Annotated in this window: 90 protein-coding genes, 8 tRNA genes and 1 pseudogene; 17 read left to right on the forward strand and 82 right to left on the reverse strand. The window is 39.3% G+C overall.

Annotated elements, in window-relative coordinates:
- Nucleotides 1-104 precede the first annotated feature (104 nt).
- From QM857_RS03160 to QM857_RS03170, 3 genes and pseudogenes are all read right to left on the reverse strand, one after another.
- A pseudogene (locus QM857_RS03160) lies at nucleotides 105-1136 on the reverse strand (YdcF family protein).
- 67 nt (nucleotides 1137-1203) lie between these two features.
- Nucleotides 1204-1641 carry an Rrf2 family transcriptional regulator gene (locus QM857_RS03165; protein ID WP_414275040.1) on the reverse strand — a complete coding sequence of 146 codons (438 nt, stop codon included), beginning with the start codon at nucleotides 1639-1641 and terminating at the stop codon, nucleotides 1204-1206.
- 70 nt (nucleotides 1642-1711) lie between these two features.
- Nucleotides 1712-2551 (reverse strand): metallophosphoesterase family protein, encoded by an 840-nt coding sequence (locus QM857_RS03170; RefSeq protein WP_414275041.1) that lies wholly within the window; start codon nucleotides 2549-2551, stop codon nucleotides 1712-1714.
- A 142-nt stretch (nucleotides 2552-2693) separates the two neighbouring features.
- Here QM857_RS03170 and QM857_RS03175 point away from each other — a divergent pair, with 142 nt between their 5' ends.
- On the forward strand, nucleotides 2694-3146 hold the full coding sequence (locus tag QM857_RS03175) for a universal stress protein (protein ID WP_070677031.1): 453 nt from the start codon (nucleotides 2694-2696) through the stop codon (nucleotides 3144-3146).
- Nucleotides 3147-3175: 29 nt separating this feature from the next.
- Here QM857_RS03175 and QM857_RS03180 read toward each other — a convergent pair whose 3' ends face one another.
- The gene (locus QM857_RS03180; protein ID WP_414275042.1) at nucleotides 3176-4567 is read right to left on the reverse strand and encodes a Cof-type HAD-IIB family hydrolase; all 1392 of its coding nucleotides are present in this window, start codon (nucleotides 4565-4567) and stop codon (nucleotides 3176-3178) included.
- A 65-nt stretch (nucleotides 4568-4632) separates the two neighbouring features.
- Between QM857_RS03180 and QM857_RS03185 the strand changes: the two genes are divergently transcribed.
- The gene (locus tag QM857_RS03185; RefSeq protein WP_414275043.1) at nucleotides 4633-5595 is read left to right on the forward strand and encodes an asparaginase; all 963 of its coding nucleotides are present in this window, start codon (nucleotides 4633-4635) and stop codon (nucleotides 5593-5595) included.
- A 39-nt stretch (nucleotides 5596-5634) separates the two neighbouring features.
- Here QM857_RS03185 and ccpA read toward each other — a convergent pair whose 3' ends face one another.
- The gene (gene ccpA / locus QM857_RS03190) at nucleotides 5635-6642 is read right to left on the reverse strand and encodes a catabolite control protein A (protein WP_004251755.1); all 1008 of its coding nucleotides are present in this window, start codon (nucleotides 6640-6642) and stop codon (nucleotides 5635-5637) included.
- A gap of 204 nt (nucleotides 6643-6846) precedes the next feature.
- On the opposite strand from ccpA, the gene QM857_RS03195 reads away from it, so the two are divergent.
- Nucleotides 6847-7164, forward strand: coding sequence for a DUF960 domain-containing protein (locus QM857_RS03195; protein ID WP_006155499.1), 318 nt, complete (start codon nucleotides 6847-6849; stop codon nucleotides 7162-7164).
- A gap of 32 nt (nucleotides 7165-7196) precedes the next feature.
- Here the strand turns inward: QM857_RS03195 and QM857_RS03200 are convergent, their stop codons facing one another.
- The 7 genes from QM857_RS03200 to QM857_RS03230 form a co-directional block, all read right to left on the reverse strand.
- Entirely contained in the window at nucleotides 7197-8480 is a 1284-nt protein-coding gene (locus tag QM857_RS03200; protein ID WP_414275044.1) for a DUF308 domain-containing protein, read from the reverse strand.
- Complete coding sequence (gene folK / locus QM857_RS03205) at nucleotides 8473-9294, reverse strand: 2-amino-4-hydroxy-6-hydroxymethyldihydropteridine diphosphokinase (protein WP_414272695.1); 822 nt, start codon at nucleotides 9292-9294, stop codon at nucleotides 8473-8475. Before folK ends, QM857_RS03200 begins: the two co-directional genes overlap by 8 nt.
- Before the next feature lie 38 nt (nucleotides 9295-9332).
- A complete protein-coding gene (gene folE, locus QM857_RS03210) occupies nucleotides 9333-9887 on the reverse strand; it encodes a GTP cyclohydrolase I FolE (RefSeq protein WP_414275045.1) in 555 nt (184 codons plus the stop codon).
- A 3-nt stretch (nucleotides 9888-9890) separates the two neighbouring features.
- Nucleotides 9891-11189, reverse strand: a complete 1299-nt coding sequence (locus QM857_RS03215; protein ID WP_414275046.1) for a bifunctional folylpolyglutamate synthase/dihydrofolate synthase — start codon at nucleotides 11187-11189, stop codon at nucleotides 9891-9893.
- A gap of 1 nt (nucleotide 11190) precedes the next feature.
- Nucleotides 11191-12135 (reverse strand): dihydropteroate synthase, encoded by a 945-nt coding sequence (gene folP / locus QM857_RS03220; RefSeq protein WP_414275047.1) that lies wholly within the window; start codon nucleotides 12133-12135, stop codon nucleotides 11191-11193.
- A 297-nt stretch (nucleotides 12136-12432) separates the two neighbouring features.
- On the reverse strand, nucleotides 12433-13632 hold the full coding sequence (locus tag QM857_RS03225; RefSeq protein ID WP_414275048.1) for a phosphoglycerate kinase: 1200 nt from the start codon (nucleotides 13630-13632) through the stop codon (nucleotides 12433-12435).
- Nucleotides 13633-13866: 234 nt separating this feature from the next.
- Complete coding sequence (locus QM857_RS03230) at nucleotides 13867-18903, reverse strand: endo-beta-N-acetylglucosaminidase (protein ID WP_414275049.1); 5037 nt, start codon at nucleotides 18901-18903, stop codon at nucleotides 13867-13869.
- A 297-nt stretch (nucleotides 18904-19200) separates the two neighbouring features.
- Between QM857_RS03230 and QM857_RS03235 the strand changes: the two genes are divergently transcribed.
- A complete protein-coding gene (locus QM857_RS03235) occupies nucleotides 19201-20832 on the forward strand; it encodes a Na/Pi cotransporter family protein (RefSeq protein WP_414275050.1) in 1632 nt (543 codons plus the stop codon).
- A 29-nt stretch (nucleotides 20833-20861) separates the two neighbouring features.
- On the opposite strand, the gene QM857_RS03240 is transcribed toward QM857_RS03235, so the two are convergent.
- The 12 genes from QM857_RS03240 to QM857_RS03295 form a co-directional block, all read right to left on the reverse strand.
- Complete coding sequence (locus tag QM857_RS03240; protein ID WP_070677023.1) at nucleotides 20862-21158, reverse strand: bacteriocin immunity protein; 297 nt, start codon at nucleotides 21156-21158, stop codon at nucleotides 20862-20864.
- A 24-nt stretch (nucleotides 21159-21182) separates the two neighbouring features.
- Nucleotides 21183-22247 carry a glutamyl aminopeptidase gene (pepA, locus tag QM857_RS03245; protein ID WP_414275051.1) on the reverse strand — a complete coding sequence of 355 codons (1065 nt, stop codon included), beginning with the start codon at nucleotides 22245-22247 and terminating at the stop codon, nucleotides 21183-21185.
- 121 nt (nucleotides 22248-22368) lie between these two features.
- A complete protein-coding gene (gene yidD / locus QM857_RS03250; RefSeq protein WP_414275052.1) occupies nucleotides 22369-22605 on the reverse strand; it encodes a membrane protein insertion efficiency factor YidD in 237 nt (78 codons plus the stop codon).
- Nucleotides 22605-23330 carry a pseudouridine synthase gene (locus tag QM857_RS03255; RefSeq protein ID WP_414275053.1) on the reverse strand — a complete coding sequence of 242 codons (726 nt, stop codon included), beginning with the start codon at nucleotides 23328-23330 and terminating at the stop codon, nucleotides 22605-22607. Before QM857_RS03255 ends, yidD begins: the two co-directional genes overlap by 1 nt.
- Nucleotides 23317-23886, reverse strand: coding sequence for an SMC-Scp complex subunit ScpB (gene scpB / locus QM857_RS03260; protein ID WP_414275054.1), 570 nt, complete (start codon nucleotides 23884-23886; stop codon nucleotides 23317-23319). The genes QM857_RS03255 and scpB overlap by 14 nt, the downstream gene beginning before the upstream one ends.
- A gap of 12 nt (nucleotides 23887-23898) precedes the next feature.
- Nucleotides 23899-24633 carry a segregation/condensation protein A gene (locus QM857_RS03265; RefSeq protein WP_414275055.1) on the reverse strand — a complete coding sequence of 245 codons (735 nt, stop codon included), beginning with the start codon at nucleotides 24631-24633 and terminating at the stop codon, nucleotides 23899-23901.
- Nucleotides 24633-25367 carry a site-specific tyrosine recombinase XerD gene (xerD, locus tag QM857_RS03270; RefSeq protein ID WP_414275056.1) on the reverse strand — a complete coding sequence of 245 codons (735 nt, stop codon included), beginning with the start codon at nucleotides 25365-25367 and terminating at the stop codon, nucleotides 24633-24635. Before xerD ends, QM857_RS03265 begins: the two co-directional genes overlap by 1 nt.
- Nucleotides 25364-25825 carry a cyclic-di-AMP-binding protein CbpB gene (cbpB, locus tag QM857_RS03275; RefSeq protein WP_303404129.1) on the reverse strand — a complete coding sequence of 154 codons (462 nt, stop codon included), beginning with the start codon at nucleotides 25823-25825 and terminating at the stop codon, nucleotides 25364-25366. Before cbpB ends, xerD begins: the two co-directional genes overlap by 4 nt.
- Nucleotides 25822-26343, reverse strand: a complete 522-nt coding sequence (locus QM857_RS03280; RefSeq protein ID WP_061863414.1) for a metallophosphoesterase — start codon at nucleotides 26341-26343, stop codon at nucleotides 25822-25824. Before QM857_RS03280 ends, cbpB begins: the two co-directional genes overlap by 4 nt.
- Nucleotides 26319-27290, reverse strand: coding sequence for a nucleoside-triphosphate diphosphatase (locus tag QM857_RS03285; protein ID WP_414275057.1), 972 nt, complete (start codon nucleotides 27288-27290; stop codon nucleotides 26319-26321). The genes QM857_RS03280 and QM857_RS03285 overlap by 25 nt, the downstream gene beginning before the upstream one ends.
- Complete coding sequence (gene racE, locus QM857_RS03290; RefSeq protein ID WP_247912844.1) at nucleotides 27287-28081, reverse strand: glutamate racemase; 795 nt, start codon at nucleotides 28079-28081, stop codon at nucleotides 27287-27289. The genes QM857_RS03285 and racE overlap by 4 nt, the downstream gene beginning before the upstream one ends.
- A 207-nt stretch (nucleotides 28082-28288) precedes the next feature.
- A complete protein-coding gene (locus QM857_RS03295) occupies nucleotides 28289-28534 on the reverse strand; it encodes a YneF family protein (RefSeq protein WP_004251708.1) in 246 nt (81 codons plus the stop codon).
- A gap of 312 nt (nucleotides 28535-28846) precedes the next feature.
- Between QM857_RS03295 and QM857_RS03300 the strand changes: the two genes are divergently transcribed.
- The gene (locus QM857_RS03300) at nucleotides 28847-34063 is read left to right on the forward strand and encodes an SIALI-17 repeat-containing surface protein (RefSeq protein WP_414275058.1); all 5217 of its coding nucleotides are present in this window, start codon (nucleotides 28847-28849) and stop codon (nucleotides 34061-34063) included.
- Nucleotides 34064-34306: 243 nt separating this feature from the next.
- On the opposite strand, the gene QM857_RS03305 is transcribed toward QM857_RS03300, so the two are convergent.
- From QM857_RS03305 to QM857_RS03330, 6 genes are all read right to left on the reverse strand, one after another.
- Nucleotides 34307-34507 (reverse strand): mechanosensitive ion channel protein MscL, encoded by a 201-nt coding sequence (locus QM857_RS03305; protein WP_414275059.1) that lies wholly within the window; start codon nucleotides 34505-34507, stop codon nucleotides 34307-34309.
- A 154-nt stretch (nucleotides 34508-34661) separates the two neighbouring features.
- Complete coding sequence (locus QM857_RS03310) at nucleotides 34662-35588, reverse strand: ATP-binding cassette domain-containing protein (protein ID WP_263394061.1); 927 nt, start codon at nucleotides 35586-35588, stop codon at nucleotides 34662-34664.
- A 10-nt stretch (nucleotides 35589-35598) separates the two neighbouring features.
- On the reverse strand, nucleotides 35599-36666 hold the full coding sequence (locus QM857_RS03315; RefSeq protein WP_414275060.1) for an ABC transporter ATP-binding protein: 1068 nt from the start codon (nucleotides 36664-36666) through the stop codon (nucleotides 35599-35601).
- Between the two features lie 8 nt (nucleotides 36667-36674).
- Nucleotides 36675-37601, reverse strand: coding sequence for an oligopeptide ABC transporter permease OppC (gene oppC, locus QM857_RS03320; RefSeq protein WP_006150281.1), 927 nt, complete (start codon nucleotides 37599-37601; stop codon nucleotides 36675-36677).
- Nucleotides 37601-39097 carry an ABC transporter permease gene (locus tag QM857_RS03325; protein ID WP_178895474.1) on the reverse strand — a complete coding sequence of 499 codons (1497 nt, stop codon included), beginning with the start codon at nucleotides 39095-39097 and terminating at the stop codon, nucleotides 37601-37603. Before QM857_RS03325 ends, oppC begins: the two co-directional genes overlap by 1 nt.
- 65 nt (nucleotides 39098-39162) lie before the next feature.
- Nucleotides 39163-41142: a peptide ABC transporter substrate-binding protein gene (locus tag QM857_RS03330; RefSeq protein WP_414275061.1), complete on the reverse strand. Its 1980-nt coding sequence runs from the start codon at nucleotides 41140-41142 to the stop codon at nucleotides 39163-39165.
- Nucleotides 41143-41320: 178 nt separating this feature from the next.
- Between QM857_RS03330 and QM857_RS03335 the strand changes: the two genes are divergently transcribed.
- Nucleotides 41321-41391: transfer RNA gene (locus QM857_RS03335), tRNA-Cys, on the forward strand.
- Between the two features lie 222 nt (nucleotides 41392-41613).
- On the opposite strand, the gene QM857_RS03340 is transcribed toward QM857_RS03335, so the two are convergent.
- The 11 genes from QM857_RS03340 to QM857_RS03390 all read right to left on the reverse strand — a co-directional run bounded on the left by QM857_RS03340 (nucleotide 41614) and on the right by QM857_RS03390 (nucleotide 50373).
- Nucleotides 41614-42945 carry a hemolysin family protein gene (locus QM857_RS03340; protein WP_414275062.1) on the reverse strand — a complete coding sequence of 444 codons (1332 nt, stop codon included), beginning with the start codon at nucleotides 42943-42945 and terminating at the stop codon, nucleotides 41614-41616.
- A 118-nt stretch (nucleotides 42946-43063) separates the two neighbouring features.
- Nucleotides 43064-43891: a DNA/RNA non-specific endonuclease gene (locus QM857_RS03345; protein WP_414275063.1), complete on the reverse strand. Its 828-nt coding sequence runs from the start codon at nucleotides 43889-43891 to the stop codon at nucleotides 43064-43066.
- Between the two features lie 45 nt (nucleotides 43892-43936).
- Nucleotides 43937-44131: a DNA-directed RNA polymerase subunit beta gene (locus QM857_RS03350; RefSeq protein WP_080581396.1), complete on the reverse strand. Its 195-nt coding sequence runs from the start codon at nucleotides 44129-44131 to the stop codon at nucleotides 43937-43939.
- A complete protein-coding gene (gene murA, locus QM857_RS03355) occupies nucleotides 44118-45404 on the reverse strand; it encodes a UDP-N-acetylglucosamine 1-carboxyvinyltransferase (protein WP_004251665.1) in 1287 nt (428 codons plus the stop codon). Before murA ends, QM857_RS03350 begins: the two co-directional genes overlap by 14 nt.
- Nucleotides 45405-45428: 24 nt before the next feature.
- Entirely contained in the window at nucleotides 45429-45659 is a 231-nt protein-coding gene (locus tag QM857_RS03360; protein WP_033587493.1) for a DUF1146 family protein, read from the reverse strand.
- A 57-nt stretch (nucleotides 45660-45716) separates the two neighbouring features.
- A complete protein-coding gene (locus tag QM857_RS03365; RefSeq protein ID WP_414272715.1) occupies nucleotides 45717-46754 on the reverse strand; it encodes a SepM family pheromone-processing serine protease in 1038 nt (345 codons plus the stop codon).
- On the reverse strand, nucleotides 46738-47226 hold the full coding sequence (gene coaD / locus QM857_RS03370) for a pantetheine-phosphate adenylyltransferase (RefSeq protein WP_414275064.1): 489 nt from the start codon (nucleotides 47224-47226) through the stop codon (nucleotides 46738-46740). Before coaD ends, QM857_RS03365 begins: the two co-directional genes overlap by 17 nt.
- A complete protein-coding gene (gene rsmD / locus QM857_RS03375) occupies nucleotides 47216-47755 on the reverse strand; it encodes a 16S rRNA (guanine(966)-N(2))-methyltransferase RsmD (RefSeq protein ID WP_049494510.1) in 540 nt (179 codons plus the stop codon). Before rsmD ends, coaD begins: the two co-directional genes overlap by 11 nt.
- A gap of 59 nt (nucleotides 47756-47814) precedes the next feature.
- On the reverse strand, nucleotides 47815-48807 hold the full coding sequence (asnA, locus tag QM857_RS03380; RefSeq protein WP_414275065.1) for an aspartate--ammonia ligase: 993 nt from the start codon (nucleotides 48805-48807) through the stop codon (nucleotides 47815-47817).
- 88 nt (nucleotides 48808-48895) lie between these two features.
- Nucleotides 48896-49579: a Bax inhibitor-1 family protein gene (locus QM857_RS03385; RefSeq protein WP_178895485.1), complete on the reverse strand. Its 684-nt coding sequence runs from the start codon at nucleotides 49577-49579 to the stop codon at nucleotides 48896-48898.
- A 53-nt stretch (nucleotides 49580-49632) separates the two neighbouring features.
- Nucleotides 49633-50373 (reverse strand): TrmH family RNA methyltransferase, encoded by a 741-nt coding sequence (locus QM857_RS03390; RefSeq protein ID WP_414275066.1) that lies wholly within the window; start codon nucleotides 50371-50373, stop codon nucleotides 49633-49635.
- Between the two features lie 33 nt (nucleotides 50374-50406).
- Here QM857_RS03390 and QM857_RS03395 point away from each other — a divergent pair, with 33 nt between their 5' ends.
- Both QM857_RS03395 and yidC read left to right on the forward strand, forming a co-directional pair.
- Complete coding sequence (locus QM857_RS03395) at nucleotides 50407-50685, forward strand: acylphosphatase (protein ID WP_001174501.1); 279 nt, start codon at nucleotides 50407-50409, stop codon at nucleotides 50683-50685.
- Nucleotides 50686-50762: 77 nt separating this feature from the next.
- Nucleotides 50763-51689, forward strand: coding sequence for a membrane protein insertase YidC (gene yidC, locus QM857_RS03400; protein ID WP_414275098.1), 927 nt, complete (start codon nucleotides 50763-50765; stop codon nucleotides 51687-51689).
- A 73-nt stretch (nucleotides 51690-51762) separates the two neighbouring features.
- On the opposite strand, the gene pflA is transcribed toward yidC, so the two are convergent.
- The 13 genes from pflA to QM857_RS03465 all read right to left on the reverse strand — a co-directional run bounded on the left by pflA (nucleotide 51763) and on the right by QM857_RS03465 (nucleotide 63882).
- Nucleotides 51763-52557: a pyruvate formate-lyase-activating protein gene (pflA, locus tag QM857_RS03405; protein WP_004251620.1), complete on the reverse strand. Its 795-nt coding sequence runs from the start codon at nucleotides 52555-52557 to the stop codon at nucleotides 51763-51765.
- 132 nt (nucleotides 52558-52689) lie between these two features.
- Nucleotides 52690-53943 carry a diaminopimelate decarboxylase gene (locus tag QM857_RS03410; RefSeq protein WP_414275067.1) on the reverse strand — a complete coding sequence of 418 codons (1254 nt, stop codon included), beginning with the start codon at nucleotides 53941-53943 and terminating at the stop codon, nucleotides 52690-52692.
- A 72-nt stretch (nucleotides 53944-54015) separates the two neighbouring features.
- Nucleotides 54016-54840: a pur operon repressor gene (gene purR, locus QM857_RS03415; protein WP_006147832.1), complete on the reverse strand. Its 825-nt coding sequence runs from the start codon at nucleotides 54838-54840 to the stop codon at nucleotides 54016-54018.
- A gap of 102 nt (nucleotides 54841-54942) precedes the next feature.
- Nucleotides 54943-55884, reverse strand: coding sequence for a 3'-5' exoribonuclease YhaM family protein (locus QM857_RS03420; RefSeq protein ID WP_414275068.1), 942 nt, complete (start codon nucleotides 55882-55884; stop codon nucleotides 54943-54945).
- Complete coding sequence (gene rmuC, locus QM857_RS03425; RefSeq protein ID WP_414275069.1) at nucleotides 55874-57130, reverse strand: DNA recombination protein RmuC; 1257 nt, start codon at nucleotides 57128-57130, stop codon at nucleotides 55874-55876. The genes QM857_RS03420 and rmuC overlap by 11 nt, the downstream gene beginning before the upstream one ends.
- Nucleotide 57131: 1 nt before the next feature.
- The gene (locus tag QM857_RS03430; protein ID WP_414275070.1) at nucleotides 57132-57794 is read right to left on the reverse strand and encodes a thiamine diphosphokinase; all 663 of its coding nucleotides are present in this window, start codon (nucleotides 57792-57794) and stop codon (nucleotides 57132-57134) included.
- Nucleotides 57757-58413 carry a ribulose-phosphate 3-epimerase gene (gene rpe, locus QM857_RS03435; protein WP_414275071.1) on the reverse strand — a complete coding sequence of 219 codons (657 nt, stop codon included), beginning with the start codon at nucleotides 58411-58413 and terminating at the stop codon, nucleotides 57757-57759. The genes QM857_RS03430 and rpe overlap by 38 nt, the downstream gene beginning before the upstream one ends.
- A 10-nt stretch (nucleotides 58414-58423) precedes the next feature.
- Nucleotides 58424-59302 carry a ribosome small subunit-dependent GTPase A gene (gene rsgA, locus QM857_RS03440; protein WP_414275072.1) on the reverse strand — a complete coding sequence of 293 codons (879 nt, stop codon included), beginning with the start codon at nucleotides 59300-59302 and terminating at the stop codon, nucleotides 58424-58426.
- A 1-nt stretch (nucleotide 59303) separates the two neighbouring features.
- Complete coding sequence (gene rsmA, locus QM857_RS03445) at nucleotides 59304-60176, reverse strand: 16S rRNA (adenine(1518)-N(6)/adenine(1519)-N(6))-dimethyltransferase RsmA (protein ID WP_414275073.1); 873 nt, start codon at nucleotides 60174-60176, stop codon at nucleotides 59304-59306.
- Nucleotides 60177-60195: 19 nt separating this feature from the next.
- Entirely contained in the window at nucleotides 60196-60906 is a 711-nt protein-coding gene (locus tag QM857_RS03450; RefSeq protein WP_414275074.1) for a dimethyladenosine transferase, read from the reverse strand.
- Nucleotides 60907-60993: 87 nt separating this feature from the next.
- Nucleotides 60994-62412 carry an SseB family protein gene (locus tag QM857_RS03455; RefSeq protein ID WP_414275075.1) on the reverse strand — a complete coding sequence of 473 codons (1419 nt, stop codon included), beginning with the start codon at nucleotides 62410-62412 and terminating at the stop codon, nucleotides 60994-60996.
- A 133-nt stretch (nucleotides 62413-62545) separates the two neighbouring features.
- A complete protein-coding gene (gene rnmV / locus QM857_RS03460; RefSeq protein WP_414275076.1) occupies nucleotides 62546-63109 on the reverse strand; it encodes a ribonuclease M5 in 564 nt (187 codons plus the stop codon).
- A complete protein-coding gene (locus QM857_RS03465) occupies nucleotides 63106-63882 on the reverse strand; it encodes a TatD family hydrolase (RefSeq protein WP_414275077.1) in 777 nt (258 codons plus the stop codon). The genes rnmV and QM857_RS03465 overlap by 4 nt, the downstream gene beginning before the upstream one ends.
- A gap of 156 nt (nucleotides 63883-64038) precedes the next feature.
- On the opposite strand from QM857_RS03465, the gene QM857_RS03470 reads away from it, so the two are divergent.
- On the forward strand, nucleotides 64039-65883 hold the full coding sequence (locus tag QM857_RS03470) for an APC family permease (RefSeq protein ID WP_414275078.1): 1845 nt from the start codon (nucleotides 64039-64041) through the stop codon (nucleotides 65881-65883).
- 182 nt (nucleotides 65884-66065) lie between these two features.
- On the opposite strand, the gene rpmH is transcribed toward QM857_RS03470, so the two are convergent.
- The 17 genes from rpmH to nagA all read right to left on the reverse strand — a co-directional run bounded on the left by rpmH (nucleotide 66066) and on the right by nagA (nucleotide 82061).
- Nucleotides 66066-66200 (reverse strand): 50S ribosomal protein L34, encoded by a 135-nt coding sequence (gene rpmH, locus QM857_RS03475; RefSeq protein WP_000831905.1) that lies wholly within the window; start codon nucleotides 66198-66200, stop codon nucleotides 66066-66068.
- 144 nt (nucleotides 66201-66344) lie between these two features.
- Nucleotides 66345-67559, reverse strand: a complete 1215-nt coding sequence (locus tag QM857_RS03480) for a pyridoxal phosphate-dependent aminotransferase (RefSeq protein WP_414275079.1) — start codon at nucleotides 67557-67559, stop codon at nucleotides 66345-66347.
- Nucleotides 67560-68030: 471 nt separating this feature from the next.
- A complete protein-coding gene (gltX, locus tag QM857_RS03485; RefSeq protein ID WP_414275080.1) occupies nucleotides 68031-69491 on the reverse strand; it encodes a glutamate--tRNA ligase in 1461 nt (486 codons plus the stop codon).
- Nucleotides 69492-69621: 130 nt separating this feature from the next.
- Entirely contained in the window at nucleotides 69622-70971 is a 1350-nt protein-coding gene (locus QM857_RS03490) for a glucose-6-phosphate isomerase (RefSeq protein ID WP_000018246.1), read from the reverse strand.
- A 170-nt stretch (nucleotides 70972-71141) separates the two neighbouring features.
- Entirely contained in the window at nucleotides 71142-71831 is a 690-nt protein-coding gene (locus QM857_RS03495) for a gamma-glutamyl-gamma-aminobutyrate hydrolase family protein (RefSeq protein ID WP_414275081.1), read from the reverse strand.
- A 288-nt stretch (nucleotides 71832-72119) separates the two neighbouring features.
- The gene (locus tag QM857_RS03500; RefSeq protein WP_414275082.1) at nucleotides 72120-73886 is read right to left on the reverse strand and encodes an ABC transporter ATP-binding protein; all 1767 of its coding nucleotides are present in this window, start codon (nucleotides 73884-73886) and stop codon (nucleotides 72120-72122) included.
- Nucleotide 73887: 1 nt separating this feature from the next.
- On the reverse strand, nucleotides 73888-75594 hold the full coding sequence (locus QM857_RS03505; RefSeq protein ID WP_414275083.1) for an ABC transporter ATP-binding protein: 1707 nt from the start codon (nucleotides 75592-75594) through the stop codon (nucleotides 73888-73890).
- Between the two features lie 189 nt (nucleotides 75595-75783).
- The gene (locus QM857_RS03510) at nucleotides 75784-76485 is read right to left on the reverse strand and encodes a histidine phosphatase family protein (protein WP_414275084.1); all 702 of its coding nucleotides are present in this window, start codon (nucleotides 76483-76485) and stop codon (nucleotides 75784-75786) included.
- 99 nt (nucleotides 76486-76584) lie between these two features.
- Complete coding sequence (comGG, locus tag QM857_RS03515; RefSeq protein ID WP_414275085.1) at nucleotides 76585-77022, reverse strand: competence type IV pilus minor pilin ComGG; 438 nt, start codon at nucleotides 77020-77022, stop codon at nucleotides 76585-76587.
- Complete coding sequence (gene comGF / locus QM857_RS03520; RefSeq protein WP_414275086.1) at nucleotides 77000-77461, reverse strand: competence type IV pilus minor pilin ComGF; 462 nt, start codon at nucleotides 77459-77461, stop codon at nucleotides 77000-77002. Before comGF ends, comGG begins: the two co-directional genes overlap by 23 nt.
- Nucleotides 77424-77726 carry a competence type IV pilus minor pilin ComGE gene (gene comGE / locus QM857_RS03525; protein ID WP_178895505.1) on the reverse strand — a complete coding sequence of 101 codons (303 nt, stop codon included), beginning with the start codon at nucleotides 77724-77726 and terminating at the stop codon, nucleotides 77424-77426. The genes comGF and comGE overlap by 38 nt, the downstream gene beginning before the upstream one ends.
- Nucleotides 77689-78123 (reverse strand): competence type IV pilus minor pilin ComGD, encoded by a 435-nt coding sequence (gene comGD / locus QM857_RS03530; RefSeq protein ID WP_414275087.1) that lies wholly within the window; start codon nucleotides 78121-78123, stop codon nucleotides 77689-77691. Before comGD ends, comGE begins: the two co-directional genes overlap by 38 nt.
- Nucleotides 78086-78409: a competence type IV pilus major pilin ComGC gene (gene comGC / locus QM857_RS03535; protein WP_414275088.1), complete on the reverse strand. Its 324-nt coding sequence runs from the start codon at nucleotides 78407-78409 to the stop codon at nucleotides 78086-78088. The genes comGD and comGC overlap by 38 nt, the downstream gene beginning before the upstream one ends.
- Nucleotides 78410-79453: a competence type IV pilus assembly protein ComGB gene (comGB, locus tag QM857_RS03540; RefSeq protein WP_414275099.1), complete on the reverse strand. Its 1044-nt coding sequence runs from the start codon at nucleotides 79451-79453 to the stop codon at nucleotides 78410-78412. It abuts the gene before it with no gap.
- Nucleotides 79374-80315 (reverse strand): competence type IV pilus ATPase ComGA, encoded by a 942-nt coding sequence (comGA, locus tag QM857_RS03545; protein WP_414275089.1) that lies wholly within the window; start codon nucleotides 80313-80315, stop codon nucleotides 79374-79376. Before comGA ends, comGB begins: the two co-directional genes overlap by 80 nt.
- A 50-nt stretch (nucleotides 80316-80365) precedes the next feature.
- Nucleotides 80366-80746, reverse strand: a complete 381-nt coding sequence (locus QM857_RS03550) for a DUF1033 family protein (protein ID WP_414272743.1) — start codon at nucleotides 80744-80746, stop codon at nucleotides 80366-80368.
- A 163-nt stretch (nucleotides 80747-80909) separates the two neighbouring features.
- Entirely contained in the window at nucleotides 80910-82061 is a 1152-nt protein-coding gene (gene nagA / locus QM857_RS03555; protein ID WP_049494536.1) for an N-acetylglucosamine-6-phosphate deacetylase, read from the reverse strand.
- Between the two features lie 614 nt (nucleotides 82062-82675).
- Between nagA and QM857_RS03560 the strand changes: the two genes are divergently transcribed.
- From QM857_RS03560 to QM857_RS03570, 3 genes are all read left to right on the forward strand, one after another.
- Nucleotides 82676-84406 (forward strand): ATP-dependent nuclease, encoded by a 1731-nt coding sequence (locus QM857_RS03560; protein ID WP_414275090.1) that lies wholly within the window; start codon nucleotides 82676-82678, stop codon nucleotides 84404-84406.
- Nucleotides 84407-84563: 157 nt separating this feature from the next.
- Nucleotides 84564-85328 carry an endonuclease/exonuclease/phosphatase family protein gene (locus QM857_RS03565; protein ID WP_414275091.1) on the forward strand — a complete coding sequence of 255 codons (765 nt, stop codon included), beginning with the start codon at nucleotides 84564-84566 and terminating at the stop codon, nucleotides 85326-85328.
- Between the two features lie 299 nt (nucleotides 85329-85627).
- On the forward strand, nucleotides 85628-89296 hold the full coding sequence (locus tag QM857_RS03570) for an N-6 DNA methylase (protein ID WP_414275092.1): 3669 nt from the start codon (nucleotides 85628-85630) through the stop codon (nucleotides 89294-89296).
- Nucleotides 89297-89417: 121 nt separating this feature from the next.
- On the opposite strand, the gene QM857_RS03575 is transcribed toward QM857_RS03570, so the two are convergent.
- The gene (locus tag QM857_RS03575) at nucleotides 89418-89873 is read right to left on the reverse strand and encodes a helix-turn-helix domain-containing protein (RefSeq protein ID WP_414275093.1); all 456 of its coding nucleotides are present in this window, start codon (nucleotides 89871-89873) and stop codon (nucleotides 89418-89420) included.
- A 222-nt stretch (nucleotides 89874-90095) separates the two neighbouring features.
- On the opposite strand from QM857_RS03575, the gene QM857_RS03580 reads away from it, so the two are divergent.
- The 5 genes from QM857_RS03580 (at nucleotide 90096) to QM857_RS03600 (ending at nucleotide 93587) form a co-directional block, all read left to right on the forward strand.
- A complete protein-coding gene (locus tag QM857_RS03580) occupies nucleotides 90096-90557 on the forward strand; it encodes a hypothetical protein (RefSeq protein WP_414275094.1) in 462 nt (153 codons plus the stop codon).
- Between the two features lie 207 nt (nucleotides 90558-90764).
- On the forward strand, nucleotides 90765-91805 hold the full coding sequence (locus QM857_RS03585; RefSeq protein WP_414258628.1) for a replication initiation factor domain-containing protein: 1041 nt from the start codon (nucleotides 90765-90767) through the stop codon (nucleotides 91803-91805).
- A 2-nt stretch (nucleotides 91806-91807) separates the two neighbouring features.
- Nucleotides 91808-92194 carry a hypothetical protein gene (locus QM857_RS03590; RefSeq protein ID WP_414258629.1) on the forward strand — a complete coding sequence of 129 codons (387 nt, stop codon included), beginning with the start codon at nucleotides 91808-91810 and terminating at the stop codon, nucleotides 92192-92194.
- 61 nt (nucleotides 92195-92255) lie between these two features.
- The gene (locus QM857_RS03595) at nucleotides 92256-92450 is read left to right on the forward strand and encodes a DUF3173 domain-containing protein (protein ID WP_006144810.1); all 195 of its coding nucleotides are present in this window, start codon (nucleotides 92256-92258) and stop codon (nucleotides 92448-92450) included.
- A 3-nt stretch (nucleotides 92451-92453) separates the two neighbouring features.
- The gene (locus QM857_RS03600; protein ID WP_315640418.1) at nucleotides 92454-93587 is read left to right on the forward strand and encodes a site-specific integrase; all 1134 of its coding nucleotides are present in this window, start codon (nucleotides 92454-92456) and stop codon (nucleotides 93585-93587) included.
- Nucleotides 93588-93662: 75 nt separating this feature from the next.
- Here QM857_RS03600 and QM857_RS03605 read toward each other — a convergent pair whose 3' ends face one another.
- The 10 genes from QM857_RS03605 to QM857_RS03650 all read right to left on the reverse strand — a co-directional run bounded on the left by QM857_RS03605 (nucleotide 93663) and on the right by QM857_RS03650 (nucleotide 95496).
- Nucleotides 93663-93914 carry a hypothetical protein gene (locus QM857_RS03605; protein ID WP_006144806.1) on the reverse strand — a complete coding sequence of 84 codons (252 nt, stop codon included), beginning with the start codon at nucleotides 93912-93914 and terminating at the stop codon, nucleotides 93663-93665.
- A 112-nt stretch (nucleotides 93915-94026) separates the two neighbouring features.
- Nucleotides 94027-94515, reverse strand: coding sequence for a nucleotidyltransferase family protein (locus QM857_RS03610; protein ID WP_223339732.1), 489 nt, complete (start codon nucleotides 94513-94515; stop codon nucleotides 94027-94029).
- A gap of 51 nt (nucleotides 94516-94566) precedes the next feature.
- Nucleotides 94567-94713, reverse strand: coding sequence for a hypothetical protein (locus QM857_RS03615; RefSeq protein ID WP_223339733.1), 147 nt, complete (start codon nucleotides 94711-94713; stop codon nucleotides 94567-94569).
- A gap of 195 nt (nucleotides 94714-94908) precedes the next feature.
- A tRNA-Leu gene (locus QM857_RS03620) sits at nucleotides 94909-94992 on the reverse strand.
- Between the two features lie 9 nt (nucleotides 94993-95001).
- Nucleotides 95002-95073 (reverse strand) — tRNA-Gln (locus QM857_RS03625).
- Nucleotides 95074-95086: 13 nt separating this feature from the next.
- A tRNA-His gene (locus QM857_RS03630) sits at nucleotides 95087-95159 on the reverse strand.
- A 12-nt stretch (nucleotides 95160-95171) separates the two neighbouring features.
- A tRNA-Trp gene (locus QM857_RS03635) sits at nucleotides 95172-95242 on the reverse strand.
- A gap of 6 nt (nucleotides 95243-95248) precedes the next feature.
- A tRNA-Tyr gene (locus QM857_RS03640) sits at nucleotides 95249-95329 on the reverse strand.
- 15 nt (nucleotides 95330-95344) lie between these two features.
- Nucleotides 95345-95417: transfer RNA gene (locus tag QM857_RS03645), tRNA-Phe, on the reverse strand.
- Nucleotides 95418-95422: 5 nt separating this feature from the next.
- Nucleotides 95423-95496, reverse strand: a tRNA-Met gene (locus tag QM857_RS03650).
- Nucleotides 95497-95545: the final 49 nt, after the last annotated feature.

Genomic DNA, 95545 nt, shown 5'->3' on the forward strand with positions numbered 1-95545 from the left:
TAATTCTACTTCATTTTTTCTTCAGTTATCAAGCTTTTTAGTCTACTTTTTTCAACTATTTCTATCATAAAAACTCTCCTTAAAAAATTAAGGAGAGTTTCTTATTACCAAAGAATTCCCTTATAGGATAAAAGAAGAGCTAGGAATAATAATCCATAGAAGAACATAAAGAGCCACTTCAATTTCACACATAGAGCTACAAATTCACGTATAAAGGCTGATGGAATGTAGTAGCCCGCTGTCCGACAACCTAGACCATCACCTTTCATTTTTAGCTTACGAGCATAGGTACTTGTTCTAAAAACATGATAATCATTTGTCACAAAAAGAAATTGGGGGCTTGCTACCAGTTTCTCGCCAAGCTTCTTAGAATAAAGAAGATTCTCATAGGTCGTTCTTGACTGGTCCTCCATGATAATCGCATCACGGGGAACGTCTGTCTCTTCAAGCAGATAGTTTGTAATTGCCTGGGCCTCAGAAATCTTTTCGTCCGCCCCTTGTCCACCGCTGGCTATGATTTTGATATGAGGATTCTTAGACTTGTGGTAAGCTTCTACTGCCTTATCAACTCTCCTCTTTAGCAAAGGTGTTACCTTTTCTCCACCTAACAAACCTGCACCATGAATGATAATAAAATCATAATGCTTCCTCTTGGGAATAAAGAGATACAAGATAGAGTACAACATGAAACCCACAAAGGCAAAGGCAAAGGCAAAGCCAAAAATAAAATAAGAATAGACAATGAATACAAATAAAATGTTTAGAAAATGATTGGTGTAAAATAATGCATTTCGACCCCCCCAATCGAAATGAAATCAAGGCAAAAAATAGCAAAATAAATATTCCAAAGAGCATTGAGAGATAATTGGTCTTTGAACGTCCCTCTCGCTTCAACAAAATGACCCCATTATAGACTAAAAAGATTCCACTCAGAAAAACAAAAAAGGAAGTAAGACAAAGGCAAATACATAAAAAGCTAAATGAACATTCTCATACCCATTTTTATAAAAAAAGTAGGCTAGATAAATATAACTTGAAATGAGAGATAATAAAAATAATACTGGATTCCACAAACTTCTATTATCCTTCCAAAATGACAGTATAAATGCTAATACAATTCCTATAACGAGATACATTTCTTCCTCCTTTAATAATTCTATCTTATCATAATTATCCACAAAAAAAAGAGGACCTTAGGTCCTCTTATCCTTCTATCCTACTCTCTGCATCTGCCACTACTTGAGCAAGACTGGTTTTGCTCAGCTCCTGCTCCATGGCTAGCTGAATCTTTTGTAATCTCTCATCTAAAACACCATGGATATTGGCTCCTACTGGACAGTTAGGATTAGGATTATCATGGAAACTAAAGAGTTGTCCAGTCTTTCCAAGGCATTCCACCGCTTGATAAATATCCAAAAGACTGATATCCTCAAGATTTTTGATAATCTCTGCCCCTCCAGTTCCACGCGCGACGGAAATCAAGTTTGCTTTTTTCAGTTGGGACAAAGTTTTTCGGATAATAACAGGATTGACTCCAACACTACTAGCTAGAAAATCGCTAGTCACCTTGCTCTCCTTCCCTTTTAGGGCAATGATTACCAACATATGTGTCGCAATGGTAAATCGGCTTGAAATTTGCATGCAGTCCTCCTTTTTCGTTAACTAAGCTCATTCTTCTCTTATATTTATTATATCTCCTAGAGTTGTAATGTCAAGAGTTACGACTAAGCCAGTCATCCAATTCAACATCATGTCCTTGACTCTGGGCGATTTCGTGCAACAAGTCCTGATTATGGGTATGGTGAATTCCATTGACTAAACTTTCATAGTACACCTCATAGTAGGGCAATTTCAAATCTCTAGCCAATTTTAATTCTGACTCAACATCGTAATCAACACGACGAAAATCTATATCCTTCAAACCTTTGTTATCAAAATTCAAAATCATATATTGCGCCCGCAAATCCTCACGTAGACTTGCTGATAAAAAGAACGGTTGCCCAATTGAACCTGGATTTAAAATGAGTTGTCCCTCGCTCCCATAGCGAAGAAATTGCTGGTGAATATGCCCATAAATCGCAATATCACAGTCAGGATTGGTTACCAAACGGTCAAAATCCTCCTGCTTGCCAAGATGGATCAGTTCTCTTCCCCAATTTTTATCCGGCAAATGATGGCTTATCCCTACCTTCAGATTTCCAAACTGGTGGTGGCTGTGCATGGGAAATGCCTGTAGAGCTTCAATATCATCTAGACTAATTTCTTCCATAATATACTGGCATTGGCGCAAGAGGTATCGATGGCTAGGTCTACTTGTATCTAATTTTCGATGAGCAGCCCGCCACAAACTCTCTTCCCAATTCCCCAAAACTCGAACCGTTATTGGCAAGCCTTCCAATCGTTGAAGAATATTTTTTCGTCCTGTCCCAGGCATGAGAATATCTCCCAAAAGCCAATATTCCTCAGCGCCTGCCTTCTCTGCATCTGCTAAAACAGCTTCCAGTGCTCTTGTATTTCCATGGATATCTGAAAGTACCGCAATTTTTGTCATATGATCCCCTCTTGCATTCTATCCTTTAATTATAACACTCTCAAAATCAAAGTCAAAAAGCATTTTTGCTATCATGTTTTACTTTACTTTTTTAGTGAAAAGGATTACAATGAAGGTGATAAGAAATGAGGAGGTTTTTGATATGACACAACGTTACGAAAACATCATGGTAGCAGTCGACGGTTCTAAAGAAGCTGATTTGGCTTTTATCAAAGGAGTTCAGTCAGCATTACGTAACCAGGCTAAATTAACCATTGCGCATGTAATCGATACTCGTGCTCTTCAAAGCATTTCAACATTCGATGCAGAAGTTTACGAAGAGTTACAAGTTGAGGCCCAAGATTTGATGGCAGAATATGAAAAGCGTGCAAGAGACGCTGGTCTTAAAGATATTCAAGTTGTCATCGAAATGGGAAATCCTAAAACTCTTTTGGCTAAAACAATCCCTGACCAAGAACACGTTGATTTGATATTGGTTGGAGCAACAGGGCTTAACGCCTTCGAACGTTTGCTTGTTGGATCTTCATCAGAATATATCCTACGCCATACAAGCGTTGACCTTCTCGTCGTTCGAGACAAGGATAAAACTTTATAAACCAAAAATAAAAGGAGCATCTGCTCCTTTTATTTTTGGTTTTCTCTTTCCTTATGACGTTCATAAGCCTTGATTTGGCGCTCTATTTCCTTTTTGATTGCAGGCTCTGGAGCGTACTTTTCTTTCCAGTTATCTGGTTTCAAGATTTTGTGGGTTACTGGATCAAAATGAGCCTTACCATCTGGGAAGATTTTACCCATGTTTGCTTGATGGACAATCTCAAAGATTCTCTCTGGGTCTACCCCCATTAAAACGAAACTTCCATAAGTAAAGTAGAGCGTATCAATCAAAGCATCCACTTGACCAACGAGGGTTTTCTCAGCTGGTGTTGACTGAGATACTTTTTCGGCAGATATATCAAGTGCTTGGTGTAAATCCTGCACAGCTTGTTGGAATTCCTCTTCAGAATTGCTTGCAGCACGGACAAATTCAACTAACTCTTCAATCTTAAAGCCAGCACGGTGGGTCGCCCCTTCTAAATCCCAAGCTATAGGTTCTTCTTGAGTTCGCTCATCCATCATACGATGGAAGGTCTTAACCTTGTTGAAATGATAGTCACGACTGACAAAGACTTTTTCAGAAGCCAAGACTCCAAAATATTCCAAAGCCTTGTGAATCCCATCATTTTGGTTGCTGGCAGTAATATGCTTAGCAACTTCTTTTACACTGCTACTACCATTTCCCATGGCAACAGACATCCCGACACCAGCCAACATTTCCAAGTCATTATCCGAGTCTCCAAAAGCCATGACTTGGTTGAGATCAAAACCATACTCTTTTCCGACACGGCGGATACCCTCTAACTTAGAATTTCCTTGATTGATAATATCGGCCGCGAATGGATTACTTCTGGTGAACTTCAGATTGTTTAATTCTTCAGCAGCATGGTTAGTCTCCTCAGGCGTCATCAACATAAGCACCTGATAGATCGGTTGATTGATTAAGTCCAACAAATCATCTTCCTTCTGAGGAAGGGCCTTACTGACCATACGATTAAAGGAATGACTAACAGTACGAGTCAAAAATTTAGGTACAAATCGACTAACTAGCTGTGAAAGAGGGCTGAGTCCAAAGGACATAATCCGAGAACCGACAACGTCTTGTCGCGTTCCCATGGCAATCTCTTTTCTATTTTTCTTAGCATAAGAGATGATTTGTCTGAGGCTTCTCTTATCAATAGGGCTAGCAAAAAGAACACGATCTTTGTTAAAGATATATTGGCCATTGTAGGTCACTGCAAAATCCAGATCCAAATCATCCATCAAATCCTTAACAAAAAAAGGTCCTCGCCCTGTTGCTACACCAACAAGCACCCCTTGTTCTTTCACAATCTTGATAGCTTCCTTTGTGGACTTCAAAACACTCTTACTGTCATTTACAAGCGTTCCATCAATATCAAAAAACACAGCTTTGACTTCCATTCTATCTCATTCCTTTCTTTTATGATACAATGATTATACCACATTTCAGAAAAAGTGAGTGAATCATGACTAAGAAAATCCTTGTTTTACATACCGGTGGCACTATCTCCATGCAGGCAGATGAATCTGGAGCTGTAAGGACTAGTGCTGATAACCCTATGAATCATATCTCTAATCCTCTCGAAGGTATCGAAGTCCATTCCTTGGATTTTTTAAATTTGCCCAGCCCATACATCAAGCCTAAGCATATGTTAGCCCTCTACCAAAAGATTAAACAAGAGGCATCGGCCTATGATGGTGTTGTCATTACACATGGGACAGATACACTAGAAGAAACAGCTTATTTCCTCGACACCATGGAGGTACCTCATATGCCTATCGTCCTGACAGGTGCTATGAGAAGTTCCAATGAACTGGGAAGTGATGGTGTCTACAACTATCTTAGCGCCTTACGCGTTGCGAGTGATGATAAGGGTGCAGATAAGGGTGTGTTGGTCGTTATGAACGATGAAATTCACGCCGCCAAATATGTCACAAAAACGCATACTACTAACGTTAGTACCTTTCAAACACCAACTCATGGACCACTCGGACTCATTATGAAGCAGGAAATTCTCTACTTCAAAACGGCAGAACCTCGTGTTCGTTTTGACCTTGAGAGCATTCAAGGGTTGGTCCCTATTATCCCTGTTTATGCGGGCATGACCGATGAACTTCTCGATTTACTTCCTGTTGACCAACTAGATGGATTGATTATTCAGGCTTTTGGTGCTGGAAATGTACCAAAGGAAACAGCTGAAAAATTAAAATCTCTCAGTCAAGCAGGACTTCCTATTGCACTAGTCTCTCGCTGTTTTAATGGGATTGCCGAACCCGTTTACGCTTACGAAGGCGGTGGTGTTTGTCTTCAGAATGATGGTGTATATTTTGTAAAAGAACTAAACGCTCAAAAAGCACGACTGAAGCTTCTTATCGCAATCAATGCTGGACTTAAGGGCGAACAACTCCAAACATATATGGAAGGATAATAAAAAACCAGGAAATCAGCTAGATTCCTGGTTTTTTTATTACTTTTTGCGAGTTGATTTGCGTTCTGTCAAACCGTGAGGTAGGAGGACTTCACGTTCCTCCAATTCTTCCTTATGCATAATTTTAGTTAACATACGCATACTAATCGCACCTAAATCATACAAGGGTTGTGCGATAGTTGTAAGGCTTGGTCGAGTAAAGCGAGCGATTTGAGAATCATCACTCGTAATGATTTCAAAGTCTTCTGGTACTGAAACTCCATGATCAGCCAAGCCGTTCAAGAGACCAGCTGCCAATTCATCACCAGTCACAATCGCTGCTGTTGCTTTTGAAGAAACTAAGCGCTCTGCCAGAGCATAACCATCATCATAGCGATATTTAGATTCAAATACAAGTCCTTCACTATAGTTGACTCCTGCTGCTTTCAAAGCTTCTTTGTAGCCAACCAAGCGAATTTTACCGTTAATATCATCTACCAACGGGCCACTCACAAAGGCAATTTTTTTGTTACGCTTCAACAAATGGCGAACAGCATCCGCAGTAGCATTCTTATAATCAATATTAACACTTGGAAGCTGGTGTTCTACATCCACTGTTCCTGCAAGAACTACAGGGGTACGTGAACGTGAAAACTCTGAGCGAATTTTCTCTGTTAAGTGATAGCCCATAAAGATAATACCATCAACTTGTTTTGAAAAGAGTGTATTCACTACTGCCACTTCTTTTTCATCGTCCTCATCACTATTCGCAAGGACGATGTTATACTTGTACATCTCTGCAATATCATCAATCCCTTTTGCTAGCGCAGCAAAATACGTGTTAGTGATATCTGGGATGACAACCCCAACAGTTGTTGTTCGTTTGCTTGCCAAGCCACGAGCTACTGCATTTGGGCGATAGTCTAGGCGATCAATCACCTCTAGAACTTTCTTACGAGTGTTTTCTTTGACATTCTTGTTGCCATTGACTACACGACTGACAGTTGCCATTGAAACTCCTGCTTCTCGGGCAACGTCATAAATTGTTACTGTATCATCTGTGTTCATACCGTTTCCTTTCTAATGTTGAAAATTTTGTTTTCATGTTTACACCACTACTAGTTTACCACTAATTGTAAGCATTTTCAAGGATTAATTGAACTTTCTTTGAAAAAATTTCATATATAATCATATTTTTGTAAATTAGTTTACTTTTCTTGATTTTTAGGCCAGTTTGCAGTATGATAATAAAAAATTAAGTAGGAGGCATGGATGGCTTTTACGGATTCTCATAGACGTTGTGCCAGCTTTGGTGTGGTAACCAATCTCCCAGACGATGTGATTGACTCAATCTGGTACATTATTGATCATTTTTTAAAGCATGTTTTTGAATTAGAAGATGAGTTGGAATTTCAGCTCTTAAACAGTAACGGTTCCATCACCTTCCGTTTTTCAAGTCAACATCTACCGACTACGATTGACTTCGATTTTAATCATCCCTTTGACCCATTGTACCCACCGAAAGTACTTGTTATGGATATGGACGGTAAGGAAACCATCCTCCTACCTGAAGAAAATGACCTATTTTAAAAACTCTAGTCTTCTGACTAGAGTTTTCTTTTTTAATAAATAGAACGACTGACCACGATACCACTCGGTTTTTTAAATTCTAAATCAAGATAGTCCTGATAAGTCCCAGGGACGATAAAACCTTGGGGACTCAGGATATCTGTTCCAGCCTCTCCAACAATAGAGTCGGCCAATAGAACACAGTTTGTACTGAGAACAAAGTATGTTTTAAATTTAGATGATGTGAACTTATAGAGGGTTGCATCAGCCTCGTGTTTCAGCTGATAAGAATAGGTATGTTTGATTTCTCCCTCCCTTCTTTTCAGTAGTTGTGAACTTGGCTCCCATGGTATCAAGAGGCTTTCTATCTCTCTCAACCGTTCTTCGATGGCCTTTTTCTGTTGTTCAGACAGGCTTAAACCATAGGCGAATAGGGTTTTCTGGCTTTCTCTCTTACAAAGTTCAATATATTTTTCACGATTGGCCTTAAATAAAACCCCGTCGCCAATTGTACCAAACAAGCGCTCTGAGTGAGGGTCATAAGAGCCGTAGGAAATAACCTGACCTTGATAGCAGATATCTACATGCCCCATTGCCAAGAAGAAAGATGATTCTGAAGCATGGATAAAAATTTCTAAATCAACTGATTTTTCATTTTTTCTTTCCAAATGCACTTCGCTTTCTTCCGTCTGATTAGTAGATAACCTTTCATTCCATCGTCGTAAGGTGCTGATGGGAATCAAGGCTGTCATAAATATAGGCAGGGTCATTCTCATTCTACGCTTGAGCTTAGGATTGCTTCTCCCTTTCTCAAAAAAGAAACCATCTCTGAGGCTGCTCGCTCCCAACATAATTAAGTAAAAACCAAGCAGGAGCAACTCAAAATTTGTTGCATCATGAAAAGGGGAGATACTATAGAGACCAAATACCATCATCCACAAAGCATCAAATAAGTAATTGATTCTCGGATGGATATGATTATTTCGGTAAATCAACCAGGTAATCAGGCTAATCAGACCTGTAAACAATTGATAACTTCCAATAGAAATGACCAAGAAATAGAGGGCGATCCCTTGCAAGATGACAGAGTCAAATAGGATAACCGCAACAAAGAGTTTGGCTAGAGTTACAAAAATATTTTCTCTGCTGGACTTTTCCTGAAACCATCGTGTCAATAAATGCCAAATGGCAGACAAAGAAAAATAACCCATTAATAGCTGGTAACCTAACCTCGGTACCAACTGTCCAAAACAAATCAAGAGAAGGCCTAAGGTTATGGCCACTGCACCTTCCCCTAGACTTCTCCATTTACTATAAGTTTCGGAAAACTTAAACATTTTCTTTCTCCAATTGACGATACAAGTGACGAACTGATCGTCCCAGTACTGGATGAATAAAATGTGGGGCTATTTCTTGAAGTGATTCTAGGACAAATAGACGCTCAGCAAGATAAGGATGCGGTAAGATGAGGTCATCTGTATAGATAACCTGATCATCTACAAAGAGCAAATCCAGATCAATCAAGCGAGGTCCCCAATGCACTTCTCTGACCCGTCCCATTTCTGCCTCAATGCTTAACAAGGTATCTAACAAGACTGGAGCCGGCAGCCAAGTTTCGACTTCAATGACCTGATTAGCAAAATTTTCTTGCTCTACACCGCCCCATGGCTCAGTTGTAATCACACTAGATTCTTTGAGAATACGAATCCCACGAGCACTTATTTTTTCAAGAGCTTGCTTGAGATTAGCCGCCTTATCCCCCATATTGCTACCTAGAGCAATAAAGGCTCTTTGTTTGCGGCGATGGATGGTTACTGAACAGGTGTCTAGTGGTAGATGAATAGGCGCCCATGGTTTTTTGAGTTCCAGTTTAATTTCTTGAACTATTGGATAGGTTTCAAAAGTGCGCTCTACTAGTTTGTAGGCAACTGTTTCAATCAAGTCTTCAGTGGTTTCCTGAAACCAAGTCGTCCATTGCTGACAGAGCTCGCCATAATGGACAGAAGCTTTCAAATCTAAGTCCGTAGCAGCCTTGGTCATATCATAGGATAAGCTTGCATCAATGATAAATTTTTGACCCAGTTCCTTCTCACTCGGGAAAAGACCATGATAGGCAAAAATTTCCAAATCCTTAATGCGCAATTGATCCATAACTAGTCCTTTCTAGAAAAAATCGTTTGAATCGATTTTTATAACCCCATGAGACGGTATGCTTGATCTCGAAGATCTTTGTCTGTCTCAAATACTCCACGAGCTACTGTTGTCAAGGTTGCAGTTCCTGGTTTTCGAACACCACGCATGCTCATACACATATGCTCTGCTTCAATAACAACGAAAGCACCTTTGGCACCTAGATATTCCATCAAAGCATCTGCCACTTCGATATTCAAGCGTTCTTGAATCTGTGGCTTTTTAGCATAAACTTCAACTGTACGTGCCAGCTTTGACAAACCTGCCACGCGTCCATCTGGAATGTAGGCGATATGAGCTTTCCCATAAAATGGCAAGAAGTGATGTTCACACATAGTATGGAAAAAGATATCCTTTTCCACTACCATATTGTCATCGATAATTTCAAAGGATTTTGACAAGTGCTCCTCCGCAGTTTGACCAAGTCCTGAAAAAATCTCTTGATACATACGAGCTACACGAGCAGGTGTCTCCTGTAATCCTTCGCGGTCAACATCTTCACCGACCGCTTCGATAATCATTTTTACAGCCGTCTCAATTTTTTGTGTATCCATTCTCTAGTTTTTCCTCTCCATCAGATAGGCTCTCACCTGGCTCAAGAAATACAAGGAGCCCGTAACTATCCTAACTTTTTTTTTCTCTTCATTTTCTGTCATTTTTTGATCTAGAAATTCCTTCCAACTTTGATAGTTGAGATTTCTAGAATAAGCTACTTTTTTTAGTACTTTTTCGTCTGTCGCTCGACCGTCATCAAAGTGAGTCAATGTCAGCTCAGTATCTGGCAAAGTTCCTAACAAGTCTAACATATCCTCCAAGGCCTTGGTTTTTATACATGTAAAAAGTATTTCCTTGTGATAATCAGCAAATCGTTCTTCCAAGGTAACTAACAAAGCCTTGACAGCATGGGGATTGTGAGCCCCGTCTAAAATCATCAAAGGGTTTCTAGAAACAACTTCAAAGCGTCCAGGCCAACTTGTTTCTTCTAAGGCTTGAGCCAACAAGTCATTTTCTGGTAATTCTCGTCTACTCTCCTGACAGTACCTATCTAGTAAAGCTAGTGCCATCCCAGCATTCTCTATCTGGTGCAAACCCAGCAATCCTGTCTGAAAGCGACCTTGTCTAAGCGGGCTTGTATAGTCAAAGACTTCTCCCGTCCCCACACTCCCTTGATGACTGACTTGATAATCTTCCCCATAAACAAGTCTAGGAGCCTCTTTCGCTTTCGCGATTTGGTTGATAACTGCTAAGGCTTCTGGGACAATATTTCCTGTTACCAGGGGAACTCCTTGTTTGATAATTCCAGCTTTCTGCTCCGCGATAGCTTCCAAGCTATCCCCTAGTAAAGCTACGTGATCAAGGCCAATGGTCGTAATACCTGTTAAGATAGGCTGACAAACATTGGTACTATCCAAAAGTCCACCCATACCTACTTCCATAATGGCCACATCGACTTGCTCAAAAGCAAAATAATCATAGGCTATAGCAGTGATAATCTCAAACTCTGTCATTCCCTGCAAATCATGAGCGTGCTCCCCCTCAAGTAGTGAGCGATAGTCTACCAACAAGGTCTCTAATCTTGCTTCTGGGATAGATTCCTCATTAATGGCAATCTGATCGGTATAATGAATCAGATAAGGGGAGCTAAAGACACCAACTCTTAGTCCCATCTTTACCAACATATTCTTCAAAAAGGCTATAGTAGATCCCTTACCATTGGTTCCTCCGATATGGATAACCTTGAGTTTCAGATGAGGATTGCCACGTAGGGTTAATAGCTTCACCATTCTCTCCAAACCAAAATGCGGTTGGTCTGTCCGGTAGCTAGTTATCCACTGATTCGTTTCGTTTTTATTCATCTTATTTATACTGTTTCAAGTTTAAATTTTCCGCATCATCTGCCAGACGGATGGCTGATGCGATTTCAACTGCCATCTTGTGGCTGGCTACATCGTGTACACGCACAACTTCTACACCCTGTCTAGTAGCGATACTAGTCACATGAGCTGAAGCCGTATCGCGATTGCGGAAGCCAGCTTCAGTTTCTGGGTTTACTTCAAAACCATTTTCTTCCAGAATATTGATGACAAAGCGCTTACGAGAGACTCCTAAAAAGATAGGATAGCCCATCTCGTGTAATTTATCAAGGTCACGTAGAAGTATGAGATTTTCCTTTTTGGTCAAGCCAAATCCAATCCCAGGATCCAGCATGATCTTTTCTTTCGAAACTCCTGCTTTTTCCGCTCTTACTAGAGCACGGTCAAAGAAAGCTGTCATCAATTCTTCTACTGGTTGTTGTTCAAAGTCAGCCAATTCTTTATCAGTAAAAGGCTCTCCAAAGCCAAAATGAGGGAAGATAAGTGAACTAGGGTGCTGAGGGCGTGCCATTACTGGATTAAACATGATGACTACCTGAGCTCTAGCTTTGGCAACCACTTCCGCCATCTTCTCATCCCCCATAAGACCTGTAATGTCATTGACTATATGGGCCCCAGCCTTTAGAGCTGCTTCTGCAACTTGGCTTTTCCAAGTGTCTACCGAAATGAGAACATCACTCTCTTGACGGATAGCCTTAATGACTGGAACCACACGTTGGATTTCCTCTTCAATCTCAACATAGCTACTTCCAGGTCGAGTAGACTCTCCACCGATATCTAAAATAGTGGCACCTTCTGCAATCAATTTTCGAGCTTGTTTTAAGGCTTCTTCAATAGCAAAAAATTGGCCCCCATCAGAGAAAGAATCTGGGGTGACATTGATAATACCGCAAATAGCTGTTTTTGTATGATTGTCTCTTTTTTCCACGATTATCACTCAAATTTCATTTAGATTGGTATTTCTCTATTTTACTGTTTTTTTTGGATTCTGTCCAATTATCCCTCGCTACTCTCAAACTTTAAAAGAGCGAAAAAAAGAGAGTGGGACAGAAATCGGTAATTCGTTAGAATTCGACTTCGTCGTCCCACCTCCGCACAGTTGAGTAGGGTTGTAAAAGCTGATGAAATCAGCGTAGTAGAGACCACTCAACCACTGCGTCCTGCTCGAAAATCCAAAGACAATTGAGAGGCTAGGACTTTTGTCCCAGCCTCCTTTTTTATATTCTTATTTTTCAGTCAAAGCTGCAAGTCCTGGAAGTTCTTTACCTTCAAGGAGTTCCATAGAAGCACCACCACCAGTAGAGATCCATGAGAATTTGTCTGCACGTCCAAGATTGATCGCTGCGGCAGCTGAGTCACCACCACCGATGATTGATTTAACGCCTGGTTGTTTCACGATAGCGTCCATCACACCGATTGTACCAGCTTGGAAGTCAGGGTTTTCAAATACACCCATAGGACCATTCCATACAACTGTTTTCGCACCAGTCAATTCTTGGTCGAATTTAGCGATTGATTTAGGACCGATATCAAGACCAAGGAATCCTGGATCTACTGCTTCACCTTCAGTGTCTTTCACTTCAGTGTAGTCAGCAAATGCGTTTGCTTCTTTTGAGTCAACTGGCAAAATCAATTTGCCGTTTGATTTTTCAAGAAGAGCTTTCGCCACATCCAATTTGTCTTCTTCTACAAGTGAGTTACCGATTTCGATACCTTGAGCTTTGTAGAATGTGTAAGTCATCCCACCACCGATAAGAACTTTATCAGCTTTTTCAAGCAAGTTTTCGATAACACCGATCTTGTCAGATACTTTTGAACCACCAAGGATAGCTACGAATGGACGTTCTGGAGCTTCAACTGCTTCTTTGATGTAAGCAATTTCGTTTTCAAGAAGGAATCCAGCAACTGCTTTTTCAACGTTTGCTGAGATACCAACGTTAGATGCGTGTGCACGGTGAGCTGTACCGAATGCATCGTTTACGAAGATGCCATCTCCAAGTGATGCCCAGTATTTACCAAGTTCAGGATCGTTTTTAGATTCTTTCTTGCCGTCAACATCTTCAAAACGAGTGTTTTCTACCAAGAGAACTTGTCCATCTTCGAGAGCGTTAATCGCTGCTTCCAATTCAGCACCACGAGTAACACCTGGAAGGAATGTAACTTCTTGACCCAATTTAGCAGCCAAGTCAGCAGCTACAGGAGCAAGTGATTTACCTTCTTTGTCTGCTTCTTCTTTCACACGTCCAAGGTGAGAGAAGAGGATTGCACGTCCACCTTGTTCAAGGATGTACTTGATAGTTGGAAGAGCTGCAGTGATACGGTTATCGTTAGTGATCACGCCATCTTTTACAGGTACGTTGAAGTCAACACGAACGAGAACTTTTTTCCCTTTCAAGTCAACGTCTTTAACAGTCAATTTTGCCATTAGATATGACTCCTTCTTTTTTTTTACGTGTTAATTATATCACAAAATCAATAAAAGAGATAGCAAAACCTTAAACTTTTCCCCAACCATTTCACAAGATTAAATAAGGATAACCTTTGAAGCTATGACAGTATACACCACATTTTTTCCTCATCTACTATGCAAAAAAGATTTGACCATTAAAAGTCAAATCTTTTTTATTGTATGAAGTCAATTTTAGATCAAAATTCTAGCTTAATCTTCTTTTTTCTTTTGAGCGAGTAGTCCAAAACCACCTAGGACTCCGACCAATCCAAGAGCCAGAAGATTTGCATCTGCTCCTTCACCTGTACTTGGAAGTTGTTTTCCTTCAGATTTTTCAGCTTGTGCTTCTGCTTTTGCTGGCTCCTGCTTATCTGCTTGTGCTACTGGAGCAGGTGAAAGAGGTTTGTCATCTTGGAAATCCACTTTTGGCCCAATCTCAACAATCTCAGTAACAGTTTCTTTGATAAGCTCTGTTCCCTTAAGACTGCGGTTGCCTTCAGTGTCAACCTCTACCAGATTTCGACGAAGTCCTTCAACTCCTGCTTGAACCAGGCGACGTTCTCCTGCTTTAAGACTAGGACTTACTCGTTCTTCATGGCCGTATGCAACCTTTTCTTCCTCAACCACTAATGCTGGATTGCTAATGATCAAATCTTTGACTCCGTCTAGTGGTTGAACACGGCTTTCTACCTTGGTACCAACTTCAGTAATCTCAGCCACTGCTTCCTTGACTACTTCTGTCTCAAGAAGAGAGCGGTTGCCTTTGGCATCAACTTCAATCAGACGACGAGTCTGACCTTCTACACCTGCCTGAACTATTCTACGTTCTCCTGCTTGAAGGCTAGGATTTACTCGTTCTTCATGGCCGTATGCAACTTTTTCTTCTTCAATCACCAATGCTGGATTGCTGATAGTCAAATCTTTGACTCCGTCTAGCGGTTGAACACGGCTTTCTACCTTGGTACCAACTTCAGTGATTTCTGCAACTGCTTCCTTGACTACTTCTGTCTCAAGAAGAGTACGGTTGCCTTTGGCATCAACTTCAATCAGACGACGAGTCTGACCTTCTACACCTGCCTGAACTATTCTATGTTCACCCGCCAAGAGGTCTCCTGACGGACGTTCTTGGCGTTCGAAGGCTTGAGTTTCTGTTTCAACCACTAGCTCAGGTAGAGCTTCAACTGTTGGAGCAGTTTCACCTTCTTCTAAGCTACCTACATGGTGGCTTTCTTCTGCAGGAGCTAGTTTCTTATTCAGCTTTTCTTTCATGTCCGCAAATGCTTCTGGACTTGGATTTGTTGAGCCAATAAGAGTTTCTGCTTGAGCGATGATTGGATCGTCTGCATTTTTCTCACGAACTTTTCCTAGAAGAGTTTCAAGCTCTTCCTTAGCTGTTTGATAAAGCTGTACACCATCCAAGTCTGCACCTGCTTGTTTTAAATCGTTCAGGGCTTGGTTGACCGCTTCTTGACTAGCATCGTGGTTTTCTAAGATGGCTTTTGCTGCAGCAAGCTTCTCAACTAGAGCTGCTTGTTTTGCTGCATCCGCAAATGTATAAGCTAATGTTTCTTTGCGTCCTTGAGTAGATGTGATTTCTTGTTTCAGATATTCGTCGTTAATGGCTGCCTTAGGTGATACTAGAACATCAAATTCGACAGTTTGTCCTTGATAGTGCAACTCAAGTTTTTGACGGCCTGTCTTTTGAGGATCATAGCCTGTAATTTCGACTCCTTTGTCTGTAAAGCTATGTTCTGTCTCAGTTTCATCGTCATACAAGACCTTGAAGCGTCCTTCTGATAAGTCAAGAGCATCGCCTACAAAGTAATCAATCTTCGGTTGTTTACTAATATACAGGGCTGCGACTTCTTTTGGACCAGCTTCTTCACCAGTCACTTGAACCTTGAAGCTCCCTGCAACTGGAACTCCTAGGTAAGTTAATGTTAATTCTTGCTCTCCATTACGGTGGGCATTATAACCATTTACAGCAATTCCGGCATGAGTCAAGTTAATCAGCTCATCAGCTTCACCACCTTCGTATTGAACACGGAGAAGACCACCTTTGAGATTCAATTCCTCGCCATCTTGGTAAGTTGTCTTTTTAGGTGCTACTTCTAGACTGACAGACTTAATCTTTCTATCATCCTGAGGAATTGTTACAGCAAGAGTATTACTGATTTCTTTCCCTGGCAATTGTGTACGATAGTAAAGAAGGCTCGGACGTTTTTCAAAGTTTAATGGATCTGTCGCCAAATCCCCTCCAACTACTGTATTCAAGGTAGCGATTGGAGTTTGTGAATCTGCCTTGTCATAGACTGTAATTGTTGCTCCAGCAGGAACTTCTGAGAATCCAAGTTGAATCTTATTGTCCGTTAGGACACGCGCTGCGACTTTAGCCATTGGGATGTTTTGACTCTCAGTGTCAAGAGCTTCATACATCTTCCAGTTATAGATACGGATGGCTTTCCATGGTGTTCCATTATCAGACGTAATAACGTGCAAACGCCATTCTTGCGCAGTGATTGGACTATCAAGAGTAATATCTGACACATGGGCTCTGTTGCCACGAACAGCCTTGGCTAGTTTCCATTCTCCAGCTTCATCCTTGTAGTAGAGGTCAAAGTCTTTCGTATTCATCAAACCATCGTTGACAGACTCTCCGCCAGCACCGGCATGGTCCATGACCCATCTAACGACACGGCGTGGTTGTGTCAAATGGATATCAACGCTACCACTCAACTGAGCAGAAGACCATTTGTCAGATAGACTAGTGATCGTCCCATTCAACATACCTTCGATACCTTCACCGCCTTCTGTGTCTGGGAAGGTACTTCCGATAACAGTCGCTCCTGGAACGATATTTTCTGCTAATGGTCTTGGAAGACTTGTGTCTTGGACAGTCATTCCCCACTCAAAGTTTGTAGTTGCTGCTTCAGAACGAAGGCCATTCTTACCAACTGCGACAACCTTCAACTCTTGACTAGTACCAGTTGCACTAGCTGAACGGCTAACTTTTGGTAGGTAAATAGTAGTTGCTGATGATCCTGTCAATAGGCGCCAAGCATCGCCATCCTTCTCATAAACTTCATAGAAATCAGCATCTTTATTTCCAGTAAATTGGACAATGGCTTCTGCTTCTTGGGCATTTTTAAGGGATTGTTTAGCTACTTTAAGAGCTGTTGGTACTTGAGGAGCCTCTTGATTATCAGTCACCGTTAACTCACCCAAGTTAAATTGATATCCCTTAAGGGCAGCAGTATTTTCAAAAGTGAGCTTGATACCATAAATAGTCTGACCTGCCAAGGCACTCAAATCAAATTCATCTTTTGTCCAATTGTCAGATAGAGTCAGCTCTTTACGAGCATTCTCGCCACCATAGGTATAGTTTTTCTGAGTTGCAAACTCTACATAGACCTTGCTTCCCTTACCACCTTTATGAGCAACACGAAGTTTTGTTTTATCTGTTACTTCCAGTTTTGTAGAGTAAAGGCGAACATCTTGGTTGGTATTTTCAGCTAAATCACCCGCAAATTTGAGTGAATTCCCTCCATTGTAGGCATCTTCAAAGTCATAATCAGCTTGAAGTTTAGCACCTGATGAAGTTTGCCACCAGCGCCATGTAGGCAAGATACCTGATACAGAACGATAGTTCCATTCCGAATCCTTAGAAACTTTACCGTCTACAAACCATTTTTTACCATGTCCTGTGTTAAAGGATGTTGTGAAGCTACGTCCCACTGCTGGTGTACGATCAGCTACTAGGTTAGCAATCCCGTACCAGTCCTTGTCATCTGGTTTTTGACCAGTTGGATCTCCTTGGTAACCTGTAAAGAAGATATTTTCATTCTTGTGATAGTCTTCTCCTGTCTTACCAAGACTAGTGATAGTATCAGGTGCAAAGAGTCCAAGTGATAAGCGGAGCTTGCCTTTTTCATCAAAAAGAGCATCCCATTTCACTTTTGTCTTGTAAGAACCACCTTGTTGCAATTCCATACCTGCAAAAACATCATACTGACTGCGACCTAGCCATTGTGCCATCGTTACAGAGTAATCATTTTTCTCTTTAGTCCAGTTAAAGTTGGCAAAGAAGTGATCCGCAGGAACCTTGTCTCCCTCTTTTTCCATGAATTGGTAATTGTATTCACCCAAACCATCTTCATGATAACGACCATATTCATAGGTCATGGCATCGTACCAAGAATATTTCACTGGATGATTGACTTGAGCTGCATATTCCTTGGTATAGAGCATGAAGTCACGCATTTTCTTACCAAGAGGCGTTACGATATCTCCTGTTGTTTCTTGGTTGATAAAATATCCATCAAATCCATAGTATTTAGCCAAATCAACCAACTTACGAGCGATAGGGAAAGTTCCGTCTTCGTCTTGTTTAAGGGCTTCGGCAAATTTTTCTTGGTCTGCAATACTATTAGACCAGTTGAAGAAGAGTGTACCCAATACAGGGACACCATTACGGTGACCAGCATCAATCACGTCCGGAGTTGGAACGAGTCCTTCCCAGAAGACCATTGAATTCAAGTATTGCCAGTAGTCAAAAGCATAGGCTTTAAACTCTTCACCACCTACAGAAGCGTGGTCTTTAGCCTTAGAGTTGGTATTGGCAAGAGCTTCAACCTTGGCATCCTTATTGGCTTTTTCGTTGACTACATGCCCACGGTAACGTTTAGCCAATTCAACTGAAGAACGATTAATAGCGTCATCTTCACGTGCACCCGGTTCCCATTTCAACAAATCTTCCCAAGTATCAAATTTAATTTCTTTTGGTCGAAGACTTTTTTCTTCTTTCTTAGGAACATCTGAGACAGTTGCTTTCTCTTCAGCCTTATTTTCTGTAGCCACAGGTGCTTCTTCAGCCTTATTTTCTGCAGCTACAGGTGCTTCTTCAGCCTTAGGCGCTTCAGCAACCGGACTAGCTACTTCCTTATCAGCTGCAGTCAATTTGTCCAAGGTTGGTTTTTCTTCTGAAATAGGTTGTTCACTAATCTTGTTTTCTGTCTCTTCCAACTGCTTTAATACCTCAGGTGGAGCTGTAGTTGGTTGCTCTGATGGGGCAGGCGATGCTTGCTCTGTAGCCACAGCAGTAGTCCTTGTTTCATTCGCTGGGATTGCAACTTCTTCTGCTAGAGCTTGGTTGGCAAATAAAACCGAACCAATCATCAAAGAGCAGGCACCCACTGATAATTTTCGAATACTATAGCGGCAACGTTTCTCAAAAAATGGATTCTTCATTTTTTCTCCTTTCACTCCCAAAAAGTAAGCGCTTTATTTTTATTTTTAAAAAGTAACTGCCCTTAAAATAGCAGAACTGTTCATTTTTATTTTATGATATTTATAAGTAGAGTCAACAGTCATCCTAAAATATCTATAAAGGGGTGAATAAATGATATAAATTAGACAATCAATTGCCTTTTTTACATTTTCATGATATTTTTCTAAAAAAATGCGTTTACTACTTGTTAGATTGCTTAGAATCCTTTAAAATAGAATGGGAGAAATTCCGCGATTAGTTTTCGGAGGGAAAATAAAATGTCCATTAATTGGCAGGAAATTGCATTTCACTTTTTAGGTGGCCTGGGACTATTCTTATATAGTATCAAAACCATGGGGGACGGTTTGCAACAAGCAGCTGGAGATCGTCTTCGATATTACATTGACAAATATACTAGCAATCCTTTCTTTGGAATTTTGGTTGGAATTGGGATGACTGCCCTGATTCAATCGAGTTCAGGTGTTACGGTGATTACAGTGGGTCTGGTTAGTGCCGGACTATTGACCCTGCGTCAGGCTATTGGGATTGTTATGGGAGCCAATATTGGAACAACCGTCACATCCTTTATCATTGGTTTTAAATTGGGAGACTACGCATTACCTATGCTCTTTCTCGGAGCAGTCTGTCTCTTCTTCACAAAAAATAGAACCATCAATAACATCGGACGAATTGTCTTTGGTGTCGGTGGTATCTTCTTTGCCCTCAATCTTATGAGTGGCGCTATGGAACCCCTTAAGGATTTACAAGTCTTTAAAGACTACATGGTAGAACTTAGTAAAAATCCAATATTGGGTGTTCTTGTCGGAACTGGTTTAACCCTTCTGATTCAAGCCTCCTCAGCGACCATCGGGATTCTACAAAATCTCTACGCTAGCAATCTGATTGACCTTCAAGGAGCCCTACCAGTGCTCTTTGGAGATAACATTGGAACTACTATCACTGCTATTATCGCTTCTTTGGGTGCTAATATTGCAGCCAAACGTGTGGCGGCAGCCCATGTGGCCTTTAACGTTATCGGGACTGTTATCTGTATTATCTTCCTCGTTCCGTTTACAGGCTTAATCCAATGGTTTGAGAGTTTCTTAAATCTAGCTCCAGAAATGACCATTGCCTTCGCCCACGGAACCTTTAACATTACCAATACAATCATTCAGTTTCCATTCATCGGAGCTCTTGCCTTCATGGTAACCAAACTTATCCCTGGAGAAGACGAAGTTGTCAAATACGAGCCACTTTACCTTGATGAGCAACTGATCAAACAAGCTCCGTCTATCGCTCTTGGAAATGCTAAAAAAGAACTTCTACACTTGGGTAATTATGCTGCGAAAGCCTTTGATCTCTCTTACGACTATATCATCAACTCTAATGAAAAAGTTGCAGAAAAGGGACATAAGACTGAAGAAGCTATCAATACCATTGATGAAAAATTGACTCGTTACCTCATTAGTTTATCTGGTGAAGCTTTGAGCCAAAAAGAGAGTGAAGTCTTAACAAATATCCTTGACTCTTCACGAGACTTGGAACGTATCGGAGACCACGCAGAAGCCCTGCTCAATCTTAACGATTACTTGCAACGCAAGAATGTTCAATTCTCTGAGGCTGCCTTAGAAGAACTAGCAGAGATTTATCTTAAAACTAGTGATTTCGTCAAAGATGCTCTTGAGAGTGTGGAAAACAACGACCTCGAGAAAGCTCAAGCTCTTGTCGAGCGACACGAAGACATCAACAACATGGAACGTGTCCTTCGTAAGACTCACATCAAACGTCTAAATAACGGTGAATGTTCTCCTCAAGCAGGTGTCAACTTTATCGATATTATTTCACATTACACTCGTGTATCAGACCACGCTATGAACCTTGCTGAAAAGGTTTTGGCAGAACAAATTTAAAACGAAAAAAATGCTTTGATTCTTTCGAATCAAAGCATTTTAAATAGCTCTCCAATCATAAATGAAGATGCGGCTGCACCCCTGTATCTCGCTTCTTCCTTTTTGATAAAGCGGGCCAGATTGACTAACTCTGGCGAAGGTGTTCTAGGATTCTTGAGTAGTTCAAGTGTGACTAGCCCTGAAAGTCGGACTGCAAGCAAGCGCTCATTAGTGCTGGGCAATTGCTTAGCAGTCTCTAGGAGCGCAGCCACTAAATCCTCACTCAGGTTTTGACGGGCATGATTGTAAAGATCCCGTATCAAGGTTTCTAGGTTTGGTTCTTCCATCCCTATTACCTCCATCATTTCTGTTTAATAATTTTTGATTAAATCTACTGTAGAACGATCCAATTTTTTAACCAAGGCTTGTAAGAAAGCTTGAGCTTCAAGGAAATCGTCCATTGCATAAAGGGTTTGGTGAGAGTGGATATAACGGGCACAAACACCGATTGTTGTTGATGGGACACCACCATTTTTCAGATGAGCTGCACCTGCGTCAGTTCCACCTTTTCCACAGTAGTATTGATACTTGATTCCAGCTTCTTCAGCAGTTGTCAAAAGGAAATCCTTCATACCTGGGAGAAGCAAGTGACCTGGATCGTAGAAACGAATCAAGGTTCCATCACCAATCTTACCTTGACCACCATAAACATCACCAGCTGGCGAGCAATCCACAGCAAGGAATACTTCTGGATCAAATTTAGTTGTTGAGGTATGAGCACCACGAAGTCCAACTTCCTCTTGGACGTTAGCCCCAAGGTAAAGTTCATTTCCCAGTTTTTGGCCTGACAAGTTTTCTGCCAACTCACTAACCATGAGAACACCATAACGGTTATCCCATGCTTTTGAGATGATATTTTTTTCATTAGCAGTTAGGATTGTGCTACTATCTGGAACAATTGTGTCTCCAGGACGGACACCAAAACTTTCAGCCTCAGCCTTATCAGCAAAACCACCATCAAAAACGATATCTGAAATAGCTGGCATGGTTGGGCCACCTGTGCCACGAGTCAAATGTGGAGGAACTGAACCCGAAATTACCGGTATTTCACGTCCTTGGCGCGTGAAGAGTTTAAATCGTTGGCTGCTAACAACCATTGGGTTCCAACCACCAATGCTGACTACTCGGAAGGTCCCATCTGCTTTGATTTCACTAACCATGAAACCAACTTCATCCATGTGAGAGGCTACCAAAACACGAGGTGCATTTTCAACTTCTGAGTGTTTAACCCCAAAAATGCCCCCCAAGCCATCAGTCACAACTTTATCCACGTGAGGTGTTATTTTTTCACGAAGATAAGCACGTACAGGCGCTTCGTGACCTGAGATAGCAGAAAGCTCTGTTACTTCTTTGATTTTAGAAAATAATGTTGTCATTTTAGTCCCTTCTTTCTTTCAACCATTTTACCACTTTTTATAGGAGAACGGTAGTAGAAATCGACATTTTAGTGATCAGCTTACTTCTTACACCAAAAAAGAATCACGACTGTGATTCTTTTTATTTTGAATTTCTCTTTAAAGAAAAGTGATCTGGTACGGGATCCTTACCTATTTCAGACCAAGGATGACATCGCAATATCCGGGCCAATCCCATCAGAACTCCCTTAAATCCATGCTTTTCAATAGCCTCAATCATATAGTTTGAACAAGTAGGCTCAAATCTACAAGAAGGTGGGAATGCAGGGGATATAAAGCGTTGGTAAAAGCGCACAGGCGCAATTAAAATTCGTTTCATTATTTATTAGTTGTTACAGCCATGGTGTGTAGTTGGCTAATTTCCTTTTTATTAAGACGACGGGATTCACCAGGACGGAGGCCTGTCAAGTCCAGGTGTCCAAAACGTGTCCGAGACAACTTATCCACTTGAAGTCCAACTGCTTCAAACATCTTTTTAACCTGATGGTTACGCCCTTCATGAATGGTCAGTTGTACTACAGAGCGGTTTTTGACTGGGTCTACTTTAAGAATCTCATAAACCGCTGGCTTCGTTTCCTTACCATCAATCTCAACCCCTCGAGTCAAGGGACGGAGATTTTCTTTGTTTGCAATTCCTTTCACACGCGCAACATAAACCTTATCGATTTCATTACGTGGGTGAATCATTTCATCGGTAAAGTCACCATCATTGGTCAAAATCAAGACACCTGATGTATCCCAGTCCAAACGTCCTACAGGGTAGATACGCTCTTTCACATTAGGCAAAAGATCGACAACCGTCTTACGTCCCTTATCATCTGTTACACTGGAAATCACTCCACGTGGTTTATTGAGCAGATAGTAGACTTTTTCTTCGTTATAGATGGGTTGGCCCTCAACCTCAACCTTATCACCAGACTTGATAGTCGTCGCTAATTCACGTACTACCTGACCGTTAACAGTCACCAAGCCTTGCTTGATCAACTCCTCTGCTTTTCTCCTACTGGCCACTCCTGCGTGGGCAATATATTTATTGATTCTCATCTTCTTCTATCCTTTCACCAAATAATTGGCTTTCTTGTGCTTGAATTTCAAGCTCATCAATCACAGGCAATTCTTCCAAATGGTTAATACCCATGTAATCTAGAAAATAATCCGTAGTTACATAAAGATTAGGGCGTCCAAGTACCTCTTTTTTCCCGTCTTCTCGTATCAAGTCAAAGGCCTGTAACTTAGCTAAGGCTCCACTCGAATTAACCCCACGAATAGCATCAATCTCAATTCTTGTGATAGGTTGCTTATAAGCAATAATGGACAAGGTTTCAAGCGCAGCCCGAGATAGACTTTGGTTGATTGGCGCCTTAGAATATTCCTTCAAAACAGCTGCAAATTGAGGCTTGGTTACCAATCTGTAGGCACCTCCTGTCTCAATCAGGGCCAAACTAGAATCCTGGTCTTTTTCATACTTTTTGGCTAATTTTTCAAGACTCTGCTGAACCCCTGTTGGTGGTAACGATAAGAGTTCTGCCAACTGACGAGCCCTAATCCCATCTTCACCTGACACAAACAGGAGTGCTTCTATTTTTGCTAAAGTACTCATACTTCCTCTCTATCAAGCCTGACTTTGCTCTACTTGATTTTCCTCATTCTTTTTCATGAGATAGATATCTCCAAAACTCTCTTTTTGAATCAAGAGAATTTCTTGGGTTTTAATCAACTCCAAGGTTGCTAAAAAAAGTGTAATGACCTCTTGTAAATCCTTGGTTTCTTTAAACAAATCTTGCAAGCACAATTGTTGATCTTCAACCAAGGCTTCTCGGACGATAACCATCATATCCTCAATCTTATACTCATCTCGTAAAATGGTTGTATGATTTTTCGAGAATTCTTCCTTTTTCTTGGTCAGTAATGTTGAAAAAGCTAAGAAAAGATCGATCGTGGTCTTATCATGCACAAGTTCAGCATCCTCATAAATCAACTCTGTCGGTACTTTTGAGTAATATTGAGCTCGTTCCTGGTGCTTCACTTCCAACTGCTCTCCCAAAAGTTTAAACTTGCGGTATTCTTCAATCTGAGAAAGGAGATCCTGCTCTAGGTCATCCTCTAAATCAGACACTTCCGCAACCTTTGGCAAGAGCTTACGACTTTTGATCAGCATCAGTTGGCTAGCCATCACCATATATTCACCTGCCACTTCTAAACGCATGGCTTGTAAGGTTGATATGTAGGCTAGATACTGCTCAATAACTTCTGTAATCGGTACATCATAGATATCCATCTGATACTTTGAAACCAAGTGTAAGAGCAAGTCCAAAGGCCCTTCAAAATCTTTTAATTTAATATCCATTATCTATATTTTTCCAAGGTCATGACTGTTTTTAATCCCAATTTTTTGGCGATTTCATACAAGTCAACCTTTTCTTCAATTTGTCTCAGTATAAACTGTTCTCTCAATCCTTGAGCCGATAAATCTGCAAAACCTTTTTCCTTTAGAAAGGCTTCTAACTGACGAAAGGCCCATTGACGAGAGTATGGCTTACCAGTTTTTTCAAAGAGGTAGGTCTGTCCCATCAAGGGTTCTAACTCTACAAGTAATTTTGTGGGAAGACTCAAGATTCTTTGTTGAGAGGCTTTATTGATTCTCAACACTTGAAAATCTAGATTCACATCACTTAGTTTTATGGCTAGAATTTCACTAGGCAAGAGGCCCAATTCAACTATCAATAAGGCTATTAAACGCCCTTCTGGATAGGTACTTTCTTGCCAGAAAGAACTCAAGTCTAAAAGCTCTGACTTGACTTGTTTTTTCTCAGCCTGTTTCGGCAATTCCAAACGATAAAAGGTGCCAATCTTTCCTTTCTGGTATAAAAAGTAAAGAAATTGATTGCAGGCAGAAACTTTACGCTTTTGGGCACTAATTTTAAAATTTGATAGTTGAGCTTGGTAGATTTTTAAACTTGTCTCAGAAATTCGTTCTCCAATAAGATCTAAAAACTGCTCCAAGTCATATTTATAAGACTGTTTAGAATTACTAGATAGATTTTGCTTTTCTTCTAAAAATGTTAAAATCCATTCTCTCATTTGCTTCGAATCTCATATTCCTTACTAAAGTCATGCAGGAGGGCATTGACAGCCTTGAGAATTGACTTCCGCGTGATAATCCCTTGGAAAATACCATCCTTATCAACGACTGGCAGGAAAGACTCATCCACTAGCTTATGTAAAACATCCGTCAATGTATAGTTTGGATTAACTACCGCGACATCCTTCTTTGTCATGTGAACAATATCCATATCCGCCATGACTTCCTGACTCAAACCCTGCTCCATTTGATATGCAAAAATATCTCTAAGCCCTATGGTCCCAACAAATTTTTTCTCAGCAGTCACTACTGGAACTCGTGTATAAGTCATCTGGCTAAGGAGGAGAATGGCATGATCTGCATTGTGAGTATCAATGAGCACAGCCAAATTTTCAGCAGGAGTCAAAAAGGTTTCCTCTTGCTCCAGCAAAAAGAGTTCAAATTCTTTGGCAATCATCGAGCAAACTCCTTGGACAAGCCTGGATAAACCTCATGGTCACGAGTCAAAAAGTCCACTTTGAAATAGCTGTCATCAATCTCTACACGAGCGTAGAGACATTCTCTGATGGTTCCACGTGGTTGGCTGATAGAACCTGGATTTAGGAAGAGGGTTTTCCCTTCTATCCAAGCATTTGGCACATGCAAGTGACCATAGAGACAGATATCAGCATCTTCCTCTTGGGCCCAGAAATCTAGTTTTTGGAAATTGAAGTTAATGTCAAATAAGTGGCCGTGGGTCTGGATAATCTTGGTAGGACCCAGTTGAGTCACTAAGCGTTCTGGATAATCTGAATAGAAATCCATGTTTCCTCTAACTACCTGAATCCCTTCCCAGAGTGGTGAATCTGGGCGAAGCTCCGAGTCACCATCGTGAAAAATGGCATCAACTTTCCCAAGATAGCGATCACGTATTTCTTCTACAATCAAGCTATCTCCATGGGAGTCGCTCATTACAATGATGGTTTGCTTTGCCATGATGGAAATACCTCCAAAAGTTTCTTAACGGCTAAGGCACGGTGAGATTGACTATTTTTTTCTTCAAGGGTTAATTCAGCTGATGACTTGCCTGTTTCTCCTACTAGGAAAAGAGGATCATAGCCAAAACCATTTTCACCCTTAGGTTCAAAGTTAATGTAGCCTGGCCAATCAGCTTCGACAACCAAGCTTTCCTTACCTGGGCTAGCCACAACCAAAGTGGTGTGGAATTGTGCCGAACGGTCCTTGAGTTCAAAGACCATGGCTAATTCGTGCAAGAGTTTAGCATTGTTTTCCTGGTCAGTGGCTCCCACTCCTGCAAATCGAGCTGACCAAACGCCTGGCAATCCACCGAGGACATCGACTTTAAGACCAGAATCATCTGCTAGAACCATCTTGCCTGTCAATTTGGAGATGGTTTCAGCCTTAAGGCGAGCATTTTCTTCAAAGGTCATACCAGTTTCAGCAACTTCAGGCAGATCTGGGTAATCATTGAGATTCTCCACATCATATCCAAGTTTGTCAAAGATAGCACGAAATTCCTTGGTCTTCCCTTCATTACGAGTCGCTATCAACAAGGTTTCTCTGACTTTGCTAGTTTCAAAGAAGTCTTCGACATCAACTCCTTCTTTAGGTAATTCCACATGCAAGAGTTGTCCATTTTCAACTAAGAGCAAGGCACCTTGGCGTTGAATGACTTCCAAGTTTCGACCGGCTTCTGCATTTAAAATCTCAACGATAAAAGAGAGTAAACGGAAGTTGGAAGACCAGCGCATTACCGTAATCGTGATTAGAAAACCATTTTCCTCATCACGGAAAATGCGAGCCAAATCCATAAAATCGAGATCAAGAGGATCTTTTATAAGGCTATAAATTCCACCGTAGATGTCCCAGACACCTACATACCAGTCCTGGTCATCCTTGTATTCATAAATTTTGTTTGTCATAATGTTACATGCTCCACATGAATCTCTTTTTCTAACCATTCCGCTCCAATCTGAGCAAAACTATGGCTATTTGCAGTCGTATAAAAACGGTGTTGTAGAGGCCCTGCATCGCGGCCACGATTAATCTCGAAGTAATTAAGTAATACAGAAATGTCACGTACACACTCTGCTCCACTATCAATCAGTTTTACCTCTGGTCCCATCACATTTTGGATAATGGGTCTGAGGAGCGGGTAGTGGGTACAACCCAAAATCAAGCTGTCTACCTTGCCCACTAATGGACGCAAGGTTTCATAAACTACTTTCTTGGTCACACTGGTTGAAAGGGCCCCAGACTCAACCAAGGGAGCAAACTTAGGGCAGGCCAAACTTTCAACTTGCAAATTTGGATCTAGGTCATGAATTTTTTGACGATAGATATCTGATTGTACTGTCATCGGTGTTCCAATTACACCGATTCTCCCACCCTGACTTGCTTTGATAGCAGCTGAAGCGCCCGGCAAAATCACTCCAAGAACAGGAATATCGAGTTTGGATTTAATTTCTTCCCAAACAACTGCTGTTGCAGTATTACAAGCGATGACAATCATCTTGACATCCTTAGTCAAAAGAAAGTTGACCAACTGCCAAGTATATTCACGAATTTGCTCAGCAGGACGAGGCCCGTAAGGTGCCCGTGCCGAATCTCCAATATAGACGATTTCTTCATGAGGAAGCTGGCGCATGAGCTCACGTACAACGGTCAAGCCTCCAACGCCCGAATCCAAAAAACCAATTGGTCGATTATCCATACAGTCTTCTTTCTAGTCTTATTTTTCTGATTGATAGTTCATTATCATTACATTTCTCGCTGAAATTTCTGACAGACTGGTAAACTCCAGACTATCTCCCTCTTAATCATAATCAAATATCAATAGAATGCAAGGAAAAAGTCTTATCCTTAAATATCAGTTGAACATAGTGAGAAGTCTGGAATTTTCATCCCAGACTTTTCCTATTTATTTCTTTTTATTGTTAGCAAGGGCTGCTTTTTGTTGGCGAATGATTTGGTGGTACACTTGTTGTACCTTAGCTTCGCTTGGTTTTTGACCATTTGCACTCAACAGAGTACGAACTGCTTCTGCATTCAAACGTGGGTTATCAGCAAATTCTTTTTCAATTTGCTTGCGCACCAAGTACATTCCTCCAAGAGCTCCACCTAGAAAAGCTAAAACAATCAAGACAATTGCTAAAATAAGGTCCATAATATTTCTCCTGTTTCTTTTTGAATCTTCTATATTATACCATAAAGTCCCACGCCTGACTAGTTTGATTTACGCTTTCAAAAGGGTCGGGCATTCCTCAGATTCTTTTTCTGCTCTAATCTTTTTTAATTCAATAAAATTAAAAAAGAACTAAAATTTGGTAAAATAATTCAGTTTTTCCTAAAAAACCTTGCATTGGATTGATTTATTTGCTATATTAAGATTATACAAAACAAAGGAAACATCTTTCTGCAAGGCTTATTTTTTTTACAAGAAAATGTATGCGCTTACAGATTTGAGAAAGGAGTTTTTATGGAGAAGAGCTATTGGGAAAAATCCTGTAAGTATAGCATCCGAAAATTGACCGTTGGAACTGCTTCCGTTCTACTGGGAGCTGTTTTTCTAGCAACACAGAATGTAGCTGCCGATGGTATCGAAGTGAAAGAAAATCAAGCAAGTGTCAGTGAGACTACGGTTCAAGTGAATACAAAAGTCGAGGAACCCACTCAAGAGGGTAAGGAAAATCAACCAAACACAGAAAATCAAACTTCTACTGAATTAGCTGACAAAGAGGTAAAACCTGAAAAGGAAACACCTCAAATACATCATCAATCAGAGACTAACGCTGTAGTTGAACCTTCTGAAAATAAGGAGAGTGAAAAACCAGAACTTCCTATGACTAAGCAAGAAAACTATCAACTTCATTACGACCAACCAACTGCTCCTTCTTATGACGGCTGGGAAAAACAAGCCCTGCCAGTCGGAAATGGAGAAATGGGGGCAAAAGTTTTTGGGCTCATCGGTGAAGAAAGAATCCAATACAATGAAAAAACTCTCTGGTCTGGTGGACCGCAACCGGATAGCACCAATTACAATGGGGGGAACTATCAAGACCGCTATAAGGTCTTAGCAGAAATTCGTAAGGCATTAGAAGAAGGAAACCGCCAAAAAGCAAAACAATTAGCGGAGCGCAACCTAGTCGGACCAAACAATGCTCAGTATGGTCGTTACTTATCTTTTGGTGATATCTTTATGGTCTTTAACAACCAAAAGAAAGGCTTGGAGAATGTTACCGACTATCATCGTGGCTTAGATATTTCTGAAGCCATCTCGACCACTTCTTATACCCAAGACGGTACAAACTTTAAGCGCGAAACCTTCTCTAGCTATCCTGACGATGTTACTGTGACCCACTTGAGTAAAAAAGGAGATAAAACCCTTGATTTTACACTCTGGAATAGCTTGACTGAAGATTTGATTGCGAATGGCGACTACTCCTGGGAGTATTCGAATTATAAACAAGGAGCAGTTACGACTGATTCTAATGGTATTTTGCTCAAAGGAACTGTCAAAGACAATGGTCTGAAATTTGCTTCCTATCTCGGAATCAAGACAGACGGACAAGTCACTGCACAAGATGGCTATTTAACTGTTACCGGAGCCAGCTATGCGACCCTTTTACTCAGTGCCAAGACCAACTTTGCTCAAAATCCAAAAACCAATTATCGCAAGGATATTGACGTAGAAAATACTGTTAAGTCTATCGTAGAAGCTGCCAAGGCAAAAGATTATGAAACCCTAAAAAATAACCACATCAAGGATTATCAAAGTCTCTTCAACCGTGTTCAACTAAATCTTGGTGGCAACAAGTCTAGCCAAACTACAAAAGAAGCTCTGCATACCTACAACCCAGAAAAAGGGCAAAAACTAGAAGAGCTCTTCTTCCAATACGGACGTTATCTACTCATCAGTTCTTCTCGTGACCGGACAGATGCCCTTCCTGCCAACTTGCAGGGTGTTTGGAATGCAGTAGACAATCCACCTTGGAACTCAGACTACCACCTCAATGTCAACCTTCAGATGAACTACTGGCCTGCCTACATGAACAATCTTGCAGAAACTGCTAGGCCAATGGTCAATTATATTGATGACATGCGCTACTATGGTCGTATCGCTGCTAAAGAATATGCAGGTATCGAATCCAAAGAAGGCCAAGAAAACGGTTGGTTGGTTCATACTCAGGCAACACCATTTGGCTGGACAACTCCAGGTTGGAATTATTACTGGGGTTGGTCTCCTGCTGCCAATGCTTGGATGATGCAGAACGTCTATGACTACTACAAATTCACCAAGGATGAAACCTATCTCAAAGAAAAGATTTATCCAATGCTCAAGGAAACAGCCAAGTTCTGGAATTCCTTCTTGCACTACGACAAATCTAGTGACCGTTGGGTTTCTTCTCCATCCTACTCACCAGAGCATGGAACTATCACGATTGGGAATACCTTTGACCAATCTCTAGTTTGGCAACTCTTCCACGACTATATGGAAGCAGCCAACCACCTGAAGGTCGACCAAGATTTGGTGACAGAAGTGAAGGCTAAATTTGACAAGCTCAAACCACTTCATATCAACCAAGATGGCCGTATCAAGGAATGGTATGAGGAAGACAGTCCTCAATTCACTAATGAAGGAATTGAAAACCATCACCGTCACGTTTCTCATCTGGTTGGGCTCTTCCCAGGAACCTTATTTGGCAAAGATCAGCCTGAATACCTAGAGGCGGCACGCGCAACCCTTAACCATCGTGGAGATGGTGGTACTGGTTGGTCTAAGGCTAATAAAATCAACCTCTGGGCTCGTCTCCTAGATGGAAACCGTGCCCATCGTTTATTGGCAGAACAGCTCAAATCCTCAACTCTAGAAAACCTCTGGGATACGCACGCGCCTTTCCAAATTGATGGGAACTTTGGTGCAACCAGCGGTATGGCAGAAATGCTCCTTCAGTCTCACACCGGCTACATTGCCCCATTACCAGCCCTTCCAGATGCATGGAAAGATGGTCAAGTCTCAGGTCTAGTAGCTCGTGGTAACTTTGAAGTCAGCATGAAATGGAAAGAAAAGAATCTTGAAACACTATCCTTCCTTTCTAATGTGGGTGGAGACTTAGTCGTAGACTATCCAAATATCGAAGCTAGCCTTATCAAGGTAAACGGTAAGGAAGTACAAGCTACCCGCATCAAAGACAATCGCATTCAACTTGCTACTCAAAAGGGCGATGTCATCACCTTTGAAAACTTCCCTGGTCGTATTACTCGTCTGACTGCCCAACGAAAAGATTCAACGACTACTGAACTCAACTTCAATACAGTTGAAGGGGCGACTCATTATGTCATCCATCGGGAAAGTAGGGATGAAAACAGTCAAACTTCTACTGTCCGTGAGTTTACAACCAACCAAACTCGCTTTATCGACCGTTCTATTGATTCAAGCCATGCCTATACTTATACCGTTAAGGCTATGCTAGGAGACCGTTCAACACCTGTTTCTGATGTTGCTTCAATTTCCGCCTTTAGTGAGCTCATGGACGATCGTGACTCTCGCATTCAGTATGGTGCTGCCTTTGGAGACTGGTCTGACTCAGAACTCTTTGGCGGAACAGAAAAATACGCCGATATCTCAAATGGGAATTATTCCGATAAAGATGCAACAGCAACCATTCCTTTCAATGGACCTGGTATTGAAATCTACGGACTCAAATCTTCTCAATTAGGACTTGCTGAGGTTACAATCGATGGCAAATCTGTTGGAGAACTTGATTTCTATACAGATGGAGCTACTGAAAAGGGTGTCCTAATCGGTCGTTATACAAATCTTTCTTCAGGTCCTCACCTCATGACCATCACTGTTAAACGAGAACATAAAGGACGAGGAAGTGAACGCTCAAAAATTTCCTTAGATTACTTCAAGGTCTTCCCAGGTCAAGGAGAAACAGTTGAGAAGATAGATGATCGTGATTCTCGTATCCAATACGGTTCAGCATTTAAAGACTGGACTGATGCAGAACTCTATGCTTCTACAGAGAAATATGCAGATATTAATGCAGACGATAGTCTTGCTCCTGAAGCAACTGCAAGAATTCCATTCTCTGGTACAGGTATCCGTATCTATGGACTGAAAACATCTGCTCTTGGTAAGGCACTTGTGACTCTCGATGGAAAAGAAATGCCAAGCCTTGACTTTTACACTGCCGGAGCTACCAAAAAAGGAGCATTGATTGGAGAGTTTACTAATCTAGCAGATGGCGACCATGTCCTAACTTTGAAAGTGGATCCAGATTCTCCAGACGGTCGAAAGAAAATCTCCCTTGATTCATTCGATATTCTAAAAGCTCCATCAGTATCATTAGATACACCAAGCCTCGAACCTATAAAGGTAGAAGATAAGACAGTTACCCTAACTTTACCTACTGGTAACTGGGATGCTGTAGCTGTGACATTCCCTGGCGTCAAAGATCCTCTCTTACTTAGAAAAGTCGACGAAGATCATCTTGTCACTTCTGGCGAGCAAACGGTATTAAGCATAAAGGATAACAAGGTAGAAATCGACATTCCTGAAACTACGGAACGTAAAACTGGCAATCCAATAGAAGCTTATGCTATCCTAGGAGAAACACGAAGCAGTACTATTGTAACAGTCTTTCCAAAAGGGGAAACTGCACCTGTAGAAGATCCAGTTGTTACAAGCAAAGGTGACGAGCCTGCTCCAGTAGTAACCATTCCTGAATATACTGACCCAATTGGTACTGCGGGAGAACAGGAAGCGCCTATTGTGGATATTCCTGAGTACACTGATCCTATCGGTACTGCGGGAGAACAGGAAGCGCCTATCGTGGACATTCCTGAATATACTAAGCCTATCGGTACTGCAGGGGAACAAGCAGCTCCTATCGTAGATATTCCTGAATACACTGATCCTATCGGTACTGCAGGGGAACAAGCGGCGCCTACTGTAGATATTCCTGAATATACTAAGCCTATCGGTACTGCTAGCGACCAAGCAGCGCCTATCGTGGATATCCCTGAATACACTGGCCCTATCGGTACTGCGAGCGACCAAGCGGCGCCTATCGTGGATATTCCTGAATACACTAAGCCTATCGGTACTGCGGGAGAACAGGAAGCGCCTATCATTTCTCTTCCTGAGTTTAAACTCAAAGCCTTAAAAGACCAGGCTACCGGAGTTCAAGTCATCAGTGGAGCAAATGAGCTAGGTGAAGCAAGTTATCTTGAAATCCAGAAAGTAGACAAGCAAGAACTCTTGGGCAAGAAATATGATGCCTACAACATTCAACTCAAGAATGAAAATGGTCAACTAATCCAAGCAAAAGGTGCTGTACTGGTTCGATTACCAATTTCTGGCACAGTCCAAGAATTCTATCGCTTCAGTTCAGAAATAGACTTGAAAGCACAAGATTTCACAATTCGTGATGGCATGCTTGAGTTTCTCACCATTGATTTGACTACTTATGCTATCGTCTACAAGACTGAAACAGAAGTCCAACAACCAAGCTCAAGTCAAATCGAAGAAGCTAGTCCATTAGCAAATAAAAACCAGCTCAATGGTGAAATTTCTACAAATGACAAGCAGCTTCCTGCCACAGGAGAAGAGGCCAGCCCACTCCTCTTCATGGCAAGTCTCAGCTTAGCTTTAACTGCAGCCTTCTTGCTTAAAGGTAAAAAAGAGTGATCCCAATAAATCTATAAAGATTTAGATAAATAGAAAAAAGGATGAGTAAATTACTCATCCTTTTGATTTCTTTCAGAGTCTTTTAAAATAAACTAAAAAGCCAGTTATAAATCCAGTTAAAAATCGAATATAACAAATTCAAAAGGAATTCATAAAAAAATAAACAAATGTGATACCAAATGAATTCTACAAGCGTAATCAGTGGCTTGACTAGGATATAAAATAAAATATCCCAAATAAATTTCATTTTTTATCTTCCTTTCTAGGAAGTCCTGCAATCCAAGGCAGAGCAGATATCATTTTATAAGCCGCAAGAAATTTAGCAACCTCTAGGGCTTTTGGCTCAGATTCCTTCTTCTCAGTCAGTACTTCCATTCCTTTTACCCAGAAGCATGTCCCAATTATTCTAGCCATTCCTGTAAAAAAATTTGGTTGGTTGTCCATGTGATTCTCCCTTGATTACTCCGACTATTGCTATTCTATTTTTATTGTATTCAGTATATCAAATTCTTATAGATAATCAAGCTTTTATCTGTAAAATAAAAAAGTTTCATAATCTTACTAGAAGACTTCTAGCTAGATTATAAAACTTTAGTGATTATTTCATTTCTTTTTTATAGCGTTCCAATTCTGCTTGGTTAGCCCAAACATAATGTCCTGGACGAATTTCAACCATAGACGGTTTATCAGTTTCGTAGTCATGTTGATTAGGATCATAGACTTTCAAAACTTTCTTACGTTCCAAGATTGGGTCTGGAATCGGCACAGCTGATAAAAGTGCTTGTGTGTATGGATGAACTGGATTGTTAAACAATTCTTCAGTTTCAGCCACTTCAACAATGACACCCTTATAAATTACCGCGATACGATCAGAGATAAAACGAACTACTGACAAATCGTGGGCGATAAAGAGATAGGTCAAACCCAATTCTTTTTGGAATTTCTTGAGCAAGTTCAAAACTTGGGCACGAACAGAAACATCCAAGGCTGAAATTGGCTCATCCGCGATCACGAAGTCAGGTTGCATAACCAAGGCACGAGCAATCCCGATACGTTGACGTTGTCCACCTGAGAACTCATGAGGGTAACGTGTCAAGTGTTCAGCCAAAAGTCCTACTTCACGAATGATGTTTTGAACTTTTTCTTTTCTTTCTTCTTCGTCTTTAAATAAATGGTGGTTGTAAAGACCTTCAGAGATGATATAGTCAACTGTTGCACGTTCATTCAAACTTGCGGCTGGGTCTTGGAAAATCATTTGAATGCGACGGATTAATTCCGCTGCTTGTTCACGTGATTTTTTACCATTGATTTTTTGTCCATCAAAGATGATATCCCCTTTGCTGGTATCATTAAGGCCGATAATGGCACGACCAATTGTTGTCTTACCACTACCAGATTCTCCAACGAGAGAGAATGTTTCACCTTTGTTGATAAAGAAGTTTGCATTTTTAACGGCTACAAACTTTTTGCTTCCTTCACCGAAGGAAATCTCTAAGTCTTTAACTTCTACTAATTTTTCAGACATTTCCTTCCTCCTAGTCCTCAAGATGAGCAAAGCCCATCTTTTCACGAATCTTATCGTGTAAATCTGCAATTACTGCTGGTTTTGCAACTTTTGGAGCTTGTTCATCAAGCAACCATGTTTTAGCCCAGTGAGTATCAGATACTGCAAACTGAGGAGCTTTTTCTTCGAAATCAATCTTCATCGCATAATCTGAACGAAGAGCAAAAGCATCTCCCTTCAATTCAGTATACAGTGATGGAGGTGTTCCCGGAATTGAATACAATTCTCCTTTATCGTCAGCCAGCTGTGGCAAACTTGATAAGAGGCTCCATGTGTATGGGTGACGTGGATCGTAGAAGATTTCTTCAACTGTACCATACTCAACGATTTCACCAGCATACATAACTGCAACTTTATCAGCAATACTTGCTACAACACCAAGGTCGTGTGTGATAAAGATAGTTGTAAAGTGGTATTCTTGTTGAAGTGTTTTCAACAAGTCAATAATCTGAGCTTGGATGGTCACATCAAGGGCTGTTGTTGGTTCATCACAAATCAAAACATCTGGACGACACGCAAGGGCAATCGCAATAACAATACGTTGACGCATTCCTCCAGAATACTGGAATGGATATTCATTAAAACGTCTCTCAGCGTCAGGGATACCAACCTTATTCATATAGTCAATCGCCAAGTCTTTTGCTTCTTGAGCCGTTTTCCCTTGGTGTTTAACAATAACTTCTGTGATTTGACTTCCGATTGTTTTGATTGGGTCAAGACTGGTCATCGGGTCCTGGAAGATCGTTGCAATCTTCGCACCACGAATTTGCTCCCAATCTTTATGAGAAGAAAATTCAGTCAAATCTTGGTCACGGTAAAGAATACTACCGTTCGCAATACGACCATTATCTTCCAACATTCCTGTAAAAGTTTTTGTTAAAACAGATTTCCCTGAACCAGATTCTCCAACGAGTGCAAGCACTTCGCCCTCAATCAACTCCAGAGATACTCCACGAATAGCTGTCAAAATTTTGTCACGAACATCAAATTCCACGACAATATCTTGAGCAGTCAAAATTACATTTTTTTCTTTTGCCATGTCTACTCCTATCTATGTGTACGTGGATCACTAGCATCCGCTAGGTTTTGACCAACTACGAAAAGTGACAAGGATACCAAGACCAAAGTTGTCAATGGAATCCAGAAGAGGTATGCATTTGTTGTTACGTTCTGTGAATAATCTGAAATCAATCGACCTAAACTTGGTACTGTAATAGGCAATCCAAGTCCAAAGAATGATAGAAAGGCTTCATATGAGATAAATGCTGGAAGCATTTGTGATGTAGTCGTAACAATAACAGATACCAATTGTGGCATGATATTTTTAATGACAATTTTGTATGTTGGAGTTCCGAGTGTGCGTGAAGCAAGGTTGTACTCTAAGTCACGGTAACGCATGATTTGGATACGAATTGAGTAGGCAATCCCAATCCAAGTCGTTACACTCATGGCAAAAATCAAATTCCAGAAACCTGCTCCGATTGAGTATGTTAGGACGATAACAATCAATAAGTGTGGGATGTTGGAAATAACGTTATAAACTTCCATCATGACGCGGTCAACTGATTTTGAAATACCCCAGATACCGCCGACAATAACACCAATTACAATATTGATAAAGGTCGCAATAACGGAAATCAAGATAGAGTTACGGGCTCCAAACCAGACACCATCAAAAAGAGACTTACCATTACTATCTGTACCGAACCAATGTTCCGCATTTGGTTTAATGTAGCGAGCGCTAAAATCATTTACCTTACTTACATCATTGAAGTCGAAATCAGAAAACATTGGGTAGATGAAACTCATCAAAACGATTGAAATCAAAATACCAAGCATGATGATGGTTGATTTCTTTTTCAAAAATTGTCTAAAAACAGAACCCCAATATGAGTAGGCAGGAGCATCAATTGCTTCAGAGGCAAAGTCATCGCGTTTTACAAACTGAAATTTATCATTACTAATTGTAGACATTATTTGCCTCCTTTCTCTGTCAACTTAATACGTGGGTCAATAATTGTCATCCAAATATCCCCAATTAAGTAAGAGAAGATTGAGACGCAAGTAAAGATGAAAACTAGACCAACAACCATGTTATTATTTGACGCTTTTACAGAGTCAATCAACATTTTACCCATACCTGGGAAGGCGAAGACTGTTTCAGTAAGAGTAGCTCCACCAATAACACCGATAATAGAACCTGGAATACCTGAAACGAGCGGTACCATAGCATTTTTAAAGATGTGTTTGTTTGAAATTTCTTTCTCAGAAAGACCTTTTGCACGTGCAAAACGAACAAAGTCTTGTGATTGTAAGTCAATCATGTAACGACGAATCCAGATAGCCAAACCAGGAGCACCAAGTAAACCAAGAATAACTGCAGGTAGTACATATGAACGCCAGTCTCCAGCACCCAAGATAGGGAATGAATCAGGGAGTCCAATTGAAGAACCAATCAAACGAATGATATAGACAAGAGCGATAGTTGGAAGAGCAAGTAAGAATGTTAAAGCTCCTGTAGAGAAACTATCAATCCAAGTATTCTTGTAACGAGCCATTGCAGAACCAAGTGGAACCGCAATCGCATACGAAATTGCAAGGCCAATCAAACCAGCAATAGCAGAACTGGTAATCATAGATGGATACTGATAGTTGCTTTCAGTAGCTGTATATGGATCACCTTTACCGTAGTTCGCTACTTCACGTGCATCCGCCTGACTTGGTGATTTATAAGTTCTTGTGTAGATATTGACTGATGAAGTTTTCTTCCCAGTTGGGAATTGAACTTCAGAAGTCTTGGTTTGTCCTTGACCTTGTGTGATAACTTGAAGAACAGGAGTATTGGCATAAGTTGGGTAAGAATCTCCTAAGTTCAAGTTCACAAAGTTCTGATGAACAAATGGGAACTGACTGTTGAAGTACAAGAGGTATTTATGTTTAGTCCCTGAACCTACCAAAGACCATCCAATCGCTGGATCGTTTTCAAAACGCAAATAACGCTCTAAGTTAGGATTTTCTGGGTCTTGAATCTTGTTTGTATGGTCAATATCAAGCAAGTTTGCATAGAATTTGAACACACGCTCGAAAATAGGGATTTCACGAGTAGCATAGAATTGACCGCTCTCTGTAAACTCACCTAAAGTCCAACCGTTCCCAAGTTGTTGGATGTATTTTTCATAGATAGCTTTATTTGTATCATTTGCATCTACTGTAACAGAAGGGTCAATGCTACTAGCTTTTTCCTGCAACTCTTTTGTATCGTAATATTCGATATAACCCATACGCTCATAAACGGTATTTTCATAGTTATCGCGTTTATCAGCTGTAGTTGCAATTTTATTGTAGTTAGTATCTTGTTTGAAGATCAACTTCCGTGGAACCATCGTATAGATGATTGTGTAAATCAAGGTCGTTACTAAAAAGATAGAAACTAACGACCGCAAGATACGCATAAAAACATATTTTTTCATATTATTTCCTTTAAAATCCCAAAAGAACCTTCTCCTTTTGGAGAGAAAGTTCTAATGAGCATTATTTATTTCACGTGGCTCGCTAATTCTTTTTGAGCTTTCTCGTTTGATTCAGCTTTTTCTTTGAGCCATTTTTCACGAGCTTCTTTGTACTCTTTAGCAGTTACAGTGTTCGCTTGCAATTTAAGATATTTGAAGTAAACATCTGAACCTTTATCACCAGATTGAGTATAAGATGCTGAGAATGGTACTACGCGAGAAATGATTGGTGCTGCTCCTGAAGAAGACATAGCTGGAAGGAAGAGTGAGCTATCTGTCAACCAAGCTTGAGCTGCTGCATATTTCTCATAACGTTTATTAAGATCGGTTGTTTCACTAGCTGCATCATCAACTAATTTGTCATAATCATTCAAACCAACTTGAGCAACCGCTGGGTTTGATGGATTATCATAGCCCATGTAGGACTTAGTTGTTTCACTATTAGTTGTTTTCAAGATGTCAAGGTATGTTGATGGATCATCATAGTCTGGATTCCATCCAACAGCACCTGAAAGGTCCCAATCTTCTGCTGCCGCACTAGCTGCGTAGTATGTAGCATTTTGTAATTCATCTGTAGTGATTTGTTGAATATCGATAACTACATTATCTGTACCCAAAGCCGTCTCAACAGATTGTTTAAATGATTGGATACGAGCGATATAGTTTTTAGATGTTTGGTCAACTGGAATATCCAAGTGGATTGGGAATTTTACACCATCTGCTTCAAGGACTTTTTTAGCTTTAGCTAGTTCTGCTTTAGCCTTATCAGCATTGTAAAGACCATCTTGAGCATCCGCAAAGTTTACGTCTTTCCATTCATCACCATAAGAAACAACTTTCTCAGTAACCAAGTCACCAAATGTCTTATCTCCAGCAGAAACAAAGTCAGGTTTGACAAAGAGGTTACGAACAGCAAGGGCGGCTCCATCCTTACCATTTAGCTGAGCTGAATAAGCAGTACGGTCAAAAGCAAAGTTCAAAGCTTGACGGAAGTCTTTGTTAAGAAGAGCTTTCTTAGTAGAAGTCTTTTCCTCGTCAGTTGTTTTTGATGTATATTTATAACTTTGACGGTCAATGTTAACACCTAAACCAGCAATACCAGCTCCCTGTGGGGTATAGTAGATATTATCTTTATATGTTTCTGCTACTTTAGAATAGTTTGAGCTAGTAGGGAAGAGACGTGCATAACTATATGCACCATTTGTAAAGTTACGCTCAAGTGACTCTTGGTCTGAACCATCATAGTAAGAAAGTGTTACAGTATCGATGTGAACATTGTCTTTATCCCAATACTGATCATTCTTTGCAAATTCGATAGAAGACTTAGCTGTCAATCCCTTAAGCAAGAATGGCCCATTGTAAAGCAATGATGTTGGATCTGTCGCCTTACCAAAGTCTTTACCTTTTGATTTTTCAAACTCTGCATTCAAAGGCCAGAAGATTCCATAAGATAATTTAGAGTTCCAGTATGGTTCAGGTTGGTTCAATGTATATTGAAGAGTGTAATCATCAACAGCTTTAATACCTACTGCAGAAAAGTCTGTATTAGTCCCTGATAAATAGTCAGCCAATCCCTTTACAGAATTTTGTGCTAGGTAAAGAGCAGCTGATTTATTGTCGGCTGCGTGTTTCAAACCTGTAACAAAGTCATTTGCAGTTACTTCTGCATATTCTTCACCATCAGATGTGAACCATTTTACACCTTTACGAATCTTGTATGTATATGTCAATCCATCTTGAGATACTGACCAGTCTTCAGCGACTGCAGGAGTTAGATTTCCATATTGGTCATTTGTAAAGAGACCATCGATACCATTTGAAGTAGCAACTTTTGTACTTTGTTTACCAGAGACTAGATAGTCCAATGTTTCTGGGTCAGCAGTATAAGTATAGCCATAAGCCTTTGGTGCTTCAGCATTTGATGATTTTGAAGAACCGCAAGCTGCAAGAACGCCTGTAGCAAGTAGCGCAACACCCGCTACCGCAAGAATCCGACTTTTTTTCATATTTTTAAACTCCTCGTTTTAAATTGTGGATATTGAAGATTATACCACAGTTTTTTTAAAAAGTAAACGAATTTTCAGAATATTTTGTCGCATGTTTTTTAAACATCTGAATCTTATGTTTTCAGAAAAGAAAACTGTTGACGGAAAGGAATTTTCAAGGTATAATAATAAAAGTTAAGGCGGTATAGCCAAGTGGTAAGGCACGGCTCTGCAAAAGCTTGATCGTCGGTTCAAATCCGTCTACCGCCTTTTTTATACTATTTTATAGGAATTTATCCTAAAAGAAAGCCCGTAAAATCGGGCTTTTTTATTTTTATTTTAGGATAAAAAAGGATAACTTTAAAAATCTTTTGGGGCGAGTTTGAGGCGAGGGTGTTTTTTAGAGATTAGATTTAAAATCCAAGCTCTCAGGGTAAACAAAAAAGACCGCTCAAAAAAGCTTTATCAGTTTTCTCTGATAAAGCTTTTGTTTTATTCAGTTTCTTCTTCTGATTCAAGTTCTTGGATTTGAACCTTAAGCTTGGTTACACGTCCGTTTTTCACTTTGTCATTTGTTAGTGTGATATGCTTGTTGCCACTTTCCACCTCGTAACTAAGCTTCTCTGAGGTTGGAATAGTTCCCACACCAGTCAAATAATAACCCGCAATGGTATCTACATCATCACTTTCAAGCTCGACATCAAAATAATCATTGAAATCGTTCAAATTCATTGTCCCTTGGACAATATGAGTGCCCTCGCCGATAGTATGAACATATACTTCAGCACGGTCAGTTTCATCATCAATCTCACCAACAATCTCTTCAAGGAGATCCTCAAGTGTTACCAAACCAGCCATTCCTCCGTATTCATCAAGAAGAATAGCCATCTGTCTTTGTGAATTTCTCAATTCTTTTAACAGATCATCCACAAAAATAGTTTCAGGTACAAAGAGGGGTTCCTGTAATATCTTTCTCAACACGATGTTGTCAAAACCATCAGTAAATCCTGCTTTTAGCAGACTCTTGGTGTGGATCAAACCAATCACGTTGTCCTTGTCATCATCATAGACAGGGATTCGAGAAAAGTTTTGTTTTAAGATACTTTCGATAATCGTCTGAGTGTCATCTTGAATATCTACCATAAAGGCATCGGTCCGAGGAACCATGACTTCACGAGCCATGAGCTCATCTAGCGAGAATATTCCTTGCAACATTTCGATTTCATCTGCATCCAAGGTTTCTTCACTATTGGTAAGCATATACTCAATCTCATCACGAGTCATTTTTTCATCTGCATCGTCAAATGTCATCGGCGTCAAACGACTCAAGAGATTGGTTGATGCTGATAGCAACCAAACAAAGGGACTCACAATCTTACCGATAGCAATAATAAATGGTACAGTTCGGATTGCCAAAGCATCCTTAAGATTTAGAGCAATGCGTTTAGGATAAAGTTCACCAAAAACGATAGAGATATAGGTCAAGAAAGCAAGTGACAGGAAGCTTGCGATTGCGTGCGCAGTTTCGCTATTTCCCATCCATGAGGCTATCAATTGTCCTAGAGAGTCTGCTAGTTTAGCCCCTGACAAGATTGTAATTAAAGTAATACCAACTTGAATGGTTGATAAAAAGTGATTTGGATTTTCAAGTACCTTTAGCAAACGGATATAGCGTTTATCACCCTCTTCAGCCTTTTGTTCAACGCGTGAGCGACTAAGAGAAACCATAGCCATCTCTGTTGCTGAGAAAAAAGCATTTAAAAAGGTCAAAACAACTAATAATACAAATTGCAGTAACAAATCCTGACTGCTCGGGTCTTCCATTTTCCTTCTCCTAAAAAGTATAATTGTGACTATTATACCATATTTTTCAACTTCTACACATTAAATTGTGATTTCTATAGTAAATCCCCTACCGAAACAATAAGGGACCGACTATCTATTAGTTCTTTGTAACAGTTACTTTTCCTGTTCGGTAATCTAACTGAATTCCCTTTTGAACGTTAGGAACTACGACGTTAAACTCCAATTCACCATCAGATGATTTGGCTTCAATCTGAGATGCAGAAGGAATCAAATCTTCTTCTGTAGCGTAGAGCAATGTGACACGGTAACGCACGCGCTTATTTTGATCCAAAGCCTTTCGAACTAAACTTTCATAGTAGTTTTGTCCAGTCGAATCTTCTGCGCGTGCTTGGTTGGCCCAGGCTGTTTGTACAGCGATATTTTTGGGATTGCTAGTAGATGCATCAAAACCATCTAAACCACCAATCAAGGCATAGCCTAATAAATGCCCTCTATCTACTGCGTGATTATAAGTCCCTTTTAGGTTTTTGACTTGATGCCATCCTGCTGGGGTCCAAGAAGTCGAACCATTCCCGGTTTCTTCACGGTCTTTGTACTGTCTTGTTGCTTTTGACATGAGGGCGTTAGCCACAGTTGGAACCGTCTCCCCACCTACAGTTTTTGTCTTGTTATCAGCATAGGGTTTACTTGAAACCTTTGCATCTAAGTTCGTTTTGTTTCCATTTACGATAAAGGCACCTGCTCCATTCCACTCAAGAGTACCCTTTATTTGTTTTTTTACCGAATCAGTCAGTACACTCTCGGCCAATTTTTGACTTGGAGTATCAAGCGACTGGGATTTCTGGTTGACCTGTGTTTGCGGTGTAGCATTGGAAGCCTGCATTTCTTTTATGTAGTAACTTCCTGCCGACAAAAGTAGGAAAAGCAGAAGACCTATGAGTGCCTGCCTTGTTTTTTTGTTCATCTTTTCTCCTTAGTTTTGTTCTTAGAAAAAGGCTGGTCTCCCAGCCTATTTCCCTGTAAATTTCGAAATTAACTCATGCCACTTTTCTGGAGCTAAAATCGCCCATGGATCTTGGCCCTTGCCTAAGATACCGTAGCCAATCATCAAGCCAATTCCAAGTGCTAAGACCCCTAGAAGCAGGACAATAATAACTAGTAGGAATCTACGTAATACATAAGAGGTTTGTTTATTCATCTTCATCAGCTTCCACACTTACCCGTTCAATATTAGCCCCTAACTGAGCTAACTTTTCATGAAAACGATAATAACCTCTATCCAAATGGACAAGTTTCCCAACAACAGTCTCACCTTCAGCTATTAAACCTGTCAGGATCAAGGCTGCACTGGCACGGAGATCCGTAGACAGGACTTCTGCCCCTTGGAGAGGTTGCCCGCCAACGATACGAGCTGTATCACGGATAATCTCAGAATGCAAGCCCATGCGACGCATTTCCTCTAGATGTTGGAAACGATTCTCAAAGACTGTCTCAACCATAGTTGATTCTCCTTGAGCAACCGTCATAAGAGCAGTAAACTGCGCCTGCATGTCCGTAGGAAACCCTGGATGTGGTAAGGTCTTGACATGAACTGCTTTTAGTTTGTCTCGTTGAGAACGGATGCGGATTCCTTCATCTTCGTCGATGACTTCAACACCCATTTCCTGTAATTTCGCCAACAAGGGACGGTTGTGTTCCCAGATAGCATCTTGAATCAGGACATCTCCACCTGTCATTGCAGCAGCAACCATGAATGTCCCTGCTTCGATGCGGTCTTGAACAACGTTATGAGTTGCACCATGCAAGTTTTCAACACCAGTGATGGTAATGCTCTCTGTTCCCGCACCTTTGACTTTAGCTCCCATTTTATTCAAGAGGACAGCCAAGTCTACAATTTCAGGTTCACGCGCAGCATTTTCGATAACAGTTACGCCATCAGCTAGCGTTGCAGCCATCATCAAGTTTTGGGTTGCCCCAACACTAGGAAAGTCCATATAGATATGGGCTCCATGCAAGCGTTCTGCCTTAGCTTCGATATAGCCAGCTGTTTGGGTAATCTTAGCCCCCATTGCTTCCAAACCTTTAAGGTGAAGGTCAATCGGACGACTACCAATTGTACAACCACCTGGCATCGAAACTTTAGCGTGACCAACCCTAGCCAGGATTGGACCCAAGACTACAATAGAAGCACGCATCTTGCTGACATACTTATACGGAGCTTCTTCTGTGATATCATCTGTCGCATCCACTTCAACAATGTGTGCATCTTGATCAAAATTAACTTTCGCATTTAATCCACGAACTACTTGGTTCATGGTAAAGACATCCGATAGGATAGGAACATTTTTTAAAACTGTTTTTCCTTCGCTTGCTAAAATTGTCGCTGCAAGTAGTGGCAAAACTGCATTTTTCGCGCCCTCAATTGTAACACTTCCGACAAGGCGATTATCGCCACCTCGAACTACAATTTTTTCCATAAATATTTTCCTTTACTTTCGAATTTAGAATAATGTCCGTACAGCTTCTTGCCATAATTGGTAGAGATTTAGGAAAAAAGAACTGATTAGATATCCTAAACCGATACTACACAATACTACCAAAAGTCGTACCTTCCTCGCATTGTCCTTGGTCACCTTCAAAATTTGATCCCATTTGACTAAATCTTTCAAAAGTTGAAAAACTAGGTAGACAAAAAACATATGACTACTGAGGGTAAAAAACAATTGAATCATCTGTCTATTATACCATCTTCTTTTTTTCTACGCTAGTCTATGGACTTGCACTATATTCTATGGGTTGTTTTTCAAGTAATCAATTGCATCCTGAAGTGTTTTTACAGGAACAATCTTCATGTCTGTTTTAATCATTTCAGCAGCTTCTACAGCCGTGTCATAATTACTTTTAGCATTAGGATTGGCCTTTTTAGCTTCTTCAGTTACTGGATTGTTAGGAGCAAAAAATACAGTAGCTCCTTTTTTTGCAGCAGCAACAACTTTTTTGTCAATTCCACCAATATCACCAACATTTCCATCTCTGTCGATACTTCCTGTACCAGCAATAATACGTCCATTTCGAAGAGTTGGATCTGCAATTTGCGTATAGATGGATAAACTAAACATCATTCCAGCACTCGGACCACCAATGCCAGCAGTTGAAAACTTGATTGGCACATCACTTGATACTTCTGTGCGGTCAATCAAACCAATTCCGATACCATTTTTCCCATTTTCAAGAGTAATGATTTTCCCTTCAGCCGTTTTAACTTTCCCATCCTCTTGGTAAGTAACCTTAACCTTGTCACCTAGAGTTTGAGAGTTGACGTAGTCGACCATCTCCTTAGAACTCTCAAAAGTCTTATCATTTACAGCCGTCACGGTGTCAGCGATATTGAGAATTCCCTTGAAAGTCGAGTTATCCGTCACAGTCAAAACATAGACCCCTAGGTATTTGAGCTCTATTTCCTTACCAGCAGATTTCAGACCTTGATATTTGGCCATGTTTTGCGAAGTTTCCATGTAAAACTGGTTGATTCGCATAAATTCCGCATCTGACGAACCACCAGTCATTTCTTTAGCACTATGTATGTCCGTAAAAGGTGTTAGCCAAGCATAAACCAAGTCAACCAGTCTAGCATGCTTAACTCCAACTGTTACAAATTGGTAAGAACCTTCTTCTTGGTCAGATTGGTTATTGACCTGTAAAACCTTCCGAATATCTTCTGAAGTCCCTGGCACCTCAATGTAATAAGGAAGTGGTACCGTAAAAGCTATAAAAGTGATAATGAGCCCGATGATTAAATATATGGGCCATCTAGTTTTTTTCTTCATTCTTTAACTCCTCTAAGACAGCATTTGGTACATACTTGCTAATATCTTGACCAAACTTCAATAGTTCTCTCACAGCTGAAGAGCTGATGTAAACATGCTCTGGGCGACTATGGAGATAGACTGTCTCAATCTCTCCTGCTAATTGATGGTTGTAAAAATCAAAACTGGCTTCATACTGAAGATCCGCAGCGTTACGCAAACCACGAACAAGAACATGGACATCCAGTTTTCTAGCAACATCAACGACTAATTCATCATGAGAGGATATGACCTGGACATTTTTTAGGTGTCCCACCGCTTTTTCAACCGTCTCTAGCCGACTTTCTATCGGTAAAAATCCATTTTTGTGTGGATTATAAAAAATTCCCACATACAATTTATCAAAGAGCTTACTTGCGCGTTCAATAAGGTCCAAATGACCATTGGTAATTGGATCAAACGAACCTGTAAATAGCCCAATTTTATCTGACATAAACCGTCACCTTACTAATCCCATATATTTTTTCCTTCCAGATGCCTAAACAGGCGATTTCTTCTGGAAGCTCTACTGATTTATCGGTCTCGCAGACCACCATGACATCTTCTGAGAAAAGATTTCTCTCAGCCATTTTTTCAATGTCGGATACGATTTGCTCCTTGGCATAGGGAGGGTCCAAAAAGATGAGATCAAAGACACCATCCACTTGCTCCAATGCACGACTGGATTCCATTTTCAATAATTGAAATTTAGAAGTCTCCTTGGTCATCTGAATGTTTTCTGCCACAATATTCTGTGCTCGGCGATCCTTCTCAACTAGGACAGCGCTGGACATCCCTCTTGAAACTGCTTCAATGGATAAGCCCCCACTACCAGCATAGAGATCTAGCACACGTCCTCCTTCAAAGTAAGGGCCAATCATATTGAAAATAGCTCCGCGGACCTTGTCCGATGTCGGCCTCGTTGTTTTCCCGTCCAAGGTCTTTAAAGGACGTCCTCCGTAGATTCCTGATACGATTTTCATAAGGTATATTATACCAAATTCTGATGAAATAAGAAAATCGAACCTCTCGGTTCGATTGATTAAAGAATATTCTCGTAAGTATCTCTAACTTCTTGTGGCCAAACACTGGTTTGAACTTCACCGATGTGCTTCTTACGAAGTAAGAACATGGCCATACGAGACTGCCCAATTCCTCCACCGATTGTCAAAGGGAAGAGTCCGTTCAAGAGAGCCTTATGCCATTCAAGAGATAAGCGGTCTTCATCTCCTGTGATAGCTACCTGACGACGAAGAGTGTCTTCATCGACACGAATCCCCATTGAAGACAATTCAAAGGCTGCACCCAAATTATCATTCCAAACAAGGATATCTCCATTTAGACCCTTGTAGCCATTTTCAGATTCTGTTGTCCAGTCATCATAGTCCGGCGCACGTCCGTCATGAGGTTTTCCATCTGACAATACACCACCGATACCAATCAAGAAGACTGCACCGAATTCCTTACAGATAGCATTTTCACGTTCTTTTGGAGTTAAGTCTGGGTAGCGTTCTACCAATTCTTCAGTATGGATAAAGGTAATTTGCTTCGGCAAGATTGACTCAATATCATAGCGGGCTTCGACTGCCAACTCAGTCAAACGAATAGCCTTATAAATCTTTTCAACGGTTTCCTTGAGGTAGGCAAGATTGCGATGTCCATTTGGAATAACTTTTTCCCAGTCCCACTGGTCAACATAAACTGAGTGAGTCGCATCTAGTGAGTCTTCGTCTGGACGAAGGGCCTTCATGTGAACAAAGAGGCCTTCTCCCTCACCAAAACCAAAACGAGCCAAGGTATGGCGTTTCCACTTAGCAAGTGAATGCACCACTTCATAGGTTTCATTAGGAATCTGCAAAACCTTAACTGAAACTGGATGTTCAATACCTGAAAGGTTATCCTGCATCCCGTCTCCAACCTTACTTAAGATTGGGCCTTGTACTTCTACTACTTCTAACTTATCTTTTAAATACTGGGTAAAGGTATTTTTCACAAATGAAATCTCTTCTTGCTGATGGATAAAACTTTTCTTCATACATTCCTCCTTTAGAATAATAATAAAGATTATACCTTTTTATCAGTAAAAATAAAAGAAAAAAGAGCTCATTTGAGCTCTAAAAGCATTAATCGTCACGTCCAAAGATACGTAGGAAGCTAAGGAAGAGGTTGATAAAGTCAAGGTAGAGGCTAAGTGCTAAAGAAATTGCCCAGCCTGTAGCGACTTGACCATCTGACTCTTCGTAAACATAACGAATTTTTTGATTATCCCAAGCAATCAAACCTGCAAAAACAAGCACCATAACAATACTAATAATGTAGTCCATTAGGCCACTATTTAAGAAGATATTGACAACCATGGCCAGTATTAGACCAAATAAAGCTGCAATCAATGCACGTCCGATACCACTCAAATCCTTTTTGATGACGACTCCTATGATAGCCATGACAAAGAAGAGGGCTGCACTGGAAATAAAGGCAGTCAAAACTGTTCCTGGAAGATAGAGCGACACAATGAAACTCAGCGAAAAACCGTTCACTACTGAATAGATGAGAAACATCGGAAGAGCTGCTGGGCTATTTTTATAAGCCATATTGCTGGCTGCAATGACTAGAGCAACTTCAACTACTCCTGTTACAATTAACCATATGCGGGCGTTAAGCATTAACTGAACAAGAAGATCTTGGAAGGTTGTTAACATCAAGGCTGAAACAATTGCAGATAAGGCAATCCCAATCCCTACAAAAGCATAGACTTTTGCATAAAATTGATTCAGACCAGAACGTTCTTGAATAATTGTTTGATTCATATCTTTTTCTCCTTATGAAATCTTTTTACTGATTATAACAAAAATAAACTATTTTAACTCAAATAAAACATGAGTATGCCTGCAGCAATGGCAACGTTGAGACTTTCCGCTTGCCCTTTCATGGTAATATGAACCAGTTGGTCTGCCTGATTTGTCATGAATTGACTGATTCCTTGACCTTCATTTCCCATGACCAAGGCGAAATCGTCTAGCTGAGCAAGCTCACGATAATCTTTAGAGTTTTGGGACAAAGTAGTTGCTAGAATTGGTAAATTACCCTTTTTAGCCTCTTCAACAAAAGTTTCAACAGTCATCCGATAAATCGGTACATGAAAATGACTGCCCTGCATGGATCGGAGAGTCTTCAAGCTATATATATCTGCTGATTTGCTTGAAACAATGACTCCCGAAAAACCTGCTGCATCTGCCGTTCGGATCATTGTACCAACATTTCCAGGATCCTGCACGTCTTCCAAGAAAAGATATTTCCCTTGGCTCAAATCCGGCAACTGCTCTTCTTCCTTTTGAACAATGGCTACAATGCCCTGAGGAGTTTGTGAATCTGCTAAATCAAGCAAGATTTCTTCGGCCACAAAGACGGTCTGAGGATAGTCCGTTAATTTTTCACCATACTCTGAAAGGGCAAATATTTTCTCAATTTTTGCACCAGCCTGAACAGCCTCTTCAAACAAATGCCATCCTTCAATTAAATAAGAAGATTTTCGATATTTTTTTTGATGCAATTTCTTGGCATTTTTTACCAAAGAATTGGCTTTAGAGGTTATAATAGTCATAGGAGTATTATAACACAATCAAGGAGGTTTGGTATGCAAAAGGTCAAAATGATCGCACAGGGTCGCGTTCAAGGAGTCGGTTTTCGCTGGGGCGTCTATACCCTTGCCCTCGAGCTAGGTGGAATCACTGGACGTGTCTGGAACAACGATGACGGAACAGTTGAAATTCTTGCCCAAGCAGAGTCTTCAGCTATCATGGCTAAGTTCATCCAAGAGATCCGAAAAGGACCTACTCCCTTCTCAAAAGTAACTTATCTAGATGTTCAATTGAGCAACTTCCCATCCTATTCAGATTTCAAAGTAGCAAATTAGGTCTCTAGAACTATTGTATATTTTCAAAAAAAACAGTAGAATAGAAAGGTATAATTTTTTTAGAAGGAATGAAAACAGTGAAATCAATTAAACGAATCGCCCTCTCTATCATGGGAGTGGCCATGCTATTAGTCTTAACAGGCTGTGTCCAGGTTGATAAAGCAACTGGACAACCAACAGGATTTATTTGGAATACAATTGGAGCACCTATGGCTGAAGCTATCAAGTACTTTGCTACTGATAAAGGGCTAGGCTTCGGGGTCGCTATTATTATCGTAACCATTATCGTCCGTTTGGTCATTTTGCCACTTGGTATCTACCAATCATGGAAGGCAACTCTTCACTCTGAAAAGATGAACGCCCTCAAGCATGTTCTTGAGCCACATCAAACTCGTCTGAAAGAAGCAACTACTCAGGAAGAAAAACTTGAAGCCCAACAAGCCCTCTTTGCTGCTCAAAAAGAGCACGGTATCAGTATGTTTGGCGGTGTAGGATGTTTCCCTATCCTCATTCAAATGCCTTTCTTCTCAGCAATCTACTTTGCAGCTCAACATACAGAAGGTGTTTCTGAAGCTAGCTTCTTAGGAATCGCACTTGGTTCTCCAAGTTGGATTCTTATCGCCTGTGCTGGTGTTCTCTACTACGTCCAATCGCTCCTTTCACTACATGGAGTTGAAGACGAGACTCAGAGAGAACAACTCAAGAAGATGATTTACATGAGTCCAATGATGATTGTCATGTTTTCAATTTTCTCACCAGCCAGCGTTACGCTTTACTGGGTTGTCGGTGGTTTCATGATGATCCTTCAACAATTCATCGTCAACTACATCATTCGTCCAAAACTTCGTAAAAAAGTACGTGAAGAATATGCCAAGAACCCACCACAAGCAAGCAAAACTTCAGCTACTCGTAAAGATGTAACTCCTGAATCAGCTGCAGTTATCTCAACTTCTGCTAAGAAGAAAAATAAAAAACGCAATTCTGGAAAACAACATTCTAGATAAAAAATAAAAAGCTTAGCATTCGAGCTAAGCTTTTTTATATCAGAAAAGCCCGATGTTCCCATCAGGCTTCTTTTTATCCATGTACACGTTTCATGTAATCTTGATAACTTTCTGTATCCATCAATTCCTTAGCGTTCTTCACACGATCTGCTGTTGGAGGTTTAACCCCTTCAAGTGAATACGGAATGCCAAGCTCGCGCCATTTGAATTCTCCCATAGTGTGGTAGGGTAGGATTTCAAACTTATCAACGTTTTTAAGAGTTTTTACGAACTTACCAAGTTCAATCAAATCTTCATCACGGTCTGTCAATCCAGGCACAAGAACGTGACGAATCCAAACAGGTTTCCCAATATCTGACAAGTACTGAGCACATGCCAAGATATTTTTATTGGTTTGACTGGTTACAATCTTGTGTTGTGCTTCGTTGATTTCCTTTATATCAAGAAGAACCAAGTCTGTCACGGCCATTAACTTGTTGAATTTTTCTAGATAGCGTGGTTTATTACGGAATGGAAGGGCACAAGTATCCAAGGTACAGTGGATTCCTTTTTCTTTTGCTTTTGTAAAGAGAGCAATCAAGAAATCAATCTGCAAGAGAGCTTCTCCTCCACTGACTGTGATACCTCCCTTGTCTCCCCAGAAACCACGATAACGAAGCGCTTCTTCTAGAACATCATCTACTGTTCGTACACGAGATTTATTGGTTTCCATCGCCCATGTGTCAGGGTTATGGCAATACTGGCAACGCATCTGACAGCCCTGCAAAAAGACAATGAAACGAATCCCAGGGCCATCTACCGCCCCAAAACTCTCTGTCGAATGCACCATTCCTGTCACTTGTCCATAGTCAATTGTTTCTTCAGACATCACGTCACCTTCCTTGAAACCGTTTTATAGCTTTATTATATCATGCCTGAAAAGAAAAACCACAGATTTTGTCTATTTTTTAGAAAACAAACTGTTTTTCACTTTCAACTTTCATGATTTTCAAAAATTCTTCTAATCCTTGTCAAAGTCAAACCCATAGAGAGTCGCAAAATAGTCCTCAGGTCGCTCTGCTCTGCGGATTAGTCGTGCACCACCGTCCTCTGTGTAGAGAATCTCTGCTGAACGAAGTTTCGCATTGTACTGGTAACCCATAGAGAATCCATGCGCACCTGTATCATGAATGACTAACAGATCACCAATTTCTGTTTGAGGTAGTTCACGATTAACTGCAAACTTATCGTTGTTTTCACAAAGTGAACCAACAACATCAACCACTTCAGTCAGACCGTCAGGATGCATCATATTGGTGATGTGGTGATAAGCTCCATACATAGCTGGTCTCATCAGGTTAACAGCTGACGCATCTACTCCAAGATAAGTCCGATAAGTCTTCTTTTTATGGGTTACTTTAGTCACTAGAATTCCATGAGGCGCTAACATAAAGCGTCCTAGTTCTGTAAAAATCTTAACTTGACCAAGACCTGCTGGCGTAAGAACTTCTTCATAAACCTGACGAACACCCTCACCAATTAAAGCAATATCATTTGACTCCTGGTCCGGACGATAGTTAACACCGATTCCTCCAGAAAGATTGATGAAGTCCAGCGAAATACCTAACTTTTCCTTGATTTCTACAGCCAGTTCAAAAAGCTGGCGCGCCAATTCTGGATAATAGAGATGAGTAACAGTATTGGAAGCTAGGAAGGAATGAATCCCAAAAGTTTTTGCTCCCTTTTCTTTCAAGATAGCAAAGGCTTCAAAGAGCTGTTCCTTTGTCATCCCAAACTTAGCTTCACCAGGACTATCCATAATGTCCGTTCCTAGTTCAAATACGCCTCCAGGATTGTAACGACAAGAGATAATCTCAGGAATCCCCGCAGCGCGCTCTAAATGGTCGATATCTTCAAAGGCATCCAAGTTGATAGTCGCCCCTAATTCACGGGCATAAGCGTACTCTTGGTCTGGTGTATTGTTAGATGAAAACATCATCTCCGCCCCTGAAAACCCGAGCTTATGACTCATTAAGAGTTCTACATAACTAGAACAATCCACTCCACATCCTTCTTCTTGCAAAATCTTCAAGATAGCTGGAGTTGGGGTTGCCTTAACTGCGAAGTATTCTTTAAAGCCTTTATTCCAAGAGAAGGCTTTGTTTACTGCGCGTGCTTTCTTGCGAATACCTTTTTCATCGTAGAGATGGAATGGAGTTGGAAACTCTTCAACAATCTTTTCTAAGTCTTCACGTTTAATAAATGGCGTCTTCATAGGGCTCCTTCATATTCATTATCAAAGAAAGGCTGGGACGAAAGTTCCAACCTTTAAGCATCTTATTCTCTCTTATTTTTCTGTTTCGAAGATGTTCCCAACTTCAACTTCAATTTGTTGGTTCTTCACATCAATATTGGTAACTTTTAAGAGTGATTTGTAGTCAAACTGCTGTTCACGATCTTCCTGCGCATTATCAGCAAAGACAGCTACACCAGCTAACTCAGAATCAAACTCTGTTAAAAGGCTAATCATACCGTTAATCGTTCCTCCGCCTTTCAAAAAGTCATCAACAATCAGGACACGGCTTCCTGCCTTAAGGCTACGTTTTGAAAGGAACATTTTTTCAATACGGTCGCTAGAACCTGAGACGTAGTTAACACTCACAGTTGAACCTTCTGTGATTTTCAAGTCACGACGAACAATGACAAAAGGTACGTTGAGAACATTTGCTACTGCATTTGCAAGCGGAACCCCTTTGGTCGCTACCGTCATAACAGCATCAATCTTTTGGTCCATAAAGCTCTTAGCAATAATGCGACCGATATTTTTTAAAATAGCCGGAGTACTAAGGAGATCAGACAAATAAATGTAGCCTCCTGGCAGAATGCGGTCACTCTCTGAAAGTTTATCACGAAGCTCTTGGATAATTGTTTTAGACTCAAGGGTAGAGATAGAAGGTGTGAAAATAACCCCACCACCAGCACCTGTCACCGTTTGAATATGGCCGATTTCAATTTCTTCAAAGGCGCGCTTAATAATGACAATATCTTCTGAAATAGAAGATTTGGCAGATTCATACTTTTCCGCGAAGGTATTGAGACTGGTTAATTTGTATGGATTGTTAATCAAATAATTGGAAATAACAACCATCCGATCACTTCTTCTTAATTTCATTAGTTATTCACCATTCTTTTTAATTAGTCTTTTTCTCATTATAACACACTAAAGCAAAAAAAACGAACTTTATTGTCTAAATAAAGCTCATTTTTTTAGTTTCTAGTCTAATTTTGGCTTGTAGAAGGAACGATTGTCCATTGCAAAGACTTTATTGGTCATTTCACCCTCATCAACAAGGGCGAGCGCTGTTGACATCATCATCATACTCGCATCCAAATTATCAATCATATGAATAATTTCAGCTTCCATAACACGAGGACGAACAGGACTACCATACTCGAGTAATCCATGGTGGCTGAGAATCACATGGCGCAGAAGCACCACTTCTTCTCGAGTATCATCAATGCCAAGTTCCATAACTGCTTTGGTAATCTCGCTATCAATCAAGGCGATATGCCCGATAAGATTTCCTCTCACTGTATACTCTGTCTGGTCCGGACCTGTTAACTCAATAACCTTAGCCAAGTCATGAAGCATAATTCCGGCGTAGAGCAAGCTCTTATTGAGTTGTGGGTAGACATCTGCAATTGCCTCTGCTAAACGAACCATAGTCGCTGTATGATAAGCAAGCCCTGTTTCAAAGGCATGGTGGTTGGTTTTTGCAGCTGGATAAGAATAAAATTCTTTATCATATTTGGTATAGAGGGCCCGAACGATTCGTTGCCAGATGGGATTTTCAATCTTGAAAACCATCTGTGCCATGTACTCACGGATTTCTTTAACATCCACTGGTGATTTGACCTTGAAGTCTGCTGGGTCATTGGGTTCGCCAGGCTGAGGTAAGCGAAGGGTGATTTGATTTACCTGTGGAGTGTTGTTGTAAACTTCACGACGCCCTTGCATGTGGACTACTTTTCCTGCAGTAAAGGCCTCAACGTTATGAGGTTGAGCATCCCAGAGCTTTCCTTCGATTTCCCCACTATCATCTTGGAAGGTGAAAGCTAGGTAATTTTTCCCAGCACGCGTCTGTCTCAGATCGGCTGATTTGATCAGGTAAAAGCCCTCGAACAGTTCATCTTTTTTCATGTGACTAATCTTCATATTCTTCCTCATCTTCTCGGAACTGGAGCAAATCAAGCATAGGCTCACCTTCTGACAATTCAATATGTCGGAGAGTTCGCTCGATAGCTGAAGTACGACGGTTTAGTAATTCATCAATATTACCAGTGGCATGTTGGAGGTGTTTTTGCGCTTTAACCAGAATACCACCAAACTTGCCAAACTCGGTCTTGACACTGACAAGAGTCTTGCTGATATGGTCGGCACTCTTTTGGATATTGAGAGTTTTGAAGCCAACTGATAGAGAGTTAAGAAGGGCTGATAAGGTACTTGGCCCTGCAACGATAATCTGCTCCTCCCGTCTCAAATCATCAAAGAAAATCGGATTGCGAACAATCTCTGAATAGAGACCTTCTGTCGGGACAAACAATACTCCAAAATTGGTTGTTCGAGGTGGCGCCAGATACTTACTCTTGATATCCTTTGCAAAACGCTTAACACTCGTTAAGAGTGACTTACGGCAGCGCTCAATCTCTTCCTTGTCACCTGATTCATAGGCTTCTTCTAGGCGGTAATAATCCGCCAATGGAAACTTAGAGTCAATCGGTAGATAAACATATTCTTGGTCGCCTTGCCCAGGCAACTTGATGGCGTACTCGACTCGCTCACTCGAATTTTCAACCGTTGCAAATTCTCGTTCATACTGGGCAGGTGTCATGATATCTTCAATAATCTGTCCCAGTTGTAATTCACCCAGAATTCCTCGGGTCTTGGTTCCAGATAAGACCTTATTAAGCGCACCGACATCTCGCGCCACCGTCTGCATTTCACCTAGGCCGCGATTAACAGATTCCAGTTGTTTTGAAACTGTCTCGAAAGACGCTTGCAAGCGTGTCTGCAAGGTCTTTTCTAACTTTTCCTCGACCGTTTGGCGCATCTGCTCTAAACGTTGCTCATTTGACTCCTGCAAGGCCTGTAGTCGTTGGTCAGTCTTATCTCTGGTTTGGAGGAGGTTTTCATTCATCTCCTGTCGAACCTGGGTAAGACCTTGGTGCAATTCGATTCGCACCTCCTGCAAACGGTCGCTAACAGCCACTTCTAGATTTTTTTGGTCCAGCTGGCTTGCTTGTCGCGCTTGTTCAAATCGATAATCTAACTGGTCTGAAAGGTTATCTGCCTGATCTTCTAAACTTTTGGTCAGGTATTTCTCCTGCTTTCCCTGCCTCTGCCAAATAAGAAAGAGGCCGGCTAGGTTAGCAATTAGTAACAGTAGTAATATAATCTCCATCCTATCTCCTGTCCTTGCTATGCAGCACGACTACATAGCCATCTGGGCAAGTCACCGAAACTTCCCTATCTATATATTCGTTAGAAGCGTAAACTTTCTTAAAGAAAAAATTCGCCTCTGTCAGTTCATACTTGGCTCCGATAATAGTCAACTGACTATCCCGAACCGGCATAAAGGCCAGATAATCGTAGTCCGAACGTGGCTCTAGCTGACTGGTCCCTTCTGGACAATAGGCAATCAAATTTTGCCCATCCTCAATCTCTATTTGGCGCATATAGGGTGCTAATTTGGGATTGCTAGGAAGAAAGACATTAGCCAGCATATGGTCAATACGACCACCTAGGGCACCAAAAATGGTCACCTGAGCTTGAGGACTTTTTTCAAAAATCGTTAACAGTGCTAGTTCCAGATCGGTATCATCTTTTTCTGGCTGGGCTTGAACAAAATGCTGGGCACGTTTTTGAATCAAATGACGTTCTTCTACAGTCACAGAATCAAAATCCCCAACGGCTAAAGCAAGAGGAAGTTTTTCCTCCAGTACCCAAAGTGAGCCTCGATCCACACCGACAAAGCAGTCAAAATCTGTCCGATAGTGACCGCGGTCTCCGCCTGCAAAAACCGCAACTTTAGTCCAGTTGTTTTCTGAGAGCTTGCACTCGTTCATTGACATCTCCCTTAAAGACATAGGACCCTGCTACAAAGATTGTTGCACCAGCTTCTTTGGCTTGAGCTATGGTCTGATCATCAATTCCACCATCCACTTCAATTTCAAAATTCAATCCTTTTTCCTCACGAAGGGCAGCCAATTCACGTACCTTATCCATGGTTTCTGGCAGAAAGGCTTGCCCACCAAATCCAGGGTTAACTGTCATGACTAATACTTGGTCAACTAAGTGTAGCACATACTTGATAGCCTCAACAGGTGTACCTGGGTTAATGACAACCGAAGGTTTAACACCGAGAGAACGAATCTTTTGAAGAGCTCCGTGGATATGAGGAGTTGCTTCAACATGGATGCTGATGATATCTGCTCCAGCACGAGCAAAATCCTCTAAATGATGTTCAGGATTAGAGACCATCAAGTGGCAGTCAAAGACCATCTTGCTGTGGGGACGAAGAGCCTCGACCACACCTGCACCAAAACTGATTTGGGGTACAAAGTGACCATCCATGATATCGATGTGGGCATATTCAGCCCCAGTTGCTTCTAAGCGTTTGATTTCACGTTCAAAGTTGGCATAATCCGCTGCCAGAATTGACGGAGCAATCTTGTATTGAGACATAGGTTTCTCCTTATTTTGGAATTTTTTTGCTGACCTTTTTATAGGTTTCTCTGCGATTTTCAATCTCACTGAGGAACTGCAGGTAGTTGTCGAAACGGAAGTTCGCAATGATGCCCTCTTCTACTGCTGGTTTCACTGCACAAGATGGCTCATGGGTATGGGTACAAGTGCGGAACTTACAATCACGACTGACACTAGCAATCTCTGGAAAGGCTCGATTAAGGTCTTCTGCTGTTGTTACTTCGTAATCCAGCGATGAAAAACCTGGTGTGTCTGCGATTCTCCCACCATTGAGATTGTAAAAACTAACAGCTCGAGTAGTATGGCGACCGCGACCTAGACTATCAGAGATTTCTCCTGTCTCAAGATTAAGATCCGGTGCGATTTTATTGAGGAGGGTTGACTTTCCAACACCCGTTTGCCCCATAAAGACCGTCACTTTGTCTGTCAACAGAGGTAAGAGCTCTTCTTTACTGGTCACAAAGTCATAACCAATAGCACAATAGGTCTGCTCGTAAAAATCCAGTTCTCCCTCATCTTCCAGTAAGTCCATTTTTGAAATATAGACGATAGGATGAATGCCCTTGTGCTCCAAAAGAACCAAGAACCGATCCAATAAGTTGCTATTAAAGTCAGGTTCTTTAACGGACATAATGACAACGGCTTGGTCAATATTGACAATGGGTGGACGAACCAGACTATTTTTTCGTTCGTGAATTTCCAAAATATATCCTTCTGAGTTCTCTTCTGCAGAAAAATCTACCCAATCCCCAACATAGGGTGTGTGGCCTTTTTTACGAAAATTCCCACGCGCACGTGTTTGATAAACCTTGCCATCACTCTCCACATAGTAGAAACCCGCCAAGGCTTTAATGATTTGTCCCTGCATCTTAGAGCCCTTGTCCTTTAAGTGCGTCTGCTAGACTGGCAAATTCTTCTAAACTAAGAGCTTCACCACGTACACTTGGTGACAAGCCAGCTTGCTCCAAAGCCTTGGTCAACTTATCCTTAACTTCCTCGGTCTTCCCAAAGTAACCTGTCAGATTATTCCACAAGGTCTTACGGCGATGGGTGAAACTAGCCTTGGAAACTTTAAAGAAGAATTTCTCGTCTTCCACTGCTACAGCAGGTTCTGGGCGTCTTACCATTTTCAGGATAGCTGAATCCACATTTGGTGCTGGCACAAAGACCGTACGAGGTACGATAAAGGCAACCTTGGCAGTCATATAATACTGAACGGCAATCGACAAACTACCATATGCCTTGGTATTTGGTTGAGCGGAGATACGATCTGCCACTTCTTTTTGCATCATGACGACAAACTCACTAAAAGGAATCCCACTTTCAATCAAGTGCATGAGAATAGGCGTCGTGATATAGTAGGGCAAGTTGGCTACTACCTTGATTGGCAAGTCAGGATTTTTAAAATTTTGGATATGCTGCGCCAAATCAACCTTGAGAATGTCCTCGTTGACTACGGTCACATTGTCAAAATCACGCAGGGTATCCGCTAGGATTGGCACCAAACGGTGGTCAATCTCAAAGGCCATGACTTCAGCTGCACGTTCAGCTAGAAATTCCGTCAAGGCACCAATCCCTGGCCCGATTTCGATAACATTGACTTGATCATCAATCTCAGCCGTATCCACGATTTTTTGAAGGATATTGGTATCGGTCAAGAAATTTTGCCCGAAGGATTTTTTAAAGGTAAAACCGTGACGCTCCAGTACTGCCTTGGTCACGCTATAATCTGCAATTCTCATTTATTCTCTTTTCTAATTATTAGCTAAAAATAATATATAGAAACAACATAATTCCTGCCAACAAAATCCAAAATACAAATAGAACACGATGTTTGTTCCCTTTTGTATCGGCTCCAGTCATATCAAGCTGTTTTTTATCTTCTTGGGGGTTCATTTTCTTCAATTCATCCTGATATGCAACCGAATCTAGAATATTGTCTTCTGGAAATAATTCTGAAGCGTAATAATCAGGAAAGCCCATAGCAAGGCCTATTAAGTTCTCATCCGTTAGAGAAAAATCTAAATCTTTGGGTTGATTTTCCCGAATAGCTCGGATATTTTTTAACAGTTTATCAGCGACTACAGAGACTTGGTCCATAAAAACTACATCCAAAAGATCAAATCCTAACACATCGCCATCTTTTACGTTTGCAAGAATATAACGAACAAAGGCATCATATAGTTTCAAGGCTTGTGGGACATTCTCTTCTAAAAAAGACCGATTTTGGAGGGCGTTTTGCTGGAATTTTTCAATAGGAATCAAGATATCTACATTCTGCTCTTGGTAAAACTTTTCTGCTTGCTCTTCATCTTCTTCGAGTTTTTCTGCTGTTTCCCAGAGAGCAATAGGAGCTTTTAAATCTTCTTCATCCCAAAACAATTGCCAAAAATAAGGTATTGTGTAAATTCCCTCTGTTAGAATACGGGCTTCATCTCCGTTTTTTAAGTAAATATAACTTCTATTTGCCATATCGTTTCCCTTCACAATCTTTGAAAAAGGTTACTGGTTCAAGTAAGTGTGGATAAAACTATAAAGTTTCCCAATGTAAAGATCTTTCTAATCTTGAGCTCTTCCTTCTTGTTCCTCACTAAGTTTTTGCATGTCTCTAAAAGCTGTTAGGCTAACATAGGCACCCGCTTCATAGTATTCCGTCGGGTTTATGGCATAGTCAAAACCTTCAATCATGCCTCCAGCTTCTTCAATCATGCCATTCCACTTTTCATCAAAAACCATTCTCAGACGTTTCCAATCGGTAAAGACTGGGACGGAATTTCGCCCATCTTTTCCTTCTCTAACGGGAATATTAAAGTTAGCGTCTTTTTCCAAAACAAAGGAATTTCCTTCTGAATTATCCTCTGGGAATCCTGATGTTGCATCTAATGGAAGCAAGAATTTTGCTTTAGGCATAGCCATAGAGAAGAACTTGTAGTAAAGTCCATAAACTAGTTCTTGCTCTTCTGTAGTCGGTTGGTCCATCTGCCCCATCAAGAGCATCCATCTTACTAGGTCAGGATTCATGACAGGCACTTGTATTTCTGGTAAATCAGAAAAATCTGGTTTTTGAACCAAGGCAGAGGCACTGATGCTGACTTCCTTGGAATTAAAGATTGCTCCCAAGGCACCATTTAGGTAAAAGGCTGTCCCAAGGAAATTTTCAATCCCTTTTTTATCTTCCGTATTTTCAATCAGTTTTACGACTGAGTTTGGTCGGCTTTCAATGGTTTTCTTGAATTGGCGATACCAAGATGGTGTCAAAAGCATGATCATGGGATCAGTGCAGAGATACCCTTCTTCTCCTCTGTCATAGGTCGTTGAGAAAAGATAGGGTTCTCCTGTTTTTTCCGAATAAACTGCATAAACTGAATCTGCTACTAACAACTTGTCCTTGACGATTTCCGCGAGGCGTTCCAACTTGCGAGTGTTGGATTGATAGCTTTCTTCACTTTCAGTTTCCTGATTTTGACGGCATTTCCATAAAAAGAGACGTAAAATCTCTACGCTGTCATCAAGGCTAGCTGCCAAATAGTCTTCATTTGTTAACTGACCCTCTTGGATGGCTACAAAAGCACGATAAAGAGCATCTGAATAGCTAGATAATGTTTGCTCTTCCTCAACACCTGAACTAAAGAGCACACTTCCTTTTTTCAGTTTATCCAAAGAAGGAGTCATATCAACCACTACATGGGCAAGAACTTGATCCGTTAGACTATCTGCATCTTTGTTTTGACTGCTGAGTTTTTTAACCTCTACAGTACCAAGACTTTCCATTCCTTGGTCAGGATTGCAAAACTGCAACTGATCTCCAACCTTGAGCCTACCCTCTAGACTCCCAACAATCAATAATTGGTTCGTTTCCTTCATCGGGAACAAATCTAGAACACCCACGCAAGCATTGTCTTTCGCCTCTTCTGCTTCCTTATTGGATTCAGTTGTTTTTGTTGCTTCAGTCTTTTTTAAAAAATCAAAGATTCCCATAACTTTTCCTCATCATCTCCACTTAGCACAATTTTTATGGAGTCACTTTTCTAATGCTTGCTACCAAGCCTGATTAAACCGTTTATGATTACTTCTATTGTATCACATTCCCTCCACATTTTGGTGGAGTTTCTCAATTCTCATAATATTTCATGGCCTCTTCAATTTCTGCTAAACTAATGCCAAATAACTCTAAACGTTTGAGGAGCTGTTTACCATTTGAATAACCGATACGAAGGTTCTCTCCTAGATATTCTCTGCGTTTTCGGCTATCTGCTCCGGCTAGAAAACCAAGGCGAATCAAGTCACTACGGCTAATATCAAAGTCTCTTTCTGCTTCAAACTGCTCAGTGACCTGTTCTAGTGCTGTCTTCAAGTCTTCGTAGCTAGCATGCTCAATTCCTAGAGAACGTCCCTTTGTCTTAGATTTTGGCACTGCCTCATCACGTTTGAGAAAGGCGTGCTGAACTGTCGGAATGGCCGTCATAATCATCCGACGAATGCGTTCCCCGTTAAAATCAGGATCTGTAAAAACAATCACCCCATGACGTTGGTGTAAACGTTGGATTCGTTCAAGATCTTGTTCATTGATCGCAGATCCACGAGTCTCATAAGTCTCCACATCAAAAAAACGTTTGAGATTGGTCGTATCATCGCGTCCTTCAACTACGATGACTTGGGAAATTTTCTCTTTCATGATTTACGTTCCAATCCAAAGATTCGTTCTGCATTGGTACTTGTCGCAGCTGCCAATTTTTCTGTCGTCAGACCACGTAAGTCCGCGATAAAGTCCACTACATAGCGCGTGTAAGCTGTCTTGTTTTCACGACCACGCTTGGGTACTGGGGCTAAATAAGGCGCATCTGTCTCTACCAAAATCTTATCCAAAGGTAACTCTTTGGCTGCTTCCTGAATATCTGTCGCCTTCTTGAAGGTCACCACTCCAGAAAAGGAAATTGTCATACCAAGCTCCACAAACTTCTCAGCCCATTCCAGAGAACCAGAGAAGGAGTGCATGATGCCGCCACGAGGTCCGACTCCCTCACTCTTGATAATCTCATAGGTGTCTTCTAGCGCATCACGGGTATGAACCACAAAAGGCAAGTCCAGTTCCTTAGATAGCTGAATCTGACGACGGAAAACTTGTTCCTGCACTTCTTTAGGTGCTGTCATCCAATGATAATCCAAACCAATCTCACCCAAGGCAACAACTTTAGAATGTTTTAGTTTTTCTAGCAAGTAATTCTCAACTTCCTCTGTATAGGTCCCTGCCTCTGTCGGATGCCAGCCAATCGTCGCATAGAGTTGGTCATACTTGTCCACTAGTTCAAGAGCACGCTCAATAGTCGGTTTGTCAAAACCAACAATATTCATCCGAGACACACCCATCTCAGCTGCTAAGGCAAGCTCTTCTTCTTCACGTCCCAAAAATTCCTCTATATTTAAATGTGTATGAGTATCAAAAATCATTTATATTTCCTCGTTTTTTCTACCTTCTATTATACCAAAAAAACTAGTCGCATCCTTATAGGAAAAAAATATTTTGAAATCAATGATTTTCCCTTGACGGTATTTTTTCATAGCAGTATAATAGCTCTTGTTGAAAATTTCAAAAAAGGAAAGAAAATGTTTACAAAACTTAAATATACCTTTATCGGTCGTCCTCTAAAATCCTTAACTGAGGGTGAAGGAGGACTTCTTGGAAAAACACAGGCACTTGCAATGCTCTCAAGCGATGCCCTTTCATCTATCGCCTATGGACCTGAGCAGGTCGTCCTTGTCTTGGCTAGCCTATCTCCGCTTGCTATTTGGTGGAGTCTCCCTATCGGCATTTTTGTCCTCTTGCTACTTGCTAGTCTAACCATTTCTTACCGACAAATCATCCATGCCTACCCTCAAGGTGGAGGTGCCTATATGGTTACTCGAGAAAACCTCTCCCCTGAGTTAGGTTTGATTGCTGGGGGAAGTCTACTTGTTGACTACATGCTGACAGTAGCTGTATCCGTGGCTGCAGGTGCTGATGCGATCACAGCCGCACTTCCTGCTCTCCATCCCTACAACCTCCACATCTCCATTTTTCTAGTATGTTTGCTCATGCTTTTGAATCTGCGAGGCTTGAAGGAATCTGCTAGTTCTCTGATGATCCCTGTCTACCTCTTTATCTTTAGTACGGTCTTCCTCTTATTGTTTGGTATCTTCCAACTATTGACAGGTTCTCTAAGCTATCATGCAACTTCTGCAATTGGTCAAACCGTCCCAAGCCTCTCAATTGTCCTGATTTTAAGAGCCTTCACCAGCGGTTCAGCTTCATTAACCGGGGTTGAAGCTATCTCAAATGCTGTCCCATTTTTCAAGACCCCTAAAGAAAAGAACGCAGCTCAAACACTGACCATCATGTCTCTGATTCTTGGATTTCTCTTTGCAGGAATTACCTTCCTAAACTACTGGATGGGGATTACTCCTCAACACGGAGAAACAATCCTCTCACAAATGGCTAAAGGGATTTTAGGGGATTCTGCTCTCGGTCAGATTGTTTATTATCTCTTCCAATTCTCAACTGCCCTAATCCTAGCCGTTGCTGCAAATACTGGTTTTTCTGCCTTTCCAATGTTGGCTTACAATATGGCTAAGAACAAGTACATGCCCCATCTCTTTATGGAAAAGGGAGACCGCCTTGGTTACTCAAACGGTATTTTAACCTTAGCTTTTGGTGCCATAATCCTTCTGCTTATTTTCAACGGAAATACAGAACGCTTGATCCCTCTTTATACTATCGGAGTTTTCGTCCCCTTTGCACTTTCTCAAACAGGTATGATTCGCCACTGGAAAAAAGAAAAAGGCTCTCATTTCTTAAAATCTGCCATTGCTAACATCCTCGGTGCTATCATTTGTTACGTTATCGTTCTTATCCTACTCTTCTTCAGACTTGGAGATATCTGGCCCTTCTTCCCAATTATCCTAGTCTTAACCTTCCTCTTTTTGTCCATCCACAGTCATTACCAAAAAGTGGCGAAACAACTTCGACTTTATGAAGGAATTCAAAAGAAAACTTACGATGGGAATGTCGTCCTTGTCTTAGTAGGAAATGTTACTCGAGTCAGCGTCGGAGCGATTAACTACGCTCAAAGCATCGGAGACGAAGTTTTGGCTATGCACATTTCCACCAAGGAAACTGAGGAAAAAGACCAAGAAATCCTCCAAGAATTTGCCGACTACTTCCCAAATATTACTCTTAAAAACATTAATACCAGCTATCGCGATATTATCACACCTACAGTTCGATATGTTCGAAAGATTTCTCAAGAAGCCAAGAAAAAGAACTACACGGTTACAGTTCTTGTACCCCAATTTATCCCTAACAAACCTTGGCAAAATACCCTCCACAATCAAATGAGCCTTAAATTAAAATATGCTCTCAGATGGCACGAAGATGTCGTCGTTGCTAGCTACTCTTATCATTTGAAAGAATAAAGAAAAGCTCAAAATCAGAGAAATTATCTTCTGATCTTGAGCTTTTTCTATATGTGATTTTTTCAAGACGTCTTCTAAAATGTTTATTCTCAATCAATAACTTTAGAAAATTCTATCTTTTAGATAAAAGAAAAATCAGTAGGCTCGAGTTCCTACTGACTTCTTTGTTTCATTTGTTTGGATTATGCAGCCAAAACTTTGCGTCCTTTACGACGACGAGCTGCCAATACGCGACGACCGTTTTTAGTTGACATACGGTTACGGAATCCGTGTTTGCGCGCACGACGAAGTTTACTTGGTTGATAAGTACGTTTCACGATGAATACCTCCTCATAGATTTTGTATTCGTTTAGCCGGCTATAAAGTGATCAGTTACTAAACATACTTTACTATTCTATCTGATTCTTACTTATTTGTCAATAGCTCTGACAAATGTTTCCAGCTTTTTTGCTATGAAAGCCTTATCTACGATACTGTTTCAAGAAACGAGTCATCTTCTCTTGGATTTGGGCTAACTCATCGACACGTGGAAGATAAACAATACGGAAGTGGTCTGGGTCTTTCCAGTTAAAGCCACGTCCATGTACCAAAAGCACTTTTTCTTGTTTCAAGAAATTGAGGACAAATTGTTCATCGTCATCGATACGATACATATTGCGGTCGATTTTAGGGAAGATATAAAGACCCGCTTTTGGCTTAACAGCTGATAAACCAGGGATATCTTGAATAGCATTATAAATAAAGTTTCTTTGTTCATAGATACGACCACCAGGAAGAAGCAACTCATCCACTGACTGGTGACCACCTAGTGAAGTTTGAACAACCTGTTGAGCAAGCACATTCGAACAAAGTCGCATGTTTGAAAGCATGTTGAGACCTTCAATGTAGCCCTTTACATGATGTTTAGGTCCAGACAAGACCATCCAACCAACACGGAAACCAGCGATACGGTGAGATTTAGACAGGCCATTCATGCTGACACAGAAAAGGTCTGGAGCCAAACTTGCGACTGGTGTGTGGACATTGCCATCCATAACCATACGGTCGTAAATTTCATCCGCAAAGATAATCAAGTCATTTTGGCGAGCAATCTCGATAATATCTAGTAAGAGTTCTTTAGGATAAAGAGCCCCCGTTGGGTTATTCGGATTGATCAAAACAATGGCCTTGGTATTTGAACTAATCTTAGACTTAATGTCATCTAGGTCTGGATACCATTCCGCTTTTTCATCACAGACGTAGTGAACGGCATTTCCCCCAGCCAAGCTGACTGCCGCAGTCCAAAGTGGATAATCAGGCATAGGAACCAAGACTTCATCACCGTTATCCAAGAGACCTTGCATAGACATAACGATTAGCTCACTAACCCCATTTCCAAGGTAGATATCATCAATATCCACATTGGGGAATTTCTTTAGTTGGCAATACTGCATGATGGCCTTACGAGCTGAAAAGATACCTTTTGAATCTGAATAGCCTTCACTATCACGGGCATTCATAATCAAGTCGTGGATAACCTCATCTGGAGCTGTAAAGCCAAACTCAGCTGGGTTCCCTGTATTTAGACGAAGAATTTTTTCTCCATTTGCGCGCATACGCATAGCTTCTTCCAAAACTGGACCACGGATATCATAAGCCACATGCTCTAATTTTATTGATTTGTTAAATTCTTTCATTCGAGTTCCTCTATTCATCAGGATAGTTAATATTATACCACTCCAAAACGAAATCGTAAATTTCCCAGTACTATTCCACAAAAAAACCTTGCTTAACGCAAGGTAACAGAGCAAAGTCGATTTCTTTCTATTTTTGGAGAAGAAAGAGTAGATATATTTCTCTAAAAAGCTGGACAAATTGGACCAAAATCTTTGTAGAGAAACTCTGGTGATCGAAAACAAAGTCATTGTAAGGGATGGTAACTGCATGAACAAAAGAATTTCTGCTTCTATTCAGCAAAACGCAAAGAAAAAATAAGTAGACTGACCAACATTAGGAATAATGTTAAACTAAGCCGAGTCTAGTTGTAAAAATACCATCTCACTAACTTATTTCCTTGCCCTGTCAATTCATATTATACACTAAAATCATTGCATTTTCAAACAAGTATACATATAAAAAGAGCTCAATATTTGAGCTCTTTTTGTATGCTATTTTGCAATTTCTGCCAACATTTTTTCGATGTGTTGGATGGATTTTTCACGTCCAAGCAAGTAGATGGTATCTGGTAATTCAGGACCATGCATTTCACCTGAAACGGCGATACGGATTGGCATGAAGAGATTTTTCCCTTTGATACCAGTTTCCTTTTGAACCGCTTTGATTTGTGGGAAGATATTTTCCACCACAAACTCGTCGTCTGACATGGCTTCGAGTTTGGCTTTAAAGGCTTCAAGTACAGTCGGCACTGTTTCACCAGCCATGACTTCTCGTTCAGCTTCTGTCAATTCTGGGAAGTCTGAGAAGAAAAGGTCTGTCAATGGAACAATTTCGTCCACTGACTTCATTTGTGGTTTGTAGAGTTCTACTAATTTCTCAGCCTTATCAGTCAATCGTCCTGCTTCTTCAAGGAATGGTTTGGCCATTTCAAAGATAGTCTCAAGATCCGCATTCTTAATGTACTCATTGCTCATCCAGTCCATTTTCTTCTGATCGAAGGCTGCTGGAGACTTGCTGAGACGGTTTTCATCAAAGAGGTTAATGAGTTCTTGACAAGAGAAGATTTCATCTTCCCCTCCAGGATTCCATCCAAGAAGGGCGATGAAGTTAAAGACTGCTTCTGGAAGGTACCCTTTCTTACGGTAATCTTCGATAAATTGAAGGGTATTAGTGTCACGTTTAGACAACTTCTTACCAGTTTCAGAGTTGATGATTAAGGTCATGTGACCGAATTCTGGTGCTTCCCATCCAAGCGCTTCATAGACCATGAGCTGTTTTGGTGTATTGGCAATGTGGTCATCTCCACGGATAACGTGAGAAATTTGCATGTCGTGGTCATCAATGACAACGGCAAAATTGTAAGTTGGGTAACCATCTTTCTTTTGGATAACCCAGTCCCCACCGATATTGCCACCTTCAAATTCGATATCACCTTTGACCATATCATGCCACTTGTAAATACCAGACTCATTGACAGCCAAACGAACCGTTGGGATGATGCCTGCCGCTTCACGTTCAGCGATATAAGCTGCTTTTTCTTCTTGGCTCATGCCAAGGTATTCGTTAATGTAACGAGGTGTTTCACCAGCGGTTTCTTGGCGTTCACGTTCTGCGGCTAATTCTTCTTCTGTAACGTAAGATTTGTAGGCTTTTCCTTCAGCTAAGAGTTGGTCAATGTATGTTTGATACAATTCCAAACGCTCAGACTGGCGGTAGTTTTCATGAGTCTCTGGACTTTCATCCCAGTCCATGCCCAACCAACGAAGGTTTTCAAGCTGTGAACGTTCTCCGTCTTCGACATGACGTTTGCGGTCAGTATCTTCGATACGGATGATAAAAGTTCCACCATGGTGGCGTGCATACAAATAGTTAAACAATGCTGTACGGGCATTACCGATGTGTAATAGTCCTGTTGGACTTGGTGCGTAACGCACACGAATATCTTTTGACATATCTTCTCCTATAAAGTCTCTAGGCGTCTGCCTTTTTGCTCTCTATATTATATCACAAGTCTTGCCAGAGTCCAATTTCTCTTTTCGAGAAAAAGCAAAAAGAGTGGATTTACCACTCTTTTTTATTCTATTATAGACGAGCGTTTAGTTCTTTGCTCAATTCTTCAAATCCTGGTTTACCAAGAAGGGCAAACATGTTGCGTTTGTATGCTTCAACACCTGGTTGGTCAAATGGGTTGATGGCATTCAAGTAACCTGAAAGGGCAATTGCCAATTCGAAGAAGTAGATTGTGTAACCAAGAGTAAAGGCATCTTGCTCAGGAAGAGTCACGTACATATTTGGTACGTCACCATCTGTGTGGGCAAGAAGAACACCGTCAGTTGCTTTTTTGTTAACGAAGTCAACGTCTTTTCCTTGAAGGTATCCAAGTCCGTCAAGATCTTCTTCCAAAGTAGGAATGATTACGTTCTTACGAGGTTTGTCAACGCGGACAACTGTTTCAAACATGATACGAGTTCCTTCTTGGATAAATTGACCCAATGAGTGCAAGTCTGTTGAGAAGTTAGCTGAAGTTGGGTAAATCCCTTTTTGGTCTTTCCCTTCTGACTCACCAGCCAATTGTTTCCACCATTCTGAGAAGTATTGAAGTGATGGCTCGTAGTTTACCAAGATTTCAGTTGCATAGCCTTTACGGTAAAGGATGTTACGAACTGCTGCGTATTGGTAAGCTTCGTTTTCAGAGATTTTATCTGAAGTGTAGTCTTTGCGAGCTGCGTTAGCACCTTCCATAAGGGCTTTGATGTCAGCTCCTGAAGCAGCGATTGGAAGCAAACCAACGGCTGTCAATACTGAGAAGCGTCCACCGATGTCATCTGGAACCACAAATGTTTCCCAGCCGTTAGCATCTGCTTCAACCTTAACAGCACCTTTTTGGCGGTCAGTTGTTGCATAGATACGTTTGTTGGCTTCTTCTTGTCCGTATTTCTTAACCAAAAGTTCTTTGAAGACACGGAAAGCGATAGCTGGTTCAGTTGTTGTACCTGATTTAGAAATTACGTTTACTGAGAAGTCTTTATCAGCTACGTACTCTACCAAGTCAGCAAGGTAAGTAGATGAGATTGAGTTTCCTGCGTAAAGGATTTGTGGAGCCTTGCGTTCTTCTTTTGTTTGCAAGTTTGCAAAGTGGTGGTTCAAGAAGTCAATTGCTGCTTTCGCTCCAAGGTATGATCCACCGATACCGATAACAACCAAAACATCGCTGTCTGATTTGATTTGTTCAGCAGCTTTCAAGATGCGGTCAAATTCTTCGCGGTCGTAGTTTTCAGGAAGGTCCAACCAACCCAAGAAGTCGCTCCCAGCACCAGTTCCTTTACGGATCAATTCGTCTGCAGCTGTAACTTGTGCTTGCATGTACTCCACTTCATGTGGTGCAACAAATTTGTCTAATACTTTTGAATAATCAAATTTAATATGTGACATAGTATTCCTCCAAAATTTCTTCTTTTCTATCATAACGCTTACTAACAATTTTTTCAAGTTTTTATACTGAAAATTTCCGATTTTTATCACAATTCAAACGTTTGCGTAAAAACACAATTCTATAAAGATTTGTAAATAATGAATAAAAAAAACGACTAGGATTCTAGTCGTTATAATTCATTCAATAAATACTCAAATAATTCTAAGTTGCCATCTTCTTCATTGACCAAAAATTCTGGATGCCACTGGAGACCAATAATACGGTGTTCATCAATGGATTCAATTGCTTCAACAGTTTGATCACGTGGATCCACAGCCGTCACACGGAAATTGGGTGCCAGATCTTTAATGCTCTGACGATGCACTGAATTAACCCGACTTTCTTTACCAAATAATTTAGACACTACACTGCCATCCACTGTCTCAATAGAATGTGAAGTCCCAAAAGGTAGACCTTGCCAATGACCTTCAATATCCTGATTGAGTGTCCCACCAAAGGCAACGTTGACAAGCTGAACGCCACGGCAAATGGCTAAGATTGGCTTGTTCTGACGCAAGGCTTCTTGTAGAAGAGCTAGCTCAAACTCGTCGCGAGTTAGGTTATAGTCGTCGCTATCAATTGTTTTTTCCTCACCATAAAACTGAGGATGGACATTTTGCCCTCCAGTCAAGATAAGCTTGTCTATCATTTCTACATAGTCGTGCACAACTGACTCATCACCAACCGGAATGACCAAAGGAAGTCCGCCAACCTGACGAATACTCTCAGCAAATTTACAAGAGACTGATGAATGAATATTTTTTCCTTCTGCGTCCACAGGACATAGGTTTGCCGCTACTCCAACAACTGTTCTTACCATCACTGATTTCCTTTCCTTTTCTATTGATAATCTTATCTTATCATCCTTGCCCATTCCTGTCTAATATGTATTTTTTAAGTCCGTGATAAAATTTCTTTATCAGAAAAAGTTGCCCAAAATTAGGACAACTTTTTTGCTTATACTCAATGAAAATCAAAGAGCAAACTAGGAAGCTAGCCGCAGGTTGCTCAAAACACAGTTTTGAGGTTGTGGATAGAACTGACGAAGTCAGTAACACATATACGGCAAGGGGACGCTGACGTAGTTTGAAGAGATTTTCGAAGAGTATTATTCAAAGACAAATTGATTATGGTACAGTTCAGAGTAGAAGCCTCCAAGCTTGAGTAATTCGTGGTGATTTCCTTGTTCAATAACCTCACCATCCTTAAGGACAATGATCTGATCGGCATTGAGAATGGTTTTCAAGCGGTGAGCAATTACAAAACTAGTTCTTCCTGCCACAATAGCTTCCATGGCATTTTGAATCTTGCTCTCTGTTACAGTATCAACGTTTGATGTTGCCTCATCCAAAATTAAGACCTGCGGATCTGTCATCAAGGTACGGGCGATGGAAATCAACTGCTTCTGACCGGTTGAGAATACGCTCTGGTCATCATTAATCAGAGTATCGTACTTATCTGGTAGACTTTCGATATAGTCATGGATGTGTGTAGCCTTAGCTGCTGCTTCAACCATTTCCTGACTAGCTTCTGGTACACCAAATCGAATATTGTCACGAATAGTTCCACTAAACAAAACAGAATCCTGTAGAACAATTCCCACCTTGCTTCGCAAACTATCCAAATCAAATTCTCGGATATCTCTGCCATCAAAGCTGATACTTCCTGCATCCACATCATAAAAACGATTGATCAAGTTCATGATAGTTGTTTTCCCTGAACCTGTCGGACCAACTACCGCAATCATTTTCCCTTTTGGAGCTGAAATGCTAACATCTTTCAAAATGGGTTTTCCTGGCAGGTAGGAGAAGTCCACATTACGAATCTCCACACCTTCTTTTAATTCGTTAAATACTGGAGCATCTTGAGGACGAATTTCTTCTTCTGCATCAAACATTTCTTGGATACGGTCCGCACCTGTAAAGGCCAGTTGCAAGCTTCCCCAGCTCGCCGCTAATTGGATAATCGGTTGGTAATATTGCTGAGAAAACTGGGTAAACATGACAATCAAACCCAGAGCAGTTGCTGTCTCGATGTTCTGATCATTCAGTAAGACAGCTGAACCGACAAAAATAACAATAGCTGTATTGACCAAGCTCATTCCGTTCATGACAGGAAAGAGAATTCCTGAAAACATTCTGCCCTTAAAAGTTGCTTTACGGACACGCTCGTTTTGCTCAACAAAACCTGCAATCACATCATCTTGAATACCTTGAACAATAACGGCTTTTTGACCTGAAATACTCTCATCCATGTAGGCGTTGAGCTTCCCAACTTCTTTCTGTTGGAGATTGGTATATTTTCTTGCCAATTTCAAAATGACAATCAACATGATGACAGCTATCGGAGTGCTAGCAATCGTAATCAAAGCCAAGGTCACATTTTTTGCGAACATGACAATCAGCAAGCCAATATAAAGGGCAATATTGGTCATAACAGACACCAGACTTTCGTTGAAAGCCTGGAGGATATTATCCAAGTCACTGGTGAAACGTGACAGGATATCACCATCTTGATGGCGGTCAAAGAAGGAAACAGTCAAGCGAGAAAGCTTGCCAAAAAGTCCCTTACGCATCTCATTTGTCGATTCGGCAATAATACGGCTCATCAAAACCATATAGATAAGACTCGACACCACGAGCACAATCAAAATATAAGCAAGATTAATCAAGAGTCCTAATAGACTTTGCCAAACCATATCAGGATTTCCATTTTGATAAGCTATAACCAAATTAGCCAGTTCTGTGACTGTTTGACCTGCAAATACCGGAAAGAGAGCTTGGGCTACCGTTGCAATGATAATCATAGCAATAACAACGACAAAGGATATCTTATAAACTTTAAAATAGTTCCAAAAGAATTCAAATGTCTTCATCCTACTCCTCCTTTCCTTTTTGCGTCTCGTAAATTTCTCGATAAACTGCGTTTGTTGCAACCAAGTCAGCGTGTTTGCCTTGACCAATCAAACGCCCTTGGTCAAGCACTAAGATTTTATCGGCATGTACAACAGAGCTAATCTTTTGCGCGATGATAATCGTAGTTGTCCCCTTCAAATCCTTGTTGAGGGCTTCTTGAACCAAACGTTCCGATTTGGCATCAAGAGCAGAGGTTGAATCATCAAAAATCAAGATACGAGGATTGCTGACAATCCCACGCGCAATAGACATTCTTTGTTTTTGTCCACCAGAAAAGTTAGTCCCACGTTCCTCAACCGGACTTTCAAAGGCTAAGTCCATACGACTAATAAATTCACTCGCCTGGGCAATACGAGCTGCGCGTTCCATTTCTGAAACTGTCGCATCTCCCTTACCTTGTCTGAGATTATCTGCGATGGTTCCACTAAAGAGGATGGCTCTTTGTAGGACGATAGAAACTGTCTTACGAAGCGTCCCTTCACTAACTGTCCGAATGTCCTTTCCACCAATCTTGATCGAACCTTGCTGAGGATCAAATAATCGTGGAATCAACTGAGCCAAGGTTGATTTCCCTGCACCAGTTGCTCCGACAACCCCAACCATTTCACCAGCTGCGATATCGAAGGATACATCTTTTAGGATAGGTTCTTCATCATTTGGATAGGTAAAGGTAACATTTTCAAAACTGAGACTTCCTTCCAATTCTTCATCTTCCACATCATTGAAAGTCATAGCTGGTTCTGTATCAAGGATTTCACGAATACGACGAAGGGAAATCATGGCACGAGTAACTGAGTTCCCCAAAAATCCAACCATGACGATGGTAAAGATAATCTGACTCAGGTAGTTTACAAAGGAAGCAATGGAACCAACTACTGACGGATCTGACTCTGCCATACCCGCTACAAGCCAGATTGAAAGAAAGACTGCACCGTACGAAATCATCATCATTACAGGTTGAACGATAGAAAAGGCGTAGCCGATATAAAGGTTTTCTCCCAGCAATTCATCTGATACCTGCGTAAACTTAGCAAACTGGTCTTTTTCTCGAACAAAAGACTTAACCACGCGCACACCACGTAAATTTTCTTTGGCAATGGCATTGATACGCTCCAATAAGGTCTGGAATTTTGCAAAGCGCGGTCCCATCATCCCCATCATAAGACCTGTCATGGCGACGATTAAAACGACCATAAGAACCAGCACCCACCACAGCGAAGGCAGAGTGACAACGGCTAATATAAAGGAACCAATAAATAAAATCGGTAGTCGAAAGAGGATTTGGAAGGTCATCATAACGACGTTTTGAATCTGGTTGATATCGTTGGTCATACGCACAACGAGGTTCCCTGCATTAAACTTCTCAATATTGGCGTATGAAAAAGTTTGAATCTTACGAAAGGCATCTTCACGTAAGTCAGACGAAACTCCTTGAGCAATGTAAGCTGCTAACACTACATTGATCCCACCTGCAACCAAACCAATCAAGGCAACAAGAATCAACCAAAAACCGATAGTATAAATAGCTTCATTATCACCCGTTAGCAGTGCCTCTAAAACCTCCTGCAAATAACGTGGTTGCAAGAGTGAACTCGTTACCATTAGACCTGTCATAACCAAGGAAGCCAGGGCCTGCCATTTATAGGCTTTTATTTTATGAAACAGCATATTTCCCCCTTATAAGATAGACAAAAGGGGACGACAGTTCTGTCAGTCCCTTCTTATGCTTTTATGTTGATACTATTCTAACAAAAAAGAATGCTATTGTCAAAGCACTCAGCTCTCAGAAGCTTGTGCAAACACGACATTAGCATTCTATCAATCCTTTAAAAATTCTTCTAAATTTAGTACTGAATTTTATTGTTCTGAACTATCTTGCTCGTCTAATTGAGCTCGTCCAATTTCACGGTAGCTACAGTCCCCAACAATCTTGACTGAAAACTGACCATCTTCGTACTCAAGAATCGTCACACTTCCGTTATCAAGACCATGTGGATGCATGCCGTTAATGAGGTAAACAATGGTACCAATAGTCATTCCATGGCTGACTACCAGGGCATTTCCTCCACCATTGGCTTCCATTTCCTTGGCAATGGCTTCAAAGCCTTCCCAGATACGACCACTTAGCTTTTCCCATCCTTCAGCCCAGCCTGCTGTATCTACTTCTACCAGACCTTCAGCCAGCTCAGCATAGGACAAACGATGCACATGATCGACATTAAAGATACGAGGAATAATGCCCATAAATAAGTCCCCATCATAAGCACCATCAAAACTACCAAAGCACCATTCACGGATTCGCTTATCCATACGATAAGGAATTTGCCCTGTTAAACCTAGTTCCTCAAGGATAATTCCCATAGTCTGGATGGTACGTCCTGAGTCACTCGAGTACGCACGCTCAAACTTTAAGCCTGACTCACGCAAACCAATTCCCAGTTCATGAATGCCTCGTTCTCCATCAGCTGTTAGGGGAGTATCACTCCAACCTTGAGCACGACCAATCGTATTAAACATTGTTTTCCCATGACGTACTAGATACAATTTTACACTTGACATATTCCATCCTCCATATGTATCTATTATAGCATGATTTCAGACAAAAACCTCGTCCTAACTCACTGGCCTTCAACCTCACAATTGAAGCAAAAATCCAAGCTATTCCGTATCTTTCTTTGAAGGAGTAACTTCAGAAGACTTTGCAGTTTCTTTTTTGCCCCCTTCTTCTTTTTTCTCCTCATTTCCTTCTTTGGACTTATTTTCTGTCTTTTTAGTCTTATCTTCAGTTTTCTCCAAAGGTGAAAAACGAAATTCAAATTGATTTTTGCCACTAGTAACTATCGTTAAAAAGCCTTTTTCATCAGTATGATAAGTTGCTTTTCCGACATCAAATGACTGGACTCCACTTTCAGAACTAGCTTTTTCATAAGTTCTTTTAGCCATTGCAAATGCAAGAAGCTTTTCTTTATTAAGGGCATAATCCTGATGATGAGCCACTTGTCGATTCAGATAAAACTGCAATAAGAGACTAAAAATTCCAGCAATAGTAATAGCGTAAAGGAGAACTCCAGCTCTAACTTTCTTCTTTTTCAACACGATAGATAAATTCCCTCTCTAGTCCCTTTTCAAACTGAAAATTGAAATGAACATTTTGCCCTTTTTGGTAAATATGCGTTGATTTAAGGCCATAAACCATGGGTTGATAACCACGTCCACTAGCATCTGTTTTCCGGAAATCATTTGACCTTGATTTACCCATAGAGATAGATTTCCCATCCTGTTTGAGGTAAAGCCTATCATTCTCCACTTTTTCAAATTGAGTTCGATTCAGCTCTGCTTCCAGCTGATCCACAAATAAAAGCCATTCTTTTTGCTCACTTCTCTGCTGGTAGCGAACTTCTGAAACCAAGAGCTGACTCATAGCTTGAAAGAGGAGCAAGCTACCACTAATAACGATAAGGGAAACCAAGGATTCTAATAGTGTAAAAGCTCTGACCCTACTTGTCTTGAATCGCCAGTAATTTCTCCGTTCCATGGTATACCTCCAAACCTCGCTCATTCGAGACAACATGAACCGTAAGGCCATTGACAGTCAACTCCTTTTGTCCAGTCTGCAAAGCCATACGAGCCACTCGCAAAACTTCTTCCTGTTTTAGAAGTTCTACTTCTCTTTTTCTACTTTCTTGAATTTGTCCCAGTAAGAGAGTTGCTATACTGGCAAAAATAGCTAGTGAAATCACTGCTTCCAGTAAAATAACCGCCTTAATTTTTTGCTTCTTGAATACGTTTAATCTTTCCATTTCCTAGATATAGTTGGTATCGAACCACTTCTTTCCTTGTTTGAAATCTCACGCTGGCCAGAGACGAATTCCCACCAGACTTGTCAAAGGAAATTGACTGATTGGACTGTAGTTGAATTCCTTTAGGGATGGTTAATTTATGATAGCCATTTCCAATACTTCTCTCTTCTAACATTAAGTTGATCTTTCGCTGACTAGCCAGACTTCGCTTCTGCGTTTCCCGATAAAGTTCCTCAAACTCCATAAAGAAAATCTGCTCCTCTACAGCCTCAAAAGTGGACTGAACTGAACTTGATAAACCCAAGGCTAACAGACTAACAATCCCTAATACCAATAAACTTTCCAACATAGTAAAAGCCCTAATCCGCAACTGTTTGACTTGTCTTTTGTTTTGCATGGTATTCCTTATAGGCTTTTGCTTGCTCAGCAGTGATACGTCCATCTGCCTGTAATTTGCTTAGACTAGCATCTTCATTTTTATCCAGACTATAGAGTTCTGCTTGGCTTTCTACCACCTTGACGACAGCTGCTTTCCCTTTATCATTGACTGCATCCTTTTGCTTAGTTAAGTTTGGCACAAACAGCAAGAGTAGGACGCTAATGATAAGCAACACCACCAACATTTCTACCAGTGTAAAAGCTTTTGCCTTCGTTTCTTTTAATTTCATCATCATTTTTTTCATCTAAAAATTTACCTCCATATTTTGATACATTGGCAGCAACATAGCTGCATACAATAAAACGATTAGCAGGGCTACAAAAATAAAGACCAACGGTTGAACAAGGTTCATGGTCCGATTGACTCGGGTAAAGAAGGATTCCCAAGTTTTTTCCGCATATATTTCCAATTCGCTTCCCAACTTGGATTTAACCTCTCCATATTCAATGATTAATCCCAACTCCTTTCTAAAGAAGGGATAGGTCTGAACAACCTTAGAAAATTCATACCCATTTTGCAAAGATTGATCTAAATCGTATCCAATTTCCTTAAAAAGAGGATCTCCTTGCTCCTGCATCATCTGGAAAATCTGTGCCAACTCTAAACCTTGTCCAATCATATTTCCCCATTCCCGAGCATAATAGGCAGTTAGATAATACTGAACAAACACACCTAAAAAAGGGATTCTAGCCAGATAAGAAAAGACTTGTATCTTCTTAGATCTCCTGTAGAAAATCAGCCCTGTTAAAGATGCAAGACTTGGTGCTAGAGCAAGTCCGAGAAAAATCTGTGGCAGGTTACTAATCACTAAAGTAGCTATGTTACTACTATCCAGTTGGGGCAATAGATAATTCCGCAATCCTAGCATAATTAACAGTAAAAAAGCTAGCAAAATAAGTGGGTAGGTCGCAACTTCAATTAACTTCTTCTTGACCTTAGCAAGATTATCCAAATATTCTTCAATTTTCCCCAAACTCAAATGGAGATTTCCATGAACTTCAGCCAATGAAAGTTGAGTGACAATCGCACTCGAAAAACCTAAATTCCCCATCATTTCCGAGAAAGATTTTCCTTTCGATAGTCCTAGGCGCATCTGCGAAACATATTCCTTCTCCAACAAAAGACTTCTATCAAGAAAGGAAATGATTTCTACCAAGTGAAAACCGCTCGAAAACAAATTGTTAAAGAGAGTAATAATTTTCTTCTGTTTACTGGTAGCTAATTCTCTCCGTTTCAGCTTGAAGGGCAGTGATATGTCGATCCTTAAGAAGCTGATCAATTTGCTCATTCCACTTTTCTGCCTGGTGTTCTGAATAATTTTGGTTTGCAAAATCAATAATTCCTCCTCCCCCGATTAGTCTCTGGTAGCAAACACCTTGTAAAACAACTGCGAGTTCATCTTCACTGACACCGAGTTCTAAAAGACGCTCATAGACACCACAAATACTCTTTGCATGTATGGTCGAAAACACTGTAGCTCCCGTTAAGCTCGCTCTTACAACAGCACGGGCTGTTTCGCTATCCCGAATTTCCCCAATGATTAAAAGATCTGGGCGGTGCCGCAAAGAAAGTTTTATCAAGTTTTCATAACTCAGTCCAATAGCTTCATTGAGTTGTAATTGCAGCATCTCTTCTTGCTTAATCTCGACTGGGTCCTCAATGGACATGACTTGTTGTCCCTTAAACAATGACTTAGCTAATTCATGCATTAAGGTAGTTTTACCACTTCCTACAGGTCCTGCAAATAGATAAAGGCCGCGTTGTCTAAAGCCCTTTTCCAGTTCCTTAAGGTCTTGAAACCAGAAGCGCAACTCTTGTTCTTCATCGTGCAAAAGGCGAATAACTAAACTCTCATAACCACGATAATCTCCTACCGTCGATAAGCGTAGTGAAGAAACCTTGCCATCATGCTGATAATCACAGGACCCAAGCTGACTACGACGCTTTTCTCCAACATTCATCCCCGCAATAAATTTAAAATGACTAATAACTGCGCCCAACTTTTCAAAGTCATAGCTATTAATCAAACGCCTTTCATCACCTATTCGCATATGCAACTCATAAACCTTATCCTTGGGAATAAAATAGATATCCTGAGCTCCATCCTTTTTTGCGAGACTAATCAATTCTTGTGCAAGTGCTTGTACCATATTCCCTCCTCAGTTAATTATTCGAAGAAAATACAAAAAAAAGAACAACTTTATTCAAAAGTTGTTCCATCTTTTTTGATGCGACACGTCCGGTGGACTTCTAAACCAGTTTGTTTTTCATAACCCGGTCTGAATTTCTCATCTGGTATAACTTGACCATCTTCCAGTAAAGCCAAGGAATGATATTGCTGCAGAAATTCATCACATTCCTCACACCAACGCTTATCCTCCGGATTCCAAAATATGGTCATTAAGTCTCCTCGACTTTTATATAGTGGAATTTTCTTTTCCAGTTCAAACCAGCAAGATTTATAATACTTCAAGGCATCATAGTAATTTTCAAATTTCTTACTACTAATGACGTCTTCTTCCCATCCTTCTATGAACCACCAAGGTTCAAAATCCCCGTACATTTCTATAACTCGATACATAGTTTCATTTCCTTTGTATCGTCTATTATAGCGAAATTTTAAGAACAATGAAAGAAATTTGCTCGTTTTCAACAATAACCTTAGAGTATTTTTCTTCGACTAAATCAATCTATAAATTATCAAAATAAAAGCAGCAACTAAAACTAGTCACTGCTTTATGTTTCTATGCTTGATAACGTTTTTCACCATCAAGGTAAGTTGCTACCAATTCCAAATCCTTATCAAGAACGATAAAGTCAGCATCGTAGCCTTCGCGAATTTGTCCACAAACGTCATCAATATGAACTGATTTTGCTGGGTTGAGACTGGCCATCATAACTGCTTCATGTGGATTTGCAATGCCCCATTCAACAACATTTTTCAAACCGTCTTTAAGTTTGAGAATAGAACCTGCCAAGTTCCCAGTAGATTTGAGACGTGCAGTACCATTTGCAACCACAACTGGGAATTCTCCTAGCATGTAGTCACCATCTTGCAAACCACCCGCTGTCATACAGTCAGTGATAAGAGCAATATTTTCAGTACCTTTTTGTTTAAGTAGGATGTCACAAGCCTTAGGATCAACGTGATGCCCATCGCAAATCAATTCAGCATAAGTATGTGGCAATTCATACATAGCACCAACCATACCAAGCTCACGGTGAGTTAATCCACGCATACCATTATAAGCATGAACCCAAACACTTGCACCGGCATCAACAGCTTTTTTAGCTTCATCAAATGTTGCATTCGAATGACCGAGAGCAACGGTAACACCTTCTCCAGTAATAGTACGTACAAAGTCTTCTACACCTTCACGTTCTGGAGCAAGCGCAATCTTATTAAGAAGACCATTAGCAGCCTTCTGCCAAGCACGAAACTCATCCATTCGAGGATCCTTCATGTAAGCTGGATTTTGAGCTCCCTTATACTTTTCAGTAAAATAAGGACCTTCAAAATAAATACCACGAATCTTAGCACCGGTAGCTTCTTGGTAACGAGCCCCAATATTTTCAGTTACTGCTAATAACTGCTCATATGAAGATGTCAAAGTTGTTGGTAAAAAGCTTGTAACACCTGTACTAAGAAGCCCTTCACTCATAGTATGAAGCGTTCCTTCAATGTTATTATCCATAACATCGACTCCACCAAAACCATGAATATGAGTATCCACAAGACCAGGTGCAATACTATAACCACTATAGTCAATAATTTCAGCACCCTCAGATACTTGATCCACATGCTTACCAAATTTACCATCAACTAGTTCTAGAAAACCGTCACGGCGAACACCATGAGGATAGAAAAATTGATCCGCTTTAATATATTTAGGCATAATGATAACCTCCGTAATTCATTTTTCTGATATTAATTATGTCAATTACATTATAAACCTTTCTGTGTAATTTGTAAATGGTATAGACCTATTATAGTTAAATTTATAAAGAAATAAATTAAGATTTAGTAAAAATATATTAAAGTAATATTAAACATTGAGGTTTATAATAAAATATAGAAAAAATATAAGTAATTTTAAGTAACTCTGAGAGAAAAAATTGGAAGAAAAAATAAAAAACAAGGCTCGAAAACCTTGTCTTTAATACTATACCGGCGGCCGGGGTCGAACCGGCACGTCCTTGCGGACACTGGATTTTGAGTTCAATTCTTACATTTTTTGAAACTTATAACCTTGATTTAATAGTGTTTTAGGACTTTTAAATTTTATAAAATAGACTCTTTTTTCAAATTTCAGTAACTTTTAGGTAACTGAAGATAAATCTCATCTTGATATTCACTACTATTAAAAAGATTTATAAAGAATCAATTAAATGGTATAATAATATCAATTCGTAATTTTATTAAATAGGTTGAAATATATCAAACAATGTCTAAGTGTTTATATAAGATTAAAAATGAGGAGTCAAAAATCAAAATAAAGGAGTCAAATCAATGAGCCGTCTTAAATCATTAAAAATTAAAAATTATAAACATATCGGAGATTCTTATATAGGTTTTGATAAACTTGAGAATATCAATATCTTAGTTGGACAAAATAATATTGGTAAATCGACATTATTACAATCAATAGAAATGCTTATATCTGATAGCGAGAATCATCGTGATATATCAATGGAAACTAGACTGGAATTTGGTTTTTGCCCAACTGAAAAAGAAATTCAAGATTCATTTGGTGTAACTCCATATAGTTTAGAGGTTAACTATCAGGATATTGAATATGGGGAAAATTTCATTAATAGATACATGACTTTTGAAATCCAACCTAATAAAACGAGTAGAGCAGAATATTTTTTATTATCAAATATACCGGAACTCTCTAAAAAGGATTTTGAAATGGCAACCGGATATGAAGCATTTACATATTTAGGTAGAAACTATTTATCAAACCATATGAGAGCTTTAAAACTAATCAAATTATCTGCCGATAGAAATCTAGTCCCTGAAGTACAAAATAGTAATAGAAGAGTAGCCGAAGATGGAACAGGTGCTACAAACTTATTGAGGCAATACCTAAATGTGGCTAATCTGCCTAATGAGATTGTAGATAAAGATATTCTAGAAGCTCTAAATCAAATTATGAAACCAGAAAACCATTTCGAAAGAATAATGTGTCAGGAAATCGAAACAATAGATGGTGCTAGTTCTAAATGGGAAGTCCAATTAGTCAATGAGAATGGAAAAATTCCAATTTCAAATTCTGGCAGTGGTTTAAGAACTATTTTATTAGTATTAATCAAACTATTTTTGGAGACAAGAGAACGTGAAAATTATGTTTTAGAAAACTCTTTAAAGAATACAGTCTTTATATTTGAAGAGTTGGAGAATAATTTGCATCCAGCAATACAAAGAAATTTATTTGAATTTTTATATCAGTGGGCTAAAGAAAATAATTCACAAATTTTTTTAACAACTCACTCTACTGTTCCAATAAATATGTTTAGTGGTAGAGACAACGTAACTTTAACTCATATCAAAAAAGAGAATAATCGTATTATTACTAATTCAGCGCTATCATTCATAGAGAATGAAGATATATTAATGAACTTAGGGGTACGAGCTAGTGATATATTGCAATCCAATGCAGTAATATGGGTTGAAGGTCCCTCAGATAGAATTTATATAAATAAGTGGATTGAACTTTATTCAGCTGGAACTTTAAAAGAAAATATCCATTACCAAATTCTATTTTACGGTGGAAAATTGCTTTCACATCTAACCGGAAGAGTGGATGAATCAAATGAGCTAATACAATTATTTAGAGCTAATCTTCACTCTATTATTGTTATAGATAATGATAAGACTAATTCTAACAAAAGGATAAATAAAACTAAACAAAGAATTAAAAATGAATTTATGCAAAATCAAGCTATTGTATGGATAACACAAGGGAAAGAAATTGAAAACTATCTATCACGAAATATATTTAAAAAAGTTTATAAGGTTAATAAACAAATTGGACAATATGAAAAAATTGATGACTTTTTAAATAACAATAGTAGGAATCAAATTATGGGTGATTATTATGTTACTAATAAAGTATCCGAATCTATTTCAATTGCTAAGGAAATGCTTTTAGAAGATATAAATGTTTTAGATTTAGAAAGACAAATTAGTACTATAGTTAAACAGATAAAAACTTGGAATGGTATGCAATCGGACTAAAAACTATAGAATGCCTACGATAATGATTGATATAAAATTAAATTTATTCTTTACATCTTGCATCAAACAAAAAGAAAAATGCAGTTCAAGAATAGAGTCTAGCAAAATATAATAAATTTAACTTACATAAAAATTTCACAAAAAAAAAGAGTTCATTATGACTAAAAAAACTGCATTGACTATTTTAAGTGCAAACTTTAACTTTTATAAGAGTAAAAATAATACAGACAAAAATCCTAAAAACATTGTAAAATTTTTACTGTCAAAAAATCGGCCCAAACCCACATTTATAGCACTACAAGAGGTAGGTAATCGTCTTATAGATAACAATTTGAAAACTGATAAAAGTGTGACCATAGAGAAAATTGAAGAAATACTAAATGATAAAGGATACGGAGTCATACATCCTCTTCAAGATGGGAAACAACCAGTTAATACAAGACTATTCTATTTAAAAGAATCCATCGAAACCATTAAAGAATTACAACCTATTTACAATGATTATTATTGTAGACAAGCTGGAGGATTATTTACAATAAATAGTAAAAGACTTGAAATATTTTCACTACACTTTCCACTCTATGGAAATGCTCCAGTTGATAAAAAAGAGATGTGGAATCATTATATTCAACTTGCTTCTTCTAAACAGAATGAACTTTACGACCATCTTATTTTAGCTGGTGACTTTAACGAAAGTATAGAGAATATAACAAAAAATATTAAGGGAACCACTTTATCTCACAAAATTGAAGAAATCTTAAAATATATGATAGATGCAAGTGATGAAGAAATTACTTACAAAGAAACAAACACAAAACTAGACCATATTTTTCTCTCTAACCATACTGAAATTTCTAACTTCGAAACTATCGAAAATAATTTTTCCGACCACAAAGCTTTATTAGTAAATTTTTTTATTTAAATAAAACTATAGGTACAAACAATAGTAATTTCTAGTAACTCAGACAAAAAATCAAGGTAAAAAACCTCGATTTAATAGGGTTTTAGGATATTTGAATGTTATAAAAAAAACTCTCTTTTCAAATTTCAGTAACTTTTAGGTAACTGTTAGATTGTGTAAAGAACAGACTATTAAAAATTCTAAAAAGTCACCAAAATTTATAAATAAAGAAAATATCTTTAAAAACTAAAGAAGATTGAGGAGTTCAAAGGGACTTATGGTAAAATAGTAAGTAACAATATCCTCTAGGAGAGAAATTCATGGCTAATATAGAACCTTGGTTAAAAGCACTTAATTTCAATGAAATAGAAAAAGATAATTTATATGAATTAGAAATTAATAGTCACAAAATTGAAATTAATATAGGTGATGAGAAAATCTCATACCCAGATTTAAAAGAAATAGGAAGAGAAACTACTACTAATTTCTCTGCAGAGGAAAATTTTGTAGTCTTAGATATAATTGTTGGACTATTAAAACAAGGATATCTTCCAAACCAAATTTCTATAGAAAAAGGTTATAAACTAGGCCATCATACGAAATCTGGAAATGCAGATGTAACAATTGATGATTATGAAGGAAACCCATTCTTAATCATCGAGGCCAAAACTTTCGGACCAGAATTTGATAAAGAATGGAAAAACACCTTACTGGATGGAGGACAATTGTTTTCCTATGAAAAACAAGAAAATAAAGCACAAGCTTTAGTTCTTTATGCTTCTAAAGTAAGTGATACATCTATCGAGAGAATATACCACGTTATTCATTTAAAAGATAATGATGAATTCCTTGCCACACTAGATAATCCTAAGTCATATAAGAATGCAAAAGGTGGAAATGATAAGTTCGAAGTATGGCGTGATATTTATCAACAAGACTATAGAACAAACGGTGTACTAGAACAAACAATTAGACCATTTGAAATTGGAAAAATTAAATCAACGGTTTCAGAACTGAAAGAAATTACACATGATGAAGTTCAAAAGAAATATAATCAGTTTGCAACCATTCTTAGAAAATATAATGTAGGGGGACGAGAAAATGCATTCGATAAATTGGTCAACCTATTTTTAGCAAAAATTGTTGATGAAGAGCAAAATAGTGATGACTTAAAATTTAATTGGAAAGGGGTGGCTCACGATACATATTTTGACTTAGTTGATAGACTACAAAAGCTTTATCAAGTAGGTATGGAGAAATTCTTAAACGAACGAGTATCTTATGTTGCCGAGCAAGATATTGAAGATGCGTTTAGACTCCGTAAAGATGCTGCCAAAGATGCTATTTTTAAATATTTTAAAGAACTAAAATATTTTTCAAATAATGACTTTACATTTCTTGATGTTTATAATGAACAACTTTTTTATCAAAATTCTAGAATATTGGTTGAAGTTGTGCAAATGTTACAAGATATGAAGTTAAAAACCAAAGAACAAAATCAGTTTCTAGGGGACCTATTCGAAGGTTATTTGGATAATGGTGTCAAACAATCAGAAGGTCAATTCTTTACTCCTCTTCCGGTCGTTAAATTTATCTTATCAAGTTTACCACTAGAAATAATTAACGATAATACTGATATTCCAAAGGTTATCGATTATGCAAGTGGTGCTGGGCATTTCTTAAATGAATATGCTGAACAAATTAAAACTTATGTTGATTCAGAAAAACTTTCTGAATACTATTCAGAAATTTATGGAATTGAAAAGGAATATCGTCTTTCTAAGGTTGCTAAAGTTTCAGCATTCATGTATGGACAAGACAATATAAATATTATTTATGGAGATGCATTAGAAGAGCATAGTCAAATCAAAGACAATACGTTTTCAGTTGTGGTTGCAAACCCACCTTACTCAGTAAAAGGTTTTTTGAGTACTCTATCAAACAAACAACGCGAAAAATATAATTTAAGCTCGTATGTCGATAATTTAGATACCAATAATAGTATTGAGTTGTTCTTTTTAGAGAGAACTGAGCAATTACTAAAATCCGAAGGGGTGGCAGGAATTATTGTTCCAAGTTCTGTTTTATCAAATGGCAACCTCTATACGAAAGCTAGAAAAATGTTAATCGAAAATTTTGATATTATTGCCATTACAGAATTTAGTTCGAAAACATTTGGTTCCACTGGTACAAATACGGTTACTTTATTTTTACGTAAAAAGAAATATCCACCAAGTGAAGCCGATACATATCGTTATGCAGTAGAGCGTTGGTTTACTAATACGGATGTCGAATTAAATGATATCAAAATTATAGAGAGCTACTGTAAGACTATCGACGTTGACTATGATTTATATTGTGAGCTACAGTCTGATAAACTAGAAAATCTTTTACAAATTAATTTATTCCAAGAATATTTTGATACTTTTACACAATCTAGTATTGCTAAAGCTATTAAGAAGAAAAGAACTACAAAAAAATACTCTGATGATGATAAAAAGGAAGAATATCAAAAAGCACTTTATAATTTTATAAAGAAGATTGAACAAGAAAAAGCCTTTTATTTTGCTATAGCTAACTCGCAGAAAAATGATGTTGTGATTGTAAAATCCCCTACTGACAAAAATGAACAAAAGCGTTTTTTAGGATATGAATGGTCTAAAAGAAAAGGGCAAGAGGGAATAAAATATATAGATGCTAATATCTCTGATGATGAAATGGAAGTTTCTAAGAATCAGGCTATAAATAACATTCAAACCCCTTTATTTAATCCTTTAAACTTAGAAGATGAGTCTAAAATCAATACGGTAATTAGAAATAATTTTATTAATGAGGATTTGTCTATTCCAAAAGAACTAGAAAAATTTGTGTCTTCTATTTCTTTAGTAGATATGCTTGATTTCACTCAAATTAGTTTTGATGCGCAACTCAAAACTAATCCTGATAAAAAGTTTGAAGTAATTAGTAAGTACACTATAGAAACAATAAAAAATATTGCTGATGTTTATAAAGGACAAACAATCACAAAAGCACAAACTAGAGAAGGTGATATTAAGGTAGTTGCTGGAGGCAAAAATTATGCATATACCCATAATGTCGCTAATAGGGAACCTAATATCATTACAATTTCTGCTTCTGGAGCTAATGCAGGTTTTGTAAATTATTGGGCTGAACCTATATTTGCCAGTGACACTATAACAGTGCAAGCTAATACAGAATTGGAAACCAAATATATTTATAATTATCTAAAAGCACATCAAGAAGAGATTTTTAATTTAGCAAGAGGTGCAGCACAACCTCATGTGTATCCAAAAGATATAGAAAAATTTCCAATTCCAGTACCTCCCACTGATATCCAAGAACAAATCATTTCTGAAGTTGATAAATTAGATGAACAGTATCAAAATTCGAGAATGAAGATAGAAGATTACCGTAAACAAATTATTAAAATCTTTGAATCCCTTGATATTCTAGGGGGGGAGATATATAGACTATCTTCTAATGATTTTACTTTAATGATAGGAAAACGAGTGCTAAATAAAGAACTAACAGAAGAAGGGATTCCTGTTTATTCTGCAAATGTTTTTGAACCATTTGGTATGATTGACAAAGATATTATTAAGGATTTCAGCAAGCCATCAATATTATGGGGTATTGATGGAGATTGGATGGTGAATACTATTCCTGCAAATCTTCCATTTTACCCAACAGACCACGCAGGAGTTCTAAGAATAAATACTGATAAAATTCACTATCGTTACTTAGCTCATAGGTTAGAGCAAGAGGGTCTTAGAGAAGGATTTTCAAGAAGTTATCGAGCATCTATTGGTCAAATTGAAAAATTAACTGTCATTATCCCATCTATTGAGCAACAAGATGAAGCTATTTCAAAAATTGAGAAAATTGAAACTCTAATAGAAAAAGAAGAAAAAATTATTAACAAAATTGAAAACCAAAAAACAGCTCTAATTAATAATTTTTTGGTTTAAGAAATGATATCAGCCTAAGATTATTAATTTAAATTTCTTCTATATTCCAATTAATAATAATGACTAAAAATAAAAAGGTAGTAAGATTTCAACTTACTACCTTTTTATACTACTACAATTATCAGAAACTCTTCTCTACATATTCATATTTAACTTGTACTTCTTCAAAAATTTTATTCAAAATATCTATATCATTCTTTTCAAGCTTGAATTTTTCGATTAACGAATCTTTGACTTCTTTTGTTTTTTCAACTCCGTTAATAAGTAAGTCAATTAAGATACTTTTCTTTAATGAGTACATTTGTTCAATGGAAAAATTTGATAGATTTATAAGATTTGAGTCAGCAAAAGAAGTTATCGTTCCTTCTGTCCTAAAAAAATCTACTCCCAATAACTTATCAGTTGTAGTATGGTAAAGTTCAGCGAATCTAATTAGCACATTAATCTTAGGTTCTGTTTTTCCACTCTCCCAATCACTATATGTTGTCTGTTTAATACCTAACATATCAGATAGTTCTTTTTGTGTTAGTTTTTTTTGTTTTCTCAACCTTCTTATAGTTGTTCCAAAATCGCTCATATACCCTCTTTAAATTTTTTAACGGATTTTCGGTATTTTAGTTGACATTTATCTGAAATAGGTGTATTATAGTTTTACCGAAAAATCGGTAAGAATTCTATAAACGGAGGTAAATGCCTATGATTGTATTAAAAAGTCTTTGATAATCACGACAAAATCAAAGACTAATAAAATTTTTCTATAAGAGTATTATACCATACTTTCCTTAAGAAAGGGGAGGAAATGGACATAAAAGAGCTTGTTTCTATGGTTGACGGATTAAACTCTATCAGTACTGCTAAAAAATGGATAACCTTAATAAAGGAAATCAGTGGTCATGAGTTTAAAAAAGTTCAAGCAAGGAATAGTAGGCAGTTTGTGAGTTTTTATAATTTCACTGATAATGATGTTGAGGATTTCAGGACAATTGCTTATTTGAAAAATGAGATGCCATTAAAAGATGCTATAAGGGAAACTTATGGAGATATTCATAAACATAAGGAGTACACCCTTACTCAGCAACTCGAAACCCTTAAACAAGATTTTATTACCTTGAATGATAATTTTAAGAATTTGTATTCTAGTAATAAAAATCTTCAAATGAAATTTCAACGATTGGAAAAAGAGCAAGAAGAAATTCTCTCAATACTTGAACTACTTCCGTTTGGTGCTTGGGAAAAAGCTCGTAGGAAGTTCGGCAAGTAGTTTTGTTACGGTCGGCGAGTATATTACCGCAGACCGTAACAAATCGTAAGCGCAGACGAACAACAAAGAGCTTTTTCTAGGTTGGCGAGGGTGTGTAGTAACACCACCCTCTGCAAGTCAGGTGCATCATCGAAAGAATGCAGTATTATCAGGGGTTTTCACGATTTTTGAGGTGGTGAAAATAGGCAAAAAGTTGAGTCAAAATTTATGGCAAAAAACGAGAATTTACGTTCTGTTTTTGACTGGATTCAAATCCAGTTCAATACATTCGACTTTTCACTAGAAGAAATAGTTGAAGATATCTTATTTCTTGATACAGAGCTATTTATAATAGATAAAGGAAGTCTTAAATACTATGAATATGACTCTCAGATAAACTATGGTAATATCCGTATCTATTATGGGGATGAAGAAAATTCTTTCATGCTTGTCATGTCAGGACAAGCTTTAGAATTCTATCGAGATATGGTTTTAACCCCAAAAGGACTTTCTGAACGACACTTCTTAGATAATCTATATTCCAATTATAAGTCATTTTCAGTAAGAAGAATTGATATCGCAATAGACGATTTTAACGAAGTCCCTTACTTCACTCCAAATCAGCTTGCTAAACTTTGTAAGAAAAATCGATTCCTATATGGTAAGAGCAACGTCTACACTACATACGGAGATGAGAAAACAGGGCAGACCTTATATTTAAGAAGGCCTTCTGATGATGAACGACTTAGAATTTATGATAAACGCTTAGAACAAGCTTCAAAGCTCGGTGTTAGCAAGAGATTTATCAAAAATTGGATAAGAACGGAGTTAGAACTACGTAAAGAGAAAGCTCACTACTTCATTCAAGAATGGCTAAAATCAGAAATAGATATTCTAAACTTTACAAAAGGATATTTAAAGGATAAAGTGAAGTTTTACACTGATAGTCAATTTTCAAAACCTCTTAGGTCTTGGGAAAAATTTCTAGGTGCATCAAAGCCGGTGACTATTATTGTGTCAAAACCAAAAACAGAACTTGAACAAAAATTAGAGTGGCTTGTCTTTAAAGGTTCTGGAGCCATTCTAAGAGCATATAAATTTCTCTATGAAAATGAATTACTATTTGAACTAGAGAAAGAGAACTTTGAAAAGTTAGAAACTTTGGAGTTTCCTCCAGAGCTAGCAAGTCAACTCATAGAAAGGGCAATATCCTTCAAAAGAGAAGACTTGATACCCACAATTAAAGAAAACATCAAAAGGAGAAATTAACTATGGCAAAAATGCTTTCACAAAATGATTGGGATTTCAATAATATTGGAACTAAATTTGAATTGGATGAGGTGCTTCCAAAATTTGAAACTGAAACAAGAGTCGATGAAAATGGCGAGATTATCAAAAATAGTGATGGAAGTGAAAAACGATTTAATACTCAAAATATTATTGGTTGGAAATATAATATCACTATCAAAGATGGACCATTTAAAAAGAAATCAACACAAGTATCTGTTGATAACCCTGAACCATTAGTCGATAATGATTATATTCAAGCAATGGATGAAGTTCCAGTTACATTTGAAAACCTTCGAGTTTCAATGATTAGCAAAACGATGTATTATAAGGCTGATGCTATTCACTTAGTAGACAAGAAACAAAAATAACTACTGAATTAAGGGGAGTTAGTCGCTCCCCTTAGTTTATAAAATAAATTAAGGAGAACCAATGATTAAAACAGTAACAAAAGATGATTTAATTGAACTTGGATTTAGTCCTGGTACTGCTAGAAAAATTATACATACTGGGAAAGTGCTATTAGTCAATCGTGGCTTTGCTATCTATAATAACAAACGAATCGGAACAATTCCTGCAACAATAGCTGAAGAACTACTAGGAATAGAATTACAGAAAGAAGCATAGTAAATGGCCGTTCGTAAAAGCAAAAATGGGACATGGATTGCTGATGTTTCTAGTGGAACGAACCCTATAACACTAATACAACGACGAATTGTTAGAAAAGGATTCAAAACCAAAAAAGAGGCTTTGGAAGCCGAGCGATACTTAAGAAGCGTAGAACTAAAAGAGAAAAATTTTGGCGCAAAAATAACAATAGATATGCTTTATCAATTGTTAAAAGAAGAGGATGAAATAAACAATAGAAAAAAGAGCTATATTGATACTCAAGAAAACAATTATAATAAACATATCAAAGACTATTTTTCAAAAGTCGATAATATAGATAAACTAACTTATGAAGATATATATCAGTTTAGGGAACATTTACGAGAAAAGAATGCTAAAAATTCTGAGAAAAAATTGAGTCCAAATACTATTAATAAAATCATTGTTCTATTAAAGAAAATACTAGATGTTGGATTAAGAAAAGGATATTACAAAGAACATCCAGTAGGTTTATTGAAAAAATTACCGATAGAAAAAAGAAAAATGCAATTTTGGACAGTTAAAGAATTTAAACATTTTCTTTCACTATTCAAGAACGACGAATATAATCTTGAACTACTATTTACAGTGCTTTTCTTTACTGGCTTACGACTTGGAGAAGCACTCGCTCTTACTTGGAAAGATATAGAGTTTTCTACAAGTACAATACATGTTAGTAAGTCAATGTACGTGAATAAAGGTGAAGAACACATTAGTTCTACAAAAACTAAATCCGGTACTAGAAGAATCATTATTAATAAAAAGCTTATAGAAACACTAGAAGAATGGAAACAAGAACAGACAGAAAGACTAAGAGAATTTTCAACTGATACTGAAAAACTCCAAATCTTTCAGGATAGTCCAATCACTCTAACAAAAAATTCTATTGAAAAACAATATAAAAAGATTCTAGCTAGAGATAGTTCTTTAAAGAAAATAAGGATTCATGATTTTAGACACTCTCACGCTTCTCTTTTAATAAACCAAGGAGAAGACTACTTAATTGTAAAAGAGAGATTAGGACACGCTTCTATAACCACAACAATTGATACCTACTCCCACTTATACCCAAGTAAACAAAAAGATTTAGCAGATAAACTAGATAATCTATTATAAAAAGAACAGCCAAAATAAGTGCTGTTCTTTTTCTTATTAAAAATATTAAAAACTCAGTTCTACAAAAAAGGATATTTAGGCATGTAATATCCCCACGTAGTCCTTCCACGTTTCAAGATAGTTATCACGATTTAATTCAATTTGTCTTTGTGCAAATCGTATATCATAATCTGCTAAATCCAAATTTTCTATAATTTCACCTGTAAGAATACTAAACGTTCCAATCAACTCTTCATCATCATACATCCGCAGAATAGGATTGTTAGGATTTTTAGAAATATCTTCTTTGGTTACTTCTAAATTTGTAACACCAAACTCTTTAATCATGATTCCTTCCTCCTTTCACTTTCTTTAATTACCTTTTGAGTGAATTCAATCTAACAAAATAAGTGCTGTTCTTTTTCTTATTGAAAATAAAATAACTAAGCTCTACCAAAAATTACTTGGTATTTTCACGAACCATTCTTTCAAAATAATTATCTATACTTTCGGAACTTTTAGTTATTCCCTCCGTTTTATACTTTTCTAAACTTTCCTTAATTGCATTCTGAGTGACTTCATTATACTCGGTTATATCTCTCATACGAGGATTATTAACTAAATTTTCTACCATAGCTTCCTCCAATTTTTGATAGATGAGAACTCTATCATTTAAAAAATTCTTTTTCACCAATGAGCCAATATTGGTTTTAGGTGACAATAAATCACTAACTAAAAGAATATCTACATTTCCACTAAAGATGGTCGAAAGATGCCCGTATACATCCATAAATTTCGTTATATCTCCTAATTCTAAAGCAATATCTATATCACTATTTTCGTCTTCTTCTCCTCTTGCATAGGAACCAAACAAGTAGACTTTTGATACGTTATATCGTTTAGCAATAGGTTCAATCTTAGCCTTAATTTCATCTATTGTATAAACCACGAGAACCTCATTATTACTTAGAAAAAAACATCTACCATCGAATGAGAAAAATTATTCTTTATCGAAAAATTCAGATACATCTTTTGGATTATTAAAATCAAGTTTAACAAGTTTTGACTTTTCTTTCGCTAGAGCTCTAATATCGCTTTTTGCTTGTTCAACTTCGAGCATTGAATAATTTTCTTGATTGTATAACATGATATCTCTCCTTGAATAGTATATACCTATTGTATATTTTTACATAGAACGAATCAAGTTTAATACAAAATATGTTAAATATTTTCTTCCTAATTTAGAAAAAAAAAATTTTTAAGTAATTTTAAGTAACTCTGAAAGAAAAAATTGGAAGATAAAATAAAAAGACAAGGCTCGAAAACCTTGTCGTTATTACTATACCGGCGGCCGGGGTCGAACCGGCACGTCCTTGCGGACACTGGATTTTGAGTCCAGCGCGTCTGCCAATTCCGCCACGCCGGCAAATAGTAACTGGGGTAGCTGGATTCGAACCAACGCATGAGGGAGTCAAAGTCCCTTGCCTTACCGCTTGGCTATACCCCAATAATATAAAATAGGCGAGTGATGGGGATCGAACCCACGCATGCCAGAGCCACAATCTGGTGTGTTAACCACTTCACCACACCCGCCATACTATTAAACACGGGCAGTAGGAATTGAACCCACACTGAAGGTTTTGGAGACCTTAGTTCTACCTTTAAACTATGCCCGTAGAGGATGGAAGGGGAGGGATTCGAACCCCCGAACCCGAAGGAGCGGATTTACAGTCCGCCGCGTTTAGCCTCTTCGCTACCCTTCCGTATGATTTAAAAAATGGCGCGAGACGGAATCGAACCGCCGACACATGGAGCTTCAATCCATTGCTCTACCAACTGAGCTACCGAGCCAAATATTGCGGGAGCAGGATTTGAACCTACGACCTTCGGGTTATGAGCCCGACGAGCTACCGAGCTGCTCCATCCCGCGTTAATAATAAATAAAGGAGGATGTGGGATTCGAACCCACGCACGCTTTT

Source organism: Streptococcus infantis (assembly GCF_047463315.1).
In the GTDB taxonomy this organism is placed as follows: domain Bacteria; phylum Bacillota; class Bacilli; order Lactobacillales; family Streptococcaceae; genus Streptococcus; species Streptococcus infantis_AB.

Bases quoted from the DNA above. Each gene is read 5' to 3' on its own strand.
- QM857_RS03165 (WP_414275040.1), bottom strand. From the start codon at position 1,641: ATGCAAATTTCAAGCCGATTTACCATTGCGACACATATGTTGGTAATC.
- QM857_RS03170 (WP_414275041.1), bottom strand. From the start codon at position 2,551: ATGACAAAAATTGCGGTACTTTCAGATATCCATGGAAATACAAGAGCA.
- QM857_RS03175 (WP_070677031.1), top strand. From the start codon at position 2,694: ATGACACAACGTTACGAAAACATCATGGTAGCAGTCGACGGTTCTAAA.
- QM857_RS03180 (WP_414275042.1), bottom strand. From the start codon at position 4,567: ATGGAAGTCAAAGCTGTGTTTTTTGATATTGATGGAACGCTTGTAAAT.
- QM857_RS03185 (WP_414275043.1), top strand. From the start codon at position 4,633: ATGACTAAGAAAATCCTTGTTTTACATACCGGTGGCACTATCTCCATG.
- ccpA (WP_004251755.1), bottom strand. From the start codon at position 6,642: ATGAACACAGATGATACAGTAACAATTTATGACGTTGCCCGAGAAGCA.
- QM857_RS03195 (WP_006155499.1), top strand. From the start codon at position 6,847: ATGGCTTTTACGGATTCTCATAGACGTTGTGCCAGCTTTGGTGTGGTA.
- QM857_RS03200 (WP_414275044.1), bottom strand. From the start codon at position 8,480: ATGTTTAAGTTTTCCGAAACTTATAGTAAATGGAGAAGTCTAGGGGAA.
- folK (WP_414272695.1), bottom strand. From the start codon at position 9,294: ATGGATCAATTGCGCATTAAGGATTTGGAAATTTTTGCCTATCATGGT.
- folE (WP_414275045.1), bottom strand. From the start codon at position 9,887: ATGGATACACAAAAAATTGAGACGGCTGTAAAAATGATTATCGAAGCG.
- QM857_RS03215 (WP_414275046.1), bottom strand. From the start codon at position 11,189: ATGAATAAAAACGAAACGAATCAGTGGATAACTAGCTACCGGACAGAC.
- QM857_RS03225 (WP_414275048.1), bottom strand. From the start codon at position 13,632: ATGGCAAAATTGACTGTTAAAGACGTTGACTTGAAAGGGAAAAAAGTT.
- QM857_RS03230 (WP_414275049.1), bottom strand. From the start codon at position 18,903: ATGAAGAATCCATTTTTTGAGAAACGTTGCCGCTATAGTATTCGAAAA.
- QM857_RS03235 (WP_414275050.1), top strand. From the start codon at position 19,201: ATGTCCATTAATTGGCAGGAAATTGCATTTCACTTTTTAGGTGGCCTG.
- QM857_RS03240 (WP_070677023.1), bottom strand. From the start codon at position 21,158: ATGGAAGAACCAAACCTAGAAACCTTGATACGGGATCTTTACAATCAT.
- pepA (WP_414275051.1), bottom strand. From the start codon at position 22,247: ATGACAACATTATTTTCTAAAATCAAAGAAGTAACAGAGCTTTCTGCT.
- yidD (WP_414275052.1), bottom strand. From the start codon at position 22,605: ATGAAACGAATTTTAATTGCGCCTGTGCGCTTTTACCAACGCTTTATA.
- QM857_RS03255 (WP_414275053.1), bottom strand. From the start codon at position 23,330: ATGAGAATCAATAAATATATTGCCCACGCAGGAGTGGCCAGTAGGAGA.
- scpB (WP_414275054.1), bottom strand. From the start codon at position 23,886: ATGAGTACTTTAGCAAAAATAGAAGCACTCCTGTTTGTGTCAGGTGAA.
- QM857_RS03265 (WP_414275055.1), bottom strand. From the start codon at position 24,633: ATGGATATTAAATTAAAAGATTTTGAAGGGCCTTTGGACTTGCTCTTA.
- xerD (WP_414275056.1), bottom strand. From the start codon at position 25,367: ATGAGAGAATGGATTTTAACATTTTTAGAAGAAAAGCAAAATCTATCT.
- cbpB (WP_303404129.1), bottom strand. From the start codon at position 25,825: ATGATTGCCAAAGAATTTGAACTCTTTTTGCTGGAGCAAGAGGAAACC.
- QM857_RS03280 (WP_061863414.1), bottom strand. From the start codon at position 26,343: ATGGCAAAGCAAACCATCATTGTAATGAGCGACTCCCATGGAGATAGC.
- QM857_RS03285 (WP_414275057.1), bottom strand. From the start codon at position 27,290: ATGACAAACAAAATTTATGAATACAAGGATGACCAGGACTGGTATGTA.
- racE (WP_247912844.1), bottom strand. From the start codon at position 28,081: ATGGATAATCGACCAATTGGTTTTTTGGATTCGGGCGTTGGAGGCTTG.
- QM857_RS03295 (WP_004251708.1), bottom strand. From the start codon at position 28,534: ATGGACCTTATTTTAGCAATTGTCTTGATTGTTTTAGCTTTTCTAGGT.
- QM857_RS03300 (WP_414275058.1), top strand. From the start codon at position 28,847: ATGGAGAAGAGCTATTGGGAAAAATCCTGTAAGTATAGCATCCGAAAA.
- QM857_RS03305 (WP_414275059.1), bottom strand. From the start codon at position 34,507: ATGGACAACCAACCAAATTTTTTTACAGGAATGGCTAGAATAATTGGG.
- QM857_RS03310 (WP_263394061.1), bottom strand. From the start codon at position 35,588: ATGTCTGAAAAATTAGTAGAAGTTAAAGACTTAGAGATTTCCTTCGGT.
- QM857_RS03315 (WP_414275060.1), bottom strand. From the start codon at position 36,666: ATGGCAAAAGAAAAAAATGTAATTTTGACTGCTCAAGATATTGTCGTG.
- oppC (WP_006150281.1), bottom strand. From the start codon at position 37,601: ATGTCTACAATTAGTAATGATAAATTTCAGTTTGTAAAACGCGATGAC.
- QM857_RS03325 (WP_178895474.1), bottom strand. From the start codon at position 39,097: ATGAAAAAATATGTTTTTATGCGTATCTTGCGGTCGTTAGTTTCTATC.
- QM857_RS03330 (WP_414275061.1), bottom strand. From the start codon at position 41,142: ATGAAAAAAAGTCGGATTCTTGCGGTAGCGGGTGTTGCGCTACTTGCT.
- QM857_RS03340 (WP_414275062.1), bottom strand. From the start codon at position 42,945: ATGGAAGACCCGAGCAGTCAGGATTTGTTACTGCAATTTGTATTATTA.
- QM857_RS03345 (WP_414275063.1), bottom strand. From the start codon at position 43,891: ATGAACAAAAAAACAAGGCAGGCACTCATAGGTCTTCTGCTTTTCCTA.
- QM857_RS03350 (WP_080581396.1), bottom strand. From the start codon at position 44,131: ATGAAGATGAATAAACAAACCTCTTATGTATTACGTAGATTCCTACTA.
- murA (WP_004251665.1), bottom strand. From the start codon at position 45,404: ATGGAAAAAATTGTAGTTCGAGGTGGCGATAATCGCCTTGTCGGAAGT.
- QM857_RS03360 (WP_033587493.1), bottom strand. From the start codon at position 45,659: ATGATTCAATTGTTTTTTACCCTCAGTAGTCATATGTTTTTTGTCTAC.
- QM857_RS03365 (WP_414272715.1), bottom strand. From the start codon at position 46,754: ATGAAGAAAAAAACTAGATGGCCCATATATTTAATCATCGGGCTCATT.
- coaD (WP_414275064.1), bottom strand. From the start codon at position 47,226: ATGTCAGATAAAATTGGGCTATTTACAGGTTCGTTTGATCCAATTACC.
- rsmD (WP_049494510.1), bottom strand. From the start codon at position 47,755: ATGAAAATCGTATCAGGAATCTACGGAGGACGTCCTTTAAAGACCTTG.
- asnA (WP_414275065.1), bottom strand. From the start codon at position 48,807: ATGAAGAAAAGTTTTATCCATCAGCAAGAAGAGATTTCATTTGTGAAA.
- QM857_RS03385 (WP_178895485.1), bottom strand. From the start codon at position 49,579: ATGAATCAAACAATTATTCAAGAACGTTCTGGTCTGAATCAATTTTAT.
- QM857_RS03390 (WP_414275066.1), bottom strand. From the start codon at position 50,373: ATGACTATTATAACCTCTAAAGCCAATTCTTTGGTAAAAAATGCCAAG.
- QM857_RS03395 (WP_001174501.1), top strand. From the start codon at position 50,407: ATGCAAAAGGTCAAAATGATCGCACAGGGTCGCGTTCAAGGAGTCGGT.
- pflA (WP_004251620.1), bottom strand. From the start codon at position 52,557: ATGTCTGAAGAAACAATTGACTATGGACAAGTGACAGGAATGGTGCAT.
- QM857_RS03410 (WP_414275067.1), bottom strand. From the start codon at position 53,943: ATGAAGACGCCATTTATTAAACGTGAAGACTTAGAAAAGATTGTTGAA.
- purR (WP_006147832.1), bottom strand. From the start codon at position 54,840: ATGAAATTAAGAAGAAGTGATCGGATGGTTGTTATTTCCAATTATTTG.
- QM857_RS03420 (WP_414275068.1), bottom strand. From the start codon at position 55,884: ATGAAGATTAGTCACATGAAAAAAGATGAACTGTTCGAGGGCTTTTAC.
- rmuC (WP_414275069.1), bottom strand. From the start codon at position 57,130: ATGGAGATTATATTACTACTGTTACTAATTGCTAACCTAGCCGGCCTC.
- QM857_RS03430 (WP_414275070.1), bottom strand. From the start codon at position 57,794: ATGAACGAGTGCAAGCTCTCAGAAAACAACTGGACTAAAGTTGCGGTT.
- rpe (WP_414275071.1), bottom strand. From the start codon at position 58,413: ATGTCTCAATACAAGATTGCTCCGTCAATTCTGGCAGCGGATTATGCC.
- rsgA (WP_414275072.1), bottom strand. From the start codon at position 59,302: ATGCAGGGACAAATCATTAAAGCCTTGGCGGGTTTCTACTATGTGGAG.
- rsmA (WP_414275073.1), bottom strand. From the start codon at position 60,176: ATGAGAATTGCAGATTATAGCGTGACCAAGGCAGTACTGGAGCGTCAC.
- QM857_RS03450 (WP_414275074.1), bottom strand. From the start codon at position 60,906: ATGGCAAATAGAAGTTATATTTACTTAAAAAACGGAGATGAAGCCCGT.
- QM857_RS03455 (WP_414275075.1), bottom strand. From the start codon at position 62,412: ATGGGAATCTTTGATTTTTTAAAAAAGACTGAAGCAACAAAAACAACT.
- rnmV (WP_414275076.1), bottom strand. From the start codon at position 63,109: ATGAAAGAGAAAATTTCCCAAGTCATCGTAGTTGAAGGACGCGATGAT.
- QM857_RS03465 (WP_414275077.1), bottom strand. From the start codon at position 63,882: ATGATTTTTGATACTCATACACATTTAAATATAGAGGAATTTTTGGGA.
- QM857_RS03470 (WP_414275078.1), top strand. From the start codon at position 64,039: ATGTTTACAAAACTTAAATATACCTTTATCGGTCGTCCTCTAAAATCC.
- QM857_RS03480 (WP_414275079.1), bottom strand. From the start codon at position 67,559: ATGAAAGAATTTAACAAATCAATAAAATTAGAGCATGTGGCTTATGAT.
- gltX (WP_414275080.1), bottom strand. From the start codon at position 69,491: ATGTCAAAAGATATTCGTGTGCGTTACGCACCAAGTCCAACAGGACTA.
- QM857_RS03490 (WP_000018246.1), bottom strand. From the start codon at position 70,971: ATGTCACATATTAAATTTGATTATTCAAAAGTATTAGACAAATTTGTT.
- QM857_RS03495 (WP_414275081.1), bottom strand. From the start codon at position 71,831: ATGGTAAGAACAGTTGTTGGAGTAGCGGCAAACCTATGTCCTGTGGAC.
- QM857_RS03500 (WP_414275082.1), bottom strand. From the start codon at position 73,886: ATGAAGACATTTGAATTCTTTTGGAACTATTTTAAAGTTTATAAGATA.
- QM857_RS03505 (WP_414275083.1), bottom strand. From the start codon at position 75,594: ATGCTGTTTCATAAAATAAAAGCCTATAAATGGCAGGCCCTGGCTTCC.
- QM857_RS03510 (WP_414275084.1), bottom strand. From the start codon at position 76,485: ATGTCAAGTGTAAAATTGTATCTAGTACGTCATGGGAAAACAATGTTT.
- comGF (WP_414275086.1), bottom strand. From the start codon at position 77,461: ATGGAACGGAGAAATTACTGGCGATTCAAGACAAGTAGGGTCAGAGCT.
- comGE (WP_178895505.1), bottom strand. From the start codon at position 77,726: ATGGAAAGATTAAACGTATTCAAGAAGCAAAAAATTAAGGCGGTTATT.
- comGD (WP_414275087.1), bottom strand. From the start codon at position 78,123: ATGCAAAACAAAAGACAAGTCAAACAGTTGCGGATTAGGGCTTTTACT.
- comGC (WP_414275088.1), bottom strand. From the start codon at position 78,409: ATGAAAAAAATGATGATGAAATTAAAAGAAACGAAGGCAAAAGCTTTT.
- comGB (WP_414275099.1), bottom strand. From the start codon at position 79,453: ATGAGCAAATTGATCAGCTTCTTAAGGATCGACATATCACTGCCCTTC.
- comGA (WP_414275089.1), bottom strand. From the start codon at position 80,315: ATGGTACAAGCACTTGCACAAGAATTGATTAGTCTCGCAAAAAAGGAT.
- QM857_RS03550 (WP_414272743.1), bottom strand. From the start codon at position 80,746: ATGTATCGAGTTATAGAAATGTACGGGGATTTTGAACCTTGGTGGTTC.
- nagA (WP_049494536.1), bottom strand. From the start codon at position 82,061: ATGCCTAAATATATTAAAGCGGATCAATTTTTCTATCCTCATGGTGTT.
- QM857_RS03560 (WP_414275090.1), top strand. From the start codon at position 82,676: ATGAGCCGTCTTAAATCATTAAAAATTAAAAATTATAAACATATCGGA.
- QM857_RS03565 (WP_414275091.1), top strand. From the start codon at position 84,564: ATGACTAAAAAAACTGCATTGACTATTTTAAGTGCAAACTTTAACTTT.
- QM857_RS03570 (WP_414275092.1), top strand. From the start codon at position 85,628: ATGGCTAATATAGAACCTTGGTTAAAAGCACTTAATTTCAATGAAATA.
- QM857_RS03575 (WP_414275093.1), bottom strand. From the start codon at position 89,873: ATGAGCGATTTTGGAACAACTATAAGAAGGTTGAGAAAACAAAAAAAA.
- QM857_RS03580 (WP_414275094.1), top strand. From the start codon at position 90,096: ATGGACATAAAAGAGCTTGTTTCTATGGTTGACGGATTAAACTCTATC.
- QM857_RS03585 (WP_414258628.1), top strand. From the start codon at position 90,765: ATGGCAAAAAACGAGAATTTACGTTCTGTTTTTGACTGGATTCAAATC.
- QM857_RS03590 (WP_414258629.1), top strand. From the start codon at position 91,808: ATGGCAAAAATGCTTTCACAAAATGATTGGGATTTCAATAATATTGGA.
- QM857_RS03595 (WP_006144810.1), top strand. From the start codon at position 92,256: ATGATTAAAACAGTAACAAAAGATGATTTAATTGAACTTGGATTTAGT.
- QM857_RS03600 (WP_315640418.1), top strand. From the start codon at position 92,454: ATGGCCGTTCGTAAAAGCAAAAATGGGACATGGATTGCTGATGTTTCT.
- QM857_RS03605 (WP_006144806.1), bottom strand. From the start codon at position 93,914: ATGATTAAAGAGTTTGGTGTTACAAATTTAGAAGTAACCAAAGAAGAT.
- QM857_RS03615 (WP_223339733.1), bottom strand. From the start codon at position 94,713: ATGTTATACAATCAAGAAAATTATTCAATGCTCGAAGTTGAACAAGCA.